We start from the raw sequence: 115,343 nt of genomic DNA, 5'->3' as shown, positions 1-115,343 counted from the left end.
CACATCTGTTGCGAAAAGGGTAGAAACATGCCATTAAGCTCTTTGTTCTTCGCCAAGTTTTTCAAAATAATCTTCTTCGTCTATTTCATAATCGCTTATTTGATTGGTTCTAAATACCCAATACTTCATCAGCGGATAGTTAAAGCCATAAGAAACAATACTATCAATTAAAAGCCTGCCAAGTTTATAATCCAGATTTAAACTTCGATGCAACAAGTAGGTGCCAGCTGATTTTAATGAAATACTCCCTAAAACCACAGTAAAAAAACGGATTAGCTGTCCGCTTGTAGAACTGCAATAACCATCGTTGCTTTTAAATGCCCAGAAACGGTTAATGCAAAAGTTAACAATCCCGCCCATGGTGCCAGAAATCAAGATCGAAATGGTAAAATGGATATGCAGCCATTCGGTTAGCAGTATCATTAGCCCATAATCGGTAACACCACCAGAAAAGGCAGATACCTGTGCTTTGAGGAAAAGTTTAACAGATGCCCAGGTCATTATATCTTCTCCTCCTCATCTTTAGCGTCGCCCGCTTTCAAGAGTTTAAACGTATCGATAATATTGATCACCAATAACAGCGATACCATCGCAATTGCGAAATACGTAATGGCACCTGTAAATAAGGTTTCGGCAATTAAGATAAGCGAAATAATTACGCGTAATTCCGTCGGGCCTAAATAGCCAGAATCGATCTGATAAAAACCGGTAATTTTATAACGCAGTTGAGAAATAATCATAGACCAACCGTACAATACCACAAAAAGAAATGCGAAAATCTGTGTGCCACCATCAGCGTAATAATAATAGCCCAAACCGATCAGGATAATGCTGAGCCAATCCATCACAATATCGAGCGCAAAGCCATACCACTTGCGCGGTATTTTGCGGAAATATGCCAATCGGCCATCGAGCGAATCGCCAAGCCAGTTGATCATAAAACCTAAAATTCCGATCAGCAAATAGCTTTTTGCATAAAAACCAGCCAAAATAAAGCTTAAAAACACAATCAGCGATCCAAACATGCCAATCCCTGTCATCATATTGGGCGTAATCCACTTAGGTACCCTTGGAAGCAAAAAAAGGATCAGCCCTTGTTCGCTTTTTCTTAAAATATTTGTCCTTTCGCGGTCTGCAAATACCCTTTTGCCATCTAAATGGTCTTCTTTTAGTTTAATAGTAGCCTCCAATTTAAGTGCCAGCCAAAATTACGCCAAAGAGAATGGCTGTTTCTGGCCGGTAAAATTTTAAACTGATCTTCTTTGGAATACCTTTAGAATAATCAGTTATTCGCTTTAGCTTCCCCGATCTGACCAGGTAAGTAAACAATAGGGCAAATAACATAAATTTATTTTACAATTCCGGCGAAGCGCTGATAAAATACTGTTGGACTATTCTCATTTTTTGGCGCGTATTTACCAGCAATAATTGGAATGTAGATTACACGTCTTCTGCTTTCCTCGCCACGTATGGCCGATTCTGCTACCCTGTGCCACAGTCTTCCATCATGGATGGTTAAATCTCCTGCTTCAGGCAATATCGATACTTCTTCGGCATCTGGTTTATTATCCAGGAAATATTTTTTTCGAAAAAGCATCTGGTAAATACTTTGTTTATGGGTGCCAGGGATAATTTTTAATCCGCCATTTTCCGGTTTTAAGGTACTCAGGTGGATGCCTACATTCAGCATCGGGTTTAGTTTAGCACCATAAAAAATGTCCCTTAAACCATCTGTATGCCAGCCCATTTTACTGAATTTGCTTTCTGGTCCGTTAATGTAATGGTTAAACACCATGCCGTCTTTCTCTTCAGTGCCCAGGCGTGCACCATCGCCAGCCAATTGCAGTAGGGCATTAAAGCGTGGGTCTAATAACAGTCCGCTTAATGTTTGATGCTGTTGGTTAATAAAAGCAAACCGTTGTACAATTGCTGAGCCATCAAGATCTTTTCCGTATTTAATCGGCACGCCATTTATTTTTTTAATATCTTGCTGTATCCATTTTTGTTCTACTTGTTTAGAAGCATCGATAATGGAAGAAACCGTTTCGGGTTTGATGAAATTCTTGAAATGGATAAACCCATGTGTATTAAAAAAATCAAGCTGTTCTGGTGTTAATTGTTCAGATAAGGTAAAGGTTGGATACGATGTGGCCATGTGTAAAAATTTAAACGATTTAGGAAAAGGATAAATTGGAGATAGCGTTATGCGCAGCAACAGCACATTCGCATTGGCGAGTGGTTCGGTACTGGAGGAAAATAAAACAAATTTGTTTTATTCGACATAGTCTATGGAATTAGTAGTATTTAATGCAAACGTAACATATTTTTAATATTCCAAAGAATTTTATTTGAATTTTTTTAAATATTTTTTTTTTGAAAGGAGTTGCGCTAGGGTAGAGGTGTGTAAATAAAGACTACTGGAGCCATTTTGTTGTATTTATCGTGGTGTTGGATGTTACCATCCGACACTCAGATCCGTTATCAAATTGAAATATTTTTTATTATTGGAGCGCAATTGCAGTAATCATAGGTTTCTTTGTTCCCGTGTTTCGCTTTACGCTTTGCTTCGTCGTACCTCCTTGCTGCAGGGTAACGCTGCACCCGGGGCTAGATGGCCTAAACAGTATTTCATTTTTAGGGTTGTATCGTGTACCCACCTTTGTTCCTAAACCCGAATGTAATGAAAAGCCCGTAAACGAAGAATGAGTGCGGACTTGGAATGGAATGCGGGACTGAAGCTGCCAAGCATGCAGAACTGCTCATTTTCAAATCAATTTACAAGCTATGCCTATTTATCCGTGGTGTTGAATGTCACCATCCGACACGCATAAACCAATCATGATAATTCGTAAAAACAAACTATACGATCTGGTAACATCCGACTGCACAACCATGAGCTTATATGCCGTTACGCCCCAGACTTCGGACCTCCGACCTTTAAGTCTTATAAATCCCTGCGGCCATTTTTTCGATAAATCCCTTTGGTAGGATCCTGTTGGCATATACACTGATGATATTAGTAAAACCCGGAATAATTTCAGATTTTTTGGCAAACATCCCTTTCAATGCGATTTCAGCCACCTCATCAGGCCTCATATTAAACTTTTCGGCCATTTTGTTAAAGGCATCTAAACCTGCTCGATGGGCAAAACCAGTATCAACAGGGCCTGGACTCAAGCAACTTACAGAAACCGGACCATCTTTAAGCTCGAACCTCAAAGCCCTGGTAAAAGATAAAACAAAAGCCTTAGTTGCCGAATAAATGGCCAGGGTTGGAACCGCCTGGTAGGCTGCAGTACTGCAAACGTTAAGTATATAAGCCTTTTTTTCTGTTGAAAGGATTGGAAGCAATAAATGGCACAATGAAGTTACCGTAATCATATTTAATTGACACATTTCTAACTGGGCACTTAAATCCAGTTCTTCAAATTTCCCCCACAATCCATAACCTGCATTATTAATCAGGATATTAATGGCGTAATTCCTTCCTGTTATCCAGTCGAATACTGTTTTTGGGGCTTGAGCCTGGCTAAGATCAATTGACAAGATATCTACTTCAACGTTATATTGGTTTTTGATCTCCGTTTGTAAAGAAATCAATTCATTAACCGAACGGGCAATAAGCAACAGGTTGATTTTTCTCCTGGCCAGCGCAATGGCCATAGATCTTCCTATACCTTTACTGGCTCCGGTTATCAGCGCGTACTTCATCTTTGTTTCCAACATTTTTTTACTCCAAACGGTTTAACGCAAATATCAAATAAATTAAATCTTATGCCTTATTTATTTTAAAATGATGAATGATTAAACACCAAATAGATATCTTTTTTGAGTTATTATTTTTAACAAGTCTAAATAATGCTAGCTTTGCCGAAATTTAGTTATTGCATGAAACACCATTACATAAAATTTTTCGGCACTGCGCTTATCATATTATCTACAGTTACCCTCTTTGCACAAACAGGAAAGGGCACAATTAGTGGAAATGTTGTCGACTCGTTAGGGAACAGCATACCCTTTGCCAACATCCAGGTTAAAAAACAAAATCTTAAAACCACTTCTGGCAAAACCGGTGCATTTAAGTTAACGGATGTTCCTGCAGGAAATCAGCAGATCAAGGTTTCGATTACAGGCTACGACCAATTTGAACAGGTGGTATCGGTTATTGCAAACGATACAATTCAGGTAAATATTGTTTTAAAAGAGCAGCGCTCAGAACTTAACGATGTAATTGTTTCGGCAAGTAGACGACCTGAATCTTTGTCGCAAACACCCTCATCGGTAACGGTGCTTACAGCAAAAGAATTGAATACACAATCTGCAATTAGTCCGAATTTAGCTAATATCCTTTCATACAGCGTACCTGGATTGGGTTTTTCTACCAACCAAACGGGTAACTCTGGTCAGACTTTGCGCGGTAGAAATGTTTTGGTATTAATTGATGGTATTCCGCAATCAACTCCGTTAAGAGCAGGAGGAAGGGATATCCGCAGTATCGATCCTTCAGTTATAGAGCGTGTTGAAGTGATTAAAGGTGCCACCGCCATTTATGGCAATGGTGCAGAAGGCGGTTTGATTAATTATATTACTAAAAAAGCCGATAAAGGAAAATCATTCGGAGGTTATTCTCAAGCCGGAATTACAGGAAACTTAAAAGGCGATAGCACCATAGGATACCGCTTTTCGCAACAGCTTTACGGCAAAACAGGTAAGTTCGATTATCTGGTAAGTGGTATGTTCGAAAAAACTGGCGTTTTCCGCGATGCTGAAGGCTTGGTAATTTCGCCTGAGTATGGTTTAGGCGAGACTAAATCTTACAATGGCTTTGTAAAACTGGGATATAACTTTACTCCAAAACAGCGTTTGCAGGTGATGTATAATTACTTCAGCTCCAGACAGCATTCTAAATATTTAACCAAGGAAGGTGTTTATGGTCAATCGCCGGCTATCGGTATTTATGGAAAAAGACTGGGTGAAGATGAAGGAACAAGGTTTAACCATAATGCTAATTTACAATACACCAATCAGCAGATTTTCGGTAAAACAGATTTAACGGCCAATTTATATTATCAGGACTTTTATACCATTTATTCTAACTCAGCGTCATTTTTCGGTAGTGGCCAATCGGCTATTACTTCAACAAAAAAGGGTGCAAGGGTAAACCTGAACACACCTTTTAACATTGCAGATCAGGTACCAATGCAATTGAACTATGGTTTGGATTTAATGAACGATAAAACTGCTCAAAGCTTAACAGATGGCCGTTTATGGGTGCCTAATATGAATATGGTGAACTTTGCACCTTACTTACAGGCTTCTGCAACTTTTATTAATGATTTAACCATAAAGGGAGGCTTAAGGGTGGAAAATATTAACATTGATGTAGACGATTTTAATACCCTGGCTACCGGTGCAAACGGAGCAGGAAGTATAGCGGTGCAGGGCGGTAAGTTAAATTATAATGCTTTGGTGTTTAATGCTGGCGCACGTTATTCGAAATTCAAGTTTTTTAACCCTTTTATCAGTTATGCACAATCTTTCTCGGTGTTCGAGCTGGGTAGGGTGCTAAGGGCAGCAAAAAGCAATACCTTATCGCAGTTAGAAACTAAACCAATCATTGTAAACAATTACGAAGCTGGTTTTAGCAGTACCGTAGGTAAACTTAATTTCAGTGCTGCTTATTATTACAGCACGTCTAAACTGGGCGCCAATCTTTTAGAGGTTAATGGAACTTACATCTCTCAACGTATTCCAGAGCGTGTATATGGATTTGAAATCCAGGCAGATTATCAGGTTCTACGCGATTTGAGCATTGGTGGTAATTACGCACAGGTAGAAGGAAAAGGCGATGTAGATGATGATGGCAATTTTAACGGAGAGAAAGATGTGTATTTAAACACAACCCGTATCCCGCCATCAAAAACCACCGTTTACCTTAAATATTCAGGTATTAAAAACTTAAGTTTAGATGTAAACTGGATGCGTGTAGGAAATCGCGACCGCTTTAAAACCAATGCGGCAGGTAAATATTTAATTGGCGAAGGCCCGGTAAAAGCGTTCAACTTATTTAATGTTGCAGCTGTATATCAGGTTACACAGCCGCTAAAACTATCGGTAGGTGTAGAGAATTTATTGAACAAAGTTTATTATCCTGCCATTTCTCAGTTTTATGGTAGCAATGTAAATTATGTGAGAGGGAATGGGCGCAGATTTAACCTATCACTAGGCTACGCTTTTTAGACAATGAAGAACAGGAATATTAAAAATACCATCAGGAACATTCATCTCTGGCTCGGCCTGGCGACTGGCCTGGTGGTATTTATTATTAGCTTAACTGGTGCGCTGTATATCTTTGAAGAAGAAATCAGAGATTTTACACAAAAAGATTTTCGCTACGTAGCGCTTCAAGAGAAACCTTTTGTAGGTTTGGATCATATTATTTCAAACTTCGAAAAATTATCACCCAAAGACCCGTTAAGGCTGATCAGAATTGAAGACGGGTTTTCAAATGCAACGGTAGAAATTACCACTAAAAAGGGGACTGTTTACTATTTTAATCCTTACAATGCCGCCTTGGTAAAAAAAGGTGGCGAAGATTGGCTTCAGGTTGTAGAGCATATCCATACCTCCCTGTTGCTGGGAAAAACAGGAAAGTTTATCATGCAATGGTCGGTGGTTATTTTCGTGCTAATGCTGATTACAGGACTCGTGCTCTGGTTTCCTGGTCAGATGCGGTTATTAAAACAATCTTTAACCATTAAAAGAAAAGCATCGTTTAAACGGTTAAATTACGATTTACACAACGTATTGGGCTTTTATGCATCAGTTGTGTTATTGGTTACTGCTTTGAGTGGTTTGTATTTTGCTTTTAAAGAGGTGAAAAATGCGGCTAGTTTTTTTACCGGGAGCAAATTAGGACAAGGCAAATCCATCGTTTTAACCAAACCTACGCAGATCGATTCGCTACCTGTACGTTACAATAAAATTTATACTGAAGCTAAAATTAAATACCCTGGAGCTATTTCCACTAGTTTTTCGCTGCGTGGTAAAGGTGAACTGCGGTTAAGGATGATTTATCCCTACCGATGGGCACGCAACCAGAATACCTTTTTTTATGAGGAAGCTACAGGCGTAATGACTAGGGCTAAACTATATAAAAATTTTAACGGGGCCGATTTAATAGAAGCCACCAATTACGATCTCCACACGGGCAGGCTTTTAGGCCTTCCGAATAAAATTCTTTCTTTTTTAGCGGCTTTGGTTGCAGCGAGTTTGCCGATTACTGGTTTTATCATCTGGTGGAAGAAAAGGAAAAAGCCCAGGAAAGCTAAACCCATTCTGACCTCAAGGTAAATCGAAATCCAAGTCGCAGTGAGACCAGTTCTGTATTAAAACTTAAAGTCATTTATTAAATTGCTCTGCATATGCTTTAAGCTGGTTTAGTCCCGATTGACAGAATTCCTGTTGCATGGTCACATCAAGGCCTGGAACGGGTTCAAAGATTTCGGTCAGTGTAACTGGGTTATTTCCAGTAAAAGTGATCAGGCTTTTCCGCTCATCATCTAATGTATAAGCAATTCGCTCATGCTCAATAATTTCGGTGTAAGTTCCGCTAAAGTCAAAGTTTTCGGTTCCGTCTTTTTTAGCCATAACGTATAAAAACCCACCTCCTTCTATCAGGTTATTTTCAATTTTCTTGTTGATCCATTCGGCTGATGGCGCATTCCACTTGGCAATATGTTCAGGCTCATTCCAGATTTTCCAGATCAGGCTAATAGGCTGGTGTATTTCAACGCTGGCAGTTAAAGCATTCTTGTTCATATAGGCTAAATTATGTCCTAAATTAACTGTTCCAGGCCTACCTTTAGGTGGCCATTGAAGACAAATAAGAGGTTATTTGGGTAATTTGTTGATATGCAATATTTTTTCGATTAAGCCTTAATATAAAATAACATTCCTCTGGGTTGTATGGTCAGTATTATTTTTATTGTTTTTCTTTCAATAAAGTCCTTAATCTATATTTTAGTTGCACGATGCGCTTGATGGTCCAATTTGAGGAAATTAAACCTAAATGAGGATTTAATTGGCCTTATAATTGTTAAGAATGAAATCTTTTGCTTTTCCTAAGCATTAGGTTTTTCCAAAAATAAATAGTCGAAATGTCAGATAAACCAAACTATGATGCAGAATTCTGCGGAAACTTACCAATTCACCACATTAATTCCATTCAAGATTATGGATATTTAATCGTATTGGATAATAAAACCTTGAACGTTATTCAAATCAGCGAAAACTTAAGTGCAATTACCAATGAGGTACCAGCACAGCTGATAAATAAACATTTATCATTGTGGTTTAGCCAACAAGACATAGCTAATATTACCAAACTGATTAAAGGAGATGCGAAAGACAGAATTCCAGTTAATCTGACATTTAAAAATGATGATAAAAAGATGCATTTTAATGGTTTGGTTCATGTTAAAAATGACTATACCTTGTTGGAATTTGAAATTGCTTTAAAGGATGGTCAGAAAAGTTTTTCAGACGTTTTTCAGGAAGTAAGGCAGTTTATTTCGGCCATGGAGCATGCCTCCACGCTGGAAGAAGTATGTAATGTTGCCATTAAGCAACTACGTCGGATTTCAGGTTTCGATGGAGTAAGGATGTACCAGTTCGATTCTGCCTGGAACGGGACTGTAATTGCCGAGGAAATTTCGGGGGCATTGGAAAGTTATCTTGGACAAACTTTTCCGGCTTCTGACGTACCTAAACAAGCAAGGGCACTTTATCTCAAAAATCCTTTCAGGCTTATTTCTAACCGTGCATATAAACCTGTTAGGTTGTTTCCGGTTATCAATCCTTTAACCAACGCCTTTATCGATCTATCTGATTGTAATTTACGGGGTGTTGCAGCTGTACACCTGGAATATATGCAGAATATGAACGTCAGTGCATCTATGTCTATCAGGGTATTACATCACGACAAACTCTGGGGGCTGATTTCATGCCATCATATCGAACCAAAACATCCAAATGTAGACATGCGCTATATTTTCGAATGGCTTTCGGTAGAAATATCCAATCGCATCACCGCTATATTAAGTCAGGAAGATTATCAGCAGTCGGCTTTCAGACTCGAAAAACGAACCATAATCGCTGATCTTATTTATTCGAAAGATGACGTTATTGAAGGTTTGCTCGAAGATGAAAACTTAAACATTCTTTCTTTGTTTAATGCAGGCGGAGTGGTGGTGAAGATGGGTAACAGAGTCGAATCGCGTGGAAATGTACCTGATAAAAGTGAAGTGTATAACCTGATGTTATGGCTTGAGGGAAAAGAAGTTGAAAAGGTTTATACCAGCGATCATTTGAGTGGGGTATATGAGGAAGCGAAAGCATATGAAAAATTGGGAAGCGGAATTTTGGTTATCCCGATTGACGGCCGGAACGGCGATTATATAATCTGTTTCAGGCCTGAAGTTATACAGCAGATCAAATGGGGTGGCGATCCTGAGCAGGTGATCAAATTTGATAAAGATGGTAAAAACTATCACCCGCGAAATTCGTTTAAGCTTTGGCTCCAAACCGTTTATGGGCAATCGTTGGCCTGGAACAATAATGAACTGGAAATAGCCGAATCCTTAAGGAATTTTATATTTGAATTTAGAACAAAGCAACTTTACAATTAGCTTAATGGAAAAAAGGCAGGAATCGGTATTGAATAAGCGTTACGATAAATACATTGTTGCCATTGGTGCATCTGCCGGTGGTTTGGAAGCCATTCATGAATTCTTTGATCACATGCCGGCAAACTCAAGTTTTTCTTTTGTCGTGATCCAGCACCTCTCTTCCGATTATAAAAGTTTATTGGTAGAGCTTGTAGGAAAGCACACCCATATGAAAGTGTTCGAAGCGGCGAATGATATGGCCATCCAACAAGATTGTGTATATATTATTCCTAATAATAAACTTATGACCTTGGTTCGGGGGAGACTTAAGCTCGCTGATAAATCGCAGATTAAGGCACCTAATACCGCAATCGATCATTTTTTACATACCCTGGCGAAAGATAAAAAAGAGAAAGCAATTGCGATTATCCTTTCAGGAACCGGCACCGATGGTACTAAAGGCATACAAAGCATAAAAGAAAACGGTGGGATGGTTATTGTTCAAGATCCGGGGTCTGCTAAATTTGATGGTATGCCCAATTCGGCCATCGCATCTGGCAATGCAGATCATATCATGGTTCCTTCGAAAATGCAGGAAGAACTTTTTAGCTATGTAAATGAAGAGCCTGTTAAAGTGCTCGAAAATGGTAAGGTTAATGAAGAACTGCTCGATGAAGTGTTTAAACTTGTACACAACATTAGTGGTAATGATTTTAACCTGTATAAAACCCCTACTATTATCAGGCGCATTGGCCGGAGAATGAACGAAAGAGGTATAAAAAAACTCGACCGTTATGTCGATTTTTTGCAGAGCAATACTGATGAAGTAAAGATTTTAGCGCAGGATTTTCTGATTGGGGTTACTAAATTTTTCAGGGATGAGCAGGCTTTCGTACAACTTAATGAGTTCGCCATCCAGGATATCGTTAATCGGAAAGAAAACGGCGATGTAATTAAAATTTGGGTTTGTGCCTGTAGTACCGGGCAGGAGGCATACTCCATTGCGGCACTCGTAGATGATTGCGTAGATCGGTCGGGCAAAAAGATCGAGATTAAAATATTCGCTTCTGATATTGATGAAAAAAGTATTGAGATTGCCTCTCGCGGCGAATACCCGATGTTGGTAAAAAAAGAAATACCAGCTAAACTTTTTAAGAAGTATTTCGTACAGGAGGGGAAGCACGTTAAAGTAATTGCAAGCTTGCGTAAACAGGTTGTTTTTGCGAAACATGACGTAATTAAATCGCCTCCTTTTATTAAGAACGACCTGGTTACCTGTAGAAACATGCTCATTTATGTAAACAGCATTCTTCAGGAAAAAATTCTTTCCATATTCCACTTCTCCCTGCTGCCAAATGGATATCTGTTTTTGGGATCGAGCGAAACTGCTTCTTCTATGAAAGCTGGTTTAACAGAAGTCTCTGGTAAATCGAAAATTTATAAGAAAACCGGAAAAATCAATTATTCGACTTACAATACCTATAATACGGGTGCTAAGGCAACAATTGGTCAGGAACGTAAAAAAGGCGGTAACACCGAGATGCTACAAAGCCCGTTAGAAAAACGTTTGGCCGATTTCCTTTCATCAGATCTGGGCTATGTTGCCGTGTTTATTGATAAGGCGTACATCATGCAGGATGCCGTTGGCGATTACCGTCAATATTTGTCGCTTCCTGAGCAAAGTATCGAACTCAATATTTTAAAGATGGTACCGCGGGAGGTATCTATCGTACTCAATACCGGGTTACGCAAAGCCTGGAAAGAAAATAAAAAGATCGAATTAAAGAAGATCCGTTTTAAACAGGTTACGAAAGATATTTTTGTAGATATTTCCATTTTACCAGCATCCCCGGCTCATACCAATGGTTTTACCATGGTCGTTATTGTAGAACATGTTTCAGAAATAGTTGCAGATAAGGACGAAACTGTTTTTCCAGGTTTTCATGATGCTAACCAATCTGAATATGTGTTTGAACTGGAGGCCGAACTGAACGAAACCCGCTCGAACCTGCAGCTGGCTGTAGAAGAAATGGAAACCACCAATGAAGAACTCCAATCGAGCAACGAAGAACTCCTTTCAGCCAATGAAGAACTGCAATCCAGCAACGAGGAACTTCAATCATTAAACGAAGAACTCCATACCCTAAATACCGAACATCAGTTAAAGATCAAAGAACTGATCGAACTAAATGATGATCTGGATAATTATTTCAGGAGTACCGATATTGGTCAGATTTTTCTCGACGCCGAAATGTTTATCCGCAAATTTAATCCCGCGGCAGTAAGCATGGTGAATCTTATCGAATCAGATGTTGGCAGGTCTATAGAACACATTTCTAACAATATTAAGGCAGAAAACCTAATCAGCGATATTAAAAAGGTGCTGCTGAATGGGCATGTAATCGAAAAGGAAGTACAACTGAAAAATAATACCCGATGCCTGATGCGTGTAATGCCTTATTTAAGGAAGGATAAGCGGGCAGATGGTGTGGTAATCTCTTTTGTAGATATTTCTAAAATTACCGAATTGAACAATATCATCAGCGGTGTTTTTAATGCGAGCCTTAATGGGATTCTGGCGTTTAAAGCCGTGAGAGATGCCAAACATTTTATTGTAGATTTTGAGTGCAGCACCTATAACGATTCGGCACTAAGTATTTTAAAGAAGAACAAATCGGAGCTAACCGGTGCCAGATTGATGAAAATGATTCCTGAACTTACGGTAAGCAATCTTTTTAATAAATATGTAGGCGTGGTAGAAAACGGGAAGGTACTCGAAACAGAACTTCAGTTTTCTAAAGAACAATGGTTACAGCTAATTGCCGTAAAAATGTCTGATGGTTTTGTAGCTACATTAACCGATATCAGTCAGCAAAAATTGGCTGAGCACAAGCTGAAAAAGAATTATAACGAACTTTTAGGCACGCGCGAGAACCTACGTCAACTCAATACCGATCTCGAACTGAAAGTGAAAGAGCGCACCATGAAACTTTCAGAGAGTGAAGAACGTTTCAATCTGGTGTCGCATGCCACAAACGATACCATTTGGGACTGGAATCTGGCCCACAACACCATGTGGCGGAGTGATAACTTCACGTCTATGTTCGGTTATCAGAAAGATGCACACACTGAAAATATTGCATTTTGGTTCGATAAAATCCATCCCGATGATCGTGAGCGGGTTAAAGCAAGTGTTTATGAAGCCATTAACCACAACGAAACCCAGTGGACTGCTCAGTATCGTTTAGAAAAAGCAGATGGCAGCTATGCTACATTGCTCGACCGGGGAAGTATCCTGTTAGATAATCTGAACACGCCTTATCGCATGGTTGGTTCCATGGTAGATATATCAAAACTAGTGGATACTGAGGTGAGGTTAAACTCAACAGAACGTAAATTCAGAAAGATTTTCGACTCGAATGTAATCGGAATTTTGTTCAGCGATATTGAAACCGGACGGATAGAAGACGCTAACGATATCTTTTTAAAACTTTTAGGTTATTCGCGATCTGATTTCGAAAATGGAAATATTAATTGGATGGAGATTACACCGGAAGCTTTTCTGCCGATCAGCAAAATATCGCATAAATTATTAAAAGAAAAAGGCTTCTGCCCACCCTTCGAAAAACAGTACCTTAACAAAGCAGGCATTCCGGTAGATGTTTTGGTTGGTTCGGCCTTGTTAGACGAAGATGTTCAGAACGGGGCAATTACTTACGTTATCGATATCAGCAAGCAGAAACATACCGAGAAAAAACGTAGCGAACTTCAAAAGCTGATCAAGAAACAGCAAGACGAGTTTTACAGTATTTTTAAAAATGCACCAGCTTTAATCACCATCCGTAGGGGTAAAGCCCTCAAATACGAATTTGTAAACGAAGCTTTTAAAACTTTCGATGGCGGAACCGATTATATTGGCCGCTCAAGGATTGGAAATGGTTCTAAGTTCGAATCACCAGAATTGCTCGAAATAGAGAAAAATGTGATGAAAACAGGCGAAACTTATATAGCCAGCGCCTATAAGATCGAGCAGTTAAACCGCGCTACAGGAGATTCGGTTGAAAAGTGGTTTGATATTATCCTAAATCCAGTTTTTTCTGATCAAGGGCTAATTGATGGCATTGCTTTCTTCGGTTTCGAAGTAACCGATTTAATGAAAGCCCAACAGGCTACCAAAGAGCTTATGCACCGAAAAGATGAGTTTATGAGTATTGCCAGTCACGAGTTAAAAACACCGATTACCAGTATTAAAGGCTTTTTACAGTTTGCACTGAGGATGGCCGAACAGCAGAAGTTTGAGAAAATTTATGAGTTTGTAGATAAGGCGAACCGTCAGATTGGAAAATTGACTGCACTTGTAGAAGATTTATTGGATGTAACCAAGATACAAGCTGGTAAAATGACTTTCAATTTCTCTGAATTCAACATCGCTGGCGTTATTGAGGATGCTATTGATGGTTTACAGGAAAGCATGAATGAACATCGCATTATACAGGATATAACTGATGTTCAGGTGTATGCTGATCGTAACCGTATTGAACAGGTTTTAAGCAATTTTATTTCCAATGCAATCAAATATTCGCCTAATGCAGATAAAATTATAGTGCAGTCTAAAGCAGAAGGCGATTACCTGTTGGTTTCGGTACAGGATTTTGGGATTGGAATACCCAACGATAAAGCAGAATTTGTTTTCGACAGGTTTTTCCGTGTAGAAGCTTCTTCATATAACTTTTCGGGGCTTGGGCTCGGCTTATATATTTCAGCCGAAATTGTTGAACGCCACGGAGGCGAAATCGGTGTAAATAGCCAAGAAGGCGAAGGTTCGATATTCTGGTTTAAAATTCCATTAAAAGATAAATCGTAGAGTCAATGCCTGTTTTAAGACTAATGCTGTATGATTATCTAGATGAAGCAAACAAAAACTGCTTCATTGGTGTAGTTATAATTCCTCTAACACGGGAGTAATTTGAAAGGGGTAAACATGGATGTGGTTACCCTTTTCTCTTTTAACAACATTTTAAGCAGCGAACTTGTTTAGTTCATTTTATTCAGTGTTGCTTGGCAGAATCCGTGCAAAGTATTTACAACAAAGAACAAAACAGAAAACATGCTGCAGATGATTACTTGATTTCAACATCCATTTAACATCTCCATTTTCCATCCCTCCATATTTTTTGTACCCTTGTAAAAAAAATAGAAATGGAGAAACCGCTTGTCAATATAACCTATTGCCCTAAATGTGGCTGGATGCTACGGTCGGCGTATATGGCGCAAGAAATTTTAACCACTTTTGTAGACGAGCTAAAGGGGGTAACTTTAATTCCGAGTGAAACATCGGGCGTTTTTACTGTTCATGTTGGTGAGAAACTAATTTTTGATAGAAAACAGATGCAACGCTTTCCTGAAATTAAAGAACTAAAACAGCTTATCCGTGATGAAGTGAATCCAGCCATGAACCTTGGCCACTCTGATGTTAAATAGCGAACATTTAAGTTTAGGAATCTAAGTAATGATCGAATAGTGGGAGACTATATGATTATTTCATGTCGAGAACAGGGTTTTAGTAAATTGTTATCTTAACGCCAGGATCAGTTTGCCTGATTTGATTCTGAAATAGTAGGTTAAAGAAGTTCTTCCTTTTAAAACTTCAATAGTTTTAATGGCGCCAGAACTGCCCCATGTGTCAGAAATAAGATCACCAACTTTCAGTTGTTCCAGCCTATGGATGGGCGTCAATGCATCAATAAGTATCATAGTAACAAAAATAAGCCAATATATTTTTTTTAGATGGGACTTTTGTTTCAAAATATACATTTCACGTTTATGTGTAATCATAAATCATACGGTGTCTGTCTGTAAATGGTAGGTGTTGTTGAATCATTAAAGTGTAGGTGGAACAGCATCAAGATCGAACAGAGCCGTCTTTAATGTAGGATAAATCTTACAATTTTTACTGTTTAATCCTAGATAATAGCCGATAGCTGAGTTTTAGGAAAATATGTATATTCGTTTCCTGCCATGCATACCACGGTACGGTTTCTCTATGTTCCTTATTCAGAAAAAAACTGCTTGCTCCATATTTTTTTTATGGATGGGCGCAGTTATTTGTTTTGCCCAGTCTACAACTATTCGCCTTAAATATCTGGGGGTAGAAAATGGCCTGTCTAATAATGTGGTAAACTCTTTGTATCTAGATCATTTTGGGTTTATGTGGATGGGTACCTATGATGGATTAAACCGTTACGATGGCTATCACTTTAAGGTTTTTAGAAATGGCTGGGGAGATGAACATTCATTAGTAAATAACCACATTACGGTACTTAATGGTGATGCGAAAAACAAGGTTTGGGTAGGTACGCAAAAGGGCGTTTCTTATTATGATTATGCCGATTCCAAGTTTCATCAATTGATTTATCTAGACAAGGGAAGAAAAAATGAAGTAAGTTATGCTATTAATTCCATTGCAATAAGTAAGGCTTTAGCTGTTTATGTAGCTACTGAAGAAAAAGGCCTGTTTATGCTCGAAAAGAATAGCAGCATTGCAAAACGGATCCCATATGGCAAAAATTTCGATTTCACTGTAAAAGCTTTATATGTTGATGAACAACAAACCCTATGGCTTTTTATAAAAGATGTGGGGCTTTGCAGATACGATAATGATAAACATAGACTTCGTTTAGTAACTGCTGCCGTACGTTCAGTAACATGCATTACCAAAGGCACTAACCAAACACTCTGGGTTGGAACAGAGCACGGACTTTTTCAATTTGATAAAGTCAATAGTAGCCTCACCAAGTTTAACCAGCATTTAAGCAATGAGAATATTATGAGTTTGTTGTTTGATCGGCAACAAAAACTCTGGATTTCAACTGATGGGGGAGGAATTGCTGTTTACAATACAAAAAATCAAAAAACAAATTACCTATCCGCAGGAAAAGAAAAAGGCTTACTGAGCAGTAATTCTGTCGCCCAGGTTTACGAAGACCGCGAATCTAGAAAGTGGATCGCAACCTTACGTGGTGGGGTTAATATCATCGATCCAGAAAATGAGCAGTTTACCACCATTAAACATAATCCATTAAAAAACAATTCCTTAATTAACAATTTTGTACTCTCTTTTAGCGAAGATGAAAACAAAAACATTTGGATCGGGACTGATGGAGGTGGTTTAAGTGTTTGGAACAGAAAGCAAAATACTTTTACCAATTATGCCAAAACCAGCGATCCAAACGCTTTAACCAGTAATTTTGTTACCAGTATTTTAAACGATGCAAACCACAACGTTTGGGTGGCCAGTTTTAGCGGCGGGATAGATCGTTTTAATAAAACAACAGGAAAATTTGTTCACTATAACTGTTACAATACCTATAAAGGCGTTGATGACATTAACATTTGGAAGCTTTATCAAGACAAACAACAAAATATTTGGGTAGGCACTACAAAAGGTGGTGCATTGTATCGTTACAATAAAATTGCCGATAAGTTTGAACTTTTCGACCATAATCTAAAGGATATCCACAGCTTGTTCCAGGATTCGAAAGGAAGACTCTGGGCAGGGAATTATACCGAACTGATCGAAATTGATCCGATAAACAAAAAACATAGCTATACGAAGATCAATTTTGCCATCAGGGCCATTCAGGAAGATTTTAATCATCAAATATGGATCGGCACCGAAGGTGGAGGTTTACTGCTTTTTGATCCCGAAACCAAAAAAATAAAGCGGTACATCCAGAGCGATGGGCTACCAAGTAATTCGGTGCTCAATATCCTTCAGGATGCCCAAGGTAATTTGTGGTGTAGTACTTATAACGGTTTATCAAAATTTGATGTTACACACCAAAGCTTTAAAAACTATTATGCTACCGATGGCTTACAAAGCAATCAGTTTAATTATAATGCTGCATTAAAACTTGCAAACGGTAACTTTTTGTTTGGTGGAATTGGTGGCTTCAATTTGTTTTCGCCCGATAGCATTAAGAAAAATAAAAGGATACCCAAAATGGTGCTGACCGATTTTAGGATCAATAATATTCCGCTCGATCAGGATTCGGGTTATAACGATATCTCTGTTGTTAATTTAGCACGCATAGAAATCCCATATAGTGCTGCGGTGATTTCTATCGATTATGCGGCAATAGAATTCTCTTTTCAGGATCAGATTTCTTATGCCTATTACCTGGAAGGTTGGGATAGAGACTGGAATTATGTAAACAAATTAAGCACAGCCTATTATTCCAGGTTAAATGAAGGTGAGTATAAACTGCACATTAAAAGTACCGATACCGAAGGTGCCTGGAGCAACAACGAAAAGATTGTAATGATTAGGATTTTACCCCCTTGGTACCGCACCTGGTGGGCCTATACCATTTACCTTATTATAGGGTCTTCCCTGTTTTATCTTTTTCAGACCTATCGCAACCGCCAGAGAAGATTAAAACACGAGGTAGAGATTACCAACCTTAAAATGGAGCGTGAAAAAGACCTTAATGAGAAAAAACTGAATTTCTTTACCAATATTTCGCACGAGCTGAGAACGCCATTGACCTTAATTGTTAATCCGATTAAAGACATTATCCATAAGAAAGACCCAGGGCAAGAGAAGAACGATTTAAATGTTGTTTACCGCAATTCGAGGCGTTTGTTAAGCCTGGTAGATCAGTTATTACTGTTTAGAAAAACAGAAAGTGAGAACGATGCATTGAAGATTGTAAGGATCAACCTCTACAAATTTACAAACGAGATTTTCCTCTGCTTTAATTATTTGGCAAAGCAGAACCATATAGAATATACTTTTGAGTGCGAGGAGGAAGAACTTGATATTTATGCAGATAAAGACAAGCTCGAAATCGTTTTCTTTAACCTGCTCTCTAACGCGCTTAAATTTACACCAAAAGGCGGTTTTGTGAAATTTAGTGTTAAAACCCTAGGTATGCGGGTGCAGATCGAGGTGAGCGATAGTGGTCCGGGCATACCGGCGCATGTAGGTGAAAAATTATTCGATAAATTTTATAAAGTAATGTCGAACGAATCGCTGAAGATGGGTTTCGGTATTGGGCTTTACCTGGCCAAAAACTTTGTAGAATTGCATAAAGGGAAAATTTCATTCCGTTCCAATCAGGGAATGGGTACCATCTTTTTGATCGATATTCCGGTTGGGGAGCCAAACTTGCAGCAAAGTGGTGTTTTCCAAAACGAATTGACTTATGTAAACGAGCTCATTGCGCAGGAGGAAGAAGCAGAAAATAACGATGCCGAGAATGTGGGCAACCTTGAATTGCTCATTTCAGATTTACACTCGATTTTGGTTATTGATGACAACCCCGAAATTATTGATTACATCAAGCATATTTTTCAGGATAACTTCAAAATTTACAAGGCCGAAAATGGTACAGATGGATTAAAACTCTGTAAAGAATATTTGCCTGATATCGTAATATCTGACGTAAACATGGATGGCCTTAACGGTATCGAACTCTGTAAGGCGATTAAAGAGGATTCTGCCTTGAGCCATATCCCGGTAATTCTATTAACCGGCGACCCTAGTCCGGAGGTAAAACTTAAGGGAATCGAAGTTGGTGCCTACGATTTTATCAGTAAACCCTTCGATAAAGAGCTTTTTACAGCCAAAATTAATAGCATTATTAAAAACAGGACCAATCTTCAGTCTTATTTCTACAATGAAATAACCTTGAAGAGTGATGCCCATAAAGTATCTCATGAGGATAAGGGCTTTCTTCAAAAGTGCATTACCATTATAGAAGAAAACCTGATGGAAGACAGTTTTAACGTAAAAACACTGGCATCTGATCTTGGAATGAGCCATTCTAATCTCTACAAAAGGATCAAGGCCACTTCAGGTCAGTCTATAAATGGTTTTATTCGTTTTATCAGACTCAGAAAGGCAGCCGAATTGTTAATCAATACCAATTTAAATATTAACGAAGCTGCCTTTCGGGTAGGTATAAATGATAGTAAATACTTTAGAGAACAGTTTCAGAAGCTGTTTAAATTAACGCCGTCAGAATTTATAAAGAAACACCGCAAAAGTTTTCATAAATACTATAATATTAATGCCACAACATAAAAGTTACGCTATTTTGGTTTTTAAATGCGTTTATCTTAAAACGCCCCCTGCAAAGTATGATTTAACCCCCTGTGTAAAGCTTAAAAATTTCGGTACTTCGGCTTCACCAAATGTAAGAAACCGAGCAGCCTAAAACGTATAATGTATCAATCCCTAAATAAAAGTATATTTCTAATCTGTACATTCATCGGTATCAACCTGATGAGTGTTGCACAAGAAACACAACTGAGTACAATTGCCAGTAACGGCTGGGCAAACAACTCGGTAAATACTGTTATTTTCCGTAAAAATTCGTTAATCAGTTTTAAAGATAGCCAGTATGCTGCCTATTATAATCACGAACAACATGTGGTATTGGCTAAACGCAAAATCGGCTCAACCCGTTGGTTATTAGTTACTACGCCTTATAAAGGTGATGCTACCGACGCTCATAAATCAATTAGCATTATGGTAGATGGTGATGGTTTCCTTCATATTGCCTGGGGCCAGCATAATAACAGTCTAAACTATGCCAAATCAGTTTCAGCAGGTTCATTAACCTTAGGGAATAAAGAAGTTATGCTTTCTGTAAAGGAAAATAAAGTCAGTTATCCTGAGTTTTATAAGCTGGCAAACGGCGATCTCTTATTTTTTTACCGTGATGGTGGCTCTGGAAACGGAAACCTGATGATTAACCGTTATAGCCTGAAGACTAAAAAATGGACACGTGTGCAGGATGGGATGATTGATGGTGAAGGACAACGAAATGCATATTGGCAGGTAGCTATAGATCAGGTTGGAACCATCCATTTATCGTGGGTGTGGCGCGAAAGCCCCGATGTAGCCAGTAACCATGATTTATGTTATGCCAAATCAACCGATGGAGGTTTAAACTGGTTAAAATCTACCAATGAAAAATATAGTCTTCCCATTACTGCTGGCAACGCAGAATATGCACTTAAAATTCCGCAAAAAAGCGAGCTGATTAACCAGACATCGATGTTTGCAGATGCCAAAGGCAAGGTGTTTATTGCCGGTTATTGGCGTGATACGAACGAAACCATACCACAATATCACCTGGTTTTTAAAACAGACGACCATTGGAAAGTAAGCAACCTTAATTTTAGAAAAACGGCTTTTAGTTTAAGTGGAGGAGGTACTAAACAGATTCCGATTTCGCGGCCACAGATTATCGTTTGGCCAAATGGAAAATATTATGCTGCGGGATTGTTGTTTAGGGATGCTGAACGAGGTAGTAAGGTTTCAATTGCTTTGAATGGTGAGCTCGGATCAGGAAATTGGAGAATTAAAGACCTTACTAAAACAAGTATAGGCGATTGGGAACCCAGTTACGATACCGAACTTTGGAAAAGCAAAGGGATTTTAAGCCTGTTTCTGCAGCATGTTACCCAGGTTGATGGAGAAGGGAAAGCAAATCAGCCACCAACAATAGTGCAGGCCCTAGATTGGAAACCAAAAAATAAATAATGAATTAACCTTAAAATGAAACATTCCATTATAAAATATAACTTTTCTCTACTTGCTGTTTTGTTCTTGTTATCATTAAATCTGGTAGAGGCACAAAGCAAAAAAACAGCTAAGGTATCCAAAGAAAATACGGCGTATTTATTTGCTTATTTTACCGGAAACGCTAAAGCGGAAGAAGCGATCCGTTTTGCTGTGAGCACCGATGCTTACCATTACAAGGCTTTAAACAATAATACTCCAATCATTTCTTCCGAAAAAATCAGCAGTACCGGAGGTATACGCGATCCACATATTTTGCGGGGCGAAGATGACAAAACCTTTTACATGGTGGCTACCGATATGGTTTCGGCCAATGGCTGGAATTCGAACAGGGCAATGGTATTGCTTAAATCAAATGATCTGATCCATTGGACATCGGCAGTTGTTAATATTCAAAAACGTTTTCCAAATAATGAAAATCTGTTACGTGTTTGGGCTCCACAGACTATTTACGATAAAACAGCCAAAAAATATATGGTTTATTGGTCAATGAAGCATGGCGATGATCCTGATAAAATTTATTATGCTTACGCCAATGCAGATTTTACAGATTTGGAGACAGTTCCAAAACAGCTCTTTTTTAGCCCAACCAATGGTTCTTGTATTGATGGCGACATTATTTACGATAAAGGGAAATACAATTTATTCTTTAAAACAGAAGGAAATAGCAATGGCATAAAAAAAGCAGTTTCTAATCAACTCACCACAGGTTATGTACAACAGGATAAATATTTACAACAGACCAAAGAGGCTGTAGAAGGAGCTGGTGTTTTTAAACTGAACCATAGCGACGAATATATCCTGATGTACGATGTATATATGAAAGGCCGCTATCAGTTTACCAAAAGTAAAGATCTCGCAAATTTTAGTGTAGTGGATCAAGATATTACCATGGATTTTCACCCAAGGCACGGAACTATTTTGCCTATTAATCAAAAAGAGTTAAACCGGTTGCTCAATCAGTGGTATACTGTCGAATCTGTTTTGCAAAGCGCAAAGAATAAGGCAATCAACCAAAATAATATTGTTTTAGATAGCGTGAACCAAAAACTTTATCTGCCTGTAAATTATGGGACTGATTTAAAAGCTTTTGACCCGCAGTTTAATACCTTTAATCAAATCAGTATCGCGCCAAAAGGGAAATTAGATTTTACTAAAGGCGCTGTAAAAATTAAGGTAGGTATTGCCAATCAACAACCTAAAATTTATTCGGTAAGTGTAGCTGTAGCGAATAATCCTGTTTTAAAAGGTTATTACGCAGATCCGGAAATTTTATATTCCAATAAAACAGGCAAATATTACATCTATCCAACCAGCGATGGTTTTAACAACTGGAGTGGTACCTATTTTAAAAGTTTTTCATCAACTGATCTCGTTAACTGGACAGATGAAGGTAAAATACTAGACCTTGAAAAAGATGTTTCGTGGGCGAAAAAGAATGCTTGGGCTCCCACCATTATCGAAAAGAAAGTAAACGGCGTTTATAAGTATTTTTATTATTTCACAGCAGCACAGAAAATTGGAGTTGCTGTTGCTGATCATCCAGCTGGACCGTTTAAGGATAGTGGTAAGGCTTTAATTTCAAGCAGACCAAAAGGAATAAAAGGCGGGCAAGAGATCGATCCTGATGTATTTAACGATCCCAAAACCAACAAAAGTTATCTGTATTGGGGAAATGGGTATATGGCCGTTGCACCATTAAAAGAAGATATGGTTTCGATTGATACCAATGAGATTAAAGTTATTACACCAAACAACGGTTTTAGAGAAGGAACCGAAGTTTTTTATCGTAATGGAAAGTATTACTTCTTATGGTCTGAAGATGATACACGGAGCGAAAATTATCGGGTACGTTATGGCTTTTCTGATTCGCCTATAGGAAAAATAACCATTCCGGAAAATAACCTGATTCTGGCAAAAGATGTAGCACAAGGTATTTACGGAACAGGGCACAACAGTGTAATCAAAGTTAACGGAAAAGATGAATGGTATATGGTTTACCATCGTTTTACCCGACCAAAAGGAATTTCGATGGGGAGTGCTGCAGGCTACAACCGCGAAGTTTGCATCGATAAAATGGAATTTAATACTGATGGAACTATTAAACCTGTGATACCAACCATAAACGGCATTAAACCAATACACTAATGAAACTAAAATTGTATAAGGCGCTTTTCTTATTGTTGTTTTTTAGCAGCACAGTTGTAAATGCACAAACTTCAACTTCAAAAGAGGAAGTGCTCGAAATGATCAATCGCGCAAATACCTATTGGCAAGGTAACAATAAACCCGAAGTACGTGCTTTTTGGGATCATGCTGCTTACCATACCGGAAATATGGAGGTTTATGGAATTACCAAGAACGAAGCTTACCGTAAATATTCAGAAGATTGGGCCGTTTATAACAAATGGATGGGCGCAAAATCAACTGATAAATCCAACTGGAAATATAAATATGGCGAAACAGATGAGCATGTGCTGTTTGGCGATTGGCAGATCTGTTTTCAAACCTATATCGATTTATACCACTTAAAACCCGAAGAATATAAAATTGCAAGGGCAAAAGAGGTAATGCAATACGAAATGAACACACCCAATAACGACTATTGGTGGTGGGCCGATGGTTTGTACATGGTAATGCCTGTTATGACCAAACTTTATAAAGTAACTGGAGACCAAAAATACCTCGATAAGCTGTACGAATATTTTATGTATTCGAATAGCATTATGTACGATAAAAAGGAAAAACTTTATTACCGGGATGCCAAATATGTTTATCCGATGCATAAAAGTGTAAACGGCAAAAAAGATTTTTGGGCAAGAGGCGATGGTTGGGTGTTTGCAGGTTTAGCCAAAGTGTTAAAAGATCTGCCCCTTAACGATCCACATCGGAACGAATACCTGAGCAAGTACCAGAATATGGCCAAAGCAATTGTTAAAAGCCAGCAGGCAGAAGGTTATTGGACCAGAAGTATCCTCGATCCACAACATGCCCCTGGACCAGAAACCAGTGGAACAGCCTTTTTTACTTATGGTTTGTTATGGGGGATAAACAACGGTTATTTAAAAGAAAAAAACTATTTACCTGCAGCACAAAAAGCATGGACATATCTAACTAAAACCGCATTACAACCTAACGGTAAACTGGGATATGTACAGCCGATAGGAGAGAAAGCCATTCCGGGTCAGGTGGTTGATGTAAATTCTACAGCGAATTTTGGCGTAGGGGCCTTTTTATTGGCTGGATGTGAGATGTATCGTCATTTATCAAACAAAAACTAAATTTTTATAGGAAAAAATGAGACTTAAAAATATTTTAATTACGGGTTTATTGATCGTCTTGGCTGGTGGTTCTGCATTTGCGCAAAAGAAAACCAAGAATACCAAAAATGCGGTTTTAACCGATCGGCAGTTTTGGTTGCAACAGATGGATAAGATGGTGAAACCCGTTTTGTATAACCTGGCTAAAGACAGCCTGCGTATTGCGATGCCAAAAGTTACTTCTATCCATATTGATAATAAAGAACACCGCATTAAAGTACAATATGTAGAAGTTTTGGGTAGGGTTTTAAGTGGTATTGCGCCATGGTTGCAGTTAGAGGGAGGTTCGACAGAAGAAGTAGCTTTAAGGAAACAGTACCGGGAGTGGGCCATTCAGGGACTAAAAAATGCTTTAGATTCTAATGCCAAAGATTTTATGAATTTCGATATTGGTGGGCAACAACTGGTAGATGCTTCTTATGTTGCATTAGCTTTGGTACGTGCACCTTGGTTATGGGAAAATCTGGATAAGAAGAACCAGGAACTGATGATGAAATCGATCGTTACCACCAGAAGATTCAAACCTGTTTTTTCTAACTGGTTACTTTTTTCTGCCATGAACGAGGCTTTTCTGGCTAAGTTCGGTTACAGCTGGGATCCTATGCGTGTTGATTATGCGCTGCAACAAATGGAACAATGGTATACAGGCGATGGAATGTACACCGATGGAACATCCTTTGCATTCGATTATTATAATAGTTATGTTATTCACCCTTATCTGGCTACTTTGGCAAATATCATTGGTGCTAAAACGAACAGTTATAAAGAGATGTTCGAGAAGATTAAAAAGCGCAATGAGCGGTATGCCATCATTCAGGAAAGATTAATCAACGCCGATGGCACTTACCCGGCAACAGGTCGCTCCATCATTTATCGTGGTGCTGCATTTCATCATTTGGCCGATATGGCCTGGAGAAAAGCATTGCCAAAACAGTTAAGTCCGGCTCAGGTACGGTGCGCTTTAACCGCTGTAATCAAAAAAACTTTAGAGAGCCCTACAACCTATAAAAATGGTTGGTTAACAATAGGCTTATATGGCGATCAGCCAAATCTTGGCGATTTCTATAACAACCAGGGAAGCCCATATATTGCTTCAAATATCTTTTTGCCATTAGGTTTGCCAGAAGCAGACCCATTTTGGACCAGCCCAGCAGAGAAATGGAGTGCGCAAAAGATCTGGAGTGGCGAGAATTTTGAAAACGATCACAGTGCCAGTTTAAAATAAATAGCAGATAGCTATACAATTGAAAAGATGTGGGTAATTACCGTCTTTGTAACGTTAAAAATTATTTAATTAAAATGATGAATAAGAGAATCAGTTTTGTTTTAGGATTTATTGCCTTCAGTTTAGGACTAAATAGTTATGTTTCAGCACAACAAACATATACTTCTTTTACTCCCGGTAAACTTTGGAAGGATGATAAAGGTGTTCATATTAACGCCCATGGCGGAGGCATTGTCGAATATAAAGGCATTTACTATTGGTTTGGTGAGCATAAGATTGAAGGTGAAAAAGGCAATACGGCACAGGTAGGCGTACATTGCTACTCATCAAAAGATTTATACAATTGGAAAGATGAAGGTATTGCACTTCCGGTTTCAGAAGATCTGAAAAGTGACATTGCTAAAGGCTCAATCCTGGAGCGCCCAAAAGTGGTGTATAACAAGAAAACCAAAAAGTTTGTGATGTGGTTTCACTTAGAACTTTTAGGCAAAGGTTATGCAGCAGCAAGATCGGGTGTTGCGGTAGCCGATCGCCCAACTGGTCCATATACTTTTATCAAGAGTTATCGTCCAAATCCGGGGAAAATGCCCTTTTATGCAGCAGGAACAGCAGAAAAAGATATGGTAAATTGCCAGCAACCGGCCAATAAAAGTGATGGTTTTTTCTGTAGGGATTTTCCCGGTGGGCAAATGGCAAGAGATATGACCGTTTTTGTCGATGATGATGGAAAAGCCTATCATATATTCTCTTCAGAAGAAAATTTTACGTTGCATTTGGCGGAGTTAACCGCTGATTATTTAGGGCATACAGGAAAATTTATCAGAATTTATGTGGGGCAGCAAACAGAAGCACCAGCTTTGTTTAAGAAAAACGGAACCTACTATATGGTTGGTTCGGGCTGTACAGGCTGGGCGCCAAATCCGGCCAGATGGTTCAAAGCAAGCTCCATTTGGGGACCTTGGACTTATATGGGTAATCCATGCCAGGGCGAAGGGGCCAAGCTAACCTATGGCGGCCAGAGTACGCATGTATTGCCGGCACCAGGCAAAAAAGGAGAATTTATTTTTATGGCTGATAAATGGGAACCGAAAAATGCCATTGATGGCCGTTACTTGTGGTTGCCAATCAAATTTGAGAACGATAAAATTTCGATAAACTGGGCAGATGAATGGGATCTGAGCGTGTTTAAAAGGTAGAGAAAAAAACAAAATTTTTATATAAATCTAGATGATGAATTGCGTAAAAATGCGCAAATGGGACTTTTTTTTGCCCAAAATTCGGGTCATCTTAAAACAACTTTAAAAAATGAAAGCAAAACTATTATGGTTGGTGGCGATATGTTTCTCCTTATCAGCTTTTGGCCAACAAGCTAAACATACGTTTAAGCTAGGAGAAACAGACTTTCTATTAGATGAAAAACCCTTTCAGATAATTTCTGGGGAGTTACATTATCCTCGTGTACCAAAAGAGGCCTGGCGGGCCCGTATGAAGATGGCCAAAGCAATGGGACTAAATACGATCGGTACTTATGTATTCTGGAATCTGCACGAACCACAAAAAGGAAAATTCGATTTTTCGGGCAATAATAATATTGCCGAATTTGTGAAAATCGCCCAACAAGAAGGCCTTTGGGTTATCTTAAGACCAAGTCCTTACGTTTGTGCTGAATGGGAGTTCGGTGGTTATCCCTATTGGCTTCAGAACGAAAAAGGCCTTGTGGTGAGAAGTACCGAAAAACAATATTTAGATGAGTATAAGAAGTATATTATTGAAGTAGGGAAACAGTTGGCACCATTGCAGATTAACCATGGTGGTAATATTATTATGGTACAGGTAGAGAACGAATACGGCTCTTACGCTGCTGATAAAAATTACTTAGATATCAACAGAAAAATGTTTATCGAAGCAGGTTTTGATGGATTGCTTTATACCTGCGATCCGGCTGCAGATGTAAAAGATGGACATTTAGACGGATTACTGCCAGCCGTAAACGGAATCGATAATCCGGCAAAAATTAGGCAGTTGGTAAATGAGAACCATAATGGAAAAGGCCCATATTTTATAGCTGAGTGGTATCCTGCATGGTTCGATTGGTGGGGAACACCTCATCACACCGTTCCGGCAGCGCAATACACCAAGAAGTTAGATTCTGTTTTAGCAGCGGGCATCTCGATCAATATGTACATGTTCCATGGCGGTACAACGCGCGATTTTATGAATGGGGCAAACTATAAAGATATTTCACCTTACGAGCCACAAACCAGTAGTTATGATTACGATGCGCCTTTAAATGAGGCTGGAAACGCAACTGAAAAATTCAGGGCGTTTAGAAGTGTGATCGAAAAACATCTTCCAGCAGGACAGAGTTTACCGCCAATTCCAGCTGCTAAACCAAGTATCGCAATTGCGCCTTTTAAACTGGGAAGTAAAGTGGCTTTGTTTAATGCGCTGCCAAAAGCAGTGAAAAATAGCACGCCTTTAACTTTCGAGGATCTTAGCCAGGATTATGGCTATGTACTTTACCGAACGACCATTAAGGGAGATAAAAAAGGCGAACTTCAGATTAAACAACTACGGGATTATGCACTGATTTTTATCAACCAGAAAAGGGCAGGAATTTTAGACCGTAGGTTAAACCAAAATACTTTGGCATTAACAATCCCGAAAGGCGAAGTACAACTCGATATTTTTGTAGAAAATATGGGCAGGGTAAACTTTGGAAAGTATCTGTTAGAAAACAAAAAAGGAATTACCGAACAGGTAACTTTCGATGGTACCGAAGTTAAAAACTGGTCGATGTACGGCTTCCCTTTTAATAATATTGCTGGTTATACTGCAAAGGCTGCTCCTTCAAAACAAAGTGGAAACGGACCAACATTACAAAAAGGATCTTTCCAGATTTCGAGAGTTGCGGATACTTATTTAGATATGACCGATTGGGGAAAAGGGGTAGTGTGGGTTAATGGACACAACCTAGGGAAATACTGGGCAATTGGTCCACAACAAACATTATATATCCCTCAAGAATGGTTAAAAAAAGGTAAGAATGATATCGCGGTTTTAGAACTGATTAAATCTGAGCAGAATATTTTAAAGGCAATTGATCAACCAATCTTAAATACAATAAAAAAATTAAACGTAGACTAAACGTTTAAAAATCTTCAAATAGGGGTTAAAAAGCCAAATTCTAACAAAAAGTAACAATTTAGCCCCTACTTATTACCGTATTACCCCTCACTCCACTAGTATTTTATGGTTACTTTGTTGTAATCAATCCATCCCCATTCATGCATAATTTCTATATCAGGTCTGATTAATATTTAATAAAATATTTTGATAGACTACCCTTTTGAATTCCTCTCGCGGTTCAATTATTAACTAACCAAATAATCTTAAAAAATGAAAAGAAAACTACTAGCCACATCTAAGTGTGCGGTAATGTTTTTGTTTGCTTTAATCCTATCCTTAGGTAAATCAAACGATTCAATTGCACAAACTGCTCAAATCTCAATTTCTGGAAAAGTAAAAGATACTCAAGGTAACCCCATTCCAGGTGCCTCCATTAGTGTTAAGGGAACTACTCAGGTGGTGGCCAGCGATGCCAATGGAAATTTCAAAATATCAGCCCAAAAAGGAGAAAGTTTAGTGATTACTTTTGTCGGTTATGTAACCAATACCATATTGGTAGCTAATGACACGCAACTGAGCATCATCCTTGCAGAGGATAAGGATAAAAACTTACAAGATGTAGTTGTAATAGGTTATGGTACGCAAAAACGTTCTGATGTTACCGGTTCGATTGTTTCTGTACCTAAAGCACGGTTGTCGCAATTACCTGTAACAAATGTTCTTCAATCAATTGAAGGCGCAGTAGCAGGGGTAAATGTTAGCACTACATCATCTGTTCCCGGAAGTCAGCCGAATGCATTAATCAGAGGTCAGAATTCAATAAGCGCAACTACTGGGCCTTATGTGGTTGTGGATGGGGTGCCTTTGACCAAAACCGGTGGTTCATTAAATGACATTAACCCAAACGATATTGCGTCTGTAGAGGTTCTGAAAGATGCGAGTGCTACCGCAATTTATGGTACCAATGGCTCAAATGGTGTTATCTTAATCACAACAAAAAGAGGTACAACGGGTAAACCGGTTATTCGTTACAGCGGTTATGCAGGTATCGATAATATTGCACATATTTTGCAGCCAGGAAGCGGTGCAGATTATGTTCAAAAATATGCTGATATGCTTAAACAAACCGGCCAGGTACAACAAAGACCAGTTCCAAATATCGGTGAACTTCCTGCTTATAATGCCGGTACCACAACCGATTGGTTAAAGAAGCAACCCAACAAGGGGTAATTCAGGATCATAATGTTAGTATTTCGGGCGGATCACAGGATGTTAAATATTTCATTTCAGGCGATTATCTTAATCAGAAAGGTGTAATTAAAGGTTATGATTTTAAACGTATAGGTTTGCGTTCTAACCTGGATGTTAATGTAACCAGTTTTTTAACTATAGGTACATCACTATTTTTAACCAGTAATAACTTCGACGGTGGAAGGGCAAACTTGTTGTTAGCAACGGCGATGAGTCCTTATGGTCAGGAATATAATACAAATGGAACATATACAATTTACCCGATGAGTCCGGAGCAATTGTACACGAATCCACTGTTAGGTTTAACAACTACTCAAATCAGAAGAACAACCAATATTAATGGAAATGGATATGCCGAAGTTAAGTTTCCCGGAGTGTTAACAGGCTTGAAATTTCGTTTAAACGCAGGTTATACTTATTTTCCGGAAAGAAGAGGAAGTTATATTGGCCGTTTAGCCAATGATTTAAATGGTACCGCAAGTAGTTTCAATGCCTCTACAAACAGTTATACTATTGAAAATATCTTAAGTTATTCTAAAGATATTAAAAAGCACCACTTCGACTTTACGGCTTTATACAGTGCTCAGGAGCGTCAATACAGTTCTACTACAGCTGGTTCAGTTGGTTTTATCAATGATGAATTAGGCATGAATAATATGGGTGCCGGAGCTACACAAACCAGTGGATCTTACCGTGATAGATATGGATTGAACTCACAAATGGGTCGTTTGTTTTATTCATATGACAGCAAATACTTACTGACTTTAACTGCACGTAGAGACGGTTCTTCAGTTTTCGGCGCAAATACAACCAAATACGGTGTTTTCCCTTCTGCTGCAATTGGCTGGAATATCATTAACGAAGACTTTATGAAAAGCGCCAAGTTTTTCAATAACCTGAAACTAAGATTATCATACGGTAAAACAGGTAATGAGGCTGTAGATGTTTACAGAACCATAACTACAGAAGGTTCTTTACGCTCTCCATTTAATGGGATAAGTACGATTGGTGTTGCTCCAAATAACTTAGGAAATGCATCATTACAATGGGAAACCACAAAAACGGCAAATATTGGCTTAGATTTCGGTATTCTTAACAACAGGATTAATGGTAGTATAGAAGCATATCAGAATAAAACATCAGGTCTTTTATTAAACAGAGCTTTACCCATTATAACGGGTTACTCAAGAGTGTTAGAAAATATTGGTAAAACAACGAATAAAGGTTTAGAGATCACTTTGAATACACAAAATATTGCTGGTAAAGATTTCCGTTGGGAAACCATGTTTGTTTTTGCGACTAACAAAAATAAAATTACCAATTTATATGGCGATGGAAAAGACGATTTAGGAAACAGATGGTTTATAGGTAAGCCAATTAGAGTAGTGTATGATTATCAAATGACAGGTGTCTGGCAAACGGGAGAGGACGTTTCTAAACAAGACCCAACAGCAAAACCAGGAAGCCTGAAATTTGCTGATTTAACCAGCGACGGTAAAATTACGGCCGATGACAGAACGATTCTAGGTCAAATTGATCCAAAATGGACCGGTGGTTTAACCAATACTTTCCACTACAAAAACATCAACCTGAGCATTTTCATTCAAACTGCTCAAGGGATGACCAGAAACAATACTGATCTGGGTTATGGTGATGAAACCGGAAGAAGAAATACGCCTGCTGAAATTGGTTACTGGACGCCTGAAAACATGAGCCAAACCAGGCCAGCATTATCTTACAACAACACTTTGGGTTATGGCTATGCATCAGACGCAAGCTACACCAGAATTAAGGATGTGACGTTAAGTTATGTTTTCGCACAGTCAGTGTTAGATAAACTTCACCTCGGTAGTTTAACCGTATATGCAAGTGGTCGTAACCTGCACACTTTTACCAAATGGGTAGGCTGGGATCCAGAACAAACTACTTACAGTAGAGGATCAGGCGATGGCAATGCAAATCAACAGGCATTTGCAGCAGACTGGACAAATAACTATCCTTTAACAAGAACTTTCGTATTGGGTTTAAATGTTTCATTACGTTAATTTACAATCATCATGAAAAAATATATAACCATAATTGCATCATTATCAGTGCTATTTGTTGCATTTTCATCCTGCAAAAAAGCATTTTTAGATGAGAAACCATTTTCATCATATACACCATTAACGCTCACCGATTCACTTGGATTCGAAGCCTCGTTAATTGGTTTGTATAACCATACAAGTACAATTTTTTCCTGGGCTGATCAGCAGGGCTGGCCAAGCGTTTGGCAGGTTGGAACTGATGTTGCAAATGCAACCAATAACCAGCAAGGTGTAGAAATTCCTTACTATAATTATGCTACGCTAACCTCTACTGATGGTGGTGCAGCCCGCATGTGGAATAGAGACTACATCATGGTAAACTTAACTAACATTATTGTAGATGGTATTGAAAACCCAAGTGTAACTAGCTTAAGTGCAAAAGGTAAAAGCCTGGTAAGCGCCGAAGCTAAATTTTTCAGGGCTTATGCTTACAACAACTTAGCAACTTTGTTTGGTGGTGTGCCATTGATTACACATGCATTAGCAGGGCCAAAAATAGATTTTGTAAGGGCACCTATAGCTGATGTAAATAATTTAATCGTTTCAGATTTAGTGTATGCTGCGGCAAACCTTCCTGATATTGAATCAGTTAAAACCAATTCCAAAGGCAAAATGTATGGCAGGGCAAACAAATTTATGGCTATGCAACTTCTTGCTGAAGTTTATCTCCGGATCGGGAAACCTGATTTAGCAGAGCAACAGGCACAGGCGATTATCAGTAGCGGAAAATTTAGCCTTATCAGAAGCCGTTATGGTGTTAAAACTGGCCAGCCAGGAGATTATTATTCAGATATGTTCCAATATGGCAATGAAAGAAGAGTTCAGGGCAATACAGAGGCTATTTGGGTGTTAGAGCAAGAAAATCCAACTGCGGTAGTTGGTGGTATCACCGATAATCCACAGCAAAGAAGGGTATGGGGAGCTGCTTATTACAACATTGCAGGAATGGCTTTGGCCGATTCGTTAGGCGGGCGTTCAATTGGTAGGTTGCGCTTAAGCAACTGGGTACTTTATGGTTTGTATAAAGGTAACGATATCAGGAACTCTCAATACAACATCCGTAGAAGATATTATTACAACGACCCGAATCCTATATATGCTGCAAGATATGGCAAACCGGTTCCTTTTACCGGTCCTGATACGTTAGTCAATATTTGCCCAAGTACAACCAAATGGGGCGCTTTTGATCCTAATGATACTTTTGGTTATGCGATGATCAAAGATTTTATTTTGATGCGCTTGGGCGAAACTTACCTTCTTTTAGCTGAAGCTCAGGTTGCTCAAGGTAAAACAGCTGAAGCTGCCACAACCATAAATGTACTTAGAACAAGGGCAAATGCGGCTCAGGTTAGCGCAGCTGAAATGACTAAAGATTTTATTCTTGATGAAAGAGCCAGAGAGTTGATTGGCGAAGAAAATAGGAGGATGACGCTGATGAGAACCGGAACTTTAGTAGAACGTACACTTCGTTTAAACGCGAACGATGCATCAAAACCGATTACAGGTTTAACGACAAAAAATTTGTTATTGCCAATTCCTTTAAGTGAAATACAATTAAACAAGGACGCGGTGTTGACTCAAAACCCAGGCTATTAAATCATCCGGGTTACCTAAATAATTCACTCTCCGGATCTTGCTGTAAAGAAAGGTTCGGGGATTTTTTGTTCCCATCCGGTTTTAAGCAAGGTAACCGGTTAATCTGTTAAATCAATATCCCTTTAAGAATATGGATTATCGAATCTTTCTTCTCTAAAGTTAAACGTTTATTTAACGTTTAATTTCTAGCCAAAAAGCGAAAAAACAGCATAAAAGGCCTAAAAGTAACAATTTAACCCCTATTTATTACCGTATTACCCCTCAGTTGAGGGGTAATTTAATGGTTACTTTGTTAGACCAAGTAACAAACAAATAAGATATGAGCAAAAAACGACATTTTATTTAACATCTTTCCCTACAAATCGAAAAGCATTTAACTAATACTTTTTTTAAATAACCATTAAATAAACCCGCTCACCTGAGCAGAATTTTTTAAACCAAACATCCCTTAGTATGCAAAAAAAATTACTACTGAAATTTTCGGTTGTGTTTTTATTGCTGTTTAAAATCATCCCGGTGCACGCTTCTAACGAGGCTAAATCTGCCCTGAATTTTAAGCAGAATATTGATACACTGCAAAAGGCTCCATCCCTCTACCTAGTTGATGAAAATCAGCTCCCCCTTGTAGGCGCTAAGCTTGTTAACACGAAAAATAAAACCAGTGCCATTACCGATCTCAACGGTATTGCTGAGTTAAGCTATGGTACTGGCGATCTGATTGAAGTTTATGCTTCAAACGCATTGGTGCTAAAACTTGAGATCAGGAAAAACCAGAATGTGATTATGGTGAGCAGCAAAAATCCAGGCGTTGCAGCATTAAAACCAGTTAGAATACTCTATGATCAAACGGTTAAACAATCGTTATCTACCATGGCAACTGATGCTGTTTATACAACAGATTTAACCAAAACTCCTGTAACTTCTATAAAATCGGCCATTACCGGACGTTTAGCTGGTTTATATACCAATCAAAATTCGGGCAGGTTAGGCTCCGAAGGCCGGACTGATGGAACCGCTTCATTACTTTCACTTGGATCATTAGGTTCTGATGCAGTCACAATGTCGCTAAGAGGACAAAATCCTGTAATTATTGTCGACGGTATACCAAGGCAACTCACCATTTTTAATATGGAAGAGATCGAGTCGATTACGGTTTTAAAAGATGCTGTTTCAACGGCAATGTTAGGTGTAAAAGGAGCAAGTGGTGCAATTTTAATTACGACCAGAAGGGGATCTAAGGCAAAGCAAACCATTTCATTTACTGCGCAAACTGCATTTCAAAAATCACTTAAACTCCCACAGAACTTAAGTTCATTTCAATATGCCAGTTTATACAACGAGGCTAGGGTGAATGATGGCCTAACACCAATTTATACAGCAGCAGACCTACAGGCTTACCAAACCGGAAGCGACCCACAAGGCCACCCCGATGTAAACTGGAAAGATTTGGTAACTAAACCCACTTCGCGTTTCAATCATTATACCTTAAATGTATCGGGAGGTAATGATTTTGGAAAATACTTTGTCGCTGTTGAGCATGTAGATCAAAATGGACTTTTCAGGACTTCAGATCTTAATACTTACAATACCGACAACGATTACAAAAGTTATGTCATCCGTTCTAATGTAGATCTGCAGATTAACAAGAAACTATCAGCAGGGATTAATCTGATGGGGCGTTTAATCAATGGAAACGAACCTGGTTATGGTTCGCAATCAATATTGGGTTCCATTTATAGTACACCGAGCAATGCCTACCCAATTTATAATCCAAATGGAAGCTTTGCTACCACTTCAACTTATCAGAACAACGTTTATGCCCAAGCTATTTCATCAGGTTATATCGGAACATATAAAAGAGATGTATCGGCCGATTTATTCTTGAAAAGAACATTTGATGAAATTACAAAAGGACTTTGGCTAAAAGCTAAGGCTTCAATTTATGCAACATTGTCTGAGAATACCTATAGAAATAAATCGTTCGCCAGTTTTTTCTATAATCCAACTACCAAAGTCTATACGCAATATGGTAGCATTGGTACACAAAACAATTATACAGGCATTAATTACCAGGGGCACTCAGATTATGAGGAGCTAACACTTGGTTACGACCGCAATTTTAACAAACATGGTGTAAGTGCAGTTTTACTCGCCAACCACGATAATTCATTTACAGGTTCAGATCTTCCTTATACGGTACAAGGGATTTCGGGAAAGGCATCGTATAATTTCGATGAGAAATATGTTGCTGATGTGGCTTTTGGATACAATGGATCAAATTATTATCCGCCATCAGGCGATTATAAATATGGATTTTTTCCTGCCGTGGCTTTAGCCTGGAACATCAATAAAGAAAATTTTTTAAACGATACTAAATGGTTAAGTGGCTTAAAACTGTATGGTTCTTACGGTAAAACCGGAAACGATAATCCTGGCTACTTCGTTTACATTCAAAGGTATTTTGATGGAACAGCTACTTATTTTGGTTCTACTCCAGGTTCTAATACCAGTATTTATGAACAGCCTTTAGCCAATCCTAATATTACATGGGAAAAAGCAAATAAATTTAATATAGGCTTACAGGGTGCGGTTTTAGATAACAAGTTGAGTTTTACTGTCGAATATTATCGTAATAAATATTACGACCTGTTGATGCAGAGAGGTAAAAACTCTGCGCTTATCGGACAGAACTACCCATTAGAAAACATTGGCCAGAGCAGATATACCGGTTGGGATTTCAAACTGAATTTCCAGCAAACGGTGAATGATTTTAGCTATTATGTTGCCGCTACAGGTGGATTGCAACAATCGAAAGTGCTCTATCAAAATGAGGTAAACCAACCTTTCCCTTGGATGGCCAGAACCGGACAGGCCGTTGGCCAGCGCTTTGGATACATTGCTGACGGCTTATTTCAAAATAACGCTGAAGTAAATAGTAGTGCCAAATTGGAAGGATACACCGCACAGCCTGGTGATATTAAATACCGCGACCTGAATGGAGATGGAATCATCAATCAGTTGGATCAAACAGCAATCGGTAATGCAAAACCATTGTTTTACTATGGCTTAAATTTAGGCTTTCAATTTAAAGGATTCGATTTTAGTGCGTTGATACAAGGGGCAATGAACCGCACCATTTACCTGAACGGAAATACAGAGTGGGCCTTTCAAAACAACGGTTTTGGACAGGCTTGGGAACAAAATCTCGACCGTTGGACTCCTCAAACAGCAGCTACCGCTACTATGCCCAGATTATCGATTGGTACAAACATCAATAACGAAGCTGCCTCTACTTTCTGGCAGCACTCGGGCAATTACGTACGCTTAAAAAATGTTGAGGTAGGTTACACGATACCGGACTATTGGACCAAGAAAATTGGTTTACAGAGCATCAGGGTATTTGGCAATGCTACCAATTTGCTAACACTAGCCGCTTACGATCGCGTAGATCCGGAGGTGTATAATGGCAACTATCCAATCCAGCGATCGATCAACATGGGTATCAACATTAAACTTTAATCACATGAAAAATTTTAAACAATATATCATACTTGCGCTATTTGGTTTTCAGGTGGCTATGGCCATTACTTCATGTAAAAAGGTAGAAACCGAACCTCGCGATTGGATTCAGGCAGATTTAGTTTGGGATGATCAGGATAAAAACGGAACTGTGGCAGGTTTCTTTTTAAACAGTGTATACAACTACATGCCAAGTGGTTTTAACCGGATAGACGGCGATTTTTTAGATGCAGCTTCAGGAGATGCTATTCCGTCAAGAAACAACACTCAGGTAGAATATTTTACAAATGGCAGGATAAGTACGCTAAACAATCCCGATCCTTATTGGGGTAACAGTTACTATGGCATTAGAGCGGCCAATATTTTTCTGGCCAATATCAATGTGGTGCCGGTTGCTGCGCTTACCAAACAATATTGGAGAGCAGAGGCCAGGTACATCAGGGCATTGTTATATTTCGAATTATTAAAAAGATATGGTGGTGTTCCATTAATCGGCAATAAAGTTTTCACGCTTGAAGATAACCTCGAATTGCCAAGAAATAGTTTTGCTGATTGCATAAATTATATCATTAGTGAATGTGATGCAGTTAAAGATAGCTTAAGATTAGAAACAGGTGCAAATTATACCACTTCGGATTGGGGCAGAATTCCTAAAGGAGCAGCAATTGCTTTAAAATGCAGGGCTTATTTATATGCGGCAAGTCCTTTATATAATGGTGGTGGTGTAGAATCAAATGGAACATTAAAAGCCTTAACAGGTTATCCAACAGCCGATGCTACCCGTTGGCAAAAAGTAATTGATGCTGCGGTAGAACTTAATGCTTTAAATTATTACCAACTTCAGCCTGTATTTAACAATGTATTTTTAACCAATAAAAATACTGAAGTTATACTGAGCAAACAGGCTGCAGTAAATACAGGTATAGAAACCACCAATGCACCATCTGGTTATGGAGCACCTGCATTGAGTAATGGTAGAACAAGTCCGACGGCCGATTTGGTGAATGCATTTACCATGCGGAGCGGGTTGCCGATTACCGATGCGGCATCTGGTTACAATCCAGCGGCGCCTTATACCAACAGAGACCTTCGGTTAGATTATACCATTTTTTATAACGGCGTAAACTGGTTAAACCGAGGGGTGCAAACCTTCGAGGGGGGGTTGGATAAACCGGGAGGGACAACGGTGCAAACCCGTACAGGTTACTACCTGCGCAAGTTTATGGGGAATTTTGCTACCAATAGTACTTACACCAACCAATCGCATAATTTTATCATTTTCAGATATGCCGAAATTATTCTCAATTATGCAGAGGCATTAAACGAGGTAGGCAGAACAGAAGATGCCGTTAAGCAGATTATTCTTTTACGTACCAGAGCAGGAATAACAGCAGGCACAAACACGCGTTATGGCATTCCTGTTGGGATCTCTCAGGAGAGTATGAGAACGCTGATTATGAATGAAAGAAGGGTAGAACTTGCTTTTGAAGAACACCGTTTCTGGGATATCCGAAGGTGGAAAATTGCACCGACCGTATTGAGTGGAGCATTGAACGGTACTAAGATTACCAAAAATGCCAACAACACTTTCACATACGAAAATATTCCGGTAGTGACTTCAGTTTTTACCAATAAACTTTACCACATGCCGGTACCTTATGCAGAAACAACCAAAAACAGTCAACTGCTTCAAAACGAGGGTTGGTAAACAATCAGTACAAAATCCAATATAAGATCATAACATGAAACATATATATCAATATTTACTGGTGTTGCTTGTGCTTTTAACCTCCAATTTGGTTATGGCACAAAACCAGGTCGTATCGGGAACTGTTAGCGATGCTACAGGACCTATAGTAGGCGCTTCTGTGAAAGAGAAAGGCTTAGCAACCAATGGGGTAGTTACCGATGGGAAAGGGAATTATACCCTACGTTTAAAGGGAACAAGCGGTACCATAGTGGTTTCATTTGTTGGCTCAACTCCGAAAGAAGTTGTAGTTGGCAACAGAAAAACTGTTAATGTTCAGTTAGAAGACGATGTGCAAGGCTTAGAGCAGGTTGTGGTGATCGGCTACGGTAAACAGAAAAAAATAACCTTAACCGGATCTATGAGTACCATAACCGGGGCTGATATCCGTCAAAATCCGTCTGCCAGTTTACAAAACACCTTGGTTGGCAGGTTGCCTGGTTTCTTTTCTCAACAACGTTCTGGTGCACCAGGGTCAGATGGCGCAACATTTTTTATCAGGGGTATCAGTTCGTACAATGGCGGTTCTACCACACCTTTAATCATTGTAGATGATATTGAATACAGTCCGGAGCAGTTTGCAGCCATCGATGCCAACGAGGTAGAAAACATCAGTATCCTTAAAGACGCTGCAACCACAGCAATTTATGGTATTAAAGGAGCAAACGGGGTGGTGGTTGTTACTACACGCAGAGGTAAACTGGGTACACCACAGATTACCTTTAGAAGTGAATACAGTGTAATGCAGCCTACGGTTATGCCAAAGTTTTTAGATGCTTACGAATCGGCAAAGTTATATAACCAGGCCAGGGCAAATGATGGTTTAACCCCAAGATTTACGGAAACCGATCTGCAGAAATATCAGGATGGTTCTGATCCATACGGACATCCTAACAACGACTGGAAAAAGATTCTGTTCAAAGATTTCAGTAGCCAGGTAAAAGGTAATTTTGATATCTCGGGGGGTACAGAAAAAGTAAAGTATTTTGTTTCAGCAGGTTTCCTATATCAGGATGGTATGTTGCGGAATTACGGCGAAGAGCAAGGTGTAAACTCTAACTTCTACTATAACCGGTACAATTACCGTTCAAATCTGGATATTAAGGCCACCAATACAATGGATATCAGAATCGATTTGTATGGTAATTTAGGCGTAACCAATACCAATAACATCGGTAGTGCTTTTGGTTATAACGATATCTTTTACGATTATGTAAGTTTCGCTTCGCTAGCTCCATTCAATTATCCGGTTTACAATCCCGATGGAAGTTTTGGCTATAGCAAGTGGCAAAGAGACGAGAACCCGAACTACAATCAAAATAATATTGTAGGGAGGATTACGCATTATGGTTATAACCGCAAATACGGTAATAACATGAATTTAGTGGCCAATGTAAACCAGAAATTAGATTTTATTACCAAAGGATTATCGATAAAAGGGGTGCTTTCTTACGCAAGTACCTACGATTATACCAGAAGTATGACGAGAGATCAGTTTCCATCTTTTATCTACAATTCAGATAACAATACTTACGAACCCAGAGATCCGAATATTTATCGTGTAAGAAGATATTTTATCGGCTACGGAGCGGGTAGTACCGTCAGGAATTTAACTACTCAGGCCATATTAAATTACGATAGAAGTTTTAACAGCCACCACGTTTATGGAACAGCATTAACCAATATCAATACGGTAATCAAATACAATGATAATGCGGTTTACAATTTTGTGCCAAACAACTTTAAAGGTTATACCGGCCGTGTAGGTTATGATTATGATGATAAATATTTATTTCAGTTTAATGCGGCTTACAATGGTTCAGATCGTTTTGTGAGCAAGAAAAAGTATGGTTTTTTTCCAGCAGCATCTGCCGGATGGGTGGTATCGAACGAGAAATTCTGGAAGGATAACGTAAAGTTCATCGATTTTTTAAAGTTTAGAGGCTCCTACGGTATTGTAGGTAACGACCGCATCGGCGATGGCTTTAACTACTACTATCAGCAAAATTACAGCAATGGAGGTAATGCATCTTTTGGTTATTCAGACAATACACAAACCGGAATTTCAGAAGGTACATTGGGTAATGATGATGTAACCTGGGAAAAGGAAAAGAAAACAGACGTAGCGATGGAATTTGGTCTCTTCGGAAGCAAGATCACAGGTTCAATCGATTTGTTCCACAATGTAAGAAGCGATATTTTAACTTCAAGAGGTACAGTTTCATCAATTTTTGGTGTGGGCCTGCCGCCTGTAAATTTGGGTAAAGTACAAAACCAGGGTGGTGAAATCGAGATCAGCTATAGAGATAAGATTGGCAATGTAGATTTCTCTGTGAGGGCAAATTACTCACTGGCCAAAAACAAGATTCTTTACCGCGACGAACCTACTCCTGCTTATCCTTATCAGGCATTTACAGGTAACAGTATCGGCCAGATCTTAACCTATCAGTGGATTGGTTTTTATACTTCGGCAGCTGAAATTGCTTCAAGTCCGGTTCCTCAAACCACACCAAGAATTGGCGATTTAAAATATGCCGATTTAAATGGTGATGGTAAAATTGATGGTTATGATATGTCTATAAATGGAGATCCGAATTTACCAAATACAAACTACGGTTTGGAGCTTCGAGCCAACTATAAAAACTTCGGTTTAAGTTTATTGTTTCAGGCCGCAACCAACTTTAATGTTCGTGGGGTGGCAGAAGCCATCCAGGCATTTTCCTCTAATTTAACTTCGATCCACCAAAACTCGTGGACACCAGCACTGGGAGATGCAGCACAATATCCATTACTTTCTTTAAGTCCCGGTTTAAGCAGTCCTTCCGCCTATCCATCAACATTCTGGATGGTTTCGGGAAATTATCTTCGATTAAAGAATGCAGAGTTCAGTTATAACTTTCCTCAAAAACTCACTGAAAGATTAAAAGTACAGAGTATTCGTACCTACATCAATGGATATAACCTCCTCACCTGGTCGAGCTTGGATAAACGTTATCAGTTCGATCCAGAGTCGAATTCAGGGCAGGATAGAATTAAATATCCACCACAAAAAATGATCAATTTAGGTTTAAGTGTTACGTTTTGATAATTGATTGACATGAAAAAAATAGTATTAATGATATGTTTATGTGCTTCAATGGCAGCATGTAAAAAAAATAGCGATTTCTTAGATAGTAAAGCGGATACCGGAGAAACTGAGGCTTCTGTGTTTTCAGATAGTTTAAAATCTATCCGCTTTCTTACCCAGATTTATAGCAGTTCATCTTATAGTTTTGCAAAAGGGCGTTTTAGCAGCCACGGAAATACCGAAATGGCTACCGATGATGCGGAATATGCCTATTCAGGACCAACACAGAATGCGGTGATCATGTACAACGGGACACTTTCGCCAACCAACTTTTGGAGTGGGGGTGGTTTGCCTGATTTTTGGACAACCCCGTATACCAATATCCGTAGGGTAAATCTGATGTTATCTAAATTGCCCGTTATTCCACTTTCAGAAGCGAAGAAGAAACGTATTACCGGCGAATTGAAATTTTTGCGGGCATGGTACTATCACTTGCTGCTGATCAATTTTGGTGGAATTCCGCTTGAAGGTGATAATGTTTACGGCATTACCGATGTGATCGATCTTCCCCGGTCATCATTTGACGAATCCGTTAATTACATTACGGCTGAGCTTGATGCTGCAGCAAATATTTTACCCATTGCCACTGATTATGCAGAACAGGATTATGGAAGGGCAACTAAAGGAGCTTGTTTAGCACTAAAATCGAGGGTTTTATTGTATGCTGCCAGCCCGTTGTTTAATGGTGGCGCCATAACCCAGGCATCGGCAGCTGTAAAGCCAATTGTAAGTTACCCCAGTTATAGTGTGGCACGTTGGCAAAAAGCAGCTGACGCTGCTGAAACGTTAATTAATACAGGCACCTACAGCTTGTTCGAAGATAATGTAACTGCTCCGGGTTATGGTTTTTACAATGTGTTTTTAAAACGGGTTAATTCTGAGTATATTTTCAGCTTTAACCGACCGTCTAACCGCGATTTTGAAGGTTATTATAATCCACCATCAAGGGGAGGCGCAAAAAATTCTACACCAACACAGCAACTGGCAGCAGCTTTCCCAATGAAAAATGGAAAAGCAATTACCGACCCTACTTCTGGCTATGATGCAGCAAACCCGTACACAAACCGCGATCCGAGATTTGGTTATTCCATTATCTACAATCAATCGCTGTATTACAGCACCACAACCAGTACTAAAATTGTGGTAAATACCTATAATGGTGCTGCAACTGATGGGTATACTTCAAACGGGACAGGACCAACAACAACGGGTTATTATGCCCGCAAAATGTGCGACGAAAATATATCGAGCAACAGTTCTTTCAATACAGAAAGGGGCTGGCCGTTAATCCGCTATGCAGAAATTTTGTTGAATTATGCAGAAGCCATTAACGAAACCGGACAAACAGCACTGGCATATCCCAAACTAGTAGCCATTCGTAAAAGAGCAGGTATAACAGCTGGTGCTGATAATTTATATGGTTTAAAGGCCAATATGTCTGTTGATGAAATGAGAGCAGTTATTCAGAACGAACGCCGCATCGAACTGATGAATGAAGATCACCGTTGGAATGATATTAGAAGATGGAAAATTGCTGTTGATGTAAACAATGGTTTTAATAAAGCAATCAATATTACTAAAACAGGTAATGTGTATACGTATCAGGTGGTGAATACCATCCGTCAGCACGTATTTAATCCACAACATTATTTAATGCCAATTCCACAGTCGGAAGTTTCGAAGATGCCTTCAATGCTTCAAAACCCTGGCTATTAACCTATTTGAATTTAATGATTAACTACTCTCCTTATCTTTCTGCAAAGAAAGATAAGGAGAGTTTTTTGTTTTATATACAAATAAGTATACACATCAACCGGAATCCTCCTTACAACAAACAGCCTAAATGGCTATACCGCCACAACCTTCGATATAGAACGTTTATTGCTGCAGCTTAATCAAAATAAGCACTTCAGAAGACAGATCTAAAACAGATCGTACAAGCCAATTTTTACCCCAACAGGGAAAGTGATCTGAATAGGCGTTTTAAATTAAACGTCAATTAAACGTTTAATTTTTATTGAAAGTCTTAAAATCACTGGAAATGGACTAAAAATAACAATTTAACCCCTACTTATTACCGTATTACCCCTCACTACGAGCGCTTTTTTTATAGTTAATTTGTTTCAACCAAGTATAAGAATATTAGATCGATCCAGATTATTCCAGATTAACTACCTAGAATAATTAATGGATGCAGCAAATTTAGAGCGGCTGTATCCTGTTTTTTTAAGAAGCAAAAACCTAAACCTTTAACGGATCATGAAAAGATTAAAACAAACAAACAAATACCCCCATTACGGTCTAACTAATTGCTGATTGAAGGTTTGCTTGAAATCAGTATTACCCTTAACAAATTATTCATCCTTAACCCCAAAATTATGAAGAAAGCTAAATCTACTCAACATTCCGTTTTTTAAAACCGCCGGCAAAATAAAATAACATTAGTGCTTTTTAATAAAAAGCACACTAATCAATACCAATTGCCAGGGATAAGCGCATTGCGCTATTTCCCAAACCATACTGACGAATATTTCGATTGGATGACTGCCTAATGCCTCTACGAGCGCAAGATGATGGTAATCTATCTGGCCGGATATTGATATAGCTAACCATTTTTAAACCATTTTTATGAAGAAAAAACTACCGAAAAAAATCCCGCTACACCAGCAGGGTATTACCCTTAGGTCAATCTTAAAATTTTTGATCTATTTAGTAATTACAATTTCTAGCTTAACAGTATCTGCACAAACAGATGTAACGGTTAGGGGGATAGTAAAAGACACTGTGGGCGGTTTGCCAGGTGTAAACGTAAAAGTTTCGGGCACCAACCGTGGAATATCTACCGACGAGTTTGGCCGGTATACCATCAAATTGCCAAGAACAGGTAAATTGTTGTTCTCACTGGTGGGTTATAAACCCAAAAATGTTGCCATTGCCAATTACGATAAAAATGCCGAAGGCGTTTATGTAATTAATGTAACCCTCTCATCAGATGCCAATTCATTAGAAGAAGTTGCAGTGGTGGGTTTTGGCACACAGAAAAAAACGAGTGTAATCAGTTCCATCACCGCCATTAATCCTAAAGAGCTTAAAGGGCCAACCAGTAACCTAACTACTATGATGGCGGGCAGGGTAGCTGGTATGATTGCTTATCAGAGAAGTGGTGAGCCTGGTGCAGATAATGCCCAGTTTTTTATCCGTGGTTTAGGAACTTTCGGTGCAGGTAAACAAGATCCTTTAATCCTGATCGATGGTATCGAATCAAGCCAGAACGATATGGCACGTTTGCAGCCTGATGATATTTCTTCTTTTAACGTACTTAAAGATGCAACAGCGTCGGCAGTTTATGGTGCCAGGGGTGCAAATGGTGTAGTACTTATTTTAACTAAATCGGGCGTTGCAGGTCAAACAAAATTTGGGTTCAGGGCCGAGTCGTCACTCTCCTCAAATACTAAAAACTTCCAGTTTGCGGATAATGTAACGTATATGAAGCTGGCAAATGAAGCTGCGCTTACCCGTAACAGGTTGGCCATATTACCATATCTCCAAACTAAAATTGATGCAACTGCTGCGGGCGAAAATGAATTGCTTTACCCAAACAACAATTGGATAGAACAATTGATAAAAGATTATACCACGAATCAAAGATATAACATAAATATCTCTGGAGGGGGTACTAAGGCGAGCTACTATATTGCAGGCACTTACAATATTGATAATGGGGTATTAAAAGTTGCCGATCTAAATAACTTTAACAGTAATATCAAGTTAAAAAATTATTCTGTCCGTTCTAATGTAAATATTAACCTAACCAACACCACCGAAGCAATTATCCGTGTTTATGGGCAGTTTGACGATTATACCGGTCCGGTAGGGGGCGGTGGAGCTACATTTAACAGGGCAATTTGGTCTAACCCGGTAATGTTTCCAGCGGTTTATCCGGCAAGTTTATCGCCTTTTAGCAACCACCCTTTATTTGGTAATGCGATTTCACCGAGAGGTGGTTTATATATGAATCCTTTTGCCGAAATGGTAAAAGGTTATCAGGATAAAAATGCTTCTACACTACAAACGCAGATAGAAATTAAGCAGGATTTAAAATTTATTACACCAGGCTTAACCGCCAGGATGATGAGTTATGCCCGTAGATATTCTTATTTTGATATTTCTCGCGCTTACAGCCCTTTTTATTATTCATCTACTGAGCAGCCAGATAAATCAATCGGACTTACCTTAATTAATGGTGGCGGTGCATTATCAATTGGTCAGGTAGGTACCGAATATCTAGGTTACTCGGAAGGTAAAAAGGATTTAAATTCAACTTTTTATGCCGAGTTTTCTGCAAACTACAACCGTACTTTTAAAGAGAAACATGCAGTAGGCGTGATGTTGATTACAACCATGAGAAATTATCTGGCTGCAAATCCGGGTAGTCTTCAGCTATCTTTACCATCGCGTAATCAGGGAGTATCAGGAAGAGCTACTTATGGATACGATAACCGTTATTTAGCCGAGTTCAACTTTGGGTATAATGGTTCTGAACGTTTTGCAGAAAATACCCGTTTTGGTTTCTTTCCTTCATTCGGTTTAGGATACATTATTTCTAATGAAAACTATTTTAAGCCACTTACAAGCGTAATCAATAGTTTAAAGTTAAGGGCAACCTTTGGTTTGGTGGGTAACGATCAGATCGGAAATGATTCCGATCGTTTCTTCTACCTTTCTGAAGTAAACATGAACAACGGAACATTTGGTTCGAGCTTTGGCGAAGATGGTTTATACTATAGAGATGGTATTTCGATTTCGCGTTATTCTAATCCATTCATTACCTGGGAAAAATCTAAACAAACCAACATTGGTTTAGATATGACCTTGTTTAACAGCTTGAATTTAACATTCGATATTTATAAAAACGAGCGTTCGAACATTTTAACCGACAGAACGTTTATTCCAAGTTCAATGGGCTTACAGGCATCTGTACGGGCAAATACCAATAAAGCCGAAAGTAAAGGTGTCGATTTCTCTGCCAGCTATAACAAATCATTTCACAACGGCATGTTCCTACAAATGAGGGGAAACTTTACTTATGCCACCAATAAGATATTAATTTATGATGAACCTTCATTTAGTACCAAAGAGGCTTATCGCTACCATATTGGTTTACCCACTACCCAATCATTCGGTTACATTGCCGAACGTTTATTTATTGATGATGCAGAAGCTAAAAACTCACCTGTGCAATTTGCAGGCGTACCGGGCTTAGACTATGGTGGTGGCGATATTAAGTATAGAGATGTAAATGGCGATGGTATTATCAGTGATGTAGACCAGGTGCCTATTGGTTTACCTACCAGTCCTGAAATCGTTTATGGTTTTGGAGGTACGTTTGGTTTTAAAGGCTTCGATATCTCTGCATTTTTACAAGGTTCGGCCAGGTCTTCATTTTTCATTAATCCAGGTAATATTTCCCCTTTCGTACTCAATAACGAAACTGGCAATCCTAACGTTACACAAAATGGATTATTAGAGGTAATAGCCAACAGCCACTGGTCTGAGCAAAATAGAGACAGCTATGCCTTCTGGCCGCGTTTAAGTCCGAATTTTGTAAATAACAATACGCGTACCTCAACCTGGTGGATGCGTAACGGGTCTTTCTTAAGATTAAAGAGCGTAGAACTTGGTTATAATCTGCAAACCAAACTGCAAAAAAGACTTGGTCTTAATAGTGCCAGGGTTTATGTAAATGCGACCAACCTATCCAGTTTTAGCAATTTTAAACTTTGGGATCCCGAAATGGGCGGAAATGGCTTAGGCTATCCTGTACAAACAGTATATAATTTAGGTTTAAATGTTTCATTCTAACGATTGAGCTTAAAAAGATAAATATGAAAATCAACAATATTTTATTTCGAAAAGATACGGCAAAGCCAGGTTTAGCTAAACTTATGCTGGCCATACTCGCTATCGTGATATCCATTAGTTCTTGTAAAAAATACCTGGATATTGTGCCTGACAACGTAGCTACAATAGATAATGCCTTTACACTAAGAAATGAGGCCGAAAAATACCTGTTTACCTGTTACTCCTTTCTTCCAAAAGATGGAGATCCATTACTGAATGCCGGTTTCATGGCTAGTGATGAAATATGGACCTCGTTAGATGAAAGAGAGTTTATTTCTTATGGCTGGCGGATGGCCAGAGGTAGCCAGGGCGCCGAAAACCCATATTTAGATGCCTGGAATGGGCGCTATCAGGGTGGTGGCAATGGTGATAACTTTGGGATGTTCAAAGCCATTAGAAACTGTAATATTTTTCTGGAAAATGTACAGGATGTAAGCAAAATACCAGATTTAAGCTTAGATGAAAGACAAAGATGGATTGCGGAGGTTAAGTTTTTAAAAGCTTATTATAATTTTTATCTCTTAAGGATGTACGGTCCTATTCCAATTATTGATGTCAATTTAGGAATTAGTGCTACTGAAGAAGATGTGAGGGTTAAAAGAATGCCTTTTGATGAATGTGTAAACTATGTAGTTGGATTATTGGATCAGGCTATTCCTAACCTACCTCAAATTATTACGGATAAAAGCACTGAACTTGGACGTATTACAAAGCCCATAGCACTTGCTATAAAAGCAAAACTGCTGTTAACTGCTGCAAGCCCGCTGTTTAATGGCAATACCGACTATAGTAATTTTAGAGATAAGGATGGGGTAGTGTTGTTTAATACCACTTACGATGCCAATAAATGGAAAAGAGCTTCCGATGCTGCCAAAGCAGCAATTGAAGGTGCAGAAGCAGCAGGATTTAAGTTATATCAGTTTCCGGGTACCACCTTTAAACTATCAGATACTACCTTGAGGCAATTAACCATTAAGGGTGCAGTAACTGAGCGTTTCAATGTAAACCTGGAGCATGTTTGGGCAAATCCGAACAGCAGAACCTTTAACATGCAAAGAGCTGCTATGCCGCGTTTAGCTGCAACTGTGGTGGTTGGTAGTGCCAGGCAGCAATTGGCGCCACCATTAAAAATCGCCGAAATGTTTTACAGCAGAAATGGCGTGCCGATCAATGAAGATAAAACCCTCGATTTTACCAATAAATATACCCTGAGAACAGCCGTTAAAAGTGAGCGGTTTTATGTTAAAGAAGGTTACACCACGGCGAGGATCAATTTTGATAGAGAGCCAAGGTTTTATGCCGATTTAGGCTTTGATGGTGGTGTTTGGTACAAATATGATAGTCCAACCAATTCTGACGAGGGAACATTTGTTTTAGAAGGAAAATCTAATCAGGTTGCCGGTGCAAACAACTTTGGATGGTACAACGAAACCGGCTATTTTATCAAGAAACTGGTAGATTGGAACATGATTAATGGTACCAACGGTGCCAGTTACCGCGATTATCCATGGCCGCAGGTAAGAATGGCAGATCTTTATTTAATGTATGCCGAAGCTTTAAACGAAACACTGGCCAGCCCTTCTGCTGATGTTTACGATTACATTAACAAGATTAGAACAAGGGCTGGGTTACAAACGGTGCAAACCTCATGGACTACTTATTCCAACAATCCGGGCAAGTACACTTCAAAAGACGGGATGCGCGAAATTATCCAGCAAGAAAGACTGATTGAGATGGCATTTGAAGGTAGCCGCTACTGGGATATTAAGCGTTGGAAACGAGCTGCAGAAATGTTTAACCAATCCATTACCGGATGGAGCGTTTATCAGCCAACGGCTTCAGAGTATTACCGTGTTAGAACCATATTTAACCAGAATTTTGTAGCACCACGTGATTATTTGTGGCCGCTAAGAACTTATGATTTAACAGTTAACCCTAAACTGGTTCAAAACCCAGGTTGGTAGTATTAATTTTTGTAAAAATATTCAATATGAAAAGAATGAATAGAAATCTGCTTGTGTTGCTGTTTGGTTTAGCAGTAGCCTTTTCGAGTTGCAAGGAAGAAGAGATTGTTCCGCTGGAAAAAAATACCAATCCTCCCGGAAAAGTGTCCAATGTTACCGTTACCAATGGTGCAGGCAATGCAACCATTACCTTCAGCTTACCTAGCGATAAAGATTTATTGTATATAAAAGCTGTATACAATTTAGCCAACGGCCAACAAATGGAAGTGAAAACTTCTTATTATGGCAATAGTTTATTGGTAGAAGGATTTGGAGATACCAATGAGCATGAGGTAAAAGTATATAGTGTAAACAGAAGTGAAACCGCTTCAGAACCTGTTATTGTTAAGGTTAAACCACTGGAAAACCCAATTTGGGGTGTTTACAGAAGTTTAAAAGCTGTTGCTGATTTTGGCGGATTAAACTTTAAAGGCACTAACCCATCAAAAGCCGATCTGGCCATAGAGGTTTTGGTTTTATCGAAAGGTAAATATATACCAACAGCAAAAAATATTTATACCGCCGCTATAGATATCGATCAATCCGTTAGGGGCTTAGATACTTTAAGCCAAAAATTTGCCATAACCATTAGAGATCGGTGGTTAAACTATAGCGATACGCTTTTTACCACATTAAAGCCACTTTACGAAACGGTTTTATCTAAATCGACCTATAAAGAAGTGATTTTACCAACAGATACTCCACAAGAATATTCAAACACGGGGGTAGCTAAAATGTGGGACGGAAACATTATCGATTGGCCTAGTGTATGCTTAACCAAAACCACAGTATTAACGCCGCAATGGGTAACTTTTGATCTGGGTAAAATTGCCACACTTAGCCGTATTGTGGTTTGGAATTATCCTGAATACCTTAACGCTGGCCGTACCTATTATTATGGTGGCAATTTAAAAGATTTTGAAATCTGGGGTACCGATAACCCACCTGCTGACGGAAGTTTTAATAACTGGGTAATGTTGGGTAAATACAGCTCTCAAAAACCTTCAAAAAGTGCTTATGGTGTACAAACAAGTGAAGATTATGCTTTTGCAAATGCTGGCATAAGCTACAATTTTGCCGTAGGCCTTAAAAAAGTAAGGTATATCCGCATAAAATCTATTAATAATTGGCAGGGTAACTCATTTATGAGTGTATCAGAAGTTCAACTTTATGGAGACCCAAGATAGAGGCAATAACTTAACAGAATTTTAGAGATGAATAATCAAAAAATAAATATAAGAACCATAAAACTAGCTTTTATGATCCTGTTGGCTGGCGCTTACCTCGCCTGTACAAAAGCCGACGACTATAAAAAATTTACCGAAACGGGAGAGATTTCTTACACTGGGAAATTGGATTCAGTAAAAGTAATGTCTGGAAATAATAGGGTGTATATCCGTGGATTGTTTCTCGCCGATCCAAAAGTGACGCAGTGTAAAATCTTTTGGAATAATAAAGCCGATTCTGTCGTTATTCCCGTAAAGAAAAAATATCCCATCGATACGTTGAAATACTTTGTAGAAAATGTAAAAGAGGGTGTACAGAATTTCGAAATCTATACCTATGATGGTGTTGGGAATAAATCAATTCCGGTATACAAAACGGGGAGGTCTTATGGCCAGAGGTATCAATCATCCTTGTTTAACCGGCCAATAGAATCTGCTTTTACTGATGCAAGTGGGCTAACTAAAATTACCTGGCAGGGAATGGACCGTTTAACAGGTGTGTTTGCTACTGAAGTAGAATACACGAACCTGAGTAATGTAATTAAAAAGATCAGGGCTAAAATTGATGAGACAACAACTTCTATCTCAGATATTAAGCCAGGTACCACACTTAGGTACCGTACGTTGTTTTTACCTGATACCGTTTCAATCGATACATTTTCAACTGCTTTTCAAACACAGCGGGTAGGAGCCGATATCACCTCAACCTATTTTAAAAATAAAGGTAATCCATTCTTAGCTGCTGCAAGTGGTGGCAGATGGCGTAATATTGCCGATTGGACCGTTACTGCAAATATTAAAAATCATGGTGGCTTAGGTGGCTGGTGCTCGGATCAAGGTGGCTGTTTGGCAATGGAAATGGGCTGGGATGGCACTGCACAAATTACCAATGGTAAAATATACCAAACTTTTACGCTTCCGGCAGGCAGCTATAGTTTCGAAATTACCATGGCTAAAAATGAAGCAAAGGATCCGGTTTACATTGTAGCAGCAGCTGGTAATACCCTGCCAGATGTAGCCGATGTATCAACTTCATTGGGTTATACCAATTTTGCAAATAATAAGTTCCAGTTTACATTAACACAATCAACAACAGTTTCAATAGGCTTTCTTGCCACGATGCTGTCGGCATCAGGAAACCAATTCTGGATTGTAAAAGAAGTAATGCTTAAATCACTTTAACAGTATTTAAGGTTAATTGCATATTCTCTGGGGCTTTCTGAAAAGAGACCCCAGAGATCGATTACGTTAAGGTGTATCAGAAATAGATGCCTTTGAAATTGTCACCCTGAGGGATAATTTATTGTATAAAAATCAATATGAATGACGCATATCTTTTTTTTGCCCAGAGGCTCATCCTTGCCTCGGCTCGCCGCCGCCGATGGGGCTCTTCTTTTTGCTGTCAAAAAGAAACAAAAAACACCGGCTGAAAATTTTTCTTTCAAAGCTAGTGGGTAGGCTGGGTCGGTGGAGCCCGAAAAATTTGTTAGGCCGGATTTAAGTAGAACGGGGATACCGTGCTATGGCCTAGCTGGATGGAAATTCGACGGCGGCTAAAATATTGATTAATAGTTGTTTATAGAATAACGTCAATGGTAGCGTAGTCAAAGGGCTGAAACAAGTTCAGGATGATGACTGCGCTCTAAATAAAAAGCGCCATGGAAATTAAACCATGGCGCTTTCTATTATATTTTTAAGGGTTAATGCTGAACTTTTATTTCAGTTCTTCTATTCACCATTCTACCTTCTTCACTATCGTTCGAGCTGATCGGTTCTTTTTCGCCATGACCAACAACAGTAAAATTACTGCCGTTTAAACCTGCGTTTATAAAGTACGATTTTACGGCATTTGCACGGTCGATAGAGAGTTGCATATTGTGATCGGGTGTACCCTCAGCAGATGAATGTCCGTTAAGTACAAATTTGGTGGTAGGCGATTTTTTCATTTCCGCTACTGCTTTATCCAGGATAGCGAATGATGATGTTTTAAGTACAAACGAATTAAATTCAAACTGGATATTGTCTAAATTAAAGTTAGGTTTTTCAACTGGAGCCGGAGCTTCTTCTTTCTCAGGGGCAGGCGCTGGTTTTTTCTCTTCTACTGGTGGTGCTGGCTTTTCAACAGGTGCTGGAGCTGGTTTTGCTACCAGTTTTTTTGTTTTACAAGAGTACATTGTAAGGGTAAACAAAGCGAGGAGCGTAGTGAATAAAAGGTTTTTGGTAATGTTCATGTTTTAAGATTAATTTAAGTTTACTGTGTGTTTGTTGCCCAAACATACTAATAAATGATTACAGCTATAACGGTGTTTTTTTGAAGAAGTTATATTTAATGTGTTAATCCGTCTAATTTAACTTCAGTTTTACTCAAACATATTCACATCAATTTCCTTTATGTATTATAATATTTTACTATGGACCGTTTTGAAAACAAAATCGCTTTAATTACCGGAAGCAGTCAGGGAATTGGCGCGGCATGTGCCTTAAGGTTGGCAAAAGATGGCTGTGATATCATCTTAAATGGCCATAAATTTGATGAAAGGGGCGAAAAACTTATCACAGAAATACAAGACATGGGTAGAAAAGCAACTTTTTTGGAGGCAGATTTAAGTAAAGCCAAAGAAGCCGCTAAATTGATAACCAATGCCGTAGCAGCATTTGGCCATTTAGATATTTTGGTAAATAATGCGGGCGTAGAAAAAAAAGCCAGCTTTTGGGATGTTACTGAAGAAGATTACGACCTGGTCATGAATACAAATTTAAAAGGTGTTTTTTTTAGCACCCAATCGTTTGTAAATTACTGTAGAAAAAGTAAGGTAGCCGGAACTGTAATCAATATGAGTTCTGTACACGAAGAAATCGCATTTCCACATTTTGCTGCGTACTGTGCGAGTAAAGGAGGCTTAAAGATGTTAACCAGAAATCTCGCTTCAGAATTAGCTCAATTTAATATCAGGATTAACAACGTAGCGCCCGGAGCTGTTTCAACACCGATTAATCAAGATTTATTGAACAATAAAGAACAGCTGGAAAAAGTACTTCAAAACATTCCCTTTAAACGAATGGGTAAGGTAGAAGACGTGGCAGCAATAGTGGCTTTCCTCGCTTCTGATGATGCTGCTTATGTAACCGGATCAACTTATTTTGTAGATGGAGGATTAACCTATCATTATGAAGAGCAATAGGCTAATCGAAGAATTTAATTTAAACCTTTAAATTTGGCATTAAGTTTAAGAACGCCTGCGAATTAGCATGGTATTTCTTTTTATCTAATTTAAAATAAAATGCCCCTTTTTTAGAACCTGTCCTGTCTTTTTCAGCTAGCTTAATCAATAGTCCGGTTGAAGTAATTTTACGGCTGAAATTCCTAGTATCGATTTTAGTATCGTTTACTTCCTCAAAAAGTATATGTAATTGTGGAATGGTGAATTTTTTAGGCAGCATCTCGAACAAAATAGGGTGAAGGGCAGCCTTATATCTCAGTTTTTTTCGGGCATCAGCAACCATTTGGTTGTGATCGAAAATAAGTTTGGGTCTATCATTGATCAAAAACCACTCTGCTTCGTAATCATCATTTAACTGTGCTTCATATTTATGGATATCTATAAGGGCAAAATATCCAACAGAAAGTGTTCTTTCAATTGGGTCACGGTCAGGTTCTCCATAAATCTGCATCTGCTCCAGGTAAACACCTTCCAAACCCGTCATTTTTTTGAGTACCCTGTTCGCTGCATCATCCGGACTTTCATTTGCACCCACAAAACCACCCATTAAACTCCATTTGTTTATCTCGGGTTCTAAACCCCGCTTAACCAACAGAATTTTAAGGTGTTCACCGTCAAACCCAAACACGATGCAATCAACAGCAACCAGATAATGTGGCTGCCCAGAATATTCAATCATTTTTTATCCGAGATTTTAAAGGGCTTAATATGTTCAAATTTTCACGAAAATAAAAATTATTATTAATTGTCGTTTTGACAATTAATAATAATTTTATAATTTGGCGGCTTAGATAGATTAAGCTAAATGCTTTCTTTTCTCTAACCAATTGAAAATATAAGATGAACCAAACATTCGAACTCGATAGTAATCCACACACCAGGTTAAATATATTAACTGGCGAATGGGTTTTAGTTTCTCCGCACCGTACTAAAAGGCCTTGGCAGGGTAAAGTTGAAGATGTAACGCCAGATAACCGTCCGGAATATGACCCTAAATGTTATTTATGTCCTGGTAATGGCAGGGCAGATGGCGATAGCAATCCCGAATATACCGAAAGCTTTGTTTTTAACAATGATTTTGCTGCGTTGCTTGAAGATACGCCTACTGGTAATATGAATGAAGATGATTTATTGGTAGCCAATAATCAGAGAGGGCTTTGCCGGGTGATCAGTTTTAGTCCGAAGCACAACCTCACACTTCCCGAAATGAGTGTCGAAGCCATAACTGCTGTGGTAAATGTTTGGCAAAATGAATTTAATAGCCTTGCCGAAAATGATTGGATCAAATACATTCAGATTTTCGAAAACAAAGGCGAAATAATGGGCTGTAGTAATCCACACCCACATGGTCAGATCTGGTCGCAGAGCGATATTCCATTAGAAATTGCCAAAGAAACCGAACGTCAGAAAACGTTCTATGCTATTCACAGAAGAAGTTTGCTTGGCGATTACTTAAAATTGGAGCAAAAGAAAAAAGAGCGTATAGTATTCGAAAACGATCATTTTGCGGTACTTGTACCTTTTTGGGCAGTTTGGCCTTACGAAACCATGATTATCAGTAAACGCCATGTAAATAGCATTAAATTGTTTACAGAAGCTGAGAAAAAATCGTTAGCTGAAGCCATTAAGGTATTAACAACCAAATATGATAACCTGTTCGAAACCTCTTTCCCGTATTCAGCCGGCATGCATCAGGCACCGGTAAACAACGGCTATTATCCTGAATGGCACTGGCATATGCATTTTTACCCACCGTTGTTGCGCTCGGCATCAGTTAAAAAATTTATGGTCGGTTACGAAATGTTGGCTAACCCTCAACGCGATATTACCCCTGAATTTGCCGCTAGCCGTTTAAAAGAGATGTCTGCATTCCACTATAAAATCAACAAAACTGAAGACTAAATATTAAATAATGAATGCACAGGATTTAAAAAATACATTTAAAAAACTTTTCAACGCTGAGCCTATTTTAGTGCGTTCGCCTGGAAGAATCAATATTATTGGCGAGCATACAGATTATAACGGCGGTTTTGTAATGCCTGCTGCTATAGATAAAGCCATTTATGTAGCCATATCAAAAAGAGAAGATGATGAAATACATTTATTTTCAGAGAGTTATCAGCAATTCGATATTTCATCGATCAAAAGCCTGAAAAAATCAGAGAACAGTTGGGCCAATTACATTTTGGGCGTTGCCGATCAGTTAAAAGAAAGAGGCCATCGGTTGGGTGGCTTTAATTTTTATATAGATGGCAACGTGCCTTTGGGTGCTGGTTTATCGTCGTCTGCTGCTGTAGAATGTGCTACCGGCTTTGCGCTCGATCAACTTTTTTCACTTTCCGTTCCGAAAATGGATATCGCATTGATTGCACAAAAGGCAGAACAGACTTTTGCTGGTGTTAACTGTGGAATTATGGATCAGTTTGCCTCTGTATTTGGCAAGAAAGACCAAGCCATTATGCTCGATTGCAGATCGATGAAGCACATTTATATCCCATTAAAATTAGATGGATATAAACTTTTGCTTTTAAATACGAATGTAAAACACGCACTTGCCGATTCTGCCTACAACAAAAGAAGATCACAGTGTGAACAAGGCGTTGCCTGGGTAAAGGAGCATTATCCAAATGTAAGTACGCTTCGTGATGTAGATTTAACCATGTTAGAAACCCATGTTAAGCCAAAAGATCTGGAAGTTTACACCAAATGTAGTTTTGTAGTGAAAGAAATCGGTCGCTTATTAACCGCTGCGGAACAACTGGAAAATGGTAACCTGCAAGGTTTGGGTAAACTGATGTTCGAAACGCATGAAGGTTTAAGCAAAGATTACGAAGTGAGCTGTAAAGAATTAGATTTCCTGGTTGATGCGGTTAAACCTCTTGATTATGTGTTAGGTGCCAGGATGATGGGCGGTGGTTTTGGTGGTTGTACCATCAATATTGTTAAGGAAGAAAAAATTGCTGATTTAATTGAAGCGTTATCTTCAAAATACTTACTACAGTTCGGACTCAAACTTGGTTCCTACACTGTTCAAACTGATAACGGAACCAGCTTATACAGCTAAATTTAAATAACCCAAGGTATACTAACCAAAATAAATCAATGAAAAATAACTTATTAGACACGAAGGATTACATTGTATTTGCAATTTACTTCGTTATTGTGGCCGCTTATGGGCTCTACATTTACAACAAGAAAAAGTCAGAATCTACAGGTTCTAAAGATTATTTTCTTGCTGAAGGCTCTTTAACCTGGTGGGCAATCGGCGCATCGTTAATTGCATCTAATATTTCTGCAGAGCAGTTTATCGGTATGAGCGGATCAGGCTTTAAAATGGGATTGGCCATTGCAACCTACGAGTGGATGGGCGCATTAACCTTAGTGGTTGTTGCGGTATTCTTTATTCCAGTTTACTTGAAAAATAAAATTGCTACAATGCCGCAATTCCTACATCAGCGTTATAACGGAACGGTAGCCATGATAATGGCTGTTTTCTGGTTATTACTTTATGTTGTAGTTAACTTAACCTCGATCCTTTACTTAGGCGCTTTAGCAGTAAGCAGTATTTCTGGTTTCGATTTAAGTTTCTGTATGTACGCCATTGCAGGTTTTGCCATTATTATTACGCTGGGTGGAATGAAAGTTATTGGATATACCGACGTTATCCAGGTGTTTTTCTTAATTCTCGGTGGTTTGGCCACTACCTATTTGGCTTTAAACTTAGTTTCTACGCACTATGGAACGACAGGTGTTTTTGAAGGCTATAGTTTAATGACTTCAAAGGCTTCTGAACATTTTCACATGATTTTAAAGCCAGATAACGAAAATTATATCGATTTACCTGGCTTAAGTGTGCTTGTAGGCGGCATGTGGATTGTGAACTTAAATTATTGGGGCTGTAACCAATACATTACTCAACGTGCTTTGGGGGCTAACCTGGAGACTGCACGCGGAGGTATTCTTTTTGCTGCATTCTTAAAATTATTAATGCCCATTATTGTTGTGTTACCAGGTATTGCAGCTTATGTTTTATATAAAGATGGCGCCTTCCAAGCTGAAATGCTACAAGATGGATCTGTAAATCCAGACCGTGCATATCCGGTATTGTTGAATTTACTGCCTGCCGGATTAAAAGGACTTTCTTTTGCTGCATTAACTGCTGCAGTGGTAGCGTCTTTAGCTGGTAAAGCAAATAGCATTGCAACTATTTTTACGCTGGATATTTACAAGAAAGTATTAAAGACCGATGCCACTGAGAAAAATTTGGTAACCACGGGTAAGATTTCGATCATTGTAGCGATGATTCTCGGTGTTTTAATTGCACCACATTTAGGAATCGATAAAAAAGGTGGTTTCCAATATATCCAGGAGTATACAGGTTTTGTTTCTCCAGGTATTTTTGCCATGTTTATTTTAGGTTTCTTTTGGAAAAGAACAACTTCAAGTGCAGCACTATTCGCAACCATTGGTGGTTTCGGTTTGTCAATTTTACTTAAATTCTTACCTACACTTACCGATCTTTCATGGTTATCAGGAATGGGCTTCTCTGTAAAAAATGCAGCTGGAGTTTATGAAATTCCGTTCTTGGATCGTATGGGCTTTGTATTTGTATTCTGTATCCTTGGTATGGTGATCATCAGTTTAGCAAGCAACAAAGCTAAGGCAGAAGCTAAAGGACTGGCTATCGATGCTAAAATGTTCAAAACCTCTACCAGTTTTGCAGTAGGAGCTTTAATCATCATCGGATTATTGGTTGCACTTTATAGTGTATACTGGTAACGATATTGTATAAAATAGGAAAGGGGTAAAGTCATTAGATTTTATCCCTTTTTTTGTTTAAAATATCCGATCACATTTAAATCTTAATGTTCTAATTCCTTAATGATAAAACTTACTATCCTAAAAGATCCTGAAACAAGTTCAGGAGGACGCTCGCATTTAAATCTAATGTCCTTCATTTCTTAATGTTAATGGTCACCTGAAGTGATTAGCGTCTGTCCTTTATCCTCTTCAGTAGCCAGTTTCTTTACCAACCATGGCAAGGTAAGGCCTTGTCCGATTAAGGTAAACAATACCACTACCACAGATATAAATATAATAGCATTACGTTGCGGAAATGCGCTTCCATCCGATAAAGTAACTGGTAATCCAATGGCAATGGCCAATGAAACAATACCCCGCATGCCCGACCAGCTAATGATCAAACTGTTCTTGAAATCAAGCAATGCACCCTCAGTAATGCGGTGTTTTCCTTTCTGAAAGGCTTTTTGAAGATTGAATTTTTGTAGGAAAACACGGGCCATTCTTAACAACAGCGCAACAATAGTGATCACCAGCGAATAACCAATGTAGGGTAAAATATCGGCACTGTTAATGTTTTTGTACACATAAGGGAATTGTAGCCCAATTAAAATGAAAATCAGCCCATTCAATAAAAAAATAATAATATCCCAAATGTTTTTTGATTGGTTTTTAAGTTGTTCCGGAAATACTTTGTTGCTAAACCTCGAAATGCCCAATCCTAAAATAACAACTGCAATAACACCAGAAACATGTACTTGTTCTGCAATTAAATAGGTAACAAAAGGCATCAACAACATAAAGCTGATGGTAGCCAAACGGTTACTATGGATTCTTTTAATAATGAAGGCGAGAATTTTCGACATCACCATTCCGATTAAGAATCCACCAGCCATTAAAAGGGCAAACTCAAGCGATGCTTTCCAAAATACAAAGGCTGTTCCTGTTACCGCGGCAACTGCAAAACGATAAGCTACCAGTGCAGAAGCGTCGTTAACTAAGCTTTCGCCCTCCAATATGGTATTTGTTTTGTGAGACAAACCTAATCCTTTGGTAATACTCATGGCAGCAACTGCATCAGTAGCAGAAAGAATTGCACCTAATACAAAAGATACCGGCCAGCTCATCCCCGGAATCATATAGTGGGCAACTACAGCAATGCCGATGGCGGTGATAAAAACCAGCGTAATGGCCAATGTAAATATGGTATTGATATTGGTTTTAAATTCCTTGAATGAAATATTAAAAGCGGCATCGTAAAGCAATGGTGGTAGGAATATCAAAAATATAATTTCAGGATTAATATCAATTGGTGGCAAAGATGGAACAAAACCCACTGCTATTCCAGCTATAATCAATAAAATAGGATAGGGGATCTTAATTCGATCGGCTACAGCAGAAAGGCCAATCATCACAGCTAAAATAAATATTACAATGGCATAATTTTCCATATCTGCAAAACGCGTTTAATAGAAGTCGAAACACTTACTTGCAAAATATGTGTTTAGAACTGGATTAAAAAGTTTCTGGCCGAAATAAATTAATCGATAAAACGAGGGAATGTCTAGAATTCTACTGTGATAAATGCAGTTCATTAGAAGCAGAAAACTTTAATGTGTTTCAATTCTTAATGATAAAAAAAAGAAAGCATGGATGCATTGCTAAAACGAGATAATACCGTTTTATAACACGGAAAAATTACAGGGGAAGAATGAAAATATAGATTAAGAGTGATTTAGCGCTGTAACCTAGGCCTTTTACTTTTAAAAGGTTGGTTGGTTTTTGGCTTTGCCGCTTGAACACCACTTTCCTCTTCCGATATTTTAACTGTAATTACATTGCCTTTAAAAGTTTCTCCATTTAAGGTAGATACAATATTTTTAGCATCCGGTAAACTGTATATTTCTAAAAAAGCATAGCCTTTACACTTGCCAGTAGCTCTATCGCGGACAATTTTAATCGTTTCTACCCTACCATGAAGGCTAACCAATATTGCCAAATCCATCTCTTGGATATTGTCAGGAAGGCCACCTATAAAAATCTTAACCATTAATTCAGTAATTTGAGAGAACATCCGATTAAATCAAGCTTAAATCCAGAATTGTTCTTTTAGACCTGCAAAATAAGCAAAATGATATTCTTACCCAAACTAATTAAATGAATTTTGCCTCATTTTTATCATAAATTTGCGAAGAGCAGACATATATATTGATGTTGACAGACATAAAATGTACATTCGCTTTCTAATCATCAAAAAATAGGTTAAAATATGAGCATCTCTAAGTTAAAATCTATACTCATTATCGCATTATTCCTCTTCAGTTCGTTACTGGCACAGTCAAAAATTTTATTGCCATCAGTATTTAGCGACAATATGGTTTTGCAGCAAAAAACAAATGCGGCCATTTGGGGTAAAGCCACAGCTGGTAAAGCGGTTAAGATAACGGTTTCGTGGAATAAAATTAATTATGGGGCTATTGCCGATGCCAGTGGCAATTGGAAAATTAAAGTGGCAACGCCAGGTTACGGCGGTCCATATTCCATCACCATTTCCGATGGAGAACTATTGGTGCTAAACAATGTATTAATAGGGGATGTTTGGATTTGCTCAGGCCAATCGAATATGGAAATGCCTTTAGCAGGGTGGGGGAAAATCCTTAACTACGAAAAAGAAATTGCTGATGCTAAATTTCCAAATATCCGTTTATTGCAGGCAGAACATGTTACCAGTAGTTTTCCACTTAACGACGCCAAAGTGACTAATGGTGGTTGGCAGGAATGCAACCCCAAATATATTGCTGAGTTTTCTTCTACAGCCTATTTCTTCGCCCGCGAAGTGTATGAAAAAACTAAAATCCCTATTGGCCTAATCCATACCTCATGGGGAGGAACAATTGCCGAAGCCTGGACAAGTGCCGAATCGCTTAAAAAAATGACCGATTTTTCTGCCGCAGTTGATAAGATTCAAAAATTAGCCAATAATCCTTCAACAGTTTCTTACGAAGAAAAAATGCAGAATTGGGTTAAAATGACAACCGAAAAAGATTCTGGTTACCAGGCCGGTGAAATAAAATGGGCTTTGGCAGAAACCACAAACTGGAAAAGCATGACTTTGCCGACCTTGTGGGAAGATGCAGCACTTAAAAATTTTGATGGCATTGTATGGTTTACAAAAAAGATCAACATTCCCGAAAACTGGAAAACAAATGGTACCAAGCTTAATTTGGGTACAATTGATGATAACGATATCACCTTCGTAAATGGAGTAAAAGTAGGTGAAACGATAGGGTATAATGTTGGTAGAACATACACAATACCTACAAACCTGCTTAAAACAGGCGAGAATACCATTACCGTTAGGGTTTTTGATAGTGGAGGCGGCGGCGGTATATATGGTGATGCCAAAGATTTGAGCTTAACAAACAACACGACAGAGAAAATTTCTTTAGCTGGCGACTGGAAGTATAAAGTGGGTGTAGATTTTAAAAATGTTGAAGCTAAACCTTACGAAGAAAATGGCCCTAACAGACCAACCGTTTTGTACAATGCGATGATTCATCCTTACCTGCAATTTTCAATTAAAGGTGCCATTTGGTATCAGGGAGAAAGTAATGCCGATAGAGCTTACCAATACCGCGAATTATTTCCAACGATGATAAAAGATTGGCGACAGAAATGGGGGCAGGGAGATTTTCCATTCTATTTCGTTCAACTGGCCAATTTTATGCAGATTGATCATTCTCCTGTAGAATCTGCCTGGGCAGAGCTTAGAGAGGCCCAACAAAAAACACTTACACTACCGAATACAGGCATGGCTACCATTATTGATATCGGTGATGCAAAAGATATTCACCCTAAAAACAAACAAGAGGTGGGTAGAAGGTTAGCCTTAATTGCCCTGGCTAAAACATATGGGCAGAAAATAAACTATTCTGGTCCCATTTATCAATCAAATAAAGTAGAAGGAAAACAGATCCGTTTAACTTTTGGTAATACAGAAAATGGATTAAAAGCCGTTGATGGTGCAGCACTAACCGGTTTTGCCATCGCTGGAGCAGATAAGAAATTTTATTGGGCCAAAGCAAGCATCCAGGGAAATCAGATCATCGTAAGTAGCGATCAGGTGGCAAATCCTGTTGCAGTTCGTTATGCATGGGGAAATAATCCTGTGTGTAACCTGGTTAGTAATGATGGCTTGCCGGCATCACCATTCAGAACAGATACCTGGCAAGGCCTTACCTTTGCAAAGAAATAATGGATGAAAATTTGTGCAATGTGTGTGGTTAAATCCGTGTAATGCAGGCAATATTTAAAGTTAGGCTATTCTTTGTGGCTTACTTTATATTTTTACCAGCTAACCGGAAATTATGCCAAATATTTTATCAGACCAGGAAACCATTCTCCTGATTGCCGACCTAGAAGAAAAATTATTAGATGGATTTAAAAGGAGAGACCTGAACATACTCGATTTATTGTTTGCTGATGGAATGCTTTTTCATGATCAGTATGGGAATGTGTTGGATAAAGAGATGGATCTGGATGTCTACCGGAGTGGCATGACCAAAATTACCAAAATCAATGTATCCAAGCGGGAAATACGTGTTTTTGAATCTATTGTTATTGTTTCTGCAAGTCTTTTTATTAAGGGAAGTTATTCAAATATTTTACTTAACGGCAAATATCAATGGTTAAGGGTTTGGGGTAAAGTGAGAGAAGATTGGAAAGTAATTTCTGCCAGTTGTACAAGCATTTCAGTATAAAATATTTGCTTAAAAATAAGAACGGGGAATAACCAATGGCTATCCCCCGATTCTAAATTAACGCTCTCTAGATCTAATATAGAACTAATCTCAGTTTCAACCAAAAGCTTGATGACAGAACAAGACTAATGTTTACCCTGGCGAGTTAAAAATAGGTATATATCACAATCTGGTGTAAACCTCTGGCCTTGCAAACTGTATAATTTTTTACCTTTCAATTTATTATTTTCAGCGTTTAGGTTTGCTTTAACCAACTTAACATTGCTTTTTGAATTGTTTGAATATAAGATTACTAAATCGTTTTAATATTCGCTGATATTTATTAGTTTTATGAAATATTATCTAACCAATAATCCTTTTATGAAAATAATATTTACCTCAATCTATTTTCTGGTTTCCTGTCTATCTATTCATACTTTAAATGCCCAGAATTTAACTGAATTCAATAAAAAACCCTTAAAACAGCATGTTTATGTGCAATTGCCCATAGGGGGTATTAAAGCCAAAGGATGGTTGTTAAAGCAACTAGAGCAGCAAAGAGATGGTGCAACGGGAATGGCAGAAGAGTTATACCCTGAAAAAGATAATCTGGGCAAAAATTCCGATTGGCTGGGAGGCGATGGGAATGGATGGGAGCGGGTACCATATTATGTTAAAGGTTTGGTAGCATTGGCTTATACCTTAGATGATCCTATACTAAAAACAAAAGCACAAAAGTACATCGATTGGACTTTGAACAATCAACAAGCCAACGGATTATTCGGCCCACCGAAAATGAAAGATTGGTGGCCGCGCATGCCAATGATGTACGCTTTGCAAAGCTATTACGAGGCCACAAATGATAAAAGGGTAATTCCTTTTCTCTCAAAATATTTCAAATATGAACTGGCTAATCTTGATAGCGATCCATTAAAGGAATGGGGTAAATCAAGAGCAGGCGATAATATGGAAATAGCCATTTGGCTTTACAATAAAACCGGCGATCAGGATTTATTACGACTTGTAGAAAAGTTAAAACAACAGGCATACCCTTGGATCGATATTTATAGCAACAACGGGTTTTACTTTTTTGGTGATGATTTTCAGCCAAAACATATGGTTAATGTAGCTCAAGCCTTAAAATTCCCAGTGCTTTATGCTCAACTTCAAGATCATGCTTCTAATCTTGAAGCACTTTCCAAAGGCATAGTGCACATTATGCACGACCATGGTCAGCCAGAAGGTTTAGGTTCAGGAACTGAATTTCTGGCGGGTACAAGCAGCGTAGAAGGAGTAGAAACCTGTACTGTGGTAGAATGGATGCAGAGTTTAGAAACTGCGGCAAAGGTTATTCACGATGTCAGTATTGGTGATCAGTTGGAAAAAATAGCCTTTAATGCTTTACCTGCACAGTTTAGCAGGGATTTTAAAAACCATTCTTATTATACATTACCCAATCAGGTTCAAAGCGTTCATGGGGAGCATGGCTTTAATCAAGATTATAGTTCAGGGATTGTTTCTAGTCCTTATTCCGGTTATGGCTGCTGCCGCTATAACATGCACATGGGCTGGCCTTATTTTGTAAAAAGCAGTGTAGTGGCTACCCCCGAGAGAGGTTTGGCAGTAATTACTTATGGCCCGATGGAAATAGAAACTGTAGTAGCCAACAATAAAAAAATAAAAATTACCGAAGAAACCAATTATCCCTTCGAAGAACAGATCAGGTTAAAAGTGGGGCTTACCACTTCTACATCCTTTCCATTGATTTTAAGAATCCCTGCGTGGAGTGTAAAACCAAGTGTTAAATTAAATGGAACTATATTAAAAGGAGTAAAAGCCGGTGAAATGTTTACCATACCCCGCGAATGGAAAGATCAGGATCAATTAGAACTGAATTTCCCGATGCAAATTACTACTCAGGCTCAAGTAAACAATTCCGTTAGTGTAGAACGTGGGCCTATTGTGTATGCATTAGAAATTAAGGCAGCAAATAAGGTAACCAAAACACATCCGGTTGCTGGCTTTACAGATTACGAAATCCGTCCGGAATCGGCATGGAACTATGGTTTAGTATTAGATAAAGGTAATTTAAGCAACGTCAATGTGGTGAGCGCTACAATGCCCGAAAATCCTTTTATTGCCGCGAATGCACCGGTTAAATTAAAGGTTCAGGCAAAAAAGATTCCGTCTTGGACGCTAGGGTACAACAAAGTAGCTGCTTTTGATGTGCCTTTTAGTCCAATTTCTTCAACCGAAAAACAGGAAGAGATTACCTTGGTACCTTATGGGTCTGAAAATATACGCCTAAGCTGTTTTCCTGTAATCGGTCAGCCAAAAAAAATAAATAAGGCTTTGGTCGAAAATTTTGATCAGGGAATGGCCAATAATTGGGTTTTTTATGGAGGTGGTTGGTTTTGGAAAGATGGACAGGTTAATTCGGCATCGAACGCAGGCTCAGGTGGTTATGGTATAAATGGATCTAAATATGTAGCTAATGGAACAGATTTTAAAGATTTTACTTACCAGGCTAATGTTAAAATCAATACTGCCGGTGATGCTGGTTTAATGTTCAGGGTTTCTGACCCGGCAATCGGTGCCGATGCTTACCAAGGGTATTATGTGGGTTTGGATCAGTCTAATGGAACGGTACTGTTGGGAAAAGCTAACGGACAAAAATGGACCGTTATAAGTTCAGGGAAATATCCTGTTGAAATAAACAAAATGTACACCTTAAAGATAGTGGCGAAAGGAGATAAATTTGATGTTTTTATAAACGGGTCGGCAAAATCCATTCTTTCTGCAACAGATAGTCAATATCAATCTGGTAGTATAGGATTAAGAACGTATAAAGCTTTGGCTAGCTTCGATTCGGTAAAGATTAACGCTTTTTAACATCGGTTCAGGCCGGTATTGAACTTTGCGGCAAGGAATTTGTTAACCTATTATCAATAAATAAAAATAAGATTATGAAATTATACAAATCAATTCCTATAATGCTCTTTGCCATTACGCTTGCAGCTGGTTGTGTAAGCAATAAGAAATATGCAGAACTTCAGGATACCTATTCTAAGCTAAGAGAAAGGAACCAGGAGTTAAGTAATAAATATCAGGATAGCCAACGCGAGCTTAGCGGCAGCACCAGCAGGGTTAAAAGTTTGGAAGAGCAGATCGCATCAGAAAAAGCCAATGTAACCGCATTGCAGGATGCTTTGAACAAATGTTTAAATTCTAGTAGCCAGGGCAATGTTAACATTTCGAAACTGGTTGATGAAATTAACAGTTCGAATAAATACATCAAACAATTGGTAAATGCCAAAAATAAAAGCGATTCGCTTAATATGGTGTTAACCAATAATTTAACCCGTTCATTAAGCAGAGAAGAACTTGGAGATGTTGATGTTCAGGTGCTTAAAGGTGTAGTTTATATCTCTTTGGCTGATAACATGTTATACAAATCTGGTAGTTATGAGGTTTCTGATAAAGCTGGAGAAACATTGAGTAAAATCGCCAAAATCATTAAAGATTACGATACTTACGATGTGCTGATTGAAGGTAATACCGATAATGTGCCTATCGCTCAAACCAATATCCGAAACAACTGGGATTTAAGTGCCTTGCGTGCTTCATCAGTGGTTCAGGTATTGCAAACTAAATATGCTGTCGATCCTAAGCGATTAACCGCAGGTGGACGTGGTGAATTTAATCCAATTGCTGATAATACAACGGCAGGAGGGAAAGCAAAAAACAGACGTACACAGATCATTATTACACCTAAGTTAGATCAGTTTATGGATCTGATCGGAAAAGCGCCTGAACAGTCTCAAAAATAAATCAGAAATAATAATCATTTTAAAGGGTTGAAATTAATTTTTCAACCCTTTTTTATTTGTAAAACTTTCTCTTTTCCCTTTTATATTTTGCTAATTTTGCACGCGCTCCAGTACGGGTTATGAGAAAACGGATAAGAAAACACCTTCGCACAGCAAAATACATCGTTTACAAAGAAACTTTAATCGATTTTAAAGAACATGTTTGGACATTTATTGGAGCGTTTCTAGGTATAGGCATTATTGGCTTACTCCATTCTAAATACTTTACCGCCAACGATAACCTGTTTCTCATCGGTTCATTTGGTGCCTCATCGGTACTTATTTATGGAATTATAAACAGCCCATTGGCACAGCCGAGGAATTTAATCGGTGGGCATGTGGTTTGTGCATTGGTAGGCGTTACCGTTCATAAACTTATTCCCGGCGAAGTGTGGTTATCTTCTGCCTTGTCGGTTTCTTTATCTATTGTATTGATGCAGATTACCAAAACATTGCATCCCCCGGGTGGGGCTACCGCACTAATAGCGAATATAGGGTCAGCTAAAATCCATTCGTTAGGTTATTTGTACGTACTGTGCCCGGTTTTATCTGGCGCTAGTATTTTACTGTTAGTCGCTATAATGATAAACAACAGAACATCGCATCGCAGTTATCCTAATAATAAAAAATGGTATAGGATTTGGCATCGCTATCGCAGGTAAAATATATCTGCATAACGATCCATTGCATTTATGAAAAGACTTAAAACCATCTTATTTAAATGCAAACAAGTACTGGCCGTCGTTAATACGCTAAATGAAATATAATTTTCTAATCAGATCATTATACCGATTTAAAAATCAGGAAATGCTGATGTTTTTCTTTTGCTGGTTTAAATAAGCCGTAATTTGATTTAACATAATGCTTCTTGTTGCCCTCACCGCAGATTTCAAAACTTCAGAACTTACGCCTAAACGCTTAGCCCAATAATTTCGATCTGTTTCTTCGGATAATAAGATGATTTCTTCTTTAATGCTCGGGGTTTGGATGAGATTTTTCATGATTGGGATGATTAATTCAATTAATAACACGCACAAGCTCGATTTGGTTCAATAAAAATAGTTTTTTTTATTTATAATAACAATTTGTAAACCAGTTGTTTGAAAAAAAATAACGTTTCAATCATAATTAAAATGAAGTCAAAATCGTTCATTCTCTTCTATTAATTCGTTTTAGTAATCATAAAAGGTATATGAAATATTAATAATTATACAAAAAAATAATTTTATGTATTTTTAATTATACGTAAAATCACTGTAATTGCGTATTATTTATAAAAAAAAATATTCTGTAATGGGCGATATGAGGAAGGGAGACGTTACTCAAATTGACTTTGAATATGGACACGGAATCATTATTGACGAAAATGGCCAGGATATTCACTTTCAATTAGATAATATATCTGATCAAATTAATATAAATTCGAAAATAATTTTTGAAATAGAATTACACAAACGTGGCTTGGTAGCGGTTAACGTTAAGTTGGAAATGGAAGAAATAAGAGGTTAGTTTCACTTGCCCAAAGCAAATTAATGTTAAACATTTATAGGTCATTTGCAGCGGGTAAGCTGAAATAAAATGTAGAACCTTTACCCAATTTGCTTTCTGCCCAAATTTTTCCCTGATGTCTTTCAATTACTTCGGCACAAATATACAGGCCAACTCCAAATCCTGCAATTGTTTTAGTGTCGGGGCTGTCTACGCGGTAAAAACGGTCAAAAAGTTTGGGTATATCATTTTCCCTAATGCCTATACCTTCATCTTCCACACTAACAACTACATAATCCTTTTGTGTTTCGCACTTTATTGCAATTAAAGAGTTCTTTTTTGAGTATTTCGCTGCATTTCCAATCAGGTTAGTGATCACATTGCCGATTTTCTCCATATCGGCATTTACAATCATTTCTTCCGTACCAATCACTTGGATGAAATGGCTGGGTAAAACAATTCTATTTTCTTCAGCTATGGTTTTAATCAAATGAACTAGGTTAAAATTTGTTTTGTTCAATAAAATTTTGCCAGCTTCTAGCAAGGATACATTTAAAAAGCCATCAATCATTAACGACATTCTTTTTAGCTGAATATTTATCTTATCAAGTATCTGAATAGTGAAGTCGTTATCCGTTTCTTTAAATTTATGCTGTAAAAGTTGTACATAAGCACTTAACGATGTTAGTGGAGTTTTAAGCTCGTGACTTACCATACCGATAAAGTCGTTTTTTCTAATTTCGTCCTGTTTATGTTCTGTAATATCCAAAACAGCTCCGGCAATATAAACGGCTTTTCCTTGTTCGTTATAATAGGCTTTTCCTGCCGTTCTTAACCATTTGCTTTTAGTGCTTATGCCATTCAAATTAATCTGATATTCGATGTTAAAAGCATTTCGGTGGTGTAATGCACGTCTGATGCCACTGGTAAGGTGCCCGATGTCTTCCATAGATATAAGTGATTTGGCTTCTTCTATACCCAGCCTGTTATTTTCCAGTTCGTAAATTTGCTGTGCCCTTTCCGATAAAAGTATTTGTTTGCTTCCCAGATCGATATTCCATGAACCCATTTCTGATGCATCCATGGCTATTTTTAAAATGTCTTTAGCTTTAAGTAGTTCTTTTTTAAAATTTACCTGCTCCGTAATATCTTTAATAATCACTAAAATTCTGCTTACTTCATTTTTATCATTTTTTAACGGCTCATAAAAAGCTATAAAATAACCATCTGAAATAGGTGTCGAAATTTTTAATTCATTGATTGTTAAGGGTTGGCCGTTTTTAAAAATATCTTTAACATGCGCTACAAGTGCTTGTTGTTTTTCGAGCTCTGGTCGTGCCTTTTCTTGTGGAATCCCGATTACTTCTTTCCTTGTCTTGCCCCAAAGTTTTAATATATTATCGTTAGCATATTCTGTAATAAGCTCCGGACCTTTTAATACGCACATGCCCAGAGGAGCCTGCTCAAAAAATCCTCTAAAACGTGCTTCACTTTCTGAAAGTTCAAATAAAATATGCTCAAGGTCATTTTCGTCTAACGGAATTTCCCTTAATGAACAGATGATATATTCAACCGGGCGATCGTTTTGTAATACCGGCGAGAATTCCAATTCCCATTTAACATTTGGCGAGTTAGAATAGATGGGATGAATAACCAGCGTAGCTTTTGCTTTAAGCTCACTTACTTTCTGAACTGTTTTAATCAGAAGTACCTTTTCAGCAGCAGACAGGAGATTTGGGATAATGTTAATATCATAGAACTTTAATTTTCCTCCAACCCGCCCTATTAAAGCTTGGTAAGCATCGTTATGTTCTACCACCACCAATATCGGCTTTACCTTAAAAATAATTATGGGGTTCTTGGAATGTTTTAACAGTGCTTTTAAGAATGGAGAGGCTAAATCTATCATAAATTTAAGTTGACACTTTTTCAAATATAATCGTTAAGCAGTTAATCACCAACCGATTTGTAAGGATGATATAATATTTATCATACAGAACGGTATAAATAGTAAGTGTGCTGTTTTTCTGTTTGATTGTAAGTTGTTGTGGTTCAGTATTTTTATTCTTATTTAGTTCTTGGTCTATTATCGTTAATATGGTGCTTATAAAAAATGGTATATAATATTTCGTTTGCTCTTCAGTTACGAAAGGGCACTCATTGGAGATTATATTTGCAAAATGGCCTTAATATTTTTATCCGATCGAATTGATTTTATGTTATATCAATATGAAAAAATTGTAAAGTCAAAAGTGTAAAAATCAATAGCCTAATTATAAAATAGGACCTTACTTGTCGATTATGACTGATTTGTAAGACAATCTTAAGCGAGAATTTGTTAAAAATGATGTCTTTTTAAGTAGAATAAAAGCTTTTATGTGTTTTTTATGTAAAATTATTTGTCTGATAATCAGTATTTTATGTTTTGTTTTTAAATTAAATGTTTGATTTAAGCGATTTAACATTTCTTGCTAAATTTTTTTTAAAAATTTATATATATTTGTTCTTACCCTTTCGAGGGTATGTTTTTCATAGGTAGATGTAGGGTCAGAACAATGTTCTGGCCCTTTTTTGTTTTAATGGATTTAGAAAAACTATTTTTGTGCTATGATGAAAAAGAAAGTGATTGTTGCGGTTACAGGTGCCAGCGGATCTATTTATGCAAAGGTTTTATTTGACCGGTTATTAACATTAAAAGATCAGATTGAGACAGTTGGTGTAGTGATGAGCGATAATGCAAAAGCGGTTTGGCAATTCGAACTTGGAAACCAGGATTATAACCATTTTAAAGACTTTACCTTTTATAACAAAAACGATTTTAATGCTCCTTTTGCCTCAGGATCGGCAAAATACGATACCATGATTGTCATTCCTTGTTCTATGGGAACTTTGGGTAGGGTAGCACATGGAATATCGAACGATTTGATTTCGAGGGCAGCAGATGTTGTGTTAAAAGAACGCAGGAAATTAATAGCTGTAGTAAGGGATACCCCGTTCAGTTTAATCCATATCAACAATATGAAAACCGTAACTGAAGCGGGTGGAATCATCTGTCCGGCCAATCCTTCTTTTTATAGTTTGCCTCAAACAATAGAAGAAGTTGCCGGCACGGTAATTAGCCGGGTATTAGATCTGGCAGGTTTTGATCAGGAAAGTTATCGTTGGCAGGAGCAGTAATTGTTATTTTGCCAAAGTTTAGATATTTTTGATTAATTTAAAATCATTCCATGAAATTATATTTATGCTCTATCTTATGCTGTGCAGTGTTATGTGCTTTTTTTTCTCAGGTTAAGGCCCAGCAGGATTTTCTGATTAATTCAAAAAATGACACTTTAAAAGGTGAAATAAAAAAACAGTTTATTGGTTTTTATCGGTTCAAGCCAGAGGGAGGTACCAGCTTTAATAAAATTCCAATCCGCGAAACCAAAGAATTTTATAAAGTAGAAAAAGAGATAAATTATCTCGTTAAAGTACGCCCTGACAAAAGCAGTCCAGACTTTTTACAAAGATTGGTTAAAGGTAAAATTGATTTGTTCGAATATTACAGACAAAGTGGGAATAATCAATACGTGGTGATCTGGTATGCCAGCAAACAAAACGGACAATTGTTTGAAGTGAAAAGTAACCAGATCTTTGGTTCGCGGAAGGAGCGGAAAGATAGTATGTATAATTTAATAGCTGACAATCCAGGCTTGCTGGAAAAATTTAAAAAAGATGATAGTTATAGCTTTGAAGCCGTAAAAGAATGCATTAAACTATATAATTCAAACTAAATAGCCGATACCCCATGCTAAAATTAAGCTTTATTATAGTCGTTTTATTAGTCTCAGGCATATGTTTGTCTGGCTGTGAGAAAAGAGCCTGTCCTGAAGGAATGCACGAGCTGCGTTTAAAAGATGGTACTACTATATGCGTTCCAAACAATTTATAGTCTGTAATTTGTCAGTTCTCAAAACTCAAAACCAACAACTCCGAACAAATTTCCTATCTTTGCAGCCTCAATGAAAAAGGTCGCATTTTATACATTAGGTTGTAAACTAAATTTCTCCGAAACATCAACTATTGGTCGGTTATTTACCGATGCGGGTTATGCTGTAGTAGAATTTCAGGATCAGGCCGATGTTTATGTGATTAACACCTGCTCTGTTACGGAGCATGCCGATAAAAAATGCCGTAAAGTTGTTAAAGAAGCCTTAAAATATTCTCCTAATGCCTTTGTAACCATTGTAGGTTGCTATGCACAGTTAAAACCACAGGAAATTGCCGAAATAGAAGGTGTTGATATGGTTTTGGGTGCTGCAGAAAAATTCAGGATAGTAGAATATATTACCGATTTAACCAAGCAACCGAAAACCCTTATTCATCAGCAAAATATAGAGAAAGTTAACCATAATTTTATTGCCTCTTATTCGATTGGCGATAGGACACGTACTTTTTTGAAAGTACAGGATGGTTGCGACTATCCTTGTACATACTGTACCATTCCCTTAGCACGCGGTGCAAGTCGTAGCGATACCATTGAAAATGTGGTGAACCGCGCAAAAATGATTGCAGATAGCGGTGTTAAAGAAATTGTTTTAACTGGTGTAAATCTTGGCGATTTCGGAATTAGAAACGGTCAGCGTGAAGATAAGTTTTTTGACCTTGTTAAAGCTTTAGATGAGGTAGAAGGAATTGAAAGAATCCGTATTTCATCTATTGAGCCAAATCTTTTGAGCAATGAGATCATTCAGTTTGTATCCACCTCGAAAAGGTTTGTTCCGCATTTTCATATTCCTTTACAATCGGGTTCTGATAAAATTTTAGGTTTAATGCGCCGTCGTTACCGTACAGATTTGTATGTAGAACGTGTTGCCAAAATTAAGGAAGTAATGCCTCATTGTTGTATTGGTGTTGATGTGATTGTTGGTTTTCCTGGTGAAACGAAAGAAGATTTCTTAGATACCTATCAATTTTTAAATCAGCTTGATATTTCTTATCTACACGTATTTACTTACTCTGAACGCGAATTAACAGCTGCAGCCGAAATGAAAGGTGTTGTGGCCGGCAGCGAGCGTAATGAGCGTAGTAAAATGCTCCATATTTTATCTGATAAAAAACGTAGGGCTTTCTACGAATCTCAAATTGGCGCTGAAGCTGAAGTGCTTTTCGAGGCAGATCAGAAATCAGGTTACATGCATGGTTTTACTAAAAACTATGTAAAAGTACGTGCAAAATACGATCCGGTTATGGTAAATGAATTGAAAGCGGTTAAGCTTTTAGAAATTACTGCCGATGGAGAAGTAGAAGTAGCCGAACTGGAAACGATTCACGCGCATCATTAGTTTAGTCCCGAGTCATTGGACGGAAGTCTTGAGTCAAAATTTATATTTTCACATTTCCTCGATTAGTCATCCTGAGCGTAGTCGAAGGACCTTAAATATGGAAAATTATAAAATAGATAATGGAATTGATATTGATTGATCAAAGAAAATTCCCTAAGAACTAATGTAATAAGTTAACTAAACCTGATCGCAGCGAACACAGAGTAGCGTGGAGAGCAGGGCTGTACTAACCGATGAAATATAGAACCACTCTTTTCCAAAAAAAAATAGATTTTTATACGCTTTTTCGGCCTTTCAACCAAGAGCTTTGGTCTTTCTCCTTTAGTCTTTAAGCTTTCCGCTTTAATCTTTCAGCTTTGGTCTTTCTTTCCTATCTTCGCAACAAATTATTTGTATGTTTCCTACCGTTTCACATTTTTTAGAATACTTGTTCGGCATTAATTTACCGCTTCCATTTAATACTTTCGGTGTTTTTGTAGCACTGGCGTTTGTTGCTGGTTACTGGGCTTTCACCAAAGAGCTTAAGCGTAAGGAAGCATTAGGTATACTCCACCCAATTAAAAAGACAATTGTGGTTGGCAAACCTGCTACTACATCAGAGTTGATCATGAATGGCCTTTTCGGTTTCGTTATTGGTTATAAACTGGTTTATGCGTTGTTAAACTACAAGCTTTTTGTAAATGATGCACAGTCGATCTTAATCTCGACCAGAGGAAATATAATTGGCGGGTTGTTTTTCGCCGGTTTGTTTGCTTACTGGGATTATACTGAAAAGAATAAACATAAATTAGATAAGCCAAAAGAAACACAGGTAACCATCCACCCATACCAAACCATGAGTAACCTGATTGTTTGGGCGGCTATCTGGGGCTTTTTAGGGGCAAAGTTTTTCGATAACCTAGAGTATTGGGATGATTTTGTTCAACACCCTATAGAACGCTTATTATCGTTTAGTGGTTTAACCTTTTATGGTGGTTTAATTTGCGGCGGTGCGGCTGTATTAATTATTGCTAAAAGAAATGGTATTAAACCGCTCCATATGCTTGATGTAGGCGGGCCGGGAATGATGCTGGCTTATGCGGTAGGCCGTATTGGTTGCCATTTGGCCGGCGATGGCGACTGGGGTATCCCAAATCATAATCCAAAGCCATTTTCCTGGTTGCCAGATTGGTTGTGGTCTTACAAATACCCGAATAATGTAGTAGGCGAAGGCATTCCAATTCCTGGTTGTACTGGTAAATTTTGTAATGAACTGGCTCAAGGGGTGTACCCAACGCCAATTTATGAAGTAATTATCTGTTTAATTCTTTTTGCCTTTTTATGGAAAATTAGAGATAAAATAAAAGCACCTGGTTTAATGTTTGGTATTTACATGATTTTGAACGGTATTGAACGTTTCTGTATCGAATTAATCCGCGTAAACTCAAAATACCATGTTTTTGGTTTGTCTTTTACCCAGGCAGAAATGATTTCTACTTTTCTTGTTGTTGGCGGCATTGCATTAAGTGTTTATGCTTTAAGGAATAGGAATCAACTGTCTTAATGTTCTATAAGTTTATTCATCATCAAATAAACGCCTCGTTTTACTATTAAATAGTTATGAATTACGAATTACTGTGTACAAAAGTAATATCGATTGTAAGGCTTACGGGAAATTTTATCCGCAAAGAAGCAATGCAGTTTGATGTTCAAAAAATAGAATACAAAGGATTAAATGACATGGTTTCTTATGTTGATAAAACAGCAGAGCAGAAACTGGTTCAAAATCTCGAAAAATTAATTCCCGATGCAGGTTTCATAACCGAAGAGAAAACCATTAACCGTACAGGTAAGACCTATACCTGGATAATTGATCCATTGGATGGTACAACGAATTTTATTCATGGCATTCCTGCTTATGGCATAAGCGTAGCGCTTTATGAAGATGGATTAGCTGTTATAGGCGTAGTTTACGAGTTAAATAGGGGAGAAATGTTTTATTCGTATAAGGGCGGACCAGCCCTTATGAATAAGAAAGAAATTAAAGTTTCTACTAATCCTGATCTAAAATCGAGTTTATTGGCAACAGGTTTTCCATATTATCAGTTTGATAAACAGCCTCAATATTTAAAATTATTGACCGAAATGATGCAGAAAAGCCACGGGGTACGTAGAATTGGTGCAGCAGCAATAGATCTTGTATATACAGCCTGTGGACGTTTCGATGCTTTTTTTGAATACAATCTGCAGCAATGGGATTTTGCAGCCGGATGCTTTATTGTGCAGCAGGCAGGAGGAGAAGTGTACGATTTCTCAGGTGGAAATAATTACTTTGAAAAAAGAGAGATATTGGCTACCAATGGTAAACTTACGGCTGAAATGTTAACTGCGATTAAGCAGTATTTTTAAGCTATTCGTCATGCTGAATTTATTTCAGCATCTTAAAGACCCTGACCTGTAGCGAAGCGGAAAGCTACGCAGTAAAATAAATTCAGGGTGACGACTCGTTTGCAACAAAAAAGGTCCCGATTCTCATCGGGACCTTTTCACTATATGTACTATGAAAAATGCACAATTTTAAAGCGCTTCAGAAACAACTTCTGTAACTTCTGGTACCATTCTCTGTAATAAGTTCTGGATACCAGATTTAAGCGTAATGGTAGAAGATGGACAACCGCTGCAAGAACCGCGTAATTCTACAGTAACCACGCCTTCATCGAAAGATTTGTATGTAATTGCACCACCATCCTGTTCAACAGCCGGGCGTACATAATCATGCAGAATCTGCTGAATTTTAATTTCGGTTTCTGTACCCTCAAATGCAGGAGCTTCTTCTGTAGTTGCTTCTTTAATTTTTAATTCAGATTCTACAGCTCCCTTAACAAATTCTTTTAAAATAGCCTCAATATCAGCCCATTCTGCATCATCTGTTTTGGTAATGGTAACAAAATTGCTGGCGAAAAAAACGCCAGAAACAAAGTTGAACTTAAATAACTCTTTAGCAAAAGGCGAGTGTTCTGCACTTTCTTTAGTTGCAAAATCCTCACTGCCATTTATTAACAGCTTGTTTACCATGAATTTCATGGTAGCTGGATTTGGAGTCTGTTCTGTATATACGTTAATCGTCATGTCTTAATCAATTTGAATAAACAAAATTAACAATTACTCACTAATAAAACCTTTGTTAGCTGTCTGCTTAACGTCAATTTAATTTGACTAGAAAACGCCAGTATAATTAAAAGGTGTAATCGTTCTCAATTGCACTTTAACAGTTTCAGAAACGGCTAAACCTTCAATAAACTCAGCAATACTTGCAGCATTGATTTTTGAATTTGTTCTGGTTAATTCTTTCAAGGCTTCGTAAGGGTTAGGGTAGTTCTCTCTTCTTAAAACCGTTTGAATAGCCTCGGCAACAACTGCCCAGTTTTCGTCCAAATCGGCATGTAAAGCAGCTTCATTTAATAAAATCTTATTTAATCCGCGTAGTGTAGAATTAATAGCAATTAAGGTATGCCCAAATGGAACGCCTACATTTCTTAAAACAGTAGAGTCGGTTAAGTCTCTCTGTAAGCGTGAAATTGGCAATTTAGCAGCGAAAAACTCGAACAAAGCATTGGCAATTCCTGCATTTCCCTCAGCATTTTCGAAATCGATAGGGTTAACCTTATGTGGCATAGCCGACGAACCGATTTCTCCGGCTTTGATTTTCTGTTTAAAATAGTTTTTAGAAATATATGTCCAGATATCTCTGTCCAAATCTATAATAATGTTGTTTATGCGTTTTAAAGCATCACATTGAGCAGCAAATTGATCGTAATGTTCAATTTGTGTAGTATGTTGTGCACGTGTTAAGCCCAAAGTCTCGTTAACAAACTGGTTAGAGAAATTAACCCAGTTTACTGTAGGGTAAGCAATATGGTGTGCATTGAAGTTTCCGGTAGCGCCACCAAATTTTGCACTATTAGGGATGTTTTTTAAACTTTCTACCTGAATAGCCAAGCGTTCGGCGAAAACCAAAAACTCTTTGCCTAATTTGGTAGGAGAGGCCGGCTGGCCATGTGTATGTGCCAACATCGGAATATCTTTCCACTCTGTAGCCAGGGCATTTATCTTTTCAATCAGCGTATTAATTGCTGGATAATAACTTTCATTCAATGCTAATTTAATAGAATAAGGAATGGCAGTATTATTAATATCTTGAGAGGTTAACCCGAAGTGGATAAACTCTTTATAGTGCTGAAGTGATAACGCATCGAATTTACTTTTGATAAAATATTCAACAGCTTTAACATCGTGGTTGGTTACTTTTTCAGTTTCCTTAATTTCTAAGGCATCAACTTCTGAGAAATTTTCGTGGATTTTGCGCAATTGGGCATAAAGATTTTTATCAAAATTTTCTAAGCCAGGCAAGTTGATTTCGCAAAGTGCGATAAAATATTCGATTTCTACAAAAACACGGTATTTGATTAAGGCTTCTTCAGAAAAGTAAGCAGCTAAACTTTCGGTTGTTTTTCTGTAACGGCCATCAACTGGTGAAATAGCTTGTAGTGATGTTAAATTCATTATGCGGATTATATTTTTGCCGCAAATTTACTACAATTGATGGATTTTAAGGTCTTGATTCCTAGAAATTAATATAAAATAAAAAAGGCCTTAGAATTTCCAAGGCCTTTTTGCAGTAATAGCTAAAACTATTTTTTAGTTGTGTCTTTTACTGTAGTGTCTTTAACGGTTGTATCTTTCACTGTAGTATCTTTTACAGTAGTATCTACTACTGTAGAATCAACTTTAGATGAATCAGTTGCGCCATCTTTTTTTTCTGATTTACAAGCAACAACGGATAGGGATAAAGCTAGAGCTAAAAAGCCCATTTTGAATGCATTTTTCATTTTTTTTAATTTGTTTGGTTTTTAAAATTAATTAATTACTAATTTATGCAAAAAAGACAAGAATTAATCCTGTTTTATTAAATAAAAAAAGGTCGCGATATAAAAACGCGACCTTTTTTTGTGTTATTTAGTAGAATAACTAGTGTTTTACTTCTTCTTTTGTAGTAGTAGCTTTAACTGTAGTGTCTTTTACAGTAGAATCTTTAACTGTAGTATCAACAGCAGTTGTATCAGTAACAATAGTTGATGAATCTGTAACTGTTGTGTCAGCACCATCAGCTTTTTTACCTGATTCGCCGCAAGCAGCAACTGTTAAAGATAGAGCTAGGGCTAAAAAGCCTAATTTGAATGCATTTTTCATTTTGATATCTGTTTTTAGGGTTACTATTACTATTAATGCCTAAAATGTTAAAAGGTAACCCGTTTTTTCTGATAAAATAAAAAAGCCTTTGAAAAATGAATTTCAAAGGCTTTTCTTATAAGTAAGTTAGACTAGTGTTTAACTTCAGTTTTTTCAGTAGTAGTTTTTACAGTAGTATCTTTTACTGTAGAATCTTTCACTGTAGTATCTTTTGCAGTAGTATCAGTAACGATAGTTGAAGAATCTGTAGCTGTTGTATCAGTACCTTCTGCTTTTTTTTCTGAGTTACAAGCAACAACTGATAAAGATAAAGCTAAAGCTAAAAAGCCTAATTTGAATGCATTTTTCATTTTTGAGTATTTTTAAGTAATTAATTAATTTACCTGTTAATACCACTTATTTAAAAAGGTAACCCAAAAAAATAAAAAAAAAGTAAAAAAAATAAAAAAGGCTCCCGATTTACATCAGGAGCCTTTTTTTATGAGTAAAGTTAGACTAGTGTTTAACTTCTTCTGTAGTAGTTGTAGTAGCTTTTACAGTTGTATCTTTTACTGTAGAATCTTTCACTGTAGTATCTTTTGCAGTAGTATCAGTAACGATAGTAGAAGAATCAGTTAAAGTAGTATCAGCACCTTCAGCTTTTTTTTCTGAGTTACAAGCAACAACTGATAAAGATAAAGCTAAAGCTAAAAAGCCTAATTTGAATGCATTTTTCATTTTTGAATTTTTTAAGTAATTAATTTCTTATTAATGCCGCAAAGGTAAAAAGGTAACCCGATAATTTACAAAAAAGTTAAAATATTTTTTTTTGAGGTTTGGGTTACCGTTTGCTTTAAGTTTGTATTAAGCAATTATAGTAGCTATAAATATTTTTTTGTCTAATATTGGGTTACTATTTATAGAAAAATGTATTAACTAGTGAATAACAGTTTAAAGAGTTCAGTTCCAACAGATAGAGAGGTTATTTTAGGTATTCTAAATAACTCAGAAGATACACTTAACAAGTTATACAAGGCTTATTATGCAATGGTTTTGCAATTTATCCTGAATAATAACGGTGATGAAGATGACGCAAAAGATGTTTATCAGGAAGGTATAATAATTTTATATAACAAAATTAAGGAAGGCAATTTTGAGCTGAGCAGCAAACTCAAAACCTACATTTATTCGGTATGTCGGCGTATTTGGCTAAAAAAACTTAGCCTAAACAGTAAAAAAGCCGGTAATATTACTGATTATGAAGATGTATTTGCTGTTGAGGAAGATGTAGAGCACCATGAAGAAAAGGATGCTGCTTTTGTGAAAATGCAATCGGCACTCGATCATCTGGGCGAACCTTGTAAAACCATTATTCAGGATTTTTATATCCAAAATTTATCCATGCAGGATATCTGCGAAAAGTTCGGCTATACCAATACCGATAATGCAAAAACGCAGAAATATAAATGCCTGCAAAGGTTAAAGAAAATATTTTTTCAACCATAATTTGAAATGAGAAACGATTTGGAGTTAGATGCAATTATTGAAGATTACCTTTTAGGTAAACTTAATGCACAGGAAACTGAAGCTTTTGAACAGTTACGTCGTAATGATGCCACAGTAGATCATAAAGTAGTTTCGCATAAGTTCTTTTTAGAATCTATGGGAACATTTGCTGAGCAGTTGCGCTTAAAGGAACAGTTAAATCATATTCACTCAGAAATTGATGTGGAGGGATTGGCTTCTACACTTAGGCCTCATCCTTCACGCGTGGTTCAATTGTGGCGCAAACATAAATCTGCAATTGCAGTTGCAGCATCCTTTGTTGTACTCTCTCTGGTTTCTATCTACTCTATTCAGCATAATACTCAACAGGCAGAGCGTTACAGGCAGTTAAGCAACCAGGTAAATAATGCTATTAAAACACAAAATAGCTTAATCAGAAATATTAAGCATAATAATACAACTTCTGGTAAGCCAAATGCTCAGAATAGTTTTGGTGGTACTGGTTTTGCTATTTCTACAAATGGGTACATTTTAACCAACCTGCATATTATTAATGGCGCTGATTCTTTATATGTGCAAAACAGTAGAGGAGAATCGTTCAAGGTAAAGTCAGTTTACACAGATCCTCAAAACGATATTGCAATTCTTAAAATAAACGATAAACACTTCAGTAACTTATCATCTATTCCATACACCATTAAAAGGAATACAAGTAACATCGGTGAAATTGTATATACCTTAGGTTATCCAAAAGATGATGCTGTGCTTGGAGAAGGTTACGTGAGTTCTAAAAATGGTTTTATTGGTGATACCACTCAGTATCAGGTAGCCATTTCAGTTAATCCGGGTAATAGCGGTGGGCCTGTTTTAGATAATAACGGAAATTTGGTAGGTATTATCAGTGGTAAGCCAGATCAGACAGAAGGTGCAGCCTTTGCCATTAAATCAAAATATATTTTAGAAGCAATGAGGGCCATTCCCCAGGATTCACTAGGCGTAAATAAACTTTCTGCCAACAAGAAGAGCTTGCTGTCTGGTTTAAAACGCACCAAACAGATCGAAAAAATACAGGATTATGTATTTATGATAAAAGCATACTAAACGCAAACACCCCAAACAAATTAATATTCTTAAACCCTGTAGATTAAATTCTTCGGGGTTTTTTTATTGGAATTGTAATTTGGAGGTCTTAAGATAATATTAAATCTATGTATTTAGTATAGTATTGTTTAGATTTGTTTTAATCAAAATTAAATTAATAATATCATGAGTATAAGATTAGGCGATACCGCACCGAATTTCAAGGCCAACACATCCATTGGGGAAATAGATTTTTACGATTATTTAGGCGATAGCTGGGGAGTATTGTTTTCTCACCCTGCCGATTATACCCCTGTTTGTACTACAGAACTGGGTAGAACTGCGGCTTTAAAAGGCGAATTTGAAAAAAGAAACGTTAAGGTTTTGGCTTTAAGCGTTGATTCTGCCGAGTCGCATAAAGGATGGATTAATGATATTAACGAAACTCAAAATACTTCTGTCGAATTCCCGATTATTGCAGATCCGGACAAAACGGTGGCAAATCTCTATGATATGATCCACCCAAATGCTTCAGAAACTTTAACAGTTCGCTCGTTGTTCGTAATCAGTCCTGATAAAAAGGTGAAATTAATCATTACTTATCCAGCATCAACAGGAAGAAATTTTAATGAAGTGTTACGTGTGATTGATTCTTTACAGCTTACAGCCAATTATAGTGTGGCTACGCCTGCCGATTGGAAAGATGGAGAAGATGTAATTGTGGTAAACAGCATTAAAACGGAAGATATTCCAGCTAAATTTCCTAAAGGACACCAAGTAATTAAACCATATTTACGTACTACGCCTCAACCAAATAAATAATCCAAAAATTTATTTAATAACGCAACATTCTTGTTGAATGGCCAGAAATGGCTTGCATTATATTCATAATTTATTATATTTGGTAGTTTTGTTTCAATATTAACGCTTAAACTGGTTGTTTTATTCATATTAATACTCAATTGGTTAAATGAAATGCTGATCAAGGCGTAAAAGGTTTATTTATTTTATACAATTTTTTATTTTTTTATGGCAACCGGAAAAGTTAAATGGTTTAACACTCAAAAAGGCTTCGGATTTATTGTACAAGAAGACAATAAAGACTTATTTGTACATTTTAAAGATGTTTTAGGTGGAATCGAAAGCTTGAAAGAAAACGACACAGTAGAATTTGAAGTAGCTGAAGGCAGAAAAGGTTTACAGGCAGTAAATGTTAAGAAAGTTTAAGCAATAATATAAGATTATTTCTTCATCACTACAAAAAGCCTTTCTATTGAGAGGCTTTTTGTGTTTCTGTCATTCTGAATGCAATGAAGAATCTGAGTATCGTAGTTAAGAGTGGCATGACTCTTTTTCTTTGCCAATCATGAAGTAAGTTGTTCTTTGAAAAGCAACTGCTGCGGTAATCGGTTCCGATAGTCCCGCCCTTTGCTTAATCCCGATTGAAATCCTGTACAAATAAAAATAAATGTTAAATCGGGATAACGCTGTCGGTCGGGTTTATCTTACCTCAGACAGTTGCGCTATGTAAGCCAGCTAAACCTGATCTTGGACGAGATGCTGATTTTTTTTCATCAGCAGAAGTGGGAACGAGATTGTAATAATCCAAATGCTTCTGAACCTGCTTCCCGAAAAAAAGTAGTTGGTCGTTAGTTTTAAAGTTTTTTATAGATAAAAGATTCTTCGCTATACTCAGAATGACAACCTAATAATACTGTATAATTGATGCTTTAACAACGATATTTTCTCCATTGCCCACCTTAGTGAAAATTAAAAACTGATTTTGATCTGCTTTTATTTTATATTTCTTAACTAAATCTTCAGGCTTTGCCGGATAGTTCCGCACAATCACATTTCCCTTTAAATTTCCTTGTTTCTTAAGTGTTGCGGTGCTGAGTACGGCTTCAATTTTAAATATCCTGCCTGGGAAATCTTTATTTACAATAGCCGAACTAAATAGCTGTGTTTGAGGATGTAGTTTTAAAAGATTGTAAGTGGTGCCAATTAAATTAAAAGCACCCGATTTTAGTAAAGCAGCATCTGGTTCGTACAAGTAATCACCAGTGTTTAAATCATCAATAAACTGAATTGAACCATTTGAAACTGATCTGTAAAAGGAAAAATCTTTTTCAATCCCGTTATTTAGGGTTACAGCTATAATTTTCGTATCACCATTGTAGCCTTTATCGATGATCCATAAAAGCTCTTTGCACTCATTTTTTACACTCACAATATGAATCTCGCTAACTTGTTTCAATTCTGATAATCCTGCTGAAATATCAAGTAAAGGAGCAGTTTTGATAATTATTCTAGAAGATTTTTCTAATATGGTATCCAGGTTACTTGCAATGTCGGGTGTACAGTCTTTTAGCATAAAAACTTTGCCCTTTTCGGCCCTTCGGGCAGGATCTACATAAATGCTATCAAATGATGCATCACTAGTCTGGAGGTAAGCAATTCCGTCTTCTGCTTTAAATTCGATATTTGTTGCATGTAATGCCTGTGCATTATGTTGGGCTATTACAGATAGCTCAGGGTTAATTTCACAATGTGTAACGGCTTTTACCTTTTTGGAAAAGTAGTAGCTATCAATCCCGAAACCTCCGGTAATATCAATTAAAGTGTTGCCTTTGGCTAGTTTCGATTTGTATTTCGCCGTAATTTCAGAAGAAGTTTGCTCGATGGATAATACAGGAGGATAATAAATATTCTGAGTATTAAACCAGGTTGGTAATTTTTTTTCAGATTTTTTTTTTGCGGTAATTTGTGTGGCCAGTTCGGCTGCAGTAATACCCTCGAACGGACTTTTTGCTAAAGCAATCTGATTTACATCAGCATTTAAATTTGCGTTGATATAGTCTTGTACGGCTTTGGCTAAAAGTTTATTGTTCATTGTTTAGTTATGTCATTTCAAAAGAGGCCATCATTTCGACTGGAGCGCAACAAAATGGAGAAATCTCATTTAGATAGGTTTCACCTCCGAAGGAGTCCCTTTGGAGCACTGCGGTCGAAATGACGAACGCAGTTAATCTTCAATGAGCAAATTTATACGGTTCGATTCTTCATCACCATCTGGCAGGTATGACGGCTTTTAACTTCCAATAAAATATCCTTATCAACCGTTACACGATCAATAGTTTGTTGGTTATAATAGCGGATGGTTACCAGTTCCAGACCCTTATTGTATCTTACTGTAAATTCTTGAGAAAGGTCTTTGATCAGTTTTTCAATTTGAGTAGGGTGATCATCAACGCTTACCGAAAAGCTGATAGCAGAGTTAAGCATGGTATTGATTTTGATCCGGTGTGTATGGAAAAGCTCAAAAATATTGCTCAGGTTTTCTTCTATAATAAAAGAATAATCTTTTGGGAAAATAGAAATCAACGCCTGGTTAACCTTAAAAATAAAAGAGGGAATAGGCAATGGGTTATTTTCTTTGGTAATTGCTGTTCCTGAGCCTTCTGGCTGAATAAATGACCTCACAAAAAGCGGAATTCCTTTGTTTTGAAGTGGTTTTATTGTTTTTGGATGGATTACCGTTGCACCATAATAAGTAAGCTCTATCGCATCGTGATAAGAAAGCTGGGCAATTTTTTCTGTCTCATCAAACCATTTCGGATCTGCATTTAATACCCCGGGAACATCCTTCCAGATGGTTAGTGCAGCGGCATCTAAGCAGGAAGCAAATATGGCTGCCGAATAGTCAGAACCTTCCCTGCCTAAAGTTGTGGTGTAGTTTTCGCTGGTGCCGCCAATAAATCCTTGTGTTACAATAATGTTGTCGGTTAAGAGTGGTAATAAGTCTTTTTGTATAATCTGATTGGTTTTTGCCCAATCTACTTTTCCTTCGCGGTAGGTATTGTCAGTCTGGATATAGTTTCGAGCATCTATCCAAAGGGCTTTATTACCTGTTTCGTTTAACCAGGCTGCCACAATTTTTGTAGAAACCACTTCTCCTATAGATACAATCTGGTCGTATATGTAATCAGGGTTGTTATCCGGTTCATCTTCAATCAGCCAGTCAATTTCAACAAATGTGTTAGCCACATCATCATAAACAGGATTGGCTTTGCCTTGAAACAGCTCATCTATAATACTGAAATGGAAATGTTTAATCTCATCAAAAATTGCATGCGCTTCATCACTTTGTGATAAAAATGCCTGCGTTAACTTTTCCAGTTTATCAGTAATCTTACCCATCGCCGAAATTACAATCAGAAGGTTTCCTTTTTTGTAATCGCGGACAATATTGGCCAGATTTTTCACTCCATCTGCATCTTTTACCGAGGCACCACCAAACTTAAAAATATCCATATTAAAATGCCTTGATTTGTTCTTTGGAGAAAGCCGCATTTAACCAGCCACTTTCTAAATGTGCTTTATATTTATTGTAAAAATTTATTGCAGGTTCGTTCCAGTCTAATACCTGCCAAACCATGCCGCTATAATTACCGTTTTTAGCCTCTTCTATCACTTTTTCGAATAATACTTTACCCAAGCCTTTTCCTCTAAATTCTTCTGTTACGATAAAATCTTCGAGATATAACCTGCATCCTTTCCATGTAGAGTAGCGTGTATAGTATAGCGCGAAGCCCACTATTGTATTATTTACCTCGGCTACATAAGCTTTCCATACCGGGTTTTTGCCAAACCCCGCATCGATAAATTGATCTAAGGTAACTGTCACTTCTTCAGGGGCACGCTCATAGATGGCCAGCTCATTAATTAATTCCAATATCCTTGGACAATCTTCTGCAGTCGCAAATCTGATGTTAAAATCCATATTAATTCGCCGTATTATCGTTTTTGAAATGTTTAATTACCCTTTTTCCGAAAATACTGCTACCAATGCGTACCATTGTACTTCCTTCTTCAATTGCAATTTTATAATCTGCACTCATTCCAGTCGATATTTCCTTAAAAGCATCGTCTTTACGGAAAAAGCTCACTTTAATACCATCAAAAAATACTTTTAGTTCCTGAAACTCGGTCGTAATCTGCTTTTCGTTCTTAGTATTAGTGGCTATCCCCATTAAACCCACAATACGGATATTTTTCAATTCGGCTAAGTCTTCGGCACGTAGCAATTCGATCACTTCATCAAAACCAAGTCCGAATTTAGTGTCTTCATCTGCAATGTAAACCTGTAATAAACAATCAATTACGCGTTTGCTTTTTGCAGCCTGTTTATTGATTTCCTGTAGCAGTTTCAAACTGTCGACCCCATGAATAAGTTTTACAAAAGGAGCAATGTATTTTACCTTATTACTTTGTAAATGGCCAATAAGATGCCATTCGATATCGTTTGGAAGTTGCGCCTGTTTATCTACCATTTCTTGTACATGGTTTTCTCCAAAAATGCGCTGTCCGGCGTTGTAGGCTTCTAAAATTGATTCTACTGGTTGTGTTTTTGAAACGGCAATTAGTTTTACCCCGCCTGATTCAACTTCGCTTTTATATTGTTTAAGATTATCAGCTATGCTCATTTATAACTATTTTTGGTAAAATTAATAACCTTGCCGCAATTTGGGCAAAAAATAATATTTAAATTAAGCATGAAGAGATTAATATGGGTTTTAATGACAGCTATATTATGGTTTGGTTGCAAACCTGGTATACCTGATGGCATTATTAAACCTGATAAAATGGAAAAGATTTTATACGATATGCACATTGTTGATGGATACCTTTCAAGTATTTATGTAGTAGATTCAGCAAAGAAGGTAGCAGCAGCTTATTATAAAGGGATTTATAAAAAATTTGGTACAGATTCTGCCGAATATAACAGGAGTTTAATATGGTATAATACCAACCCTGTAGCATTGGAGGCGATGTATAAAAACATACAAAAATTGTTAGCCAAGCAAAAAAAGGGAACAGCATTAGCTGATCTGATAATCAAGAAAAAAGCATTTAGAGCCGACTCTTTAGTGATAGCAAAGAAATTTAAGGCCGATTCTCTTGCGATCAGAAAAAAAATGAAACCAGATTCTTTATCGAAGGTTAAAGCAGTTGCTGAAATTGCAAAGAAGAAAAAACAGGCCGATTCATTAATTAATATAAAAAAAGCTGGCTTATCGGAAGTAGTTCCAAGTCCAGCTATTGTACAATAATATGTTATATCCCGAAAACTGTTTAGAACGTTTAGGTTTTGTTGAGATCAGGCAACTGATTAGCAAACATTGTTTAAGTCCGATGGGGCAAACAATGGTAGAGAAGATGCAGGTGATGAACCGTTTTGATCAGATTGATAAGTTTTTACGTCAAACAAACGAGTTTAAAAGTATCCTGCAAAATCAGGAACCTCTACAGATTAATACCTTTTTTGATATTAAGTCGCTGGTTGAAAAAATCAGGGTTGAAGGCACTTATCTATTGGAAGATGAGTGGTTTCAGGTATACACTTCGTTACATACTGTTTTCTCAGTACTCCGTTTTTTCGAAGAACGTGCAGAAGTATATCCTACGCTAGAAGCTTTATTTGAGCATCTGCCGATCGAAAAAACGATCCTTCGTAAAATAGAAAGCGTTATAGATGCCAAAGGAAAGATCAAACCAAATGCATCAAAAGAATTGCAGGAGATTACCTCTGCCATTTCGAAGGCCGAACAAGATGTGCGTAAGCGAATGGATTCGATCTACAAGCAGGCTATTGCCAATAACTGGGTTGCCGATGGTAGTTTAACCATTCGTGATGGTAGAATGTGTATTCCGGTTTTGGCTGAGAACAAGCGTAAACTCAAGGGCTTTATACACGATGAATCGGCAACAGGGCAGACGGTTTACATTGAGCCTGAAGAAGTATTTACCTTAAATAATAAGTTGCGCGACTTAGAGTTTGACAAGCGCCGGGAAATTATTAAGATTTTAATTGCGCTAACGGACGATTTGCGGCCATACTCGCCATTATTGCTTTCTTACCATGGTTTCCTTACCAAACTGGATTTTGTTCGTGCAAAGGCTTTATTTGCGATGGATATTGAAGCTGAAATGCCAGGTTTGTTAAAAGAGTCTAAAACCAAGCTGATTAATGCAAGGCACCCTTTGTTATCGATTTCATTTGCTGCAGAAAAGAAAACGGTTACACCCTTAAATATCCATATAGATGCCGAAACCCGGGTGGTATTGGTATCAGGGCCAAATGCAGGCGGTAAATCGGTTTGTATGAAAACCGTTGGCCTTTTGCAGATTATGTTGCAAACAGGTTTGTTAATTCCGGTTGATGCAAATAGTGAAGTGGGTATTTTTGAAAATATTTTTGCCGATATCGGCGATGACCAATCTATAGAAAGTGATTTAAGTACTTACAGTGCACACTTAAAAAAGATGCGCTATTTTGTAGAGCATGCTTCGCCAAAAACGATGGTGCTGATTGATGAGTTTGGTACCGGAACCGATCCGCAGTTTGGAGGACCAATGGCTGAAGCTGTTTTAGAGGTGTTGAACAATAAAAAGGTTAGGGGGGTAATTACTACCCACTATTCTAATTTAAAGCTTTTTGCAGGTAATACACCTGGTTTGGAAAATGCATCAATGCTTTTTGATAATGCCAAAATGAAACCGCTCTACATTTTAGAAATGGGTAAACCTGGTAGTTCTTATGCATTCGAAATCGCTCAGAATATTGGTTTGCCAAAAGAGGTAATCGAGCTGGCTAAAGAAAAAACAGGATCTAACCAGAACCGAGTAGATACCATGCTTATTGATCTGGAGCGCGAAAAGAAAAATGTTTACGACGCCAAAGTAAGTTTAGCCAATCAGCAGAATAAAGCTAAAAACTTGGTTGCCGAAAATGAAAAGTTGAAAAGCTTTTTAGAGGAGAATAGAAAGGTACTGATTAAAGAAGCGAAACAAGAGGCGCAGAATATTATTAAAAATGCCAATAAACTGGTTGAAAACACCATTGCCGAGATTAAGGAAAAGCAAGCTGATAAAGAAGTAACTAAAGAACTCCGCCAGAATTTGCAAAAAGAGCTGGTTAAAAATACTATTCCGAAAGAGCGCTCTAAACCAGTACAGGTAATTGTTGGTGGTGAAATTGGAATTGGTGATTTAGTGAAATTTACGGATAGTGAAACCATTGGTCAGGTTTTAGAAATTAACCGCAATGAATTGGTTTTGGCTATCGGCGATTTACGATCGACTATTAAAAAGAACCGCGTTCAAAAAGTGAGTAACCGGGAAGCTAAAAAAGTAGTTCAAAGCAGTGCAAATTCTTTTGCAGGGCGCATGAATGATGCCGTATCTGGTTTCAGGGCCGAACTTGATCTTCGTGGAAAACGAACTGAAGATGCCCTCTTTGAAGTAGAGAAGTATTTAGATAAAGCCATTATGCTTGGCTTTCCGTCCATTAAGCTGATTCACGGTAAAGGTGATGGTATTTTGCGGAAAATGATCAGAGAATACCTGCGTAAATATAGTCAGGTAAATAGGATGGAAGATGAACATGCTGATCGAGGCGGGGATGGGATTACTTATGTGTATTTGAATTGATGTTGTGAGATAAGAGATGTGAGACATGAGATTTAAGTTGCCTAGGCGTCCTCTCGACTGAAGCAAAGCGGAATAGTTGTGGTGTCGGATGTTACCATCCGACACTAAATCATTTTTTTGAAAATCTGTCAGATGGTAACATCTGACAGCAATCTAAAAGCTAATTATATAAAGATTTTGCTGCGCAGAGCACTTCGTGGTTCTCGGCTGTGCTGTGCTTCGCTCGAAATGATGTCCGCCCAATAAAAACAAAACTTTATAACCGTAACGTTGTTATTTATAAAACGTTACGGTTATGAGGGCAATACTACTCTGCTTATTTGTAATGCTATTCGTTACAAATTGCAAAAAGAATGGTGATGATAGTGACGATCCGGGTAATTTACCCGATGTAGAATTAAAATCAAAAGTAGTTGTATCCGGATTGAGCTTTCCCTGGGAAATTGCGTATGGCCCTGATAATTTCATCTGGTTTACCGAAAAAGCAGGTAAAATTAGTCGTTTAAACCCTGCCAATGGGCAAGTAACGCCTTTACTTACCATAACCGAAGTGCGTACCAACGGAGAAGGCGGCTTACTTGGAATGACACTCCATCCCGATTTTACCAGTAACCCTTATGTTTATGTAATTTATGGCTATGGAAGTACCTATAAAGCCAAAGTGGTGCGTTATACTTACGCTGGTGGAAATTTAACGAGTCCGCAGGTATTATTGGATCAGATTCCTGCTGCTTCAATCCACAATGGTTCGCGTTTGCTGATTAGTGGCGGTAAACTATTTATCAGTACTGGCGATGCTGCTGATACTGGCAATCCTCAAAATGTTAACTCTTTAGCGGGTAAAATTTTAAGGATAAATTTAGATGGCTCGATCCCCGGTGATAACCCTTATCCAAATAACCCGGTTTGGTCTTTAGGGCATCGAAATGCACAAGGATTAACCCAGGTGGGCAATAAAATTTTTTCTTCGGAGCATGGCCCTGATTCAGATGATGAGATTAATATTATCGAAAAGGGAAGAAACTACGGATGGCCAAATATTAAGGGTTTTTGTAATGAAAGTGGAGAACAATCGTTCTGCAGTTCCAACAATGTGGCAGAGCCATTAATCAATTGGACACCAACTATTGCACCCAGCGGTTTAGCTTATTACAATTCAGATTATATTCCGCAGTTTAAAAATTCGTTACTATTGGCAGTACTAAAAGGGACTAAATTGATGCAGCTTAAATTAGACGATGCTCAAACAAAAATTACTGGAACGAAAGATTTTTATGTAAACACTTATGGTAGGATAAGGGCTGTTTGCCAATCGCCTGAAGGGAAAATTTATATCTGTACCAGTAACGGAAGCGATGATAAAATTGTGGAAATTGCTAAATAGGCTTATTTCTTTTTATTGCCAGGGCACTTCTTACAGCGTTTACCTTTTTTGAATTTCTCACAACATTTTTTGTGCTCAGCCGTACAGCTGAAAATAAAACCCATGCCTTTTTGAAATTCAGGATCGGTGGGTAGTATGAATAGACTTTCTTCTCTCTCGTAAACCATTGCTGCACAAAGGTAATAGTTATTTAGATTAATTCCAATTAATTAATATTCCTGGAAGATTTAAAAATTATAAATGCTACATTTTTGAAGGCAATTTGTAATTTAGCGAACTAACCAAAAAATTCATAAGATGATAAATAAAGTGGTATCTGGAGCTGAAGAGGCTATCAAAGATATATCAGATGGTGCTACCCTTATGCTCGGTGGTTTCGGGCTTTGCGGTATTCCAGAAAATTGCATTAATGCTTTGGTAAACAAGCAGGTGAAAAATTTAACCTGTATCTCTAATAATGCTGGTGTTGATGATTTTGGTATTGGTTTAATGCTAAAACAACGCCAGGTTAAAAAAATGATTTCTTCGTATGTAGGTGAAAATGCCGAATTTGAAAGGCAACTGCTAAGTGGCGAACTTGAAGTAGACCTTATTCCACAAGGTACTTTGGCTACGCGTTGCCTGGCAGCCGGATATGGTATGCCTGCAATTTTTACCCCTGCGGGTGTGGGTACCGAAGTGGCAGAAGGCAAAGAAGTGCGCAATTTTGATGGCAAGGATTATTTAATGGAATATGCTTTTGATGCTGATTTCGCTATTGTTAAAGCTTGGAAAGGTGATACCGCTGGGAATTTGATCTTCAGGTCTACCAGCCGCAACTTTAACCCTATAATGGCTATGGCAGGTAAAGTAACCATTGCCGAAGTAGAAGAATTGGTAGAAGCTGGCGAATTAGATCCGGATTATATCCATACACCTGGTATTTATGTTCATCGGATTTTTCAAGGGAAAGATTATGAGAAAAGAATCGAGCAGCGAACGGTGAGGAAGGTTCAATAGTTCATTGGTGGTTCATTCACTCATTCGAAATTCTTTCAATCAATCATTAAAAAAATATGTTTTCAAAAGAAGAAATCGCACAGCGTATTGCTAAAGAAATAAAAGACGGATACTATGTTAACCTTGGTATTGGCATACCTACTTTGGTCGCCAATTATATTCCAAAAGGAATTAACGTCGTGTTACAGTCTGAAAACGGCTTATTGGGTATGGGGCCATTTCCTTTCGAAGGAGAGGAAGATGCCGATTTAATTAACGCAGGGAAACAGACCATCACCACCTTGCCAGGATCGTCTATTTTTGATTCGGCAATGAGTTTTGGGATGATCCGTGCGCAAAAAGTAGATCTGACTATTCTGGGAGCAATGGAAGTATCAGAAAATGGAGATATTGCCAACTGGAAAATACCTGGTAAAATGGTGAAGGGAATGGGAGGGGCTATGGATTTGGTAGCATCGGCCAAAAATATTATTGTGGCGATGCAACACGTCAATAAAGCCGGAGAAAGTAAATTATTACCTAATTGTACTTTGCCTTTAACTGGTGTAAAGTGCATCAAAAAAATTGTAACCGAATTGGCGGTTTTGGATATTCTGCCCGAAGGTGGTTTTAAACTTTTGGAGCGTGCAGCAGGCGTAAGTATCGAATTTATACAACAATCTACGGCTGGAAGATTGGTAATAGAAGGTGAGATTCCTGAAATGAGGTTGGATTAATTGGTGATTGATTTTAAAGAAAGGTCGTCATTCCCGCGCAGGCGGGAACCACGAAGTGCTCAGCGAAGCTAATCTTAATGCACCCTGTAAACCCTATCAAGACATTACGATTCCTCGCACAAAAAGAAGTCAAGCTTTTAAAGCTTGACTTCTTTGAAGTTACTGTATATCTACTAAAATACTATTCCTTAAATCGTTGGAGATATCTTCTGTGATACCGATAATTTCTTCGGGTTCGTTGGTGTTGTTCATTATTACCTTATTACACTGTTCGCGATACGGCAATAAATATTCTTTATAGGCTGGCACTACATGGTTGTGCCATTTGTACAATACATCATCTTCAGGGTAACCACGTTCCAAGCCATCGCGTTTTATACGGCGATCTAAAGCTACCTGTTCATCTGCATCAACAAAAATGGTATGATCCAACAGGGCGGCAATTTCTTTAAAGTGGAGAATAAAAAGACCCTCAACAATAATAATAGGTGCCGATTTAATCTCCAAAATTTTAACAACGGCGAGTGGATTATTGAAGTTGTATTCTTTTTTATAAACAACCTCGCCACTCATTAACTGTTTAATGTCTCTTAAAAACTGTTCGCTATCAATGGTAGAAGGGAGGTCGAAGTTGTATAACTTGTTTTCTTCCTGTGTCATCTCGCCCGCTGGGATATAATAGTCATCTTGCGATACGAGTGTTACTTCATCCTGTTTAAAATGATGAAGAAAACAGTTTAAGAAAAATGTTTTACCCGATCCACTACCACCGGCAATACCAATTATAAATGGCTTTTTGTTCAAACTCATTGAGCACTATATGTTAAATTGCAGAAAAAACGTTTGTCTAAAGCGCCCAATGAATCGGCTACAGCTTTAGTCATTACAATTATAACATCTTTTGTGGATTCGTTCTCCGTAAATTTACCAACAACTTTGGCAAAGGTAGTGCGGTTGGTCATTGGGTTGGTAATCTTAATTACCCTGCCCACAGGTGCTGTACGGTGTAAAACCAACATTTTTGTTCCATCCAGGTCTTGGTCTGCAATCCAAACTGCGGTTCCTTTTTCTTCGATCTGACTTAAACCATATACGCTCGGGTCGCGGCGAAGTTTAGGGTCTTTAACCATGGTGCTATCTGGTTCGTTTTCCTGCTCTTCTTTCGATAAATCATTTACCGATTTAGGCTGTGGCGGTTTAGGAATAATCAGTTTCTGATCAATTTTAATTGCGTTATCTTCCAGTTTATTTGCTGTTCTGATCTGATAAGCAGTTAAATTGTATTTTTTAGCAATGGTAAAAATGTTTTCTCCAGTAGCAACGGTATGAATAAAACTTTCTTCTTTTGTTGCTGGTGCGTCTTTAACTTTTGCTTCTACCTCTTTAGCTTTTGCTTCAGCTTGTTTTTCTTTCGGAACCTGAACATCTGTAATAATCCCTCCCGGTACTTTTAAAACCTGTCCAATGGTAATGGCGTTATCAGGCAAATCGTTCAGTTTTCTAATCTGGTAAGCGGTAATGCCATATTGTTTAGCGATGGTGAAAATAGTTTCGTTCCTTAAAACAGTATGTGTGCCGGCCGCATCTGTAGATTTGTTCTCCTGAACAGGTTTTTCTTCAGCGGCAGATACTACTTTGTTCTCATCAATGTTTTTAGTTGCCGGAATTTTAAGTTTCTGACCGATACGCAAGTTATTTCCTGAAAGATTGTTGGCTTTTTTTACTTCTTCAACAGTAGTGCCGTATTTTTCGGCTATTTTGCCTAAAAACTCCTTAGGCGCAACAGTATGCTCAATCATGGTTTGATCAGCAGATGATGTATTGGCTTGAGGCGTTTCTGTATTATTCTTCGCTGGTGGCGTTACCGGAGCAGCTGTTGCAGTTTGTTCTCCATTTTTAGCAGGGATTTTTAAAACCTGACCGATACTCAAATTGCTGCTGCTCAGGTTGTTTAAGGCTTTAATCTCATTAATGGTTGTGCCATATTTTTCGGCGAGCATGTTTAGATTTTCTTTTGGCTTGATGGTATGCTCTATTATATTGCCAGTAGAAGCGCTTTGATTTTGTGTGCTGTTAGCTGATCCTGTTGCGGTAAAAGGAATATTTGTTGGAACTTTAATGATTACCCCAACCTGAAGGTATTTATTGTCATTAAAGGCCATAATCTCTTTAGGAGAAACATTATACCTTCTTCCTATTGAATAATAAGTGTCTTTTGCTACAGTTTGATGAACGATCAGTTTTTTGCCTTTATTATTTTCTACACCGATAGAGTCTCTTGCTGTGTTGGCTTTGGCATTTGCAATGTTTAAGGCAAATAACACTACAGCAGATAAATATATTTTATGCATTTATTTTATGTAAATTTCTAAGTCAAAGGGAGCAATTATACGAATAATATTGTTAATCAGTCTATGTTCAGCTATTCGTTTTTAAGTAAAAATAAGATGACTTTAATAGCTTAATATCGATATGCCATTCATTAACAAATGTTTGTAAAATTGTTGTTCCCTATAATAATTGAATATTAAACGATCTAATAAATAACGTATTGTTCAAAAGACAAAATTGAGCAAAACTTTTATAAATTTGGGTTGTTACGTAGACATCAAAAACATCATAAATAATAAAAAAAATGGACGCTAAAGAAATAAGCTTAAACGAAAAAGAAGTTAAACCAGTTGTAGATCTTTTGAACGATTATTTGGCTAATTATCATATTCATTATCAAAAACTAAGAGGTTGCCACTGGAATATTAAAGGTCAGAACTTCTTTACTTTACATGTTAAGTTTGAAGAATTATATACCAATGCACAATTAACTATTGATGAGATAGCCGAGCGTGTATTAACCTTGGGTAAAGCACCGCATAGCCGTTTTGCCGATTATATAAAAGAATCTCAAATTAAAGAAATTGATACCATTGGCCTTAAAGATCTTGATATGGTTGATGCCATTTTAGATGATATGGCTGCATTGATCGAATTGGAAAGAGAACTTTTAGAAGCTACAGATGCTGCCGGAGACGATGGTTCTAACGATATGGTTAACCGCTTTATGCAGTTTAAAGAGAAAAATACCTGGATGTTGCGCGCTTTCGCAGGAAAGAAATAATATAATTTAGGTGGTTAAAAGCCTCATGTAAGTAGCTTTATTGTAAAATCTACTTATATGGGGCTTTTTTGTTTCTGAGAAAATCTAATTATTTATCTTTGGGCATGGCATACAAAAGTTTAGCAGAATGTGTATCCGATCTCGAAAAGCACGGTCATTTAATCAGAATAAAAGAAGAAGTAGATCCCTATTTAGAAATGGCAGCCATCCATTTAAGGGTTTACGAAAATAAAGGACCAGCAATACTATTCGAAAAAGTTAAGGGAAGTCCTTTTCCTGCTGTTTCAAACTTGTTTGGGACATTAGAGCGATCGAAATTTATTTTTAGAGATACTTTACCAAAAGTACAACAGCTGGTATCGTTAAGGAATGATCCCATAAAAGCATTAAAAAATCCATTTAAATATGCGGGTTCTGCAATGTCGGCTTTATCGGCCTTGCCACTTAAAACACCTTCTGCAAAAAGAAAATTTTTAAAAACAAGTATCAGTCAATTACCACAAATTGTAAACTGGCCTATGGATGGTGGCCCTTTTGTTACCATGCCGCAGGTTTATACTGAAGATATAGATAAACCAGGCGTTTTAAATGCAAATCTGGGCATGTATCGCATCCAATTGGGTGGTAACGATTATATCCAGGACCAGGAGATCGGGTTGCACTATCAGATCCATAGAGGGATTGGTGTACATCAATCAAAAGCCAACGCCCTCGGCCAACCCTTAAAAGTGAGCATTTTTGTCGGTGGACCCCCATCACATCCTTTAGCCGCAGTGATGCCTTTACCGGAAGGATTATCGGAAATGACATTTGCAGGTGCATTGGGCGATAGGCGTTTCCGTTATTTTTATGATGATGAAGGTTTTTGTATCTCTGCAGATGCCGATTTTGTTATTACCGGAACGGTTTATCCAAATGAGAATAAGCCAGAAGGGCCTTTTGGCGATCATTTGGGGTATTACAGTTTAACGCATCCTTTTCCTTTGATGAAAGTGCACAACGTGTATCATAAAAAAGATGCCATTTGGTCGTTTACGGTTGTTGGTCGTCCGCCGCAAGAGGATACCAGTTTTGGGGCTTTAATCCATGAAATTACAGGCTCGGCCATACCACAGGAAATTCATGGTTTAAAAGAAGTTCATGCGGTTGATGCGGCTGGCGTTCATCCTTTGCTTTTTGCTATCGGCAGTGAGCGTTATACCCCATATTTAAAAGCACGCAGACCTCAGGAAATATTAACCATAGCGAACCATATACTGGGGAAAAATCAATTGAGTTTGGCCAAATATCTGTTTATTGCAGCCAAAGAAGATGATCAGCATTTAAGCACGCACCATATTGAAGCATTTCTTACGCATATTTTAGAACGGATCGATTTAACGAGGGATGTTCATTTTTATACCAATACTACAATTGATACACTTGATTATAGCGGTGATGGATTAAACAGCGGATCGAAGGTAGTAATTGCGGCGGCAGGAGACAAGCAGCGTGAACTTTGGAATAAGATTCCTGAAGGACTGAAATTAGGCGACGGATTTTATCAGCCGAAAATAGCCATTCCAGGCGTTTTAGTTTTAGGAAGTGACAAATATTTAAGTCCGGAGAAAACAGCTGCTGAAATTGCTTTATTGAATATGGCTTTGATCGATCAGGATTTATCGGGCTTACCTTTAATTATATTGGCAGACGACGCAGAATTTACGGCTAACACTATTGATAATCTGGTTTGGGTCGCTTTTACAAGGAGCAACCCGGCGGCTGATATTTACGGTATTAACGATTTTACCATTAATAAACATTGGGGCTGTAAAGGTTCTTTGATTATCGATGCGAGGAAAAAGCCTCACCATGCACCTGAATTGATCAAAGATGAAGCTGTAGAAAAAAAGCTGGATGTTTTGGGCCAAGAGGGTGGAAGCCTGCATGGACTAATTTAGTCGAATAATTAAAATAAAAAATTGTTTCTTAAGCATACTTAGGCTATGCTTTCAACTTCTGGGCTAATTACTTTTTTATTGGTGCTGATTTGTGTACCTTCAAATCGCTTAGTTTAACCAACCAAAAACGGTGCTGAAAATCTGATTATTGCGAACAACAATCAGTAGGGCCGGAAAGCCTAAACATCTCACAAATTACTTCAACATCTGCTCCCAGGTTCAAAATTTTATTTGATCGGTTAAACAAATCACAGTTTATTAACGTATTTACGACTATTGTAACATTTGTGTTAATTTTTGGGCAATACGTGTTAAAATCATCGTTCTATCTGGCTTCTTATAAACCTAATTTTGGTCATATTACTAACTAAACTGAATACAATGACCAGATTAAAGATTACTTTGTTCATTTTGACCATGCTCTGTTGCATACAGATTTATGGTCAAACGTCGCTGATTAGTGGCAAAATTACAGATGCATCGGGGCTGCCAATCCCAGGCATATCGGTAAAAGTTAAAGGAACCGCTATTGGCACCTCTTCCGATGCGAAAGGGATCTTTTCAATTAAAAGTGCAAGTCCAGCTACACTGGTTTTTAGTGGAATTGGTTATACAACCAAAGAATTTGCTTATAGTGGGCAAAGCAACATAACCATAACATTAAGTGAAGACCAGCAAAGCCTGAATGAGATTGTGGTAACTGCCTTAGGGGTGAAACGTGATAAGCGAAATTTGACCTACAGCTCGCAGGAGGTAAAAGGCGATCAGATTACCCAGTCGAAAGAGCCTAACCTGGTAAATGCATTGGCAGGTAAAGTTTCTGGTGTACAAATTACAAGTTCGTCGGGTACGCCAGGCAGTTCGTCGCGTATTGTAATCAGGGGGGCTAATTCTCTTTATGGCAACAATGAAGCTTTGATGGTAATTGATGGTATTCCGGTTAACAATGATGAAACCGGTAACCTCAACTCCGGTCCCGGCACCAACCGGATTGCCGATCTTGATCCTAATATTATTGAAAGCATTAATGTGCTAAAAGGTGGTGCTGCAACAGCGTTATATGGATCTGATGGTGCAAAAGGAGTAATTATTATCACAACAAAAGCCGGTAGCCTGAATAAAAAGCCTGGTATCAGCTTTTCTTCTTCTTTTTCAATGGAGAAACCGCTGTTGCCAGAAATCCAGAATAAATATTCTCTTGGCTCAAATGGCGTATATTTTGATGGTGTGAACCAAAAAACGAGTACATCGTGGGGGGCGAGAATGGATACCTTAAAAATTAACGGCCAGCCTGCACAGGTATATGATCAGTCTGATTTATTCTTTAAAACCGGAAAAACATATACCAATACAGTAGCCATAAACGGGGGTGGAGCTTACAACTCTTATTTTATATCGTATACCAATTTTGCGCAGGATGGAACGGTACCTAGCACTTCGTTCGACCGGAATACCGTTTTTGGTAAATTCACCACACAAATTGTTAAGGATCTGAATGTTACTTTCTCCCTAAATTATGCCAATACCAAAAACCGTCGGCTACCTGAAGGTTATGCCTTGGAAAGTCCGGTGTGGACCATTTTTTCTGCCCCAGTTTCTTATGATCTGCAACCTTCGGTAAACCCTGATGGAAGTCAGCGTTTATACCGTTTCTCTCGCAATAATCCTTACTGGGTGTTAGATAATATCAGCAATACATCAGTTGTGAACCGTTTTCTGCCGACATTTACAGCCGATTATAAACCCTTAAACTGGTTAACCATTACTGAGCGTTTTGGTGCCGATGTATATGTTGAGCAAGGTAAATACACCGAGTCTTTACTGTCGGTCTCTAATCCTAACGGAAGAATTGTAAATAACAATACTAATTTCAGACAGTATAATAATGATTTGATACTGAACGCCAATAAAAGTTTTGGTGATTTTAATGTCGAAGCCTTACTGGGTAATAACCTTATTTCGACATATTCGCAAAATGGCTATGCCAATGGCTTAGGAATCACCATTCCAGGTTTTAATAATATCGGTTCTGCCTCTACTGTTAAGTTTACAGAAACCAGTTACCTTACGCGGAAAATAGGCTTTTATCTGCAATCTAATATCGATTATAAAAAGTTTATTATCTTGTCTTTAACAGGCAGATACGATGGTACTTCGGTTTTGGCTAAAGACAACAGCTTTTATCCATACGGTTCGGCTGCAACAAGTTTTATTTTCTCTAATTTCTTTTCTAATGGCCTTTCTGAAGTGATGAACTTTGGTAAACTAAGGCTTTCTTACAGTACGGTAGGTAATGCAAGTATAGGCCCATATAGTTTACTTACTCCCTACGAATCGCAAACGATTAGAAATACTACTTTTCCTTATCAAGGACAATCGGGTTTCTTAATCAGCCAGGTACTTAGCGATCCAAACCTGAAAAATGAACGTATTAACGAGTTTGAAGTTGGATTAGAAACTGGTTTCTTTAAAAACCGTTTAGGCATTGAGCTTACCTATTTCGATAAGCGGACTAAAAATGGTATCATTCCGTCGGTGGCTTTGGCGCCATCTACAGGTTTTAACGCAACAAGTGTAAATTCTGCAGCTATGCGCAACCGGGGTATTGAGGTTCTGTTAAATGCAAAACCAATTTCGACCCCGGATTTTAGCTGGGATTTAACGATAAATTATAGCAGAATCAGAAACAAAGTGCTTTCTATTTACAAAGACCTGAAACAGGTTGGCAATGGTTTCACCTTTATTTTTGTAAACCAGCCTTACGGTGTAATTTATGGTACCCGATATGCCAGAAATGCGGCTGGTCAGCTGCTTACTGATGATGGAGGCCTTCCTTTTGCCGCCGATGAACAAGGTATAATTGGCGATATCAATCCGGATTGGATGGGTGGTATTGTTAATAATTTCAAGTATAAACAATTTGCGCTTAGTTTCTCTTTTGATATGAAAAAGGGGGGCGATATTCAGAATAACGTAGATGGTTATGGTTATTTCTATGGTACACCTAAAGTTACCGAAGATCGTGGACCACGTATAGTTGAGGGCATAAATGCTACAACAGGTTTGCCAAATACGGTTTCAGCTACAGGGCAAGCTTATTATCAACGTGCTAACAGTGTTCTCGAATCAGTAATTCAGGATGGAACCTATGTTAAATTGCGAAACGTAAGTCTGGGTTATAATGTTAAACCGGCCTGGTTACAAAAAACACCTTTCAAAACCATCGGATTTCAGGTAACCGGACGAAACCTTTGGATTTATGCGCCACACTTTACTGGCGGAGATCCGGAAGTAAGTTCATTTGGTTCATCAAATGGTTCGCAAGGGATTTATTCGTTCTCAACGCCAACATCAAGATCTGTTGATTTTAGTTTGAAACTTACCTTATAACCCTTAACAATTAGAAAGAAATAACATGAAAAAGATATATTTTATTTTAGGCTTTGCCCTTATGGTGGCAGCAGCCGGATGCAAAAAATACCTGGATGTGAATGAAGATCCAAACAGACCGATTGATGTTAAAGAATCGCTCATGTTACCACCTATACAAATGCTGATTTCCCAAAATATCAATGCATCAGGCGATGGGAATTTAAGTGTGGTGTTGCAACAATATTTGCAGGTAATGGCACTCAACCAGGTGGCACCAAATTTCGGTACTTATCTGATGTATAATGTCGATATGGATGGCGACTGGAACAATGTATACGTAAGAACATTAAACAACCTCAATTTATTAAAGGTTAAAGCTGTTGCCAACGGCAATTTTAATTATGGTGCCATTTCTAAAATTCTTACAGCTTATACTTTAGGTTATGCTACAGATGCCTGGGGTGATCTTCCTTACAGTCAGGCTTTTTTAGGAGTAACACAGCCAACGCCAGCGTATGATAGTCAGCAGCAGATTTATGTTCAGATTCAAACTTTACTGGATGATGGAATAGCCGATATTGCAAAAAATGCTGGCCTTAAACCCGGAAGCGACGATTATATTTATGCAGGCGATATGGCAAAGTGGAGAAAATTGGCTTATACATTAAAAGCACGTTATTACATGCACCTGAGTAAAGCACCTGGAAATACAGCTTCTGGGCAGGCACAGCTGGCTTTGACTGCACTAACTAATGGTATGCAGAGCAATGATGATGATGCTAAAATTGCATTCAGTGGTGCGGCAGGGGCAGAAAATCCATGGCAGCAAAATTTTCTACCAGGTACTACATTTGTGCTTGCCAACACCTTTGTTGATGCTTTTACTACCAGAAACGATCCAAGATTAAGTAAAATGGTTAAACCCGCCAAACAAACCGGTTTATATACTGGCCGGCAGATCGGTTTAGATGAAATTGGAAGTCTGGAGGCTTACTCAATCCCTGCCGATTTTTACGCAGGTGCCAGTGCTAATAATTACCTGGTCAATTACACCGAGGCATTATTCATAAAAGCCGAAGCCACGCTGGTGGTATCGGGTTTTGCAGCTGCACAACCTATTTATCAGGATGGTATCAAACAGCACATGACCAAGGTAGGGGTGAGCACAACTGATATGGATACGTACATTGCTTCGCGGGGGACACTCAGCAGTACAAATGCACTCCGTTTAATTATGGAAGAAAAGTCGATTGCAAACTTTCTTAATGCTGAAAATTATACAGATTGGCGCCGTACAGGATTCCCGGTTTTAACCAAAGTTAAAAATGCACTCTCTGAAATTCCGAGAAGGGTACTTTACCCAAATACCGAAATTACAGCAAATCCACAACCGCAACAAAAGGCTAAGATTACCGATAAGTTATGGTGGGATGTTAATTAAATAAGTGATAGTTAGTTAATAATGTTGAGGATACCCGATTGGGTATCCTTTTTTATTGTAAAAAGCGCCAGTTCTCTAGTAGAAAACTGGCGCTTCTTTTCTTAATTATGTAAGACAGTTATTATTAAAATCTTACCCCAAAGGTTAAGAATACGTTGTTTCTATTGCTTTTAACATCTGCAACAGGCTCGCTGTAATCATCTAATAAATATGGACTTGAACTGAAGTTTGTTTTGTAGTTCTGATACGCTAAATCGAAATAATAGTTATCTATGCGGTATCCAATTCCTCCGGTGTAGTATTGACCCTGATAAAATTTATTGTCGCCACCTTTAACACCATTTCCGTTTACCCCGTAACCACCTCTTAAGCTAAATTCGTTCGTCACTTTTACTTCTGCACCAACTCTGTAGTTAACCGCTTCTTTATAAGATTCTTTGATAAAAGCATTGTTGCTATTGATTGTTGAAAGATCAGAACCGTTAGAATCTGAAAAACGCATTGAAGCATAATCTACATAATCAACATCGGCTGAGATTAATGCGGTACCTGCTATTACATAGCTAATACCGGCCGAAGCTTTTAATGGCGTACGTAAATTATAACTGAAAGTGTAATATTTTGTCGGATTATTTGAGTTAGAAGGTGCATTTGTTGCATTTCCAGCTAAATTTGCCTGTAAAGTTTCGCTTGTATTATCTTCAATGTTCATCCAGGTGGGGGTCTGGAAATTTATACCAATTCTTAATTCATTAACCGGTCTGAAAATCATACCTAGTTTTAAGTTAAATCCACCACCTTTGGTTTCCTGATTTCTGAAATGCGTTAAGTTGTAATTTTCATTTCCAGTATATGCAGGGATTGGTAAGCCATCATCAAAAGTGTTCACTATCCCCGATTCGGTGAAAGTCGCATCGCTAATGTATTTCACATTTACAAAACTAGCGGTTGCGCCAATGTATACCTTGTTGCCAAAATTAAGGGCACCCGCAACGTTAAATTCTGATGTTGAACCTAATCTGGATTCATCCCAATTTTGTTTGAAACTCGCGTTGTTATAAGGTTCTGCTGAATATCCATTTGGGAAATTGGGTGCATTTTTATTAATTAAATAGCTATTATACGCATCTCCGGCTATTGAATTATCAATTCCACCACCATTGGCCTGATCTACATACGAATCTCTTATCGAGCTGTTTGTGTTGGTACCGCCATAGTTAATGTTATTTAAGAAATCGTTATTTCTTGTATAGCTTAAACCGAATACCGTACTTACCAATCCTTTATTTACATCAGCTCCCTTTATTTTTGCTGCTGGACTGTAAAATACAACACCAATGTTATTCAGGTTAATCTGGCTTTTATCAGCTTTGCTATTGTTGCCCAGGTATGCGCTATTGTTTGATACAGAATTAAATTCAGGAGTTAAACTAAACTCAGATTTGGTAAATAAGCCTAATCCGGCAGGGTTTGCGTTAATTGAACCAATATCTCCTCCAACTCCGATTTGTGCACCACCCATTCCCTTAAATCGGGCAGAACTACCATAATTGGTTTGAGAAAAGCGGAATGCATCAGGGGCGTAACTTTGGGCATACGTTGTTCCCATAGCAGCTACTGTAGCTACTAGTGAAGCTAAAATATATTTTTTCATGTTGTGTGTTTAAATTTAAATTAACCTCTTCCTGCTCTTGATGGTCTTGAACCGCCACCACCGCCACCGCCGGTTGAACCACCGCCACTATTTCCGCCGCCATTTGATGGTGGTGGTGAATAACTAGGTCTGCTTTCGGTTCTGGTAGGTGGAGTATAGGTTTCGTTTCTGGTAGGCCTGCTACTTTGTGTACCTTGAGGACTATAATTATCATTCCTGGTAGGTCTGCCAGCTTGCGAGCCCTGAGGTTGTGCATAGCTGCCATTACCTTGGTTTCTACTTGGTCTTCCAGCATTAATATTTGGCGCATAACCTACACCGTTTGGATTTGTAACACCAGATCTGCTCGGTCTACCTGCATTTCCCGCATTGCCGTTTCCATATCTTGGCGTGCCTCTATCATCACTTCCAGGTCTTGGTCTGTTGTAGCCTCTATTGGTATACACACCGCCACCATAGTATCCGCCGCCAATACCCCAGCCTCCGCCGTAGTATCCACCGCCCCAACCATAACGGTCGTAATAAGAGTTAGGTCCCCAAGAGTTCCATCCATATGGATTGTTCCATCCGTAGCCAAAGTTACCGTAATAGAAGGGATTGCTCCAGATGCTGCCATAACCAAAGCTGCCGCCCCAGCCCCCTAAACCGTATCCGCTGTTCCAGCCGAGGCCATAACCCAAGTAGTTTGAAGGGCCATAACTGCTTCCATAGTAATAATTATCAAAATAAGGGTCGTAATAGCCTTGAAAACTGTAACCATTATAAAAACGGTTTATTCTAGATGAGTAATCCATATCGTAATAAGGATTACTTGTGCCATAATATTCATCATATTCTTCCTGTCCCTGAGCCTGATATTGCTGGCCTTGTCGGTTCTGGGGTTGAGGTGCTATTTCAACCTCCCTGGCTTTTGCCACAGAATTATAAACATCATCAGCTGGCTTAGTTTGAGCCAGTTTTGATGTAGCGCATGATGCCACCAACCCTGCGGCGGCAATCATAACAATGGGTAAAAATTTAATTGGTTTCATTGTGTTTATATTTAGTTGTGTGTGTTCACGAATTTAATAAACAAGTTTCAAAAGTAAAAATTATTAACTATTTATTTAGTCAAAAAATGGTATAAAATAATTGATATTATTTTGTTAATCGTTTGTAGGCATAAATTTATAAATTTGCCGTTGGATTTTACACTTTTTAACATACAAATTACGTTCCAAATACATAAGATGAGCAAAGAAATTACAAGTAGAGAAGCAGATTATTCCCAGTGGTATAATGATATCGTATTAAAAGCAGATTTAGCAGAGCATTCTGCCGTGCGTGGTTGTATGGTTATCAAGCCAAATGGCTATGCTATATGGGAAAAAATGCAGGCTGTTTTAGATAAAATGTTTAAGGATACAGGCCATCAAAATGCCTATTTTCCATTATTCATTCCAAAGTCATTTTTCTCTAAGGAAGCTTCTCACGTTGAGGGCTTTGCGACAGAATGTGCGGTTGTAACGCATTATCGGTTAAAGAATGACGGCAACGGAAATATTGTCGTAGATGAAACAGCCAAATTGGAGGAGGAATTAATTGTCCGCCCAACCTCCGAAACCATTATTTGGAATACCTATAAAGGATGGATCCAATCATACCGTGATTTACCAATATTGATCAATCAATGGGCGAATGTGGTAAGATGGGAAATGCGCACCAGGTTATTTCTGCGAACAGCCGAATTTTTGTGGCAAGAGGGCCATACCGCACATGCTACAGCAGAAGAGGCAATTGAAGAAACAGAACGTATGTTGCATATCTACGCCGATTTTGCTGAAAATTGGTTGGCAGTTCCGGTAATCAGAGGCCGTAAATCGCCGAATGAGCGCTTTGCTGGTGCTTTAGATACGTATTGTATTGAGGCCTTGATGCAGGATGGTAAGGCTTTACAAGCAGGTACATCTCACTTTTTAGGCCAGAATTTTGCTAAAGCTTTTGATGTCAAGTTTACCGGTAAAGATGGAAAATTAGATCATGTATGGGCTACTTCATGGGGTGTTTCTACACGTTTAATGGGTGCTTTGATTATGGCGCACAGTGATGATTCTGGATTGATTATTCCACCAAAATTAGCACCAATACAAGTGGTAATTGTTCCGATTTATAAAGGTGATGAGGATCTGGCGAGAATTTCTTCATACGTTAATGAATTAACCATGCGTTTAAAAGGTTTAGGCGTTTCGGTGAAATATGATGACAGGGATACACAACGGCCTGGATTTAAGTTCGCTGATTATGAGTTGAAAGGTGTGCCAATCCGTATTGCTATCGGCGGTCGCGATTTAGAAAATAAAACCGTAGAAATTGCCCGTAGAGATACCAAGGTGAAACAAACTGTACCTCAGGAAGGATTGGATATTTACATCATCAAACTATTGGAAGATATTCAGCAAAGTATGTTCAACAAAGCTTTGGCTTATCGCGATGAGCATATTACAGCAGCCAATAGTTATGAAGAGTTTCAGGAATTGTTAGATACCAAAGCTGGTTTTATTTCAGCGCATTGGGATGGGACACCGGAAACTGAGCAAAAGATAAAAGAAGAAACAAAAGCAACCATTCGTTGTATTCCTTTAGATAATAAATTAGAAGATGGCGTTTGTATTTATTCAGGAAAACCATCTATCCAAAGGGTACTGTTTGCAAGAGCATATTAATTAGACGTGAGATATGAGACATGAGATGTGAGAGGGAATAAATCTCACATCTCATGTCTAGTGTCTCACATCTCAAATCTCAAAAAAAAATGAAATTCGCAACTAAAGCTATACATGCAGGTCAAGAGCCTGATCCAACCACAGGTGCTGTAATGACACCGATATATCAAACCTCTACTTATTGGCAGAAATCTCCTGGAGACAATAAAGGCTACGAGTATTCGAGAGGAACAAACCCGACGCGTAAAGCTTTGGAAGATTGTTTAGCTGCTTTAGAAAATGCTAAGTATGGTCTGGCTTTTTCGAGTGGAATGGGGGCGACAGATGCCGTATTGAAATTATTGCAGCCTGGCGACGAAGTGATTACCGGAAATGATTTGTATGGTGGATCGTACCGGATCTTTACCAAAATATACACCAAATACGGAATCAAATTTCACTTTCTGGACCTATCTAAGCCAGAAAATATATTGCCCTACATCAATGATAAAACCAAATTGGTTTGGATAGAAACCCCTACTAATCCTACCATGCAGATTATCGATATTGAAGGGGTGGCAAAAATCACAAAAGAGAAAAATTTAATCCTTACCGTTGATAATACATTCGCATCGCCTTATTTACAAAACCCGATTGATCTGGGCGCTGATATTGTGATGCATTCGGTAACCAAATATATTGGTGGCCACTCTGATGTGGTAATGGGTGCTTTGGTAACAAATGATGAGCAATTGTATAAAGACCTTTGGTTCATTTACAATGCCTGTGGTGCAACACCGGGTCCGCAAGATGCTTTTTTAGTATTGAGGGGTATAAAAACGCTTCACCTTCGGATGAAAGCACATTGCGAAAACGGAGCGCGTATTGCACATTATTTAAAAACACATCCAAAGGTTGATAAAATTTATTGGCCGGGTTTTGAAGATCACCCTAATCATGATGTAGCTAAAAAGCAAATGCGTGGATTTGGCGGTATGATTTCGATTACCTTAAAAGGTGCTGATCTGGAAGAAACTTTTAGAATCTCTTCTAATTTTAAAGTATTCACATTGGCTGAATCATTGGGCGGGGTAGAATCACTAATTAATCACCCTGCAACGATGACACATGGCTCTATTCCGAAAGAAGAAAGAGAGAAGGTAGGTGTTACCGATAACTTGCTCCGTTTAAGCGTTGGGGTAGAGGATATCGACGATCTTTTAGAGGATCTGGCAAATGCACTGGCATAATATTCGAGCGGGCAGATAAAATATTTGCCCGTTTTTTGTAAAGCAAGTCCTATTCTAAAATTAACGGTAGCCCGGCTTTACACTAAATCTTTTTTGTTTAGGTATCTGCTTTATCAACATCAGCGGAACAAAAAAGGATACCGTTTCAATCCGGTTTAAATGGCAACAATTGTGCTGCTATTTACGTCTAAAAAAGCTAACGATGCAATTTCTTGAGTTAAAGAATTTTCTGGATAGTAAAGTTGAACAATATAATCAGCCAAACTTTATAGCAAACGACCCGGTTTGTATTCCGCATCTTTTCGAAAAAAAACAGGATATAGAAATTGCGGGCTTTTTTGCTGCGGTTTTAGCCTGGGGCCAGCGGAAGACAATTATTAATAAATGTAAGGAACTGCTGGGCCGTATGGATAATGCACCCCATGATTTTGTTGTTAATCATACCGATAACGATTTAAAGCGCTTACTGAACTTTAAACACCGCACATTCAATGATACCGACTTACTTTATTTTATTTCGTTTTTTAAGCAGCATTATCAAAACTTCGACAGTTTAGAGCAGGCATTTGTACCAAGGCAAGATGTTTTTCGGACTGATTATTTAGAAGTTTCATCTATAAAACCGGAGATAACATATGCCTCGGAAGTGTGTTATGCTGCTGAGCTTAACTTCTCGATAGAGCAGGCATTGAACCATTTCAGACAGTATTTTTTCTCCTTAGAAGATTTTCCTCATCGCACGAAGAAACATATCTCCTCGCCAAAGCAAAAATCTACCTGTAAACGTTTAAATATGTTTTTGCGGTGGATGGTTAGGATAGATCAAAAAGGTGTTGATTTTGGTATCTGGCATACACTTCAACCAAAAGATCTAATCTGTCCCTGCGATGTGCATGTTGATCGGGTAGGACGCTTGCTTGGACTGATTAATAGAAAGCAGACCGATTGGTTGACTGCAATTGAATTAACTGACAATTTGAAGCAGTTCGATCGCTCAGATCCGGTGAAGTATGATTTTGCATTATTTGGATTAGGAGTAGAAAAATTACTTTAAAGTTTGAGAATTGAGAAAAGTCAAAAAAAAATTCTTTTTTCAATTCAATCTTCCTATACTTACGTAGTGATCCTGCTTCGGTTTAGTAGGATTATGTCTATCCCAATGTTTCGCTATGATCGCAGTTAATTTATCTGATGAAGATAGGTGGAAGAAATATAATAATTTTTCTCCTCTAGTCTCAATTTTTAAGAAATTCCATCCGCTTAATGATGAAATGGAAAAGCGGATTAACCAGCATACCTTTCCGATCAGCTACAAAAAAAATAAATACCTTGTTTCACCTGTAGACCGTAACAAATTCCTTTTTTTAATTATTAAAGGTGTAGTTAGGGGTTTTATTAAGGATGGGGACAACGAGATTACCACATGGATTGCCAAAGAGAATGAAATTGTGGGTACCATACGTAATTTGTGGATAGATGGCGATTCGGATGAGTATTTACAGGCATTGGAAGATGTAGATTTAGTTGCTATCCCACATGTATTATCAGAATATCTTTACGAAAATTTTCCTGAAGCGAATATTGTTGGCAGAAAGATGATGGAATTATATTACCGTTCGGCAGAGGAACGTGCTTACCTGTGCCGGATTTCGTCAGCCGAAAAAAGATACAAACGGTTTTTGCTCTCATTCCCTGATTTAATTAACCGGGTTTCTTTAAAATACATTGCTTCTTTTTTAGCCATCAGACTCGAAACATTGAGTAGAATTAGGGCTAAAATTTAATTCTATATTATTTTCTTGTTTTAAAGTAAGAGGTAGCATTTTAACGGGTCTTAAGCCCTTTAGTAAAAGGAAGTAATACCACTGAGCAAACAGCTTTATACAGCCAAGACCGCATTATTACCTTACCGCTGGCCTTGTTTTCCGCTTATGGAAGATTTTCAGGTTAAACCTTCTTTCCTGTTAAAAGATGATCGCGGAAGCCCCACAAGTTTGGATCTGAATGATTTTTGATGATCAAAAATTTTATCTGGGTAGGCCGTTCTTACTGTACAGGAATAAAGCTGTATGATAAAAACTATTTGTAGCGTGATCTTACACCTAAGAACTCGGGCCGTAGCGGCGATACAGATTTTTCCGCTATGGTTACAATTTCTCAATTGGTCCGCTACAGGGCTACAGCAACGGTATATATGGATTTCCTTATCATATTCGTTCATTAAGCAAAATGTAAGATTGATAACTCCAAGGTAGTTTTAAACAAAACTGTAAACTTGTGTATTATAATATTTACGCATTTAAACGAAAAATTAACTACAATTGCGTACAAAAAAATAACTTTTTATTAACTTGCACAATATTCTTAAAATAATGAAGACAAAAAATGCCGTAAGTACTTTTACTGTGCTCATCGCTGATGATCACGAGATCATCCGCCGTGGATTAAAAGGTTTAATATCAGACTTTTGGCCTGGTGTTGAAATTATTCATGCATCTACCCTAGAGCAGGCGCTTGTTGAAACAGAAAAATCGCCGAGTTTAATCATCATTGATGTGAACTTGCCCGGAGGTAACAACCTTAAAGTAATCGATCAGATTAAATTGGTTCAGCCAAACGCAAAAATCTTGGTATTTTCATCTTTGAATGAGAATATTTATGCTGTTCCGTATTTAAAATCGGGTGCATCGGGTTACTTAACTAAAAATGCAGAAGAATCAGAAATTGTAACCGCTATTACTACCATTTTAGCAGGCAGTCGCTATTCGAGCAGAAATGTTAAGGAAAACATGTTCAACAGTATATTAGGTAACGATGCCGATAATCCTTTTACCAAACTTTCGGGTAGAGAATTAGAAGTAGCAGAATTACTAACAAAGGGGATTGGGGTATTAGAAATTTCTAATCAGCTAAATCTACAGATGGGTACAGTAAGTACTTATAAGTTGAGACTTTTCCAAAAGCTGAAAATAAAAAGCATTATAGAACTTGCTGAAAAGATGAGTATCTACGAAAGATAAAAAGAGTATTTACTCTTTTTATCTTTTTAAGTTTTTTTGTTTTTATCTACAGTACCAGGCCCACTCTCTCCTGATTCGTTAGGTGTGGAGCCAGCCTGACCAAATTTATCTGAAGAACCCTTTCCGTTTTGATCGAAGGAGGCCTTTCCCTTTGAGCTTCCTTTATTTTTACGCTCTTTTTCTACCGTGTTTTTATTGTCTTTAGTTTTCATGGGATAAATGTTGATTACTATCTAAACATTTTAGAACAGTCAAAGTTTTAATGTTCTGATGAAAATCGGGGGCATTTTTGTTTCATAGCCGGTGATCTGCCGATTATTTCAACTGACACTTGTACTAATATCTCATTAGCTTTCAATCAGTTTGTCAGTCTGAGGGATAATTTATTGTATAAAAATCAATATGAATGACGCATATCTTTTTTTGCCCAGAGGCTCATCCTTGCCTCGGCTCGCCGCCGCCGATGGGGCTCTTTCTTTTTGCTGTCAAAAAGAAACAAAAAACACCGGCTGAAAATTTTTCTTTCAAAGCTAGTGGGTTGGCTGGGTCGGCGGAGCCCGAAAAATTTGTTAGGCCGGATTTAAGTAGAACGGGGATACCGTGCTATGGCCTAGCTGGATGGAAATGCGACAACGGCTAAAATATTGATTAATAGCTGTTTATGAAATAACATCAATGGTAGCGTAGTCGACAACCTTCTTTGCCATATAAATATAAGCCATATGAGCTTATATTTTCTTCAATGCCTTATATGGTTAAAAATGCCTGTATTACGGTCACGCAACTCGCGGATAGTTGGCGAGGACACCAGCCATCAATCGTTTAATTCCTGCGCTGCGTCATTCCTATCATAAGTTCCTATGGATCAACCTAAGGGATTGGGAGCCTGATTCTGTGCTTTTCCGTGGCAAATCCTTCGAGCAAACTCAGCATAATAAAGTGTAGGATATTAAAGCTAATTTTGTTAGTATTTTGTTTAAAATTAATCGATTTTAATTTTCTTTAAAACTAAAAATATTAGTATTTTCGATCTCACTCATCCTTATAATACGAGAATGGATAAAGAAAGGCAGATTATTCATATGGATCAGGATGCATTTTTTGTGTCGGTAGAAATCAGAAAAAATCCCAAGTTATTGGGCAAACCCGTAATTATCGGCGGCGGCGGCGATAGGGGTGTAGTAGCTTCTTGCAGCTACGAAGCGCGCCAGTACGGCATACATTCTGCAATGCCCGGCAGAACGGCAAAATTGCTGTGCCCCCAGGCTATATTTTTAAAAGGTGATATGGAAGAATATTCCAAGGCATCACATGATATTACCGAAATTATTGCCGATAAAGTTCCCCTTTTTGAGAAAGCCAGTATTGACGAGCACTATATCGACATGACAGGCATGGACCGCTTTTTTGGTTGTATGAAATTCGCGTCAGAGCTCAGACAGAACATTATCAAAGAAATGGGCTTACCCATTTCCTTTGGCTTGTCGATCAATAAAACCGTAGCCAAAATTGCCACGAACGAATCTAAGCCTGATGGCGAACGGCAGGTTACTTTTCCTGAATTGCGGCCCTTTCTCGATCCTTTGGCTATCCACAAAATTCCGGGTATCGGTCATGCTACCTATAAAAAATTAAGCGAAATGGGTGTCCGCGAAATCCTTACGCTTACCCAGATCCCACAACAGCTCATGTTTAAAATACTGGGGCAGCATGGCTTAAGTTTGTGGCAAAAAGCAAATGGGATCGATCTTTCTCCCGTAGTGCCTTACCGCGAAAGGAAATCTATTGGTACACAGGCTACCTTCGAAAGCGATACCATGGATATGGCCAAACTAAAGGCCATTATAACCGGAATGGTTACCGGCTTAACTTTTCAGCTGCGCAACCAGAAAAAATTAACCGCCTGCATTACCGTAACCGTGCGTTATACCAATTTCGAAACGGTTACCCAGCAAGAACGTATTCCCTATACCTCGCTCGATTCGTTTTTAATCAGTAAAGCACATAGCCTGTTCGAAAAGGTGTATGCAAAACGGATGCTGTTACGGTTGGTAGGCGTAAAACTTTCGCACCTGGTGAGCGGTTACGAGCAGATTGGTTTATATAATGTTGCCGAAGAAGAATATAGTCTTTACCAGGCCATGGATAAAGTACGTAACCACTATGGTGCCGAAGCAGTGGTAAAAGCCTGTATTGTTACCCAGCCACCCCGCGATGAAACGGGGAAAATAATCAAGTACAATCCACGCAAAAAGAAAATATTGATCGAAAACAAACCAGAGGAAGAACAGCAGGAAGTAAAGAAACGATCGAAAATTAGAAGTTTTATGAGTGAAAAAGGAACAATAGGTACTAAATCTTATGATTAGCGATGTTTTTAAATATCCATTCTTCTTATAGCCTAAAGTATGGCACACAGCGCATTGATCAGTTAATTGCTACAGCCCGCAGTTTGGGTATCCACCAAATGGTACTTACTGATATCAATAACTCAACTGGAGCGGTAGAGTTTATTCGCGAGTGTTATAAACAAGGCATTGCCAAAGAAGCTGACGAAATACACAAAGGCAATATTCCGTATCAGATTAAGCCGGTAGCGGGGATCGAGTTTCGAATTGATAATAAATTGTTGTATGTGGGCATTGCGAAGA

Annotated in this window: 85 protein-coding genes (1 of these 85 running past the window's edge); 58 read left to right on the top strand and 27 right to left on the bottom strand. The window is 38.1% G+C overall.

Annotated features, from left to right (window positions below; genetic code table 11):
- Positions 1-33 precede the first annotated feature (33 nt).
- From LQ227_RS19035 to LQ227_RS19020, 4 genes are all read right to left on the bottom strand, one after another.
- On the bottom strand, positions 34-501 hold the full coding sequence (locus LQ227_RS19035; RefSeq protein WP_230139901.1) for a GtrA family protein: 468 nt from the start codon (positions 499-501) through the stop codon (positions 34-36).
- Positions 501-1,190, bottom strand: coding sequence for a CDP-alcohol phosphatidyltransferase family protein (locus LQ227_RS19030; protein WP_230139902.1), 690 nt, complete (start codon positions 1,188-1,190; stop codon positions 501-503). Before LQ227_RS19030 ends, LQ227_RS19035 begins: the two co-directional genes overlap by 1 nt.
- Before the next feature lie 158 nt (positions 1,191-1,348).
- On the bottom strand, positions 1,349-2,155 hold the full coding sequence (locus tag LQ227_RS19025; RefSeq protein WP_230139904.1) for a phytanoyl-CoA dioxygenase family protein: 807 nt from the start codon (positions 2,153-2,155) through the stop codon (positions 1,349-1,351).
- A gap of 782 nt (positions 2,156-2,937) precedes the next feature.
- Positions 2,938-3,711 (bottom strand): SDR family oxidoreductase, encoded by a 774-nt coding sequence (locus LQ227_RS19020; protein ID WP_230139906.1) that lies wholly within the window; start codon positions 3,709-3,711, stop codon positions 2,938-2,940.
- A 177-nt stretch (positions 3,712-3,888) separates the two neighbouring features.
- Here LQ227_RS19020 and LQ227_RS19015 point away from each other — a divergent pair, with 177 nt between their 5' ends.
- Both LQ227_RS19015 and LQ227_RS19010 read left to right on the top strand, forming a co-directional pair.
- Positions 3,889-6,240: a TonB-dependent receptor gene (locus LQ227_RS19015; RefSeq protein WP_230150553.1), complete on the top strand. Its 2,352-nt coding sequence runs from the start codon at positions 3,889-3,891 to the stop codon at positions 6,238-6,240.
- A 3-nt stretch (positions 6,241-6,243) separates the two neighbouring features.
- Entirely contained in the window at positions 6,244-7,353 is a 1,110-nt protein-coding gene (locus LQ227_RS19010; protein ID WP_230139909.1) for a PepSY domain-containing protein, read from the top strand.
- A gap of 48 nt (positions 7,354-7,401) precedes the next feature.
- Here the strand turns inward: LQ227_RS19010 and LQ227_RS19005 are convergent, their stop codons facing one another.
- A complete protein-coding gene (locus LQ227_RS19005) occupies positions 7,402-7,821 on the bottom strand; it encodes an SRPBCC domain-containing protein (protein ID WP_230150552.1) in 420 nt (139 codons plus the stop codon).
- Positions 7,822-8,159: 338 nt separating this feature from the next.
- Here LQ227_RS19005 and LQ227_RS19000 point away from each other — a divergent pair, with 338 nt between their 5' ends.
- The 3 genes from LQ227_RS19000 (at position 8,160) to LQ227_RS18990 (ending at position 15,149) form a co-directional block, all read left to right on the top strand.
- Complete coding sequence (locus LQ227_RS19000; RefSeq protein WP_230150550.1) at positions 8,160-9,689, top strand: GAF domain-containing protein; 1,530 nt, start codon at positions 8,160-8,162, stop codon at positions 9,687-9,689.
- A 4-nt stretch (positions 9,690-9,693) separates the two neighbouring features.
- The gene (locus LQ227_RS18995; RefSeq protein ID WP_230150547.1) at positions 9,694-14,532 is read left to right on the top strand and encodes a chemotaxis protein CheB; all 4,839 of its coding nucleotides are present in this window, start codon (positions 9,694-9,696) and stop codon (positions 14,530-14,532) included.
- 335 nt (positions 14,533-14,867) lie between these two features.
- On the top strand, positions 14,868-15,149 hold the full coding sequence (locus LQ227_RS18990) for a SelT/SelW/SelH family protein (protein ID WP_230139916.1): 282 nt from the start codon (positions 14,868-14,870) through the stop codon (positions 15,147-15,149).
- A 90-nt stretch (positions 15,150-15,239) separates the two neighbouring features.
- On the opposite strand, the gene LQ227_RS18985 is transcribed toward LQ227_RS18990, so the two are convergent.
- On the bottom strand, positions 15,240-15,422 hold the full coding sequence (locus tag LQ227_RS18985) for a hypothetical protein (RefSeq protein WP_230139917.1): 183 nt from the start codon (positions 15,420-15,422) through the stop codon (positions 15,240-15,242).
- Between the two features lie 337 nt (positions 15,423-15,759).
- Between LQ227_RS18985 and LQ227_RS18980 the strand changes: the two genes are divergently transcribed.
- From LQ227_RS18980 to LQ227_RS18895, 18 genes are all read left to right on the top strand, one after another.
- On the top strand, positions 15,760-19,755 hold the full coding sequence (locus LQ227_RS18980) for a two-component regulator propeller domain-containing protein (protein WP_230139919.1): 3,996 nt from the start codon (positions 15,760-15,762) through the stop codon (positions 19,753-19,755).
- A gap of 141 nt (positions 19,756-19,896) precedes the next feature.
- Positions 19,897-21,222 carry a BNR repeat-containing protein gene (locus LQ227_RS18975; protein ID WP_230139921.1) on the top strand — a complete coding sequence of 442 codons (1,326 nt, stop codon included), beginning with the start codon at positions 19,897-19,899 and terminating at the stop codon, positions 21,220-21,222.
- A gap of 15 nt (positions 21,223-21,237) precedes the next feature.
- Positions 21,238-23,409 (top strand): family 43 glycosylhydrolase, encoded by a 2,172-nt coding sequence (locus LQ227_RS18970; protein WP_230150545.1) that lies wholly within the window; start codon positions 21,238-21,240, stop codon positions 23,407-23,409.
- On the top strand, positions 23,409-24,542 hold the full coding sequence (locus LQ227_RS18965; protein WP_230139924.1) for a glycoside hydrolase family 88 protein: 1,134 nt from the start codon (positions 23,409-23,411) through the stop codon (positions 24,540-24,542). Before LQ227_RS18970 ends, LQ227_RS18965 begins: the two co-directional genes overlap by 1 nt.
- Before the next feature lie 16 nt (positions 24,543-24,558).
- Positions 24,559-25,806 carry a DUF2264 domain-containing protein gene (locus tag LQ227_RS18960; protein WP_230139926.1) on the top strand — a complete coding sequence of 416 codons (1,248 nt, stop codon included), beginning with the start codon at positions 24,559-24,561 and terminating at the stop codon, positions 25,804-25,806.
- 74 nt (positions 25,807-25,880) lie between these two features.
- Positions 25,881-27,002: a glycoside hydrolase family 43 protein gene (locus LQ227_RS18955; RefSeq protein ID WP_230139928.1), complete on the top strand. Its 1,122-nt coding sequence runs from the start codon at positions 25,881-25,883 to the stop codon at positions 27,000-27,002.
- Between the two features lie 109 nt (positions 27,003-27,111).
- A complete protein-coding gene (locus LQ227_RS18950) occupies positions 27,112-28,953 on the top strand; it encodes a glycoside hydrolase family 35 protein (protein ID WP_230139930.1) in 1,842 nt (613 codons plus the stop codon).
- 252 nt (positions 28,954-29,205) lie between these two features.
- A complete protein-coding gene (locus LQ227_RS18945) occupies positions 29,206-30,165 on the top strand; it encodes a TonB-dependent receptor plug domain-containing protein (protein ID WP_230150543.1) in 960 nt (319 codons plus the stop codon).
- Complete coding sequence (locus tag LQ227_RS18940) at positions 30,135-32,231, top strand: SusC/RagA family TonB-linked outer membrane protein (RefSeq protein ID WP_230150541.1); 2,097 nt, start codon at positions 30,135-30,137, stop codon at positions 32,229-32,231. The genes LQ227_RS18945 and LQ227_RS18940 overlap by 31 nt, the downstream gene beginning before the upstream one ends.
- A 12-nt stretch (positions 32,232-32,243) precedes the next feature.
- Positions 32,244-33,869, top strand: a complete 1,626-nt coding sequence (locus tag LQ227_RS18935) for a RagB/SusD family nutrient uptake outer membrane protein (protein WP_230139934.1) — start codon at positions 32,244-32,246, stop codon at positions 33,867-33,869.
- A 453-nt stretch (positions 33,870-34,322) separates the two neighbouring features.
- Complete coding sequence (locus tag LQ227_RS18930) at positions 34,323-37,388, top strand: SusC/RagA family TonB-linked outer membrane protein (protein ID WP_230150539.1); 3,066 nt, start codon at positions 34,323-34,325, stop codon at positions 37,386-37,388.
- A 4-nt stretch (positions 37,389-37,392) separates the two neighbouring features.
- Positions 37,393-39,096, top strand: coding sequence for a RagB/SusD family nutrient uptake outer membrane protein (locus LQ227_RS18925; RefSeq protein ID WP_230139937.1), 1,704 nt, complete (start codon positions 37,393-37,395; stop codon positions 39,094-39,096).
- A gap of 34 nt (positions 39,097-39,130) precedes the next feature.
- Positions 39,131-42,220: a TonB-dependent receptor gene (locus LQ227_RS18920; RefSeq protein WP_230150536.1), complete on the top strand. Its 3,090-nt coding sequence runs from the start codon at positions 39,131-39,133 to the stop codon at positions 42,218-42,220.
- Positions 42,221-42,232: 12 nt separating this feature from the next.
- A complete protein-coding gene (locus LQ227_RS18915) occupies positions 42,233-43,978 on the top strand; it encodes a RagB/SusD family nutrient uptake outer membrane protein (protein WP_230139941.1) in 1,746 nt (581 codons plus the stop codon).
- A 912-nt stretch (positions 43,979-44,890) separates the two neighbouring features.
- The gene (locus LQ227_RS18910) at positions 44,891-48,124 is read left to right on the top strand and encodes a TonB-dependent receptor (RefSeq protein ID WP_230139943.1); all 3,234 of its coding nucleotides are present in this window, start codon (positions 44,891-44,893) and stop codon (positions 48,122-48,124) included.
- A 23-nt stretch (positions 48,125-48,147) separates the two neighbouring features.
- A complete protein-coding gene (locus tag LQ227_RS18905) occupies positions 48,148-50,127 on the top strand; it encodes a RagB/SusD family nutrient uptake outer membrane protein (RefSeq protein WP_230139945.1) in 1,980 nt (659 codons plus the stop codon).
- 26 nt (positions 50,128-50,153) lie between these two features.
- On the top strand, positions 50,154-51,353 hold the full coding sequence (locus tag LQ227_RS18900) for a DUF5000 domain-containing lipoprotein (protein ID WP_230139947.1): 1,200 nt from the start codon (positions 50,154-50,156) through the stop codon (positions 51,351-51,353).
- Between the two features lie 27 nt (positions 51,354-51,380).
- Entirely contained in the window at positions 51,381-52,574 is a 1,194-nt protein-coding gene (locus LQ227_RS18895; protein WP_230139949.1) for a DUF4998 domain-containing protein, read from the top strand.
- Positions 52,575-53,092: 518 nt separating this feature from the next.
- On the opposite strand, the gene LQ227_RS18890 is transcribed toward LQ227_RS18895, so the two are convergent.
- Entirely contained in the window at positions 53,093-53,623 is a 531-nt protein-coding gene (locus LQ227_RS18890; protein WP_230150534.1) for an OmpA family protein, read from the bottom strand.
- Between the two features lie 180 nt (positions 53,624-53,803).
- On the opposite strand from LQ227_RS18890, the gene LQ227_RS18885 reads away from it, so the two are divergent.
- Positions 53,804-54,574, top strand: coding sequence for an SDR family NAD(P)-dependent oxidoreductase (locus LQ227_RS18885; RefSeq protein WP_230150532.1), 771 nt, complete (start codon positions 53,804-53,806; stop codon positions 54,572-54,574).
- Positions 54,575-54,593: 19 nt separating this feature from the next.
- Here LQ227_RS18885 and LQ227_RS18880 read toward each other — a convergent pair whose 3' ends face one another.
- On the bottom strand, positions 54,594-55,292 hold the full coding sequence (locus LQ227_RS18880) for an NUDIX domain-containing protein (protein ID WP_230139955.1): 699 nt from the start codon (positions 55,290-55,292) through the stop codon (positions 54,594-54,596).
- A 161-nt stretch (positions 55,293-55,453) separates the two neighbouring features.
- Here LQ227_RS18880 and LQ227_RS18875 point away from each other — a divergent pair, with 161 nt between their 5' ends.
- The 3 genes from LQ227_RS18875 to LQ227_RS18865 are packed head-to-tail and all read left to right on the top strand — an operon-like array spanning position 55,454 to position 59,392.
- Positions 55,454-56,515: a UDP-glucose--hexose-1-phosphate uridylyltransferase gene (locus tag LQ227_RS18875; protein WP_230139957.1), complete on the top strand. Its 1,062-nt coding sequence runs from the start codon at positions 55,454-55,456 to the stop codon at positions 56,513-56,515.
- 10 nt (positions 56,516-56,525) lie between these two features.
- A complete protein-coding gene (locus tag LQ227_RS18870) occupies positions 56,526-57,677 on the top strand; it encodes a galactokinase (protein WP_230139958.1) in 1,152 nt (383 codons plus the stop codon).
- Between the two features lie 38 nt (positions 57,678-57,715).
- Positions 57,716-59,392 carry a sodium/sugar symporter gene (locus LQ227_RS18865; protein ID WP_230139960.1) on the top strand — a complete coding sequence of 559 codons (1,677 nt, stop codon included), beginning with the start codon at positions 57,716-57,718 and terminating at the stop codon, positions 59,390-59,392.
- A 188-nt stretch (positions 59,393-59,580) separates the two neighbouring features.
- Here the strand turns inward: LQ227_RS18865 and LQ227_RS18860 are convergent, their stop codons facing one another.
- Entirely contained in the window at positions 59,581-60,864 is a 1,284-nt protein-coding gene (locus LQ227_RS18860; RefSeq protein WP_230150530.1) for a Na+/H+ antiporter, read from the bottom strand.
- 284 nt (positions 60,865-61,148) lie between these two features.
- Entirely contained in the window at positions 61,149-61,463 is a 315-nt protein-coding gene (locus LQ227_RS18855) for an RNA-binding protein (RefSeq protein WP_057934255.1), read from the bottom strand.
- A gap of 219 nt (positions 61,464-61,682) precedes the next feature.
- Between LQ227_RS18855 and LQ227_RS18850 the strand changes: the two genes are divergently transcribed.
- The 5 genes from LQ227_RS18850 to LQ227_RS18830 all read left to right on the top strand — a co-directional run bounded on the left by LQ227_RS18850 (position 61,683) and on the right by LQ227_RS18830 (position 68,683).
- Positions 61,683-63,668 (top strand): sialate O-acetylesterase, encoded by a 1,986-nt coding sequence (locus LQ227_RS18850; RefSeq protein WP_230139963.1) that lies wholly within the window; start codon positions 61,683-61,685, stop codon positions 63,666-63,668.
- 112 nt (positions 63,669-63,780) lie between these two features.
- On the top strand, positions 63,781-64,173 hold the full coding sequence (locus LQ227_RS18845) for a nuclear transport factor 2 family protein (protein WP_230139965.1): 393 nt from the start codon (positions 63,781-63,783) through the stop codon (positions 64,171-64,173).
- Between the two features lie 360 nt (positions 64,174-64,533).
- Positions 64,534-67,044, top strand: a complete 2,511-nt coding sequence (locus LQ227_RS18840; protein ID WP_230139967.1) for a beta-L-arabinofuranosidase domain-containing protein — start codon at positions 64,534-64,536, stop codon at positions 67,042-67,044.
- 74 nt (positions 67,045-67,118) lie between these two features.
- Complete coding sequence (locus tag LQ227_RS18835; protein ID WP_230139968.1) at positions 67,119-67,982, top strand: OmpA family protein; 864 nt, start codon at positions 67,119-67,121, stop codon at positions 67,980-67,982.
- 119 nt (positions 67,983-68,101) lie between these two features.
- The gene (locus tag LQ227_RS18830; protein ID WP_230139970.1) at positions 68,102-68,683 is read left to right on the top strand and encodes an HPP family protein; all 582 of its coding nucleotides are present in this window, start codon (positions 68,102-68,104) and stop codon (positions 68,681-68,683) included.
- 138 nt (positions 68,684-68,821) lie between these two features.
- On the opposite strand, the gene LQ227_RS18825 is transcribed toward LQ227_RS18830, so the two are convergent.
- Positions 68,822-69,022 (bottom strand): DUF3606 domain-containing protein, encoded by a 201-nt coding sequence (locus tag LQ227_RS18825; protein ID WP_230139972.1) that lies wholly within the window; start codon positions 69,020-69,022, stop codon positions 68,822-68,824.
- Positions 69,023-69,281: 259 nt separating this feature from the next.
- Between LQ227_RS18825 and LQ227_RS18820 the strand changes: the two genes are divergently transcribed.
- Positions 69,282-69,530: a hypothetical protein gene (locus LQ227_RS18820; protein ID WP_230150528.1), complete on the top strand. Its 249-nt coding sequence runs from the start codon at positions 69,282-69,284 to the stop codon at positions 69,528-69,530.
- A gap of 34 nt (positions 69,531-69,564) precedes the next feature.
- On the opposite strand, the gene LQ227_RS18815 is transcribed toward LQ227_RS18820, so the two are convergent.
- Entirely contained in the window at positions 69,565-71,418 is a 1,854-nt protein-coding gene (locus LQ227_RS18815; RefSeq protein ID WP_230150526.1) for an ATP-binding protein, read from the bottom strand.
- 698 nt (positions 71,419-72,116) lie between these two features.
- Between LQ227_RS18815 and LQ227_RS18810 the strand changes: the two genes are divergently transcribed.
- The 5 genes from LQ227_RS18810 (at position 72,117) to LQ227_RS18790 (ending at position 77,221) form a co-directional block, all read left to right on the top strand.
- The gene (locus LQ227_RS18810) at positions 72,117-72,686 is read left to right on the top strand and encodes a UbiX family flavin prenyltransferase (protein WP_230150524.1); all 570 of its coding nucleotides are present in this window, start codon (positions 72,117-72,119) and stop codon (positions 72,684-72,686) included.
- A gap of 50 nt (positions 72,687-72,736) precedes the next feature.
- Complete coding sequence (locus tag LQ227_RS18805; protein ID WP_230150522.1) at positions 72,737-73,282, top strand: hypothetical protein; 546 nt, start codon at positions 72,737-72,739, stop codon at positions 73,280-73,282.
- A 228-nt stretch (positions 73,283-73,510) separates the two neighbouring features.
- A complete protein-coding gene (gene mtaB / locus LQ227_RS18800; protein ID WP_230150520.1) occupies positions 73,511-74,833 on the top strand; it encodes a tRNA (N(6)-L-threonylcarbamoyladenosine(37)-C(2))-methylthiotransferase MtaB in 1,323 nt (440 codons plus the stop codon).
- 394 nt (positions 74,834-75,227) lie between these two features.
- Complete coding sequence (locus LQ227_RS18795; protein WP_230150518.1) at positions 75,228-76,376, top strand: prolipoprotein diacylglyceryl transferase; 1,149 nt, start codon at positions 75,228-75,230, stop codon at positions 76,374-76,376.
- 56 nt (positions 76,377-76,432) lie between these two features.
- Positions 76,433-77,221 (top strand): inositol monophosphatase family protein, encoded by a 789-nt coding sequence (locus LQ227_RS18790; protein ID WP_230139997.1) that lies wholly within the window; start codon positions 76,433-76,435, stop codon positions 77,219-77,221.
- A 168-nt stretch (positions 77,222-77,389) separates the two neighbouring features.
- Here the strand turns inward: LQ227_RS18790 and LQ227_RS18785 are convergent, their stop codons facing one another.
- From LQ227_RS18785 to LQ227_RS18760, 6 genes are all read right to left on the bottom strand, one after another.
- The gene (locus LQ227_RS18785) at positions 77,390-77,941 is read right to left on the bottom strand and encodes a NifU family protein (protein WP_057934267.1); all 552 of its coding nucleotides are present in this window, start codon (positions 77,939-77,941) and stop codon (positions 77,390-77,392) included.
- A gap of 87 nt (positions 77,942-78,028) precedes the next feature.
- Positions 78,029-79,375 (bottom strand): adenylosuccinate lyase, encoded by a 1,347-nt coding sequence (gene purB, locus LQ227_RS18780; RefSeq protein WP_230139998.1) that lies wholly within the window; start codon positions 79,373-79,375, stop codon positions 78,029-78,031.
- Positions 79,376-79,503: 128 nt separating this feature from the next.
- A complete protein-coding gene (locus LQ227_RS18775; protein WP_116251791.1) occupies positions 79,504-79,701 on the bottom strand; it encodes a hypothetical protein in 198 nt (65 codons plus the stop codon).
- A 139-nt stretch (positions 79,702-79,840) separates the two neighbouring features.
- Complete coding sequence (locus tag LQ227_RS18770; protein WP_230150516.1) at positions 79,841-80,062, bottom strand: hypothetical protein; 222 nt, start codon at positions 80,060-80,062, stop codon at positions 79,841-79,843.
- Between the two features lie 131 nt (positions 80,063-80,193).
- Positions 80,194-80,412 (bottom strand): hypothetical protein, encoded by a 219-nt coding sequence (locus tag LQ227_RS18765; RefSeq protein WP_057934271.1) that lies wholly within the window; start codon positions 80,410-80,412, stop codon positions 80,194-80,196.
- A 145-nt stretch (positions 80,413-80,557) separates the two neighbouring features.
- Positions 80,558-80,779, bottom strand: coding sequence for a hypothetical protein (locus LQ227_RS18760; protein ID WP_055911571.1), 222 nt, complete (start codon positions 80,777-80,779; stop codon positions 80,558-80,560).
- Between the two features lie 201 nt (positions 80,780-80,980).
- Here LQ227_RS18760 and LQ227_RS18755 point away from each other — a divergent pair, with 201 nt between their 5' ends.
- The 4 genes from LQ227_RS18755 (at position 80,981) to LQ227_RS18740 (ending at position 83,854) form a co-directional block, all read left to right on the top strand.
- Positions 80,981-81,547, top strand: coding sequence for an RNA polymerase sigma factor (locus LQ227_RS18755; RefSeq protein ID WP_230140002.1), 567 nt, complete (start codon positions 80,981-80,983; stop codon positions 81,545-81,547).
- Between the two features lie 6 nt (positions 81,548-81,553).
- Positions 81,554-82,648 carry a S1C family serine protease gene (locus tag LQ227_RS18750; RefSeq protein ID WP_215127987.1) on the top strand — a complete coding sequence of 365 codons (1,095 nt, stop codon included), beginning with the start codon at positions 81,554-81,556 and terminating at the stop codon, positions 82,646-82,648.
- Positions 82,649-82,813: 165 nt separating this feature from the next.
- Complete coding sequence (locus LQ227_RS18745) at positions 82,814-83,449, top strand: peroxiredoxin (protein ID WP_215127985.1); 636 nt, start codon at positions 82,814-82,816, stop codon at positions 83,447-83,449.
- Positions 83,450-83,656: 207 nt separating this feature from the next.
- On the top strand, positions 83,657-83,854 hold the full coding sequence (locus tag LQ227_RS18740) for a cold-shock protein (protein ID WP_029276380.1): 198 nt from the start codon (positions 83,657-83,659) through the stop codon (positions 83,852-83,854).
- Between the two features lie 478 nt (positions 83,855-84,332).
- Here the strand turns inward: LQ227_RS18740 and LQ227_RS18735 are convergent, their stop codons facing one another.
- The 4 genes from LQ227_RS18735 to LQ227_RS18720 form a co-directional block, all read right to left on the bottom strand.
- The gene (locus LQ227_RS18735; RefSeq protein WP_230140004.1) at positions 84,333-85,520 is read right to left on the bottom strand and encodes a class I SAM-dependent methyltransferase; all 1,188 of its coding nucleotides are present in this window, start codon (positions 85,518-85,520) and stop codon (positions 84,333-84,335) included.
- Between the two features lie 152 nt (positions 85,521-85,672).
- Complete coding sequence (locus tag LQ227_RS18730) at positions 85,673-86,941, bottom strand: aspartate kinase (protein ID WP_230140005.1); 1,269 nt, start codon at positions 86,939-86,941, stop codon at positions 85,673-85,675.
- Between the two features lies 1 nt (position 86,942).
- Complete coding sequence (locus tag LQ227_RS18725; protein ID WP_230140007.1) at positions 86,943-87,410, bottom strand: GNAT family N-acetyltransferase; 468 nt, start codon at positions 87,408-87,410, stop codon at positions 86,943-86,945.
- Position 87,411: 1 nt separating this feature from the next.
- A complete protein-coding gene (locus LQ227_RS18720; RefSeq protein WP_230140009.1) occupies positions 87,412-88,113 on the bottom strand; it encodes a YggS family pyridoxal phosphate-dependent enzyme in 702 nt (233 codons plus the stop codon).
- Between the two features lie 93 nt (positions 88,114-88,206).
- On the opposite strand from LQ227_RS18720, the gene LQ227_RS18715 reads away from it, so the two are divergent.
- From LQ227_RS18715 to LQ227_RS18695, 5 genes are all read left to right on the top strand, one after another.
- The gene (locus tag LQ227_RS18715) at positions 88,207-88,740 is read left to right on the top strand and encodes a DUF4296 domain-containing protein (protein ID WP_230146611.1); all 534 of its coding nucleotides are present in this window, start codon (positions 88,207-88,209) and stop codon (positions 88,738-88,740) included.
- Between the two features lies 1 nt (position 88,741).
- Positions 88,742-91,120 carry an endonuclease MutS2 gene (locus LQ227_RS18710; RefSeq protein WP_230140013.1) on the top strand — a complete coding sequence of 793 codons (2,379 nt, stop codon included), beginning with the start codon at positions 88,742-88,744 and terminating at the stop codon, positions 91,118-91,120.
- A gap of 295 nt (positions 91,121-91,415) precedes the next feature.
- Positions 91,416-92,504 (top strand): sorbosone dehydrogenase family protein, encoded by a 1,089-nt coding sequence (locus LQ227_RS18705; protein ID WP_230140015.1) that lies wholly within the window; start codon positions 91,416-91,418, stop codon positions 92,502-92,504.
- A 297-nt stretch (positions 92,505-92,801) separates the two neighbouring features.
- Entirely contained in the window at positions 92,802-93,503 is a 702-nt protein-coding gene (locus LQ227_RS18700) for a CoA transferase subunit A (protein ID WP_215127968.1), read from the top strand.
- A 56-nt stretch (positions 93,504-93,559) separates the two neighbouring features.
- The gene (locus LQ227_RS18695) at positions 93,560-94,219 is read left to right on the top strand and encodes a CoA transferase subunit B (protein WP_230150514.1); all 660 of its coding nucleotides are present in this window, start codon (positions 93,560-93,562) and stop codon (positions 94,217-94,219) included.
- 159 nt (positions 94,220-94,378) lie between these two features.
- Here the strand turns inward: LQ227_RS18695 and LQ227_RS18690 are convergent, their stop codons facing one another.
- Both LQ227_RS18690 and LQ227_RS18685 read right to left on the bottom strand, forming a co-directional pair.
- Positions 94,379-95,023, bottom strand: a complete 645-nt coding sequence (locus tag LQ227_RS18690) for a uridine kinase (protein WP_036669687.1) — start codon at positions 95,021-95,023, stop codon at positions 94,379-94,381.
- 2 nt (positions 95,024-95,025) lie between these two features.
- Positions 95,026-96,570 carry a LysM peptidoglycan-binding domain-containing protein gene (locus LQ227_RS18685; RefSeq protein WP_230140019.1) on the bottom strand — a complete coding sequence of 515 codons (1,545 nt, stop codon included), beginning with the start codon at positions 96,568-96,570 and terminating at the stop codon, positions 95,026-95,028.
- 284 nt (positions 96,571-96,854) lie between these two features.
- On the opposite strand from LQ227_RS18685, the gene LQ227_RS18680 reads away from it, so the two are divergent.
- The 4 genes from LQ227_RS18680 to LQ227_RS18665 all read left to right on the top strand — a co-directional run bounded on the left by LQ227_RS18680 (position 96,855) and on the right by LQ227_RS18665 (position 104,087).
- The gene (locus tag LQ227_RS18680) at positions 96,855-97,334 is read left to right on the top strand and encodes a Dps family protein (protein WP_230140021.1); all 480 of its coding nucleotides are present in this window, start codon (positions 96,855-96,857) and stop codon (positions 97,332-97,334) included.
- Between the two features lie 104 nt (positions 97,335-97,438).
- Complete coding sequence (locus LQ227_RS18675) at positions 97,439-99,274, top strand: UbiD family decarboxylase (protein WP_230150511.1); 1,836 nt, start codon at positions 97,439-97,441, stop codon at positions 99,272-99,274.
- Positions 99,275-99,655: 381 nt separating this feature from the next.
- Positions 99,656-102,664: a SusC/RagA family TonB-linked outer membrane protein gene (locus LQ227_RS18670; RefSeq protein ID WP_230140024.1), complete on the top strand. Its 3,009-nt coding sequence runs from the start codon at positions 99,656-99,658 to the stop codon at positions 102,662-102,664.
- Positions 102,665-102,689: 25 nt separating this feature from the next.
- A complete protein-coding gene (locus tag LQ227_RS18665; RefSeq protein ID WP_230140026.1) occupies positions 102,690-104,087 on the top strand; it encodes a SusD/RagB family nutrient-binding outer membrane lipoprotein in 1,398 nt (465 codons plus the stop codon).
- Positions 104,088-104,211: 124 nt separating this feature from the next.
- On the opposite strand, the gene LQ227_RS18660 is transcribed toward LQ227_RS18665, so the two are convergent.
- Positions 104,212-105,741, bottom strand: coding sequence for an OmpP1/FadL family transporter (locus LQ227_RS18660; RefSeq protein WP_230140028.1), 1,530 nt, complete (start codon positions 105,739-105,741; stop codon positions 104,212-104,214).
- Positions 105,742-105,761: 20 nt separating this feature from the next.
- Complete coding sequence (locus LQ227_RS18655; RefSeq protein WP_230140029.1) at positions 105,762-106,772, bottom strand: hypothetical protein; 1,011 nt, start codon at positions 106,770-106,772, stop codon at positions 105,762-105,764.
- Positions 106,773-106,970: 198 nt separating this feature from the next.
- Here LQ227_RS18655 and proS point away from each other — a divergent pair, with 198 nt between their 5' ends.
- From proS to LQ227_RS18630, 5 genes are all read left to right on the top strand, one after another.
- Positions 106,971-108,443 (top strand): proline--tRNA ligase, encoded by a 1,473-nt coding sequence (proS, locus tag LQ227_RS18650; RefSeq protein WP_230150509.1) that lies wholly within the window; start codon positions 106,971-106,973, stop codon positions 108,441-108,443.
- A 53-nt stretch (positions 108,444-108,496) separates the two neighbouring features.
- Positions 108,497-109,672 (top strand): cystathionine gamma-synthase, encoded by a 1,176-nt coding sequence (locus LQ227_RS18645; RefSeq protein ID WP_256450317.1) that lies wholly within the window; start codon positions 108,497-108,499, stop codon positions 109,670-109,672.
- Between the two features lie 202 nt (positions 109,673-109,874).
- Entirely contained in the window at positions 109,875-110,726 is an 852-nt protein-coding gene (locus LQ227_RS18640; protein ID WP_230150507.1) for a TIGR02757 family protein, read from the top strand.
- 115 nt (positions 110,727-110,841) lie between these two features.
- Entirely contained in the window at positions 110,842-111,456 is a 615-nt protein-coding gene (locus LQ227_RS18635; protein ID WP_230140036.1) for a Crp/Fnr family transcriptional regulator, read from the top strand.
- Between the two features lie 588 nt (positions 111,457-112,044).
- Complete coding sequence (locus tag LQ227_RS18630) at positions 112,045-112,692, top strand: response regulator transcription factor (RefSeq protein WP_057934807.1); 648 nt, start codon at positions 112,045-112,047, stop codon at positions 112,690-112,692.
- 26 nt (positions 112,693-112,718) lie between these two features.
- On the opposite strand, the gene LQ227_RS18625 is transcribed toward LQ227_RS18630, so the two are convergent.
- Positions 112,719-112,904, bottom strand: coding sequence for a hypothetical protein (locus tag LQ227_RS18625; RefSeq protein WP_230140038.1), 186 nt, complete (start codon positions 112,902-112,904; stop codon positions 112,719-112,721).
- A gap of 843 nt (positions 112,905-113,747) precedes the next feature.
- Here LQ227_RS18625 and dinB point away from each other — a divergent pair.
- Both dinB and dnaE read left to right on the top strand, forming a co-directional pair.
- Positions 113,748-115,061: a DNA polymerase IV gene (dinB, locus tag LQ227_RS18620; protein ID WP_230140039.1), complete on the top strand. Its 1,314-nt coding sequence runs from the start codon at positions 113,748-113,750 to the stop codon at positions 115,059-115,061.
- 2 nt (positions 115,062-115,063) lie between these two features.
- Positions 115,064-115,343, top strand: partial view of a DNA polymerase III subunit alpha gene (gene dnaE, locus LQ227_RS18615; RefSeq protein ID WP_230150505.1) — the 5' end (the start) only. The gene runs 2,735 nt beyond the window's last position; only the first 280 of its 3,015 coding nucleotides appear in the window; the start codon lies at positions 115,064-115,066; the stop codon falls past the right edge of the window.

The organism is Pedobacter sp. Bi27 (genome assembly GCF_918698255.1).
GTDB lineage: Bacteria > Bacteroidota > Bacteroidia > Sphingobacteriales > Sphingobacteriaceae > Pedobacter.
The sequence above is the reverse complement of the archived record's forward strand: the minus strand, read 5'-3'. Positions and strand labels throughout refer to the sequence as shown.

Excerpts from the sequence above, each read along its gene's own strand:
- LQ227_RS18925 (WP_230139937.1), top strand. The coding sequence starts at position 37,393 with ATGAAAAATTTTAAACAATATATCATACTTGCGCTATTTGGTTTTCAG.
- LQ227_RS18825 (WP_230139972.1), bottom strand. The coding sequence starts at position 69,022 with ATGAAAAATCTCATCCAAACCCCGAGCATTAAAGAAGAAATCATCTTA.
- LQ227_RS19010 (WP_230139909.1), top strand. The coding sequence starts at position 6,244 with ATGAAGAACAGGAATATTAAAAATACCATCAGGAACATTCATCTCTGG.
- LQ227_RS19000 (WP_230150550.1), top strand. The coding sequence starts at position 8,160 with ATGTCAGATAAACCAAACTATGATGCAGAATTCTGCGGAAACTTACCA.
- LQ227_RS18700 (WP_215127968.1), top strand. The coding sequence starts at position 92,802 with ATGATAAATAAAGTGGTATCTGGAGCTGAAGAGGCTATCAAAGATATA.
- LQ227_RS18960 (WP_230139926.1), top strand. The coding sequence starts at position 24,559 with ATGAGACTTAAAAATATTTTAATTACGGGTTTATTGATCGTCTTGGCT.
- LQ227_RS18760 (WP_055911571.1), bottom strand. The coding sequence starts at position 80,779 with ATGAAAAATGCATTCAAATTAGGCTTTTTAGCTTTAGCTTTATCTTTA.
- mtaB (WP_230150520.1), top strand. The coding sequence starts at position 73,511 with ATGAAAAAGGTCGCATTTTATACATTAGGTTGTAAACTAAATTTCTCC.
- LQ227_RS18970 (WP_230150545.1), top strand. The coding sequence starts at position 21,238 with ATGAAACATTCCATTATAAAATATAACTTTTCTCTACTTGCTGTTTTG.
- purB (WP_230139998.1), bottom strand. The coding sequence starts at position 79,375 with ATGAATTTAACATCACTACAAGCTATTTCACCAGTTGATGGCCGTTAC.
- LQ227_RS18795 (WP_230150518.1), top strand. The coding sequence starts at position 75,228 with ATGTTTCCTACCGTTTCACATTTTTTAGAATACTTGTTCGGCATTAAT.
- LQ227_RS18630 (WP_057934807.1), top strand. The coding sequence starts at position 112,045 with ATGAAGACAAAAAATGCCGTAAGTACTTTTACTGTGCTCATCGCTGAT.
- LQ227_RS18935 (WP_230139934.1), top strand. The coding sequence starts at position 32,244 with ATGAAAAAATATATAACCATAATTGCATCATTATCAGTGCTATTTGTT.
- LQ227_RS18635 (WP_230140036.1), top strand. The coding sequence starts at position 110,842 with ATGATCGCAGTTAATTTATCTGATGAAGATAGGTGGAAGAAATATAAT.
- LQ227_RS18640 (WP_230150507.1), top strand. The coding sequence starts at position 109,875 with ATGCAATTTCTTGAGTTAAAGAATTTTCTGGATAGTAAAGTTGAACAA.
- LQ227_RS19015 (WP_230150553.1), top strand. The coding sequence starts at position 3,889 with ATGAAACACCATTACATAAAATTTTTCGGCACTGCGCTTATCATATTA.
- LQ227_RS19020 (WP_230139906.1), bottom strand. The coding sequence starts at position 3,711 with ATGAAGTACGCGCTGATAACCGGAGCCAGTAAAGGTATAGGAAGATCT.
- LQ227_RS18880 (WP_230139955.1), bottom strand. The coding sequence starts at position 55,292 with ATGATTGAATATTCTGGGCAGCCACATTATCTGGTTGCTGTTGATTGC.
- LQ227_RS18950 (WP_230139930.1), top strand. The coding sequence starts at position 27,112 with ATGAAAGCAAAACTATTATGGTTGGTGGCGATATGTTTCTCCTTATCA.
- LQ227_RS18790 (WP_230139997.1), top strand. The coding sequence starts at position 76,433 with ATGAATTACGAATTACTGTGTACAAAAGTAATATCGATTGTAAGGCTT.
- LQ227_RS18900 (WP_230139947.1), top strand. The coding sequence starts at position 50,154 with ATGAAAAGAATGAATAGAAATCTGCTTGTGTTGCTGTTTGGTTTAGCA.
- LQ227_RS18740 (WP_029276380.1), top strand. The coding sequence starts at position 83,657 with ATGGCAACCGGAAAAGTTAAATGGTTTAACACTCAAAAAGGCTTCGGA.
- LQ227_RS18930 (WP_230150539.1), top strand. The coding sequence starts at position 34,323 with ATGCAAAAAAAATTACTACTGAAATTTTCGGTTGTGTTTTTATTGCTG.
- LQ227_RS18865 (WP_230139960.1), top strand. The coding sequence starts at position 57,716 with ATGAAAAATAACTTATTAGACACGAAGGATTACATTGTATTTGCAATT.
- LQ227_RS18750 (WP_215127987.1), top strand. The coding sequence starts at position 81,554 with ATGAGAAACGATTTGGAGTTAGATGCAATTATTGAAGATTACCTTTTA.
- LQ227_RS18765 (WP_057934271.1), bottom strand. The coding sequence starts at position 80,412 with ATGAAAAATGCATTCAAATTAGGCTTTTTAGCTTTAGCTTTATCTTTA.
- LQ227_RS18890 (WP_230150534.1), bottom strand. The coding sequence starts at position 53,623 with ATGAACATTACCAAAAACCTTTTATTCACTACGCTCCTCGCTTTGTTT.
- LQ227_RS18855 (WP_057934255.1), bottom strand. The coding sequence starts at position 61,463 with ATGGTTAAGATTTTTATAGGTGGCCTTCCTGACAATATCCAAGAGATG.
- LQ227_RS18745 (WP_215127985.1), top strand. The coding sequence starts at position 82,814 with ATGAGTATAAGATTAGGCGATACCGCACCGAATTTCAAGGCCAACACA.
- LQ227_RS18885 (WP_230150532.1), top strand. The coding sequence starts at position 53,804 with ATGGACCGTTTTGAAAACAAAATCGCTTTAATTACCGGAAGCAGTCAG.
- LQ227_RS18835 (WP_230139968.1), top strand. The coding sequence starts at position 67,119 with ATGAAATTATACAAATCAATTCCTATAATGCTCTTTGCCATTACGCTT.
- LQ227_RS18715 (WP_230146611.1), top strand. The coding sequence starts at position 88,207 with ATGACAGCTATATTATGGTTTGGTTGCAAACCTGGTATACCTGATGGC.
- LQ227_RS18805 (WP_230150522.1), top strand. The coding sequence starts at position 72,737 with ATGAAATTATATTTATGCTCTATCTTATGCTGTGCAGTGTTATGTGCT.
- LQ227_RS18645 (WP_256450317.1), top strand. The coding sequence starts at position 108,497 with ATGTCTAGTGTCTCACATCTCAAATCTCAAAAAAAAATGAAATTCGCA.
- LQ227_RS18875 (WP_230139957.1), top strand. The coding sequence starts at position 55,454 with ATGAACCAAACATTCGAACTCGATAGTAATCCACACACCAGGTTAAAT.
- LQ227_RS18655 (WP_230140029.1), bottom strand. The coding sequence starts at position 106,772 with ATGAAACCAATTAAATTTTTACCCATTGTTATGATTGCCGCCGCAGGG.
- LQ227_RS18665 (WP_230140026.1), top strand. The coding sequence starts at position 102,690 with ATGAAAAAGATATATTTTATTTTAGGCTTTGCCCTTATGGTGGCAGCA.
- LQ227_RS18695 (WP_230150514.1), top strand. The coding sequence starts at position 93,560 with ATGTTTTCAAAAGAAGAAATCGCACAGCGTATTGCTAAAGAAATAAAA.
- LQ227_RS18975 (WP_230139921.1), top strand. The coding sequence starts at position 19,897 with ATGTATCAATCCCTAAATAAAAGTATATTTCTAATCTGTACATTCATC.
- LQ227_RS19035 (WP_230139901.1), bottom strand. The coding sequence starts at position 501 with ATGACCTGGGCATCTGTTAAACTTTTCCTCAAAGCACAGGTATCTGCC.
- LQ227_RS18850 (WP_230139963.1), top strand. The coding sequence starts at position 61,683 with ATGAGCATCTCTAAGTTAAAATCTATACTCATTATCGCATTATTCCTC.
- LQ227_RS18720 (WP_230140009.1), bottom strand. The coding sequence starts at position 88,113 with ATGAGCATAGCTGATAATCTTAAACAATATAAAAGCGAAGTTGAATCA.
- LQ227_RS18770 (WP_230150516.1), bottom strand. The coding sequence starts at position 80,062 with ATGAAAAATGCATTCAAATTAGGCTTTTTAGCCCTAGCTCTATCTTTA.
- LQ227_RS18840 (WP_230139967.1), top strand. The coding sequence starts at position 64,534 with ATGAAAATAATATTTACCTCAATCTATTTTCTGGTTTCCTGTCTATCT.
- LQ227_RS18785 (WP_057934267.1), bottom strand. The coding sequence starts at position 77,941 with ATGACGATTAACGTATATACAGAACAGACTCCAAATCCAGCTACCATG.
- LQ227_RS18680 (WP_230140021.1), top strand. The coding sequence starts at position 96,855 with ATGGACGCTAAAGAAATAAGCTTAAACGAAAAAGAAGTTAAACCAGTT.
- LQ227_RS18815 (WP_230150526.1), bottom strand. The coding sequence starts at position 71,418 with ATGATAGATTTAGCCTCTCCATTCTTAAAAGCACTGTTAAAACATTCC.
- LQ227_RS18810 (WP_230150524.1), top strand. The coding sequence starts at position 72,117 with ATGATGAAAAAGAAAGTGATTGTTGCGGTTACAGGTGCCAGCGGATCT.
- LQ227_RS19005 (WP_230150552.1), bottom strand. The coding sequence starts at position 7,821 with ATGAACAAGAATGCTTTAACTGCCAGCGTTGAAATACACCAGCCTATT.
- LQ227_RS18730 (WP_230140005.1), bottom strand. The coding sequence starts at position 86,941 with ATGGATATTTTTAAGTTTGGTGGTGCCTCGGTAAAAGATGCAGATGGA.
- proS (WP_230150509.1), top strand. The coding sequence starts at position 106,971 with ATGAGCAAAGAAATTACAAGTAGAGAAGCAGATTATTCCCAGTGGTAT.
- LQ227_RS18955 (WP_230139928.1), top strand. The coding sequence starts at position 25,881 with ATGATGAATAAGAGAATCAGTTTTGTTTTAGGATTTATTGCCTTCAGT.
- dinB (WP_230140039.1), top strand. The coding sequence starts at position 113,748 with ATGGATAAAGAAAGGCAGATTATTCATATGGATCAGGATGCATTTTTT.
- LQ227_RS19025 (WP_230139904.1), bottom strand. The coding sequence starts at position 2,155 with ATGGCCACATCGTATCCAACCTTTACCTTATCTGAACAATTAACACCA.
- LQ227_RS18670 (WP_230140024.1), top strand. The coding sequence starts at position 99,656 with ATGACCAGATTAAAGATTACTTTGTTCATTTTGACCATGCTCTGTTGC.
- LQ227_RS18965 (WP_230139924.1), top strand. The coding sequence starts at position 23,409 with ATGAAACTAAAATTGTATAAGGCGCTTTTCTTATTGTTGTTTTTTAGC.
- LQ227_RS18945 (WP_230150543.1), top strand. The coding sequence starts at position 29,206 with ATGAAAAGAAAACTACTAGCCACATCTAAGTGTGCGGTAATGTTTTTG.
- LQ227_RS18625 (WP_230140038.1), bottom strand. The coding sequence starts at position 112,904 with ATGAAAACTAAAGACAATAAAAACACGGTAGAAAAAGAGCGTAAAAAT.
- LQ227_RS18710 (WP_230140013.1), top strand. The coding sequence starts at position 88,742 with ATGTTATATCCCGAAAACTGTTTAGAACGTTTAGGTTTTGTTGAGATC.
- LQ227_RS18910 (WP_230139943.1), top strand. The coding sequence starts at position 44,891 with ATGAAGAAAAAACTACCGAAAAAAATCCCGCTACACCAGCAGGGTATT.
- LQ227_RS18705 (WP_230140015.1), top strand. The coding sequence starts at position 91,416 with ATGAGGGCAATACTACTCTGCTTATTTGTAATGCTATTCGTTACAAAT.
- LQ227_RS18995 (WP_230150547.1), top strand. The coding sequence starts at position 9,694 with ATGGAAAAAAGGCAGGAATCGGTATTGAATAAGCGTTACGATAAATAC.
- LQ227_RS18985 (WP_230139917.1), bottom strand. The coding sequence starts at position 15,422 with ATGATACTTATTGATGCATTGACGCCCATCCATAGGCTGGAACAACTG.
- LQ227_RS18860 (WP_230150530.1), bottom strand. The coding sequence starts at position 60,864 with ATGGAAAATTATGCCATTGTAATATTTATTTTAGCTGTGATGATTGGC.
- LQ227_RS18870 (WP_230139958.1), top strand. The coding sequence starts at position 56,526 with ATGAATGCACAGGATTTAAAAAATACATTTAAAAAACTTTTCAACGCT.
- LQ227_RS18725 (WP_230140007.1), bottom strand. The coding sequence starts at position 87,410 with ATGGATTTTAACATCAGATTTGCGACTGCAGAAGATTGTCCAAGGATA.
- LQ227_RS18735 (WP_230140004.1), bottom strand. The coding sequence starts at position 85,520 with ATGAACAATAAACTTTTAGCCAAAGCCGTACAAGACTATATCAACGCA.
- LQ227_RS18775 (WP_116251791.1), bottom strand. The coding sequence starts at position 79,701 with ATGAAAAATGCATTCAAAATGGGCTTTTTAGCTCTAGCTTTATCCCTA.
- LQ227_RS18895 (WP_230139949.1), top strand. The coding sequence starts at position 51,381 with ATGAATAATCAAAAAATAAATATAAGAACCATAAAACTAGCTTTTATG.
- LQ227_RS18685 (WP_230140019.1), bottom strand. The coding sequence starts at position 96,570 with ATGCATAAAATATATTTATCTGCTGTAGTGTTATTTGCCTTAAACATT.
- LQ227_RS18830 (WP_230139970.1), top strand. The coding sequence starts at position 68,102 with ATGAGAAAACGGATAAGAAAACACCTTCGCACAGCAAAATACATCGTT.
- LQ227_RS18980 (WP_230139919.1), top strand. The coding sequence starts at position 15,760 with ATGGGCGCAGTTATTTGTTTTGCCCAGTCTACAACTATTCGCCTTAAA.
- LQ227_RS18660 (WP_230140028.1), bottom strand. The coding sequence starts at position 105,741 with ATGAAAAAATATATTTTAGCTTCACTAGTAGCTACAGTAGCTGCTATG.
- LQ227_RS18920 (WP_230150536.1), top strand. The coding sequence starts at position 39,131 with ATGAAACATATATATCAATATTTACTGGTGTTGCTTGTGCTTTTAACC.
- LQ227_RS18905 (WP_230139945.1), top strand. The coding sequence starts at position 48,148 with ATGAAAATCAACAATATTTTATTTCGAAAAGATACGGCAAAGCCAGGT.
- LQ227_RS18675 (WP_230150511.1), top strand. The coding sequence starts at position 97,439 with ATGGCATACAAAAGTTTAGCAGAATGTGTATCCGATCTCGAAAAGCAC.
- LQ227_RS18990 (WP_230139916.1), top strand. The coding sequence starts at position 14,868 with ATGGAGAAACCGCTTGTCAATATAACCTATTGCCCTAAATGTGGCTGG.
- LQ227_RS18845 (WP_230139965.1), top strand. The coding sequence starts at position 63,781 with ATGCCAAATATTTTATCAGACCAGGAAACCATTCTCCTGATTGCCGAC.
- LQ227_RS18915 (WP_230139941.1), top strand. The coding sequence starts at position 42,233 with ATGAAAAAAATAGTATTAATGATATGTTTATGTGCTTCAATGGCAGCA.